This window comes from Turicibacter sp. (assembly GCF_017941855.1).
In the GTDB taxonomy this organism is placed as follows: Bacteria; Bacillota_I; Bacilli_A; order MOL361; family Turicibacteraceae; genus Turicibacter; species Turicibacter sanguinis.
The window spans coordinates 1-104,684 of record NZ_JAGAVR010000008.1; the positions used below are offsets into that span (position 1 = coordinate 1).

A 104,684-nucleotide genomic window follows, 5' to 3' on the forward strand; every position below is an offset into this window, starting at 1 on the left:
GAAAACACGAATATGCCCTTGTGACAACGCACGCTGATGGAAGTGCCTATACCCCACAATATCACGTGCTTGATGCTGTTTATTTATATAATTATTTCTTAAATCAATTGTAATGGAGAATAAGATGAGTCGAAATATTTTCATTATTATGCTATTAATCTTTATCAACATTTTTTAAGTCAATAAAAATACCAAAATCCTGAATGAAAAAGATAAAAAATGGTAAAATATTGTTATGACTTAAGGAATAGGTGATAATATGGAATTAACGAAAAGAGTAGCCCATAAACCTTTTATACACGAGGTTCCACATGCTAAGGGTGTGGTTTTGTTTATTCATGGAATTTTGGAGGGGCCCTATCAATTTAGAGGGTTAGCTGATATCGCCAATCAAAATGGTTACTCAAGTTATGCTATTTTATTACCTGGACATGGTGATAGTGCTGAAAGATTTTCTCGTATTGAGAAACAAGTATGGCTAAATTATGTTGAACAGACGATTAGACGATTATCAAAAGATTATCAACAGATTATTATTGTTGGTCATTCGATGGGGTGTTTACTAGGCCTTTTAACTTCTTTACGTTATCCACAGATAAAAAAAGCTTTTTTAATTTCAACACCGTTAAAATTAAAATTAAGTTTTAGGGGATTAAGATGTAGTATAAAAGTAGCGCGCGGTAAAGTTGATGAAAAAGATATTTATACGACAGCTATTTATCGAGCTTGGAGTATTAAAAGAGCGAAACATCTTATTACCTATTTGAGATGGATTCCACGCTATTTAGATTTATTTTCGCTTGTTAGAGAAACAAATAAAAAATTAGGTGAGATTAAAATTCCATTAACTATTGTACATTGTAAAGATGATGAGTTTGTTAGTGATGAAAGTATAAATGTATTTAAACGTCATTTAACTTGTAAATATAATGTATTAGAGTTACCTAAATCAGGGCATTTTTACTTTACGGAAGATGAAAAAAGACAACTTAATAGCTATTTCGAAAAATTCATAACAAATAAAAAAGTGAGATCTTAAGATCTCACTTTTTTATTTTGTTGCATAGATACTAAATAAGCTATAAGGATGATTCATATCATCGACCATTTTATAACTAGAGTAAAATTTACGGCCACTAATATTTTGTAAAGAAGCAGCTTCTAAATACTCTTTCATTTCATTAATAGAGAAGCCGTGGTGACCTTTAAAGGTTTCACTGTGATTGTGGAAAGTTCCATCGTCTGGTAATAAGTCCACGATGATTAATTTTCCGTTTGGTTTTAAATGACTTGCTAGAAGATTCACAGTAGATTGAACATCCTCAATATGATGTAAAACCATTGAAGTGTAGATAACGTCAAATTTAGTATCAGTTTCTAAATCCTTTAATTCACCACAATAAGTCTTCATATTTTTAAGATCAGACTCATTAATTTTTTGTTCAACTTCCTTAATCATTCCTTCAGAATTATCGATTAGTAAGAATTGTGCTTTTTTATTTTTAAGATGAAAAGAAATGAGGCCTGTTCCGCAACCAAACTCCATCATTTCAAGAGGGCCACTTCCTAAATAACTCTCAATCTCAGCACTAATTGCTTCCGCGCGTTTAACTCTTAAGTCAGTATCCCAGTTTGGTGATAATGCATTGAAGTCCATATTCACAACCCCTTTCAGAGTGATTCATCATATTTGTTTTTTTAGCCTTAATGAATATTCTATCATATTTCTAACATTTTGACATGTCGATGAACGTAAAGATGACAGGGAATCATTTTCCATTATTCTACATCATCCGATGATGATTAGTCTTTTTAAGTACTAAATTTAACTTTTTAAGCAGATAACATTGCCACAATGAAGTTGAGCATTTATAATAGTAAAGTCTATAAAATCATGTTTAAAGAAGCTTCACAAGGGAGAAAGAAGTATGAACAAGCGTAAAAAGTTAAAACATAAGATTGTAGAGTATATAGGGGGATTGTGGTTTTTTCTAGCATTGATTTCAACTACTGTCTTAATTGTTTTAAACTGCACTTCTATTTATGGGTTTATTATTGATAAATATCGATTAACCTCGGTTACAGGACTTTCAAAAGATGCTCTAATGCTAAACTATAAAGAAATTGTTTCTTATTTACAGTGTTTTAGTTCAGAGTATTTGACACTTTCAGATTTTAAAATGAGTGAAAATGGAATGATTCATTTTGCGGATGTTAAAATCATTTTTCAATGGTTATATGTCATTGTTATCTTATTTATCATCGCATTAGCTATCTTTTTAGTGATTAAACATCACGACAAAGATAAAGCCGTATTATCTATGTTTAATAAAGGTGTTAATTTAACATTTATTGTATTTGGTTTGTTAATTGTTTCAATTATGGTGAACTTTTCAGCTACTTTTACGATGTTCCATAAAATCTTCTTTCGTAATGATTACTGGGTTTTTGATTATCGTACCGATCCAGTTATTTTAGCTCTACCAGAAGAACTATTCTTAATTTTAAGTGTTATGATTATTACACTTTTATTTGCTATTTGTATATTAATCAAAATTATTTACCGTAAAAGATTAAAAGCTGACTTGAGATAAAGGAATGAAGATGCTACATGGGTGGCATCTTTTTTATTTGGATTAGATAAGGAACAATTAAACTTCATTTTAGGACTGGGTGATAATCAGTTTGCTAAGGAATTTATATATACTTGAAAGCGAAAAAGCAATGAAATAATAGATTAAATTTAATTTTCACTTAATATTGCTATTAAATGGAGAATTATAACATAGACTAATGGTAGATAATGCATGCTGCGAGGTGGCAAAATGAATTTTATGGATCAAAGTCTTTATGATTTGAAGGTTGGCCTAGTTTTAGCTGGTGGAGGAACAAAAGGAGCTTATCAAGCAGGTGTGATGCAAGCTTTATGGGACTTAGATTTAATTAATAATATTACAGCAGTCTCTGGTGTTTCAATTGGAACACTTAACTCCTTGATGCTTTGTATGAAGAAGCGGGACCTTATTGATATTAGTTGGAAGTCGTTAACTTATCAAAAGATTGTCACGAAAAGTGAAGGATTTAAGTTGGCTGATATAGGAGAAATCATCAAATTGATTGCTACGGGTCATAAGCCAGATGAAATAGCAGAAAACGTTGATTTAAGTGCTCTTGGACTCATTTCTCAAAAAGGAATTCGTGACTATATCGAGGAATTCGTAGATATGCCAACATTAAAAAGTACGAATATTGATATTTACAGTTGTGCCTATAATATTAATGATGGTCATCCAGAATACTTTAAGCTCAATGATTACAATGAAGAAGAAATAATTGATATTAGCATTGCTTCATGTGCTGTTCCCTTTATTTTTACTCCAGTGACGTTTAAAGGTAAACAATATGCGGATGGAGGAATTAATAACCCTCTATATTCGGGAGCTAGTGCGGATAATGTACCTATTGCTCCAATTATGAATCATGATTTAGATTTAATTATCGTCGTTCATTTAACGTATACAGATAAAGTAGATTTAAATCTTTATCCACAGGCAAATATTATAGAAATTTATCCTTCGTTTCCATTAGAAATTGTGAATGGAAGTGGAACTTTAAATTTTAATCAAACTTCGATTAAAGAAAGAATTGAAATCGGATATCGAGATGGTGTAGTTACATTAGCACCGATGCTCATTGCTTATTTAAAAGGAAAAAATATTGCTCCATATATTAAACACCACGTAAATTGGAATAATCAGTTTTTAAAGAAATATCGTAAATAAAACGCACATAAATACTTTAAAAACATAAGATACAAAGGAAATGAAACATAGTTTTATTAAGGAGGACATTCGTGATGAGTTGGCTTTTTAGCTTATTTGCGTTTATCTTTTTCTTTGTTAAATTAGCATGCTATTTTACAGTAGTCATGATTCAATATGGTATTCCAGTATTTATTATATATAAGTTATTCAAATGGATAACTAAGCCCTTTCGATATTCGGAATAAAAAATAGCACCTCAATACGGTGCTATTTTTTATTCTAGCAGTGCCAATTGATTTTGGCTGGATTGGGTTCATTTTCAATCGCAATAGAGCGTAAAGCTTCTTCTAACCTATGAAATTCTTCAGTCGCAATTTCATCATAAGTTTCTTTTGTTTCGAGTAATCCCACTCGATCATAGGCAATTGCTGCTGATCCATAAAATGCAAGTGCCAATGCATTAGTTGATTTATGAATAGTGGCACAGGCTTGAGCGACTGCTCTTGCTGCCGCTTGTGCTACTGGATTTTCCTTTGTCTCTCTTGCTGCTGTTTGAGCCTCAGAGATTAGCTTTTTAGCTGCAGGTAATTTTATTGTCCCCTCTAAATAATCTAATGCTCCATTAATCGCTTGAAGTAAGCGTTGATCTTTCGGAAAACTCTTTTGATAAATAGGGAGAATATGTTCCTTTGCATAGTTAACACACCAAGTGGCAATCGTCATTTTATTTTGTGTTTCAATTAAATGCATTAAAGAAATAATCTCTGGTGAATCTATACTTCCAAGCATTTTCCTTAGTTTAGCCATCGTAGCCCCCCTGTGATAATGATAAGTTCATTATATCACTTCATCTTATAATAAAGATTGAAATAGATATTTTTTAAATAAATCAGGGTTGATATCGATACAAATTGTGGCGTTGGGTGTTTTTGAAGATAAGTCTAAATAGACTTGGCCATAGTTATCCTCATTTTTTGTTTCAACAGTGGCATAAGCAGGAATGCATTTTGTCATCATTTCAGGCCAAATAGCTGCAATCATTGCAGTTGGATCTGCTAATTCAAATCCATCAAATCCAAGTTTTTGATTGTATTCATCAAGAGATTGTGTACAACGCATAGCAAATTTAGCAAGTGATGAATCGCTGTTTTTTAAGTAGTTAGTGTCTTGACGAGTTAAGAATCCTTTGTTCATGATGGCATCCCAACCAACAAAGAGTTTTGGAATTTCTAAATCTAAGACGATAGATAAGCTTTCTGCATCGACATAAACATTAAATTCTGCTGTTTCAGTAATATTCCCCGGTCCAAGTCCTGTTCCAGCCATTAAAGTGATTGATTTTAATTTGTTCATCGTTTCAGGCGCTTTTAAGCAAGCCATGGCAATATTGGTTAGAGGGCCTAGGGTGATGAGTTCGATTTCATATGGATTTTCTTCAATAAGTCGAAGTAGGCCATCCATTGCATGTTCAGGTTCAATTGATAAATTAGATCTTGGTAAGAACATATTTCCAAGTCCATCGCTTCCGTGAACGTCATCAGCCATTACTAAATCACGAAAAAGTGGTTTACTCATTCCGCCGAATACTGGTGGAATATAAGTGTCAGATACTTTGATTGCTGTTAAGGCATTTTGGAGTGATTGTTCAAGTCCGACATTCCCGGCTACTACAGTAATTCCCATAACTTTGATGCTAGGTTCACGTAATGCGGTAATGATTGCAATCACATCATCTGAAGCTGTATCGGTATCAATAATAAATTTTCTCATGTAGACTGTCTCTCCCTAAAAATTAAATTTAGATTAAGTTTAGCATAATTTCGACAGGATTCGGTAGAAAAAAGTTTAGGTTCTGACAAGTTATGAGGCCTTGATATGCTATATTACAGTTGAAGAGGGGGGATACAATCATGAAAAAACTATTATTAGTATTTTGTGTTTTATTAGGACTAACAGGGTGTGGACAAGTATTAGATGAAAGTTTTGATAAGGAAACATTAAAACAAGAGACTATAGCGATTGTTGAAAACTTGAATGATGAGAACTATGATGCGATTGTTACTACAGTAAACGATGATTTAAAAGATATTTTAAGTGCTTCAGTTATTCAAAAAGCGTGGGAGCCAGTCTACGAAAAATTAGGGGAGTCTCGAGATAAATCATCTTGTACAATTAAAGCTAATGGTGATTATGCAACAGTTGTACTAATTTCTAATTACGCAAATGGAAAGTTACAAGTAACCGCAACATATAACACAGATATGGAGTTAATTGGATTATATATAAAATAGAGAAAAAGGAGATAACAATTTGTTATCTCCTTTTAAAATTTATAAACAGATTGTCCATTTTCAATCTCAAATTTCTTTTGTAGCCCAGTTCCAATTTCAAAATGTAATTTAGCAATTCCAAGATCAATCTTTTCATATCCTGTGCTATTAAGAGTCGATGTTGTCACAACACCATTTGTGAAATGGAATTTAACTGGTTGCTTATTCAGTGCAGAAGGTGCTTTTTGTACCGCCTTCATCCCATTAATAAATTCATTCGGTACCTCTTCATTACTATGATACATTTCCTCAACTGTTTTTGTCTTACGGTGAGAAAGTTTACTAATCATTTTCTCCTTAAATGTTTTATCCACTGGTGTGTAACCAACAGTGATAATTGCTACAAGTTCCTCATTTTCTTTTAAATCAATAAGCTTCGCACATAGTTTTCGGTCATAAGTTCCACCAATCCAGCACGTTCCAAGTCCGAGAGCTGTTGCTTCAAGAGCAAGGATTTCACCAAAATATCCAACCTTCTCAAGCAAGTCTTTATCATCTTTTGATCCGACTAATGCAAAATAAGCTCCAACACCTTTTAACATTCCATATGATGAAGAGAATCCTTTAAATAATTTAGGTCCATTTAACTGCAGTTGAAGATTTAAGCCGCTCATTTCATTTAAGTTTTTAATACATCTTTGAAGCGAGTTTACTTTTTCCACCTCAATATCTTTGGTTATATAAGTTCTTCTTGAACATCTTTCATCAATGGCTTTTAAATATCGCTCTTGATTCATTATTATCTCTCCTTTTAAAAATGGTACACTTGTGGCACTTTATACGGTGTAGTATACTATGCCTATAAAGGTCGGTCAATAGACTTAGAATAAGTGGGACATAATCCATTATTTTGTGGCAGGAGATAAAAGCATGATTGAAAAAATTAATCCAAGCGTCATTCGCTCAAAGCAATTTATAACAGAAGCATTACTAGAATTAATGACAGAAGAAGATTTTAATAGTATTAAAATTACAGAAATTACGAGGCGAGCACAAGTTGATCGCAAAACCTTTTACCGTAATTTTGAATCTAAAGAAGACATTCTAATCCAATATGGGGACTTATTAGCACAAGAATTTATTAAAAAAATTAAAGCAACAAGTGAACTGAATTGTTATAAAGTAGGACTTATTTATTTTGAATTTTGGCTCCAACATTTAGAGTTTTTAAAATTACTTTTACGTCAAAATTTATTGGTTTTTTTCACATGTAAATTTAATAAACGAGTACCGGATATTTTTAAAGAAATCACAAGTATCACAAATTATCAGGAGATAGATGAAGAGTTTTATCAATATCAGATGCATTATATTGCGGGTGGAATATGGAATTTATTATTAAAGTGGATAGAAGATGGTGCAATCAAGCCACCTCATGAGATGGCTCTTATTTTTAAAAGTTTATTCGATTTTAAAGTATGCTGTGAAAGATGATAGTATCAATGAATCAAGTTTTTATAAGGCTATACAGTAGGGTGTACATTCATCCCATTGAACCAAAAGAAAAAATCGCCTGTTTTAGGCGATTTTTTCTTTATTTAACCCACTCAACAATACTTTCTAATGGTTGACGACTTTTTGGTTTAGCTTCATTTTTACGATATCCAAATGCAATCATTAACGTTAAATAGAAGTGATCTTTATCGAGTAATCCTCGACTAACTAATAAGTTTTCAACTGCCTGTTGATCATATCCACCGATTGGACATGAATCAATGTTCTCCATTGCTGCAACTGTCATCATATTTGCGGCTGCTAAATAAGTTTGTAAACATGAATAATTCAAAATAGCACGCTCGTCATTATTAAAACGAGTATCTTCAATAGATTTCATGATACCTTTAAATCCTTCAATTGTTTCATTTGGCATCTGTTTAACATCTCGTAATAAATAGTCGATGTACGCAGAGTTGTGTTTTAAATCACTAGCATTGCGACTAAGTAAAATAATAAGGTGTGAACAACTAGGAATTTGTACTTTTCCACCCCAAGAGAGTGGCGCTAACTCATTACGAAGGGCCTCATTCTCAATAACAAGAAATTTCCATGGTTCAATTCCCATTGAGCTTGGCGAAAGTTGGCCTGCTTTTAAGATCACATCAAAATCTGACTTTGAAATCTTTTTACTCGAATCAAATTCTTTACAGGCATGGCGAAAATTAAGAATATCTAAAATTTCTTGATGATTCATTTGAATTCCTCCTTGTATAATAATAGATTTAACCAAGTTAATAAGTTTCATTCTAATGTTGAATAAATGGCATTGTTTCAACGACTTCAATATTTAAATCAGCTAATTCTTTTAAGGCACGATTACGATATTCTTCTGTTTCGTAATACATATTATGATGTGCATCAATTCCAATGATAGCTTTACATCCGACTTCGGCTGCAATTGTCCAGAAATTAATATTTGGGAATCCATTTACATTAAAATCACGATTATAGATATATCCTGAGATATTATATTCTAATAAGATATCTAATTCTTTTGCTTTTTCACATATTTTACGGCAAACGTAATAGAAGTCTTCATTAAGATCCGTCCATGATCGCATAAATAAATCAGGATGGGCGAAGTATGAGAATAAGCCAGTTTCCATTCCTTTGATAGCTGTTTCCATATATTGATATAAGGCTTCTTTTGACGTTGTCTCTGTTCCAAAATAATAACCACGAGATTCATTTTCAGAAAAGTGATTTCCAAAAATAACGTAATCTAGCTTATATTCATGAATTAAGTTTTTAAGCCATGGCAAGTATTCCTCAAAATACTCACACTCTAAACCAATTTTGACGCTAATTTGATTTTTATATTTTTCTTTTAGTGCTTGGACACTTGTCACATAATTTTCAAACTCAGAAACATCCATGCGAATTCTAGATGAATATCCATTTTCAAATGGCCAAGGACAGTGATCAGAAAATCCAATTTCATCGAAGCCACCTTTGATAGCACTTAAAATATATTCTTCATCGCTTCCTTTTGCGTGATGACATCTCGTTGTGTGTGAATGATAATTTGCCTTCAACTTATTTCATCCTCCTCGGTACAAAACCAATTAATTCAAATTCATTATAACACAGTTGAAAAGAACTAAAAACTCCACGAGAATTCTCGTGGAGTTTTTAGATTTAGGAAGTAGAAAGAAGGCTTAAAATCATAAATGATCTGCAAAACGTGTAACCACTATTAGCTTATCCATAATTTAAAAAATTATTTATATATTTTTAAATTAATTATTTTTATTATTATGTAGACAGTTATCAATCGCGATTAACATGGCAATAAAGAAGGCATCATCCTGGCCAGTAGCCACTTGTAGTTCATAGTGATCACTTAGTTTGAACCATTTTTTTTCAATGTGTCCAACTTCTTGACCATCCTTTGTAATGCTAAAGTTGTGATCAAAGACATCTCCACGTAATTGAAAATTTCCATATTCACTTTCAACATCAAGCTTGGGTTTAAATAGACTAGGTCGACGTTTAATTGTTGCGCATAAGATGTCTCCTTTATAAATATCATAGGCTCCCCATACAGTCATAAGTTTTTGCTTAACGGTGAATAATTCATTTTGGTTTAAATCGCGAATGGTTAATTGATCGGCGATAGCTATAAATTTTCCGGTTACTTCAAAAGCTGCTTGTTCATGTTTATCATAAACATAATAGTGATCTCGTAGTGAAAATATTTTTTGTTTAATATAATAGGTTCCCATTAAAAATCCCCTTTGAAAAAATTGGTATATATAGGTTGATTTTATTTTATAATGCCATTATAATAAGTGTAACAATATTTTATAACGAAGAGAGGATGGAGTAAACATGAATTCAAATTTAACAACACGATTTTACTATAGCTATTATTGTTAGGTTTGTATTTATGATTTCTTCATTTCATCATAGATACAAACCTTTAGGCGTTTGTCTCTATGATGGCTATAACTTCTTATAAAGTAGATGCCACATAGAAAATAACTATGTGGCCCTTTTTATGAAAAATGGACAAGGTAACCACATAGTCACTAGATACTATGTGGTTTTTTATTTACACGAAAAAGGAGAGGAAAGTATGAAACAAAAAGTTGATATTATCGTTGTAGGATTTGCCTTGTTTTCAATATTCTTTGGAGCAAGTAATTTGATTTTCCCACCATTTATCGGGGTGACATCAGGAAGTGAGTGGCTAACAAGTTTCCTTGGATTTATTTTAGGAGATGTTGGAATCATCTTACTTTCAATTTACGCTGTTGCAAAGGCTGGAAGTTACCAAGCCATTATGGGGCGTGCTGGCAAAGTATTTGGAGTTAGCTTAGAAGTTATCACCATGCTTTGTCTAGGACCCATTATCGCGATTCCAAGAACGGCCGCGACAACATTTGAATTAAGCATTCAACCCTTTACATCTGGAATTAATTCGGCTGTCTTCTCAGTTATTTTCTTTGCCGTAACTTTACTATTAACGATTCGTCCAAGTAAAGTAATGGACATTATTGGAAAGTTCTTAACACCAGTTTTATTACTAGCCCTAGTATTCTTAATTGGGAAAGGATTCATCTCTCCTCTAGGTAGTTTAAATCATACGATTACTTCAGACGATTTATTTGCGACGGGGTTAACACAAGGATACCAAACAATGGATGCTTTAGCGATAGGGGGAATCACAGCTTTTATGATGACTTCTTTCTTAAGTAAAGGATACACTGATAAACAAGAACAAATCAAATTGACTATTAAATCAGCAATTTTAGCTTCTTGTGGATTAGTCTTAGTGTACGGGGGATTAACTTACTTAGGAGCTACTGTTTCAACACAATTTGATGGATCAGTTTCACAAACTGCCTTATTAATTGCCATTACAAAACAATTAATGGGACAACCAGGATTAATTATTTTAGGTATTATTGTTGCCTTTGCATGTTTAACAACAGCCATTGGATTAACATCAGTGACAAGTAAATACTTTGAAGATGTAACAAACAAAAAATTAAAATACGAATATGTTGCAATTTTCATCTGTGTATTTAGTGCAATTGCATCAAATGTAGGAGTAGACACAATTATTTCACTTTCAGTACCAGTTTTAACGATTATTTACCCGGTATCAGTTGCGTTAATTATCTTAAGTTTATTCAAAAACTTCTTCACAAGTAAATTACCGTATATCCTTGCAGGATATACGACACTTGTTCTAAGTATCTTAACAGCTTTACAGTTGCCGATCATGAATCAGTTGCCTCTTGCTAAGTTGGGATTTAACTGGCTATTACCAGCATTAATAGTTGCACTTGTTGGTCAAATGATAGGAGCAAAACAAGAAATAAAAATTGAATCTTTTGTTAAAGAATTAGATTAGCCTATAAGGCCCAACACATTTAAGTGTTGGGCTTTTTCTTTTTTAATTACTATTTTTCTTAACGTTAATTTTACATTGAATTTGTTAGGATAAGTGTGTACCTAGGATACTAAATATTTTATATGGATGAAAAAAAGATAGAATCATCTATGGGAGAGTTAGAAAATAAGGAGCGTGATACAAAGATGGGGAAAAAATATAAAGCTTTATCTAAAAAAACAATAGCCATTGTTGTGGGAGTCATGATATTAGCTCCAACAGGAGTAATCACATATACAAAGTTTAAGGATAGTAACGAGACTAATAGTGAATTGGTATCTAGGGAACGAGAGTATGAAGTAAAAAGAGGAGATATTATAGCGGGCTCGAATGGATCAGGTTCATTAAAGCTTCAAGCTGTTAATCAAAATTTCGAAGAACCCGTCGAGATAGGGGAGTTATTTGTTAAAGAGGGAGAACGTGTTAGTATTGGAGATAAAATTGCAACGATTTCTGAAAAATTTATTAATGATAAATTAGAAGAGTTAAACTCTCAGCTTGAGCAGGCAACTGCAACTTTAGTATCTACAAAGAATAATAAACAGGTGACTGTTCTGAATCAAAATAAAGCGTGGGAAGATAAAGTACAAGGATCAAAGAATCAATATGAAAGCCAAAGAAATTCCTTAGTAAATAATATTAATCAATTAACGGATAAATTAAATGACGTTAATAAAAAATTAGAGGATGTAAGACGTCAAATAGAAGAGATGCAAAACTTAGCTACAGCTCGCAACGTAGACGAAAATCATGTGTTACAAGAGAATAGCACGGTAGAAGATACCAACCTATTACAAGAAAGCAATGAAACGAAAGAGAGTGATGCAGAAGAAATTGAAGCTAAACTACAAGAATTAAAGCTAACTGAAAGTACATTATTATCAGAAAAATCGTTACTCGAAACAGAGATTAAAAATACAAATCAAAGTTTAAATAGTTTAGATGTTGAACGTACTAAGGAAAAAGAAAGTGAAGTAAAGGAAGAATCAGCTAATAGGGAAATAAATGCATTGACTAATAGCGAGTTAGATCATTCAATTAATAATGCTCAAAAAGAAGTTGATAAAATTAATGAACAAATCGCTAAGGTTAATAAATTAAAAGAGAATTCTACTTTATATGCACAAATAGATGGGACGATTCTTAATTTGAATTATACAGTGGGCTCAACTACTTCATCAGAAATCCCTATTGTAACAATTGGGGAAAATGCCAAGGTTTTTGCAGAAATAACAGTTACTCAAGAAGAAATTACAAAGATTGAAGAAGGACAACGTGTTAATTTAATCGTTTCCGCTTATCAGGATCAAATGTTAGAAGGGACCGTAAGTTTCATTAATTTAAAGCCGAATGGACAAGGAAGTTCAGTTAACTATTCTGTTATGGTTGAGATAAGTGGGAATGATTTGAAATTACTTGAAGGGATGACTGTTAGTGCCCAATTTATTGTCAAGGATGTTAAAGATGTTTTAACTCTTTCTAATAAGGCGATTACATTAAAAGATGGAAAACAATTTGTGCAAGTTAAACAAGACGATGGGACTCTAAAAGAAGTAGAAATTACAACTGGTTTCTCAGATGGAAAAATTTCTGAAATAGTAAGTGGTCTTTCAGAAGGCGACACTGTTGTGGTTGGAGGATAGGAGTATGAGATTTTTTGAAATGATAAGACTGGTTTTAAAAAATCTTTTAGAGAATAAATCGAAGGTGATTTTAACTTCTTTAGGAATTATAGCAGGGACAGCCACAATTGTAGCTGTTATTGCGATCGGAAAGGGAGGGGAAGAGGCAGTCAAGGATCAATTTAGTGGATTGAGCGCAGAAACAATTTATGTTAATGTCGATTATTCTAAGGGAAACAAGGTATTTGAAGGGAGTTATCCACATTTAACAACTGAACAAATGGAGTTTATTATGAATGAAAGTACTACATTAAGTGGTATTTACCTAAGAGGGGGGGCATATAAGCAAGCTGTATTAAATGGAATAAAAGGAAATGTTTCAATTACAGGGGTCACAGAAGAGTATAGCACGGTTTCTAAGTTAAATATTATACAGGGATATAATATAGATCGAATTGATATAGAGGAGGGGAATCATGTTGTTGTAATTGGGGATGGAATAGCAACTAAATACTTTTCACAAGCTGAAGAGGCGGTCGGAAAAACAATTACGATAGAAGGGAAAAATTACAAAATAATAGGAGTGTTAGAAAGAAGTGCGGATGGAATGCAAGGGTTAAGTCCTGATGATACTATTTTTATGCCATATTCTATAGCGCAAGAAAACATTTTTGATAAGAGTACCACACCTCAAATTGTAGCCTTAGCAAATAATATTAAATCCGTTAAAAAGGCAATGGCTGAGATAGAAGATTCGTTGAACTATCTTTTAGAAGATGACAATGTTTACAAAGCTGAAGATGCTGGAAGTCGTATAGAAGCTGCTAGTGAATCTGCACGTACCATGAATGTTTTATTAATCTCTGTTGCTAGTATTGTATTTGTCGTAGGTGGAATTGGGATAATGAATGTTTTATCTTTAACTGTAAAAGAGCGTACAAAAGAAATAGGAATTCTAAAAGCACTTGGAGCACAAGAAAGAACAATTATGTCTTTATTTCTTTTTGAGGCTATTATTATTAGTAGTTTTGGTGGAATAACTGGGATACTTGTTAGTTACTGTGTGATTCCACTCGTTAGGCAGGTAGGAGTAGCAGTGTCGCCTTCAGTTGAAGGCCAAATAATGGCATTAGGATTTGCTATATTTACAGGAACTATATTCGGGTTTTCCCCAGCTTATAAAGCATCTCAACTCAAACCTGTAGAGGCGTTGAGTTATGAATAAAAATACTAATAAAGGAAAGGATGAATTTTATTATGAAGAAAACATTAGAATTAACAGTTTTAGCATTAACAATGGTATCATTAGTAGGATGTGGTGCCGAAGGTGATAAAGGTAATTGGGCTGAAAATAAGGAGGAGCAACCTCAGATTGAGGAACAAGAACAACAACTACAGGTAACTTCCTATTTGGGAAAAGTTGAAAAAATGGTTGGAAATGAAATTAGCCTAAAATTGAGTAATGATAACTATACACCATTAGAAGATGAGAGTGAGGATGAAGAAGCATTAGAATTTACTTTAGATGAAAGCCAATTTTCTCAGTTAGAAAATGGTGAAACTTTTACACTACCAAATGGTGTAGTAATAAAAGGCAATTCAACTGAATTTTCATCAAGTGAATCATCTGATGAAAATCCTGGAGTTTCTGAGGAGTCAATGATTTCACAAGGAGGATTGAATTTTGACCAATTTAGCCAATTGACATTTAATGGAGAAACAAAAGATTTAGTTATTCCAGCGGGAGCTAAAATTTTCAATGGTTTAACTGGAGAAGAAGCATTATTTTCCGATATTAAAAAGGGTTCTATCTTATCTGTGACAATGAATAGTGAAAATAACACGGTCATTAGTATAGATATTCTGGGGTAGTTATGAATCATATTATTACGTTAAAAAATATTAATAAATATTACCATAGTGGTGAAAATTCATTGCATGTACTTAAAGATATTAACCTGAATGTAGAACATGGAGAGTATATAGCTATTTTGGGGTCATCAGGATCGGGAAAGACAACGTTAATGAATATTTTAGGGTGTATGGATATTCCAGATGATGGAGAGTATTATATTAATGGAATTAATACAATGGATTGTAATAAAGTAGATTTAGCAAACTTACGTAATGAACACATTGGATTTATCTTTCAAAAATATCATTTAATACCACAGTACACTGTTCTTGATAATGTGATAATGCCTTTACTAATTAAAGGATTACCAAGAAATGAAGCTGTTAAAATAGCAGAGGAAAAAATAAAAATGGTTGGATTGTGGGAAAGAATTTCTCATAAACCAAATGAATTATCTGGAGGACAGCAACAACGTGTAGCCATTGCGAGAGCTTTAGTTACGAATCCAACTATTTTATTAGCTGACGAACCGACAGGGGCATTAGATTCAGCTACCGGAAAGGATATTCTTCAATTATTTAATGAACTAAATGAACGAGGAAATACTATTATTGTGATTACACATGATCATAAGGTGGCAAAAGAAAGTAAGAAAGTTGTAACAATACAGGATGGAATGATAATATTTGAAAATCAGACAGCCTATTAAATAAAATCCATTAAACAACTTCACTAATATAAAGGTGAGGTTGTTTAATCGTTATTTAGGAGTTTTTTATGAGATTATTAATTATAGAAGATGAAAAAGATATATTATTAGCTTTACAAAAGGGGCTACAGAAGGAAGGATATGCTGTTGATGTTACGGGGGATGGAGAGGAAGCATTAGAGCTTTTAAATTTTAATACCTATAATTTAGTGGTTCTTGATATAAATCTCCCGAGTATAGACGGTTTTTCTATCCTAGAAATATTAAGAGAAAAAGATATGACAACACGAGTAATTATTGTATCTGCGAATAGGGAAATTGAAGATAAAATCAGAGGTTTAGATTTAGGCGCAAATGATTATTTAGTAAAACCTTTCGATTTTTCAGAATTAAAAGCACGAATTAGAGCTTTATTAAGACGAGAGTTTACTAGTGTGCCTACCATCATAAAAGAAGGTGAACTATGTCTTGATTTAGCCACTCATAAGGTCACCTTTAATGACCAAATATTGAATTTAACACTGAAAGAATACTCAATTTTAAAGTACCTCATACAAAATAAAGGACGAATTGTTAGTTCAGAGGAATTAATTCAACACGTTTGGGATGAAAATGCGGATCCATTTACGACAGTAATTAGGGTTCATATTTATTCCTTAAGAAAAAAACTGATCACGATTAGTGGTAAAGACAATATAATTCAAACGATAAAAGGTGTTGGATATTTATTTGGAGGAAGCTAGATTTGAAGAAATTTAAATTGACTTTAAAATGGAGATTTACCTTATTGACTTTAGTAATCATGATTTTAACAAGTGCAATTCTTGTTGTTTCAATTAATTATGATATAAAAAAAACAATGCCAGGGTTAACAGACTTGATAATAGATATCTATTCATTTGAAAATAATGAAACATACGGTATCATTATTCCGAATTATATGACGGATAATAATGTCGTTATTATAGATAATGCCATAGGTGAGACAGTATCGAATATTTATACTACTTCAATTATTACGTTTTGCTTTATTACTATATTAGGTTGCCTTACTACTTATTTTGTAGTTAATAAAGCATTAAAACCTGTTATTGATTTAAACCATAATATAAAGGAAATAAATGAAGATAATTTAACTTGCACTTTAAATGTACAAGGGCCACATGATGAAATTCAAGAATTGGCCATTTCATTTAATAAGATGCTTGCTAAATTAGAGAATGCATTTGCTTCGCAAAAAAGATTTAATTCTAGTGTAGCGCATGAACTGAAAACTCCATTAGCAGTTATTAAAACCAATATTGACGTATTAAAAAGTAATGAAGAAACTAATATTGAAGAATATAAAACTACTATAGAGGTTATAGAAAAGTCAGTTTTAAAGATGAATGGAATTATTGAAACATTACTAGATATCATTAGACAAGAAAATGAACCCTTAAATGACCGGGTTAATGTTTCAGTTATTCTTGAAGATGTGGTTGAAGACTTAAATGTCATTGCATCAAAGAGTGGAATCAGTATAGAAGTTAACATAGAAGAGATAGAAGACGAAATGGTAGGAAATGAAATTTTACTATATCGAGCACTGTACAATATCATTGAAAATGCTATAAAGTACAATAAGCCTTTAGGAACAGTCACAATTTCTTGCATGAAAGAACAAGAAAATATCTATATAAAAATCTCTGATACTGGAGAGGGGATAGCGGTAGAGGAGTATGAAAATATATTTAAACCATTTTACCGTTGTCAAGGAACTAATCTTTCTTCCAATAGTGGAATAGGCTTAGGGTTATCTTTAACCCAATCGGCTATAAAAATGCATGGAGGAGAAATTACTGTAAACAGTATTATTAACCAAGGAACTGAATTTTTAATAATATTGCCTATCGTGGTATAGAATTAAAATTAAATGAGTCTAAAAGTAAAAAATGTGATTATTTTGATTAGAAGTAATCACATTTTTTACTATATATATATTGATAATAATTATCATTAAATATCATATTATCAATTAATTTGAAGAAAAGTAGTAATTATTATTGATTTTCATTTAAAAATGATATAAACTAGTAATAGTTACTAGTTTATAAGAAAAAAGTTGAAAATAAGAGTTATAAGGAGAGATCTATAATGAGTAATTTAAAAGGAACTAAAACTGAAGAAAACTTAATGCATGCATTTGCAGGAGAATCAATGGCGCGTAATAAATATACTTACTATGCTGCTAAAGCAAAAGAAGAAGGATATGAGCAAATCTCTAACATTTTCTTAGAAACAGCCCATAATGAAATGCAACATGCAAAATTATGGTTCAAGTTATTGCACGAGGGTGAAGTAGCGGATACAATGACAAATTTAAAAGATGCTGCAGCGGGAGAAAATGGTGAGTGGACAGATATGTATGCAACATTTGCAGCACAAGCCCGCGCTGAAGGGTTCAATCGCATTGCTGTATTATTTGAAATGGTTGGAAAAATCGAAAAAGAACATGAAGCACGTTACTTACAATTATTAAAGAATTTAGAAGAAGGTCAAGTATTTGAGCGTGATGGAGAAGTAGCTTGGATTTGCCAAGAATGTGGACACATTCACTTTGGTAAAAAAGCACCTAAAAAATGCCCAGTTTGCTCATATGATCAAGCACACTTCGAAATCCGTTCTGAAAATTACTAATATAAATAAAAAAACTGATAGAATCTCTACGGATTCTATCAGTTTTTTTGTTTACACTAATTCTAATGTTTTCATGAAATCTTTAAGTTGTGATTCACGACTTGCACCTGCTAGTGCACACATCGGTTGATCTTGTGTTAATAAAAATCCCATGATAACCTGAGTCAGACTAATGTTTCGTTCTTCGGCTAATTGGTTAATAAGTTTAGCTAGCTCTAAGTTTTTCTCAGTATAATAAGGGCTGTCTTTAACGGCACCCTCGCCAAGCGTTGCTAATTTTGTAAAGAATCCGCTACATAAACTAAAATAAGGCATCGCTAATACATCTGATGTTCGATGGAACTCTAACATTTCTTCGTCCATTGTAACCATTGTTTCATCTGCATAAGGTTTCATATGAATTGAGCCAATGTTATAAAGGGCTTGGTTGGCTACAAATCCGCGATATCCTTTAGACTTTGCATAGTCCATGGCTTCTTTCATACGGGCAGTTGACCAGTTCGAGCAACCATAGTATTTGATTTTTCCATCACGGACGAAGTCTTGCATCGTTTCAATGAGTTCTGATACGGGACGATTTACATCATCACGATGATAGAAGTAAAGGTCGATACAGTCGATTTCAAGTGCGTCTAAACTTTTATTTAAATCGTAAGTCATATCTTCTTTAGATAGACGTGATGTTTGCATGTTTTCAAGAGGGGGATGTCCACCTTTTGTGACAATTACTAAATCATCATGACCACCACGATATTTAATCCATTCGCCGATTACTCGTTCTGAACGTCCGATTTCGCCATCAATCCAGTCGTTATAAATACGAGCTGTATCGATGACATTTCCACCCAATTCAACATATAAATCTAACATTTTGAATGCTTCTTCGCTATCCCAGGCAACACCTGCATTTGCTGTTCCAAAACCAATCGGGCAAAGTGATAAAGTCGTATCTTTAATTTGAATTCTTTGGTTCATAGATATGCTCCTTTTCCATTTTATAAATAAAAGTATGTCATGTTTTAGAGAATTAGTAAATAGAATAAACATTCGAATGTATACCTAAAATAACAGTGTAACAGTCTAGTTAAAACCAAGTAGTTCTTGGTGAAATGGGGATGGGTTCTCAGTACTACGTAGACGAATTTTCATAGTTATCATCGATTGGTAGCTCTACAGAATTTTAAGGTAAAATGCTTTTAAATAAAACTGAGGATGAGGTTAAACAAGATGTTGAATTTCATTTGAAGATGAATTAAAGTTTGTATTCGTTAGAGTAGCTGTTTGATATGGCAAGATGTATTTATACGTTTAGAACGGGAAACATTATAGCGAAGATGTCTGTTTTAGAGTGGGCGCTTGAGCTTTTGGGTGATGACGTGCAACCATTCATTTTCGAATCAATTAGAAGTTGAATGACTGAGGAGGTGACTGTAATGGATGATAAAATTTACTATCTCATTGGCTTATTTGATGAAGTAACTAATGAACAAATTCAAAATATTCATCGAGAGTTATCAAATCATGAAGTTCCATCTTCTTCAATGTGTCCACACTTAACGTTTGGTTCTTGGACGAATGTGGATCTAAATTTGTTATGCCATTGGCTTGAAGAAGTATGTGAAAATCAAGAAGAGATTCAGATTAATTTTAATCATCTTGGTTTATTTTCATTAAAAGTTTCTTTTTTAGCACCCTATGTTTCTAAACAGTTAATAGAGTTTCATGATAAAATTCATGAACGCTTTGAAGAGTATTGTGGACAGATGGGATATAATTATACTGCTAAATCTAATAATTGGGTTCCTCATGCAACCCTTGTTTTGGATGAAGAAGAGGCTGTATTAAGGTCATTACCGGTTATTGCAGAAGCTTTTGTGCCGTTTAGTGGGAAAATTACATCGTTATTATTATGTGAGTTTGGAACATTCGAGGAAATAAAGAAATTTAAATTAAAACAAAGCATGGAGGTTTAGGCCTCCATGCTTTGTTTTTATAGGGCATTTTCTTTGTTAGTTGATGCATCAAAATAATATTTTAATAATTGTTCAATTTCACTTTGAGTTAGCTCTTCATTGTTTGCTGGGGTTGAAGATTGATTTTGAGATGTATTTTTAGGTGAAGTTTCTATACGAATCATAGGGCTATAAGATTGCTTAGTGGAGACTGTACTTAGATAGGCGTAGTTAAATAGTTGTGAGACTGAGAAAGTTAAGAGACATGAAATGATAGCCACTGCTAAAAAACTAAATATTAGTGAACGATTATTGCTTCGACAGTTGTTTAGTATGTTTTTTATCTCTGTTTTTAAAGTGGATTGAATGGTTACTTGATTTATCATCTCATGAGTTGTTTCATCTGCTCCCTCATGTGTCATAGCTAGTGATTCATTTGAAATATCTTCCTTATAATCTTTCATAAAAATACCTCCAATAGTTTAGATGTTAACCTAAAAATAACATAAGAACCTTAAAATTAAATTAAATAATCACAGGCATACTTGAATATAATTTCATGAGATGAAGGAGGATTGAAAATGAGGGATATAAAACAACTTATTAATCAAATGACTCTCCAAGAGAAAGCAGGAATGTGTTCAGGACTTGATTTTTGGCGTTTAAAATCAGTTGAACGATTAGGAATTCCCAAGGTGATGGTTAGTGATGGCCCACATGGGTTACGTAAACAAAAAGATGGCGCAAGTGATGTAAATGACAGTATTAAGGCAGTTTGTTTTCCAGCCGGGTGTGCAACAGCCTGTTCATTTGACCGCGATTTACTCTATAATCTTGGTATTTTACTTGGTGAGGAATGCCAAGCAGAAAATGTTTCAATCTTGTTAGGTCCAGCGGTGAATATTAAACGTTCTCCCTTATGTGGACGAAATTTTGAATATTTCTCAGAAGACCCGTATTTGTCATCAGAGATGGCTTGTAATTATATTCAAGGTGTTCAAAGTCAGGGTGTTGGAACAAGTTTGAAGCACTTTGCTGCTAATAACCAAGAGTCACGCCGTATGACAGCAAGCGCTCAAATAGATGAGAGAACGTGGAGGGAAATTTACTTAGCTAGTTTTGAGAATGCTGTTAAAGTAGGAAAACCATGGGCAGTGATGTGTTCTTATAATCGAATTAATGAAGTCTTTGCTTCTGAAAATAAAAAGCTATTAACAGATATTTTAAGACATGAGTGGGAATTTGACGGATATGTGATGAGTGATTGGGGAGCTGTTAATAATCGAGTAGAAGGATTAAAAGCAGGTCTTGATTTAGAAATGCCAGGAAGTCATGGAACAAATGATAAATTGATTATTGAAGCTATTAATAAAGGGATATTAGATGAAACGACTTTAGATGAGGCTGTTGAGCGAATTGTAACGAAGATTTTTGAATTTGTGGATAACCGACAGGATGCTATTTTTAATCGAGATGTGCATCATGAAGCAGCAAGAAAGATTGCAACGCAGAGTGCGGTGTTGTTAAAGAATGATGGGGTTTTACCACTAAATAAAGAGGCCAAGATTGCTTTTATTGGGGCGTTTGCTAAGAGTCCTCGTTTTCAAGGAGGGGGAAGCTCGCATATTAATACGTATAAAGTTAGTAGTGCACTCGAAGCGGTGTCAAATGTGACGTCGGTAAGTTATGCACAGGGATATGAGTTAGACGTCGATCAAATCAATGAAGAGTTAGTTCAAGAAGCGATTCAAGTTGCTAAATCTTCAGAAGTGGCTGTGATTTTTGCTGGATTACCCGATTTTTTTGAGTCAGAGGGTTATGACCGGACACATATGCAACTTCCAAATTGTCAAAATGAATTGATTAAAGAAGTAGTGAAGGTTCAACCAAATACGGTTGTCGTGTTACATAATGGATCACCAGTCGAGATGCCATGGATTCATGATGTTAAAGGGGTTCTTGAGATGTATTTAGCTGGTCAAGCGGTTGGATTGGCGACAATTGATTTGTTGTTTGGGCGCGTAAATCCAAGTGGAAAGTTAGCCGAAACATTCCCCTTAAAGCTTTCAGATAATCCATCATATTTAAATTATCAAGTTGTGGATGATTTAATTCATTATCGCGAGGGAATTTTTGTAGGATATCGATATTACGATAAAAAAGAAATGAATGTTTTATTCCCATTTGGATATGGATTAAGTTATACAACATTTGAATATCATGATTTAGTTTTAAGTCGAAAAGAAATGTTAGATACGGATGAACTTGTTGTTAGCTTGAAAATCACGAATACAGGAGCGGTAGCAGGAAAAGAAGTGGTTCAACTTTATGTGAGTGATTTAACTCATCTGACAATTCGTCCTATAAAAGAGTTAAAAGATTTTGTGAAAGTTGAGTTACAAGCGGGAGAGACAAAAGAAGTTCAGATGACACTCGATAAACGAGCTTTTGCTTGGTATAATGAAACTATTTCAGATTGGTATGTAGGCACTGGTGAGTATGAAATTTTAATTGGAAAATCTTCAAGAGAGATTGTTTTAAAAGATGTCATTAAAGTCCAAAGCACAGTGGAGTTACCATTTAAAGTCACAGCAAATACAACGTTTGGTGACTTAATGAAGCATGAAACATTAAGACCTATTATTGAATCCTTAGCTAAACAGATTGATATTTCTAATGTAGGGCAGGAGATAGACTTCAATCTTGAGCTAATTCAGGATACACCACTTCGTGAACTTCGCACTATTCAAAATATCGATAATGCAATGATTGAGTATTTAATTCAAACATTTAATCATTATTTATCTTAATTTTTTGAATAAAAATTATATAAAATACAGAAATTAGTCATGTAACATATTCTTAAAGGAGGCGGCTTATATGAAGCTAGCACCTGGAGAGTTACATAATTTAAAACAATTAACAATGAAGCGTTGTAGTCATTTAACTAACCAGGCTTTATATAAAGATAATGCTAAAGTTAATGCTACTAAATCTAGCTGATACTAGTACGTTTCATTTAGAAACAATGGCTTTTAGTTTTCTTTAATGTAGTAAAAAGGAGATATATCGCGATGATATATCTCCTTTTTTATATTCAATTAGGTTCCGTCTAAAATATTTAAATTAATTTTCATTATCAATTAGAGTATTTAATTGATAAAATATCAGTTTTTATATTCACAAATAAACTCAATTTGATTAATATATTAATATAACTCTTTGCACTGCATATAAATCTACAGTACAAACTGAACAGGCAGCGACTAAGTCGTGTGGCCGGGTTGCTTAGCAACAGCAGATTTAATTATTCATATTGATGATAATTAACATCTGTGGGACAGTAAAATGTTTCACGGATGTTTTTTTATGTCCTTGTGAGACATTTTGCTCGTAAAACCATAGTAGTGAGGGTTATGAGAACGAAACTATGGGAGGATTAAGTATGAAGAAAAAAACTGATAAACAAATTGCTATGCGAGTATCAGCCGTCTCAATCATTGGAAATATTGCACTTTCTGTTATTAAATTACTTGCTGGTATTGTAGCTAATTCAGGAGCTATGATTTCAGATGCGGTTCATTCAGCATCAGATGTTATTTCTACATTTGTTGTTATTATTGGATACAACTTCTCAAGTAAAGGTTCAGATAAAGATCATCCTTATGGTCATGAACGTTTAGAATGTATTGCAGCATTATTTTTAGCAGCCATTTTATTTGCAACCGGTGTTGGAATTGGAATAGAAGGAATAAACAAAATTCTTCAAGGAAATTATGGAAACTTAGCGATTCCGGGAGCTATTGCACTTGTTGCGGCAGTTATTTCAATCGCCTTTAAAGAATGGATGTTTTGGTATACAAGACACGCTGCTAAAAAAATTAATTCGAGCTCTTTAATGGCAGATGCATGGCATCACCGTTCAGATGCTTTATCATCGGTTGGAAGCTTTATTGGAATCTTTGGAGCCAGACTTGGATTTCCAATCCTTGATCCAATCGCCTCAGTTATTATTTGTTTATTTATTTTAAAAGCAGCTTTTGAAATCGGACGCGATGCTGTGGATAAATTGACGGATAAAGCCTGTGATGATGAAACCATTAATGAAATGATTAAGTTAATAAAAGCTCAATCAGGTGTTATTAATATAGATGAAATTAAAACACGATTATTTGGAAATAAAATTTATGTTGATGTTGAAATTAGTGTAGATGGAAATCTAACACTTAATGAAGCTCATGATATTGCACAAAATGTACATGATGCTATTGAATCTAAATTTGAACACGTCAAACATTGTATGGTGCATGTTAATCCAGATACAACAAATATGACGTGCCATAAAAAAATTTCTCAAAGTGCCATGTAAGGCACTTTTTTTTATTTTAAACAGAGTATAATGAACTTAATCAAGGGGGGATTAGATGATTAAATTGAAGCATCTTTATATTAGAGAAGCAACGGTTACTGATGTGGAAACACTTGTGGTATGGTGGGCGACTGGTGAACTGATGCAACATGTTGGCTTTCCCAATGGGATTAGAACAAATATTGAAAAGTTAAGAACAGAACTTGAAATTCAAAAAGAGGATATTCAACCAACAAGTAAAAGATTTATGATTGTGAAAAATGATGGTTTTTCAATTGGAGAACTATCCTTTCATAATTTAGATCTTACGAATAAAAGTTGCGAAATCGGAATTAAGATATGTGAGCTTAGCGAACAAGGAAAAGGATATGGAGAAGAAGCGCTTCGAGGTTTTATTAATTATCTTTTTAGGACGTATGAGCTTCATCGTATTGAGCTTGATACGTTACTTGAAAATAAACGAGCACAACATCTTTATCAAAAAGTTGGTTTTAAGGTAGTAGGAGTTAAACGTGATGTTTGGCTTGATCCAGAAGGGAATTATCGAAGTGCTATGGTGATGGATTTATTAAGAAATGACTTCTATTAAGAAGTCATTTTTTTATCTAAGAAAATTAATTTCGTTATAATTATATTGACGAAATTATACTATCATATTATGATAAAGTTAAGTTAAGGGAGGAATGAAAGTGGATATTAAACAAAAATGTGCTAAAGAAGCATTGAAGCTAATTCCTAAGTCAGGGGTTATCGGACTTGGTGGTGGAAGTACGATTAGTTATTTAATTGATGAAATTAAGGAAAATAAATTGAACGTTCAAATTGTAACGCCTTCTGTAAAAACTAAAATGCTCTGTCTTGAAAAGGAATTAACCGTCCTTGATCCTATGGCAATTCATCAAATTGATATTGCTTTTGATGGGTGTGATGAAGTAGATGCTAATTTTAATGCTTTAAAGAGTGGCGGTGGCATTCATACACGTGAAAAATTAATCGCATCGATGTCAAAAGACTACGTACTGTTAATTGATGAAACGAAGTTTAGTGAGGTTTTAACGTTTAAGCATCCAGTAGTTCTTGAAGTACTTGAATCAGCGATTTCTTATGTTCAATACGAGGTTTTAAAACTTGGAGGCGTTCCAGTGATGCGTCATTCAAGTGCAAAAGATGGATTTACGATTACGGAGAATGGTCATTATCTAATGGATGTGACGTTTTCTCAAGTATCAGATATTAAAGAGTTAAATGTAAAGTTAAATGAAATCTGTGGTGTGATTGGGACATCATTATTTACAAAAGAAGTGACTAAGGTTTTAATTGTGGATCAATTAATGGCAAAGGAGTGTTAAAATGAAAAAATTAAATTGGGCAATTTTAGGACCAGGATTAATTGCAACTGAGTTTGCACAAGCCTTACTAAATGTACATGGAGAAATTTATGCCGTTGGATCAAGGACGTTAGAAAAAGCAGAAGCGTTTGCTAAAAAATATCAGGTACAAAAAGCTTATGGAAGTTATGACGAACTATTAGCAGATTCAAATGTGGATGTTGTCTATATTTCAACCCCTCATTGTAATCACTATGAATATATTATGAAAAGTCTTCACCAAAATAAGCATGTGCTATGTGAGAAGGCCATTACGGTGAGTAGCTCAGAGTTAAAAGAAATTACTGAGTTGGCAGCCACTAAAAATTTAGTTGTTTCAGAAGCGATGACGATTTACCATATGCCTCTTTATGAAAAACTGAAACAAGTTGTACAGACCGGAAAATTAGGAACTTTAAAAATGGTCAATGTATCTTTTGGGAGTTGTAAGGAGTATGATGTGACGAATCGTTTCTTTAGCCCAGATCTTGCAGGGGGGGCATTACTTGATATTGGAACGTATGCTTTATCATTTGCTCGTTTCTTCTTATCAGCACAACCTCATGAAGTGTTAACGACAGTTAAAAAGTTTGAGACAGGTGTAGACGAGCAATCAGGAATCATTTTGAAAAATGATGCAGATGAGATGGCGGTCGTGACATTAACGATGCGTGCTAAGATGCCAAAGCGTGGTGTGGTAGCAGGAGATTTAGGATTTATAACAGTTGATAACTTCCCACGTGCAACACGTGCCATGATTACGTATCTTGATGGAACAACAGAGGTTGTTGAAGCGGGAGTCGAGGCAAAGGCGCTTGAATATGAAATCTTAGATATGGAAAACTATATTTTAAATAACGGTGGAGATGATGTTCTTCAGTTATCAGTAGATGTGATGGATATTATGACTGATGTCAGAAATCAATGGGGAATTAAATATCCATTTGAAAAATAAGGAGTTTTACTTCATGACTAAAAATGTGTTAGATAAAATTTTTGCGGTGTATGATGATTTATATGAAGCAGAGAAAAAAATAGCAACATATATTTTAAACAACCAGGAACAAGTCATTGAGATGACCGTTTCTTCTTTAGCATCTGCGAGTGGAGCTAGTGAAGCAACCATTATCCGTTTTTGTAAAAAGTGCGGATATAAAGGATTTCATGATTTAAAGATGAATATTGCAAAACAAATGATGAATTCAGGTTCAGTTAATTCAAATGATTTGAATGTAAGTAATTTAAAACAATCACTAAAAAATATTTTAGATAATAAAGTAGATGAGCTAACTCAAACGATTTCTTTGATGGATGAAAAAACGGTTGAATCGGTCCTTGATTTATTAGAAAAAGCAAGAGTTGTACAATTTGCCGCTGTTGGAAATACGATTCCTGTTGCACTTGATGCAGCTTACAAATTTAATCAAATTGGAATTAGTGCGGTTGCCACGCCAATTCATGAAACACAACTTGCACTTACTTATACGTTAACAGAGCAAGATATTATTATTGTCATTTCAAATTCAGGAGCTTCAAAAGATTTAGTGACTCTTATTGATGCAGCTAAAAAACACAATATTAAAGTCGTTGGAATTACGAATCATGATAATTCTCCAATTGCTGTTCTTTGTGATTATCACATTACCACGTTCTCAAGAGAGCGTCTATTCTTCAATGAATACTGTTTCTCTCGCATATCTGCGATGACTGTCATTGAAGTGTTATTTCTTTTATTAACATCTAAAAAACGAGATGCCTATCAAATCATGAATCAACATGAGCAAGCAATGGCAGATGATAAAATATAAACAGAATCATCTATGTTTTCTTTTTGGTGCAAATTAGTATTATAAATAGTAACAATATGATAAAATGGTAAAATTATATATTTTTATAAGAAAAAATTATTAATCATGGTAAAATTATCAATGGGTAACAGAATTGAAGAGAATAGGTGGGTTATTTTTGAATATTTTTACTATGATAAATGGATGGGGATCCGCAATCAAATGTAGTACCAGGATTCCAAATTTTAATTTTAAAAATATAATTTTTGAAAAAAACAGACCAGATTTAGAAGAAACTACATTAGTACAATCATCATTTGATAATTTATTAATGCAATTACCTGTAACAATTATTAAAACAAAACATATTGTTAGAGATAAACAATGCAAGCATCTATATCCTGATATGTTACAGGCGATGATTAAAAATAAGACGTCTGTAAAGATTAAAGATGTTGTTGTAGCCTTTGTCGCATGGGATAAAGACAATAGTCCGGTTAAAATAAAAGAAAGTATTGACTTTGGTGACGGGGCTTATATTAAAACAGTTAACTATACAGATATTAATTTAATTCCTGGTGGAATATTTAAAGGCCAAAGAGGATTAGAAATTGATGAAAGTTGTGAAATAAACACATTCAAATCCATTGTTTTATCGTACACCAATTATAAAGAAGAAACATGGATTAATCCACAATTTGAAAAATTCTGCAGTCTTTATGAAGGAAAACAATTGAATTAATTGATTTAAGAATATTAAATAAAAATGCGTCCTTTTAATAGAGACGCATTTTTTTATGAGGTATTTATCAAAGATATAAAAAACCATGAGTGCCTCACGGCAGTCATGGTTTAGAAATAGGAGTGTAGAGCTATAAAAAGGAGGAACTTTAGTATATGGGTTGGATCACCAACCACTACTTATAGTTTCTACTAAATCCGACAAATTATTCAATTAAATTAAATAACACTTTTCTTATTAACCACAAATAATCAGAAAAGTGTTATTTTTATTTATGCACTTAAAAGAGGAACCTGGCTAAGCTAGGTTGAGATTTCCCCAAACTTTGTTCGCACTATCCACAACTAGTTTTAATTTGTTCCACTGATCCTCATGTGTAATAAGATTTCCTTCTTCAGTTGAGGCAAATCCACACTGCGGACTTAAACATAACTTATTAATATCCACATATTGAGATGCTTCTTTGATTCTTTCAATAATTAAATCTTGATTTTCAAGTTCGGCATGTTTCGTTGTAATAAGTCCAAGAACAACAAATTGGTCTTGGATGAAACGCAAAGGAGCAAAATCACCGTTACGGTCTGTATCATATTCAAGGAAGAACGCATCTACTTTCGCATTGCCAAATAAGATTTTGGCAACAGGCTCATAACCACCTGATGAAAACCAAGAAGAACGGAAATTCCCATGACAAACATGAAGCCCAATTTTTAAATCATCAGGACGATCCCCAATAATATCATTAATCAGATTTACACAATCAAAGCATAACTCATCTACATCAATTCCTTGATCAATGTAACCTTGACGATACTCTTTTGACGCAAACACACCCCAGCTCGTATCATCTAACTGCAAATAACGACACCCTAAGTCATAAAATGCTGCAACCGCCTTGCGATACGTCTTCACAATATCTGCACGTAATGCTTCATTACTTTCATAAACTGGATTTTCATTATATCTTGAGTCAATAAGTGCTCCTACCATATAAAGCATACTTGGTGATGGAATCGTCATTTTGGCAACATGATCACCTGCTATTGATTTTAAAAACTTAAAATCTTCAAGCATAGGATGATTAGTAAAATCTAATTTACCAGATACATAAACTGTTTCAGCCTTTGTATCCACATCATGAAAATGATAACCTTCTTCTACCTCATACTTTGTTACGCCATCTAATCCTTCTAGGAAATCTAAGTGCCACCAAGCACGTCTAAATTCTCCATCAGTTACAAACTGTAACCCTGCGTCCTTTTGTTTTTGAACTAATTTTTTAATCTCATCATTCTCAATATCGCGTAACTCATCATCAGATAAAAATCCAGACTGATGTAATTTACGGGCTTCCTTAATACTATCTGGTCGTAAAAAGCTTCCTACAACCTCCGCTCTAAATGGTGCTACATGACGTGATTCTCCTTTAATACCCATTATATTTTCCCCCTTTATTTTTAGCTCAAAAAAACACTAGAGAATCGTCCTCTAGTGCTTAATAGCGCTAATTAACATTCTCTTATCTACTGGGATTTAGGACAAGAAATTCACGCTAAGGGGTGAGCAACAGAACCCTTAGCTATCTTCCTATGGTGGATAAAAATATTATTTCTGAATGTAGTCCCTTCACTGCTCTTGATAAGAATATTTAATTTTCTTTAAAGGTATTTTAATACATTTACCAATATTTGTAAATATCTATCTTGCAATTAAGGTATAATTATCGATTAAACCTTGATCACTGCGAACTGCAATTTTCCCTTCAAACTTAATCTTATTTGTATTTGTATCTAAAATAGATAGATATTGAGTTGAATGACTTTGTTTATAAGCTATATAAAGAATATATAATTTATTGTCATGAGCAATGGTCTGTTCAATCCAGAAGTAATCGTACTGATTAAGTTCTTCTGTAAAACTTGGTGTTATGACCTCAGTAGAACTGATTGAAGCATCATACGTATAAATTCCTGAATCTGAAATTAAATATAGCTTATTATTTTTAACAATTAATTGATTTGGATAGATATTTAGGTTCAAGTCTATCGTTTTTGGTTCTTCGGTTTCTAAATCTAAAGACAGGAGTTGTAATTGATCTGAATGACTTGGGTATCCTGTCATGTATAACATTTTTCCATCTGTTGTAGCAGTTCCTGAATAATCACTTGATAATTCGAATTTAAAAGTTGTACGTAATGTATCAGGGTTGAATGTATAAACAAGAATTCGAGAATTAGAATTCATTCTTCCGTAAGTTGTTAAAATGTAATAATAGGTTCCGTTATAGTCTGTAATATATTCACTGTCTCGTCCTTCTTGGGATGAGAATTCCTTTAACGCTACAGTAGTCGTTGTAATTTGATTTGTCTTTTTATTTTTAACAGCTAGACGACTGGTTGCCACATCAGCTGAGTAGGGGAATGAGGTATCAAACTGACTTGTGATAACATAGTCATCATTTTCAAACGTTTTAGCCCAAGGAGCATTTCTGTAAAGTTCTCTATTATCTAACTTTTCATCATCCATTGAATAGAAATAATCATATGTTGTGGGTGACATTTGAAAAGTGTCACTCTCAAGTAAAACTTTTGAGTAATTTGATTGATCCGTTTTAATAATTCCTTTAAGTGCAACTCCATCTAGTTCACTTAGATTCCCACTAATATTTTCTATTTTAAAATCTTGATTTAATTCAACCCGTTTCACATTTGTCATGAACGCCAGAGATCCTAACGAAATAAGACTAGCTGTAGTTAATCCGATCATATGATATAGTTTCATCATTTCACCTCTTTAAATTGACACTTTTTTATTTAGTAGCCAAGTGCTGATACCGTAACTTAAGACAGTCCCAATTAGAACAAATCCAAAGTTTACAAAGAAACGCTCATCTACAAATAAAAATAGTGATTTAGTATATAGGAAGACTGCAATATTGGCAATTCCATAGAATATCCCGAAGATAATTCCAAATATTCTTTTTGATCGGTCACTTAAGACAAAGACAGAAATAAGACCAAACATTAATATAACGAATAGTAATTTATAGATAAAATCAGTCATCGTTAGTGGAAGTACAAAATTGATGAATTGTGATTGAAGTAAGGCCCCTTGCACTAAATGTTTTCCGGTAAGTCCATCAGGTAGTAATGTGTTTAGGAGTAGTGAACCAATACCTAAATTTAAAAGTACGATGGCGTAATAAACAAAGACTGATAGGATAATCACGATTAATTTTGATAATAAAATAGACGTTCTTTGTCCCTTTAAAGATAACAACATGTAGATTCGTTTTGAAGAACCAATCCATTCTTTATACCATAGATAAAGGCCTAGGCAGATGATGATGATAGCGAAAAGAATGAAGATTCCAATAATTAATATTTGATTATCGAGTATTGATGCTAGTGTAACATGACCATTATTTTGGACGTAGTCATCAATAGAGCTATCTAATAGAGTAGGAATTAATTTTTTCTTTAAATCACTAATTTCTTTGAAAAAGAGGCTTCCTGTTAGAACGGTCATCAAGGTAAATAATGAGATGAGCCACGGAATAATTTTTTTGACTTCGATTTCAATTAAAGTTAAAAGTTTCATGTTACTATACCTCACTATATAAAGTTCGCATTTTATCCACAATGCTTAAACCTTCGTTTTGAGCTTCTTCTTTTGAGAAGCTTGCAAAGACTTGACCGTCTTCAAGCAAGACGATATGATCAGCAATATCTTGAATTTCATCAATTTCATGCGTCGTAATAATGACTGTTTGACCGTCTTCTAAGAATTCTGACTTTAAAAGATTGATAAACGACTGGCGTGTGAAAACATCGATTCCACTGAAAGGTTCATCGAGTAATAAATAAGGAGCGTCTTGGCACATCCCAACAATGATATTAAAACGTGCTAAATTACCTTTTGATAATTCTTTTAGTTTTTTATCCGTTGGAACCTTGAAAAACTTTAACATACGTTCTGCTTTTTCGAGGTTAAAGTTTTTATAAAAGACTTGTGCAAAACTTAAGTTCTGTGGAATCGTCCATCCTAAATCATGAATTGGAATATCTGGAATATAAGCAATTTTATTAATGTTTTGTTGTGTAATAGGCTCTCCATCTACTAGGATTTTCCCCTTTGAAATAGGAACTAATCGCATAATTGCTTTCATCGTTGTACTTTTTCCAACACCATTCAATCCCAGTAAACAAGTAATTTCACCCTTTTTAAATTGAATGGATACATCATCTAAAACTGTTTTTTTACCATAACGCTTTGTGACATTTTGAAGTTCTAGCATCATAATCCTCCTTGATTTGTTGATGAAAGAATTATATCTGTTAAATTTTAAGAAATAGTTACCGAAAAAGTGAAGATATTCTTAATATCATCTTAAGAAATAGATAAGTTGTATGTAGTTGAAACTTGTATATGAACCGTAGGGGGATGTTAGTACGGAATGTATTGATTAGGTAATATGCTTGATACGAGAACATCACTAAAGCTCGTGTATGGTGGAGTAAATTTAACAGTATGCTTTGAAATATTTCTTAGATTATCTAAATTTAGAGTAACTAAACCCAATCTTAACCGTTTTAAATGAACTTGATATCAAAGTAGAAAAACCTATTTTTATCGCTACTAATGTATGCAATATTACTATGACGTGATAAGGATATAAAATTATTCATTAAAAGAATTAAAAAAGTACTAAATCATTGATCTAGCACTTTTTTAATTCTGCGAAGACGGCGACGTCGTTCATTCAGAAGATATCCAGTTAGTGTTGATATAAGTGTGATGAATGTAATAGTAAAGAAGGTAACCCAGCTATAATGAAGTTTAGTAGCTGTGTTTTCAATGAATAGCATGAGAACTAGGTTCACAAATAATAAAGAAACACTGGCACAAGATCCTAAAACACTAATTAAACGTAAATTTTTTAATAATACAATCATCACCAATCATCCTTTTTTAAAATTATAATAATTTTTCCTGTGGATAATGTGTGCATTTTCCTAAAAGGTACTTATAATATCTCATACAAGTAGAGTGAAATTTGCCGAATTTATACATTCAATTTACGCAATAAAGTTCACGAAAAAACAAATTGTGATTTATCCTAATCTCAATTTTAACAAGCTGTGGATAATATTTTATGGTGAAAATTGGTCGAAAAAAAAGATATATCGTTTAGAAATTTTATGTTAAGATTGTCTTTGTGTATTTTTTGAGATGTCGTAAAATGTCGGACTCTTGAAAAATTTTTTTTATGATTAAAAGAGAGGAAGAGGTGAGCGATGTTGATTACTATTGGAGCGATGATTGGTGCAGGTAAAACAAGCTTAGCCACACTTGTTGCAGATCATTTCAATTCAGATGTATTTTTTGAAAGTGTTGATGATAATCCGATTCTACCGTTATTTTATACGTCAACAGAAGAAGAGATTCAAGCGAATCGATATCCATTTTTATTGCAGTTATGGTTTTTAAATACTCGTTTTAAAAGTATTAAAGAGGCTTTAATACAAGATAATAATGTACTAGACCGTAGTATTTATGAAGATTGGTATTTTGGTGCGACTTGTTGCTAGACAAAGGGAAGCGAGGGTTTCCTACAAAACTAGCCTAATTATTATAGATTAATAATTAGAACTATTATTGCGAAGAGTAGAATGATAGGGTAACGCCTTGAAATGCTCTCTCAAAGTTACGATTAGCATAACATTGAGTGAACAATGGTGTGTTAAAAGCTCGTTAAAACGGACTAGGTATTACCGTAAGATGTGGTTAAACAAATCACAACACGAAAAGCGAACTAGAGGTAGTCGAGTAATATATGGTTCTAGAGTCCATAAACTATCTATGGTTAGGATGCTTGCTATAAATAGAGCTGACGAAGTTGGGAATGTAAGGGTCTAAAACCAGAACTTCTCGAAAGGGATGTATCATCTAAGTATGATTTTAGTGTGGGTGAGTAAGACTCGAAGTTATGAAAATCCATATAGTGTTACAGGCACTATCAAGCTAAAAGGCTCAGACCAACGACCTAAGGATAGATGTAAGGATAGCAATAATGGAACAAGGGAAGCATGGAATATGGAGTGTTCACTCACTATGAAGTATTAATAAGGAAATGTTAAACAACTATAACTTATTTTAATCCATGTGAAAGTGGTGGCATGAAGCTATGAAATATTTTGTAATGAAATATGAGCAATAGCCACTAGACAATTTGAAGTTAAAACTTTAGAAGTTAAATAATTTTAATCAAGGTTCGAGTAAGACTAAGAGATGTTGTAGAACTATCTGAAATTGAATTTCAGATAAGGAGACAGACTTGACAACTAAAATCTTAAAGAAACAGAAACTCAGGAACAACGAGTATTACGATATACAAGATGTTTTTGACAGCTTATACAGTGAGTCTCTAGAAAACAAAAACTTCACTAAACTTATGGAGTTAATTACAAATAGAGAAAATATCTTATTAGCATACAGAAACATCAAAAAGAATAAAGGTTCAATGACTAAGGGAACAGATGGCAGAGACATAACGTTCTACAGTAATATGCCACAAGATGTGTTTGTAAAACATATCCAAAATATGTTCCGAAATTATCATCCTAAAAGTGTTAGAAGAGTCGAAATCCCTAAACCAAATGGTAAAATGAGACCTCTAGGGATACCATGTATGGGGGACAGAATTGTACAACAATGTATCAAACAAGTTCTTGAACCTATATGTGAAGCCAAATTCCACAAACACAGTTACGGATTCAGACCGAATAGGTCGACACATCATGCTATATCAAGAAGTATGTCTTTAATAAATATGAACAAACTTCACTATGTGGTTGATATTGATATAAAAGGTTTCTTTGATAACGTAAATCACAGTAAATTAAAGAAGCAAATGTGGAAATTAGGAATACAGGATAAAAACCTAATCTCTATAATTGATAAAATTCTTAAATCAGAAATCGATACTGTTGGAGTTCCAACAAAAGGCACTCCACAGGGAGGTATTTTATCGCCACTTCTCTCTAACATAGTTCTTAATGAACTTGACTGGTGGATAAGTAGTCAATGGGAATCATTTCAGACAGACCATGACTACACAAGCATTAGAAAGAATGGATATGTAGACCAATCCAACAAATACAAAACAATGAAAACCACTAACTTAAAAGAGATATGGCTCGTGAGGTATGCAGATGACTTTAAAATATTCTGTAGAGACTATGAAACTGCTAACAAGATATATATAGCAACCAAACAATGGTTGAAAGAAAGACTCAGTTTAGAGATAAGTGAAGATAAATCGAAAATTACTAATCTCAAAACAAATTATACCGAATTTCTAGGTTTCAAACTAATGGCTAAACCAAAGAAAGGGAAATATGTATGTCAAAGTAGAATGTCTGAAAAGGCACAAGATAGTGTAACTACAAAATTAAAACATCAGATAGTCTACATGAGAAGTAATTATGAATCTAAACAAGTAAACAAACTAAATGCTATGATTCTAGGAGTTCACAACTACTATAAGATAGCAACAAATGTCAGTTTAGACTTCAATAAAATAAATTACTTAACATCAATAACCTTACACAACAGATTAAAACAAGTAATTTCTGACAAACCTTCAACTTCCAAAGCTTTCAAAAAGTTTTATGGTAAGTATAAAGGAAAGATAAGAACAATTAGTAATGTAAGTATATATCCTATCAACGGAATATCTACATCACCACCAATGAACTTCACTCAAGAGATTTGCAACTATACAGTTACAGGTAGAGCGTTAGTGCATAAGAAGTTAAACAACGATTATCATCTTCTAGTCAGATACCTACTAAACAACGTTAGAGATTGTGAATCCACTGAATACAGTGACAACAGAATATCACTAATGATAGCACAAAAAGGTAATTGTGGTGTGACAGGAGAACCTCTTAACGTATGCGATATGCAATGTCATCATAAACTTCCTAAATCACAGGGAGGAACGGATGCGTATAAAAACCTAATATGGGTTAATGAAGATATACACAAATTGATACACGCAACTAAAGAGGAAACAATAAATAAATACTTACATAAACTAAAACTTAACGAGAAAAGTCTTGAGAAACTTAATTCTTTAAGAGAACAAGTTGGAAATTTAACTATTTAAATAATAACTGAAAATTGTTGGAACGCTGTATGAGCTGGAAACTCTCACGTACGGTGTGAAGTGGGGGAAAAGATGGAGATAACATCAAAGTCTTACCTATCACTATCTAAAGTTAATAAAGATTTAGGTCGTATTTCAGATTTAGAATTCAGTTTATATGAGAGTCTTTTAAATAATATGATGGAAGAATTAAACGAAATTCCAAAAAAATCACCAGATTTAATGATTTATTTATCGGGAAGTTTCGAAACTATTTTAAATCGTATTAAAAAACGTGGGCGTGAGTATGAATTAGATGAAGGATTAGTATCCTACTATTATGAGTTATGGAAAGGATACGATCAATGGATTTACGAGCATTATAAAGCAAGTGAAGTTCTTGTAATTAATATCGATGAATTTGACTATGTGAATAATGAAGAACATAAAATGAAAGTTTTATCCATGATTGAAGAGAAATTAAAAGAAATTAGAAGTTTATAACATCAAGTGGAGGGCAACATGAATATTTTGTTTAGTATATTAGCACTAGTATGTTTACTAGGAATTGCATTTATTTTATCAACAGATAAGAAAAGTATTAAAGTTCAAACGGTTGTAATGGGATTATTATTACAAATTATTTTGATTTTCTTCGTTATTAAAGTACCAGTTGGACAAGTGATTTTAGAAAATTTAGCAATGGGTGTAAATTCTATTGTTCAAATGGGAATGGAAGGAGTTAATTTCGTTTTCGGTGGAATTTCAGATAGTTACGTTTTTGCAATTAATGTCTTATCATTAATCGTCTTTACATCAGCTCTAATTTCAGTTCTATATTTCTTAAAAGTTATCCCATTTTTAGTTAAATATGTTGGAAAAAGTGTTGCCAAATTAATGGGAACAACAGATGTTGAGACATTTGCAGCTGTTGGAAATTGTTTCTTGAGTGGAACAGAGTCTCCGTTATTAATCAAACCATATCTTCCAAAATTAACAAAATCTGAATTGTTTGCTGTAATGGTTGGAGGATTTGGTTCAGCATCAGCTAGCATCTTAGCAGGATATGCATTAATGGGAATTGATATGAGATACTTATTAATTGCTGTATTTACAGTTCCATTTAGTACATTAATGGTTTCTAAAATTATGGTTCCTGAAACGGAACAATCATTAACAGAAAATGCAGAAGTATCCGGATCTGAATCTGATAGTTTATTCGAAGCAATTTCTGAGGGAACAGGAAATGGATTAGGATTAGCTTTAAATGTAGGGGCAAGTTTAATTGCCTTCGTTGGATTAATTGCAGTTATTAATGCCTTCTTAGGATTATTCGATACAAATCTTTCACAGTTATTCGGATATGTTTTCCTACCATTTGCGTATTTATTTCATGTACCCTCAAATGAGGCTTTCACATTTGCTACATTAGTTGGAACAAAGTTTGGTATCAATGAGTTTGTTGCTTATGGAGACATGGTTAATGTTATGGGAGCATTATCACCTCGTACAAACGCTATTTTGGCTGTTGTATTATGTAACTTTGCTAACATTTCATCAATTGGAATTCAAGTTGGAGGATTCAATTCCTTCGCCCCAACACGTAAAAAAGAAGTTGCTAAATTAGGATTTAAAGCATTAATTTGTGGAACAATCGCTACGTTAACAACAGGAGCGATTTTAGGAATGTTTATTTAAATCGACAATCTGTTTCTAAACTTTATCGAAAAAAATCGTTACAAGTCGTAACGATTTTTTTTATGTCTTAAAACAAAAAAATATTAAAAATTTAATGATAAACGATAACTTTTTAATATTTTAAACATATAATTTTAGTGTAAGAGAAAAGAAAATTTGGGGTGAGCGTAATGAAGAAGTTAGCTAAGTATTTAGATTTATTTTTAAAGGTTGGTTTTTGGGTTTTAATTATTCTTAGTCCGCTAATGATTATCACGATGGTCGGAGTTGGAACTTTGATGAATAATCCAGCTATTCCTGATACTTTAAAATTAGAAACAAATTTTGTTTATCATGGATTAAGCTTTGTGATGAATTCAAATCTGGATAACTATAATTATATGTCATGGCTATCGGTCATTGAATTATTAATTGGAAATAGTGTCTTGTTATATAATATAGTTCAAATTAGAGGGATTTTAGCTGGGGTATTAGAAGATAATCCATTTAGTAAACAAATAATTAAATGTGTTAAAAAGTTAGCATATGGAATTATAATCGGAAGTCTTATCTTTTCAACTACACAAGCCATTATAAATTATTTATCACTAAATCATTTAAATATTTTAGAATCACTTTATCATGCAGGAATTGAAGTAAATTATACCTTTAATATTTTTGAAAACTCACTCATTGTGGAAGGGTTGTTAGTTTTACTATTAGCACATGTCTTTCAATACGGACTTCAGTTACAAGAAGAATATGATGCTACACTTTAAGGGAGGAAATGAATGATGGCCATTATAACAAGACTTGATCGGATGCTTGCAGATCGAAAAATGCATTTATCGGAACTTGCAGACCGAGTAGGTGTATCTATTGTTAATTTATCAAATTTAAAAACAGGTAAAGTTAAAGCAATCCGATTCTCCACTTTAAATGCGATTTGCAAGGAATTGAATTGCCAACCTGGAGATATATTAGAGTATACGGATGAAGATTAATTTTAATGCTTTAAAGATGTGAATAGAAATAGGTGATAAGTGAAAGGATTTTATAAAGTCTACAGTGCTAGAGAGATTGTGAGATGCATATCCATATAATAAGGAAAGGATAAAGAAGGATGTGAAGACATGTCTAAAGAAGAGATGATTGTTGATTTATTTAAATGTATCGGGAATCCGACGCGATATAAAATTTTAAAAGTATTGTGTGAGCGTCCTTTATGTGTAAATAAATTAAATGAAGCAGTGGGTTATTCGCAACCTAATATCTCTCAACATTTAAAACTAATGAGAATGTCTGGGATTGTGACATGTTCTAAAAATGGAATGAATATTTGTTATCAGATTGCGGATGACGACATCATAAAGTTGTTAGAATTGGCAGAAGATATTGTTTTGAAACAACGAAATAGAACATAATGATATAATGAAATAATTATATCAACATTTAGATAACGTCAGCATACGATACTATATATTAACTATGAATATCATTATTCCGACAGAGGATAATGTTCCAAAGGAGAGAGTCTAGTGATTGAAATTAAAAATAATGAATTTAGATCAGAAATTGAAGATGGGATTGTTTTAGTTGATTTTTATGCACAGTGGTGTGGACCATGTCGTATGATTAGTCCAGTACTTGAGCAATTACATGAAGAATACGATGGAAAAGTTAAATTTGTAAAAGTTGATATCGATGTGAATCCGGAAACAGCAAAAGAATATGGAGTCATGAGTATTCCTAACTTATTAATCTTTAAAGATGGGGAGTTAGCAGATCGTTTATTAGGATTTAAGCCGAAACAAACCTTACAACAATGGATTAACAATTATTTATAAGCTAATGAAAGATTCATAAAGTAAAATCCATCTGTTTAGCTTTAATGAGTTTTTTAATCTGTGAAACACTTATCTACATATAGAATATGATTGAATAAAGAAGTCAATTTTATAAATAGCTAAGAAAAAGCGATAACTCTTAAAGAGTCATCGCTTTTTTTAACGCAAATTGTTGAGATTATAATATTTTCTACCGGTTACATTTCTTGTTCTTAGCACAATTCTTTTTAATTTTTTACCTGTTCGAACACAGGTATCCGAATGATGAATCTCAGCTCGCCCCATAGCAATCACACTTTTTACTCCATCTGGATTACGCCAATTAAATTCTAGACAGATTTTTGGGTTGCTCTCTAAGAACTCCCATTTCATTCCTTCATTATAAGTATAAAGAGTAAATGTATATTCTCCATCCGATTCTGTATAGCAATAACACATTGGAACAACGTAAGGTTGATTATCTCGAGGATCTACATCTCGAGACCCACTCGAAGAACTAGAGCTTCGACTTGAAGAACTTGAACTTCTAGTAAACGAACTTGAAGAACGTGTACTAGAACTATTATCATCAGCATTATAAGATAAGCCCAACAAGCAATAAGAAGCATTGTCTAATAAGTTATGAATTTCATTGCAAGTTAAATAGCGATATGTTACTGGCACCATGAGTATAATCACTTCCTATATAAAGTAGAACTCCTAAGAATTCTTCTATATCATATGCATTGAAATTTTTCTCAGTTAATTAAAACACCTAGTAATAAATAAAAACCTAATGATTCAGATATGAATCACTAGGCTAAGAGGTCTATAAACTAATTTTATCTTGAAGTATAGAATTTACGACCTGTAACACCATTCTCATCAGGTCGTATAGTTATTCTAGCTAAGCCATTATTTAGTATATCTACATCAGCAGTTCCTGTTACCATGACACTCAATCGACTACGAGAAGTATGATAATTGAATTCTAAACAAACTCTATCATTATCATTGATAGCATCGATTTTTTGTCCATGATTTAAGCTGTGTAAAGTGAAAGTATAAACATACTCATTATTTACACGTAAATATCGGTAGGTGTAATTCATAGGAAAAACAAGAGGTTGTACCTTTAAATTATGGGATTGACTAGAACTAGATTGAACAGAGTGGTTATAAGCAACTCCTAGTAAACAGTAGGGAGCATTATTTAGTACTTCGATAATTTCTGTTGTGGATAGGTTGCGAAAGTTTGGTATGTTAATTTGGGAGGCCATTAGTATAATCACTTCCTGTATACAGTAGAATTCATTATGAATCCTACTTTATACTATGTTGACCATTTTCGATTACCTACTTCAAACGACTATTTAATTTTCTGTTTTTAATAATTTATCACTCGTTAGCTTAATTCCAATCGCACCAATAGGAGCTGTAATTAAGACGCTTAATATTGCGATAGCTTGCATAATTTCACCGCCCACAACTCCCATCTGCATTGGAATAGCTGCTTTGGCAGATTGTACGGTTGCTTTAGGAAGATAAGCAATGACACAGAAAATTCTTTCTTTTAGTGAGAGATTAGTACCAATTAATGAAATTAGTACACCAATTGATCGAACAAATAATGAACAACTTAAAATCCCAACTCCGATTAAGAAAAATTCTCCGACGAGTGTTGGATTAATGGCCATTCCAACGAAGGCAAATAAATAAAGCTTTCCTGTTTTCCAGATAAGGTTCATTTTATCTAGTATGATTTTTGAACTATCCACAATGTAATTTCTAATAAAGAATCCAAAGACCATAACGGTTAATAAAGAATTAAAAATCTCAACGTGACCGTATTTTTCAACAGCGCGCATTGCTAAACAAAGACCGAAGGCAATCATCACTTTTAGATAGTCATTTGAAACGTGTTCAATAATCCCTCTTGTGAGTTTGAAAACAAGATAACCTACACCAATACTTAATACAAGTGTTACTGGAATCATAAGAAGTTGGGTGCTAATCGATCCTGTGTTGAAGTAGATTCCGAGGAATGTTGTAAACAAAGTGATGGCAATCGTATCATCGGCGCTCGCTCCAACGAGTAGCATCTGCGGAATTGCTTTATCTTGGCCAACGCGTCGATTAATTAAATCAATCATAGACGGAATCAAAACAGCAGGACTCACAGCTGCGATAACAAACCCTAAAATTGCCCCTTGAACGAAGCTAAATTTAAGAAGAAGCATCGACATTAAGGCAATTGTAAACCCTTCAAGTGTAGCGGGAACCGCACTTAATAAGATGGCGGGACGGCCAATTTGCTTCATTTGTGCTAAACTGATTCCAAGTCCACCGATAAATAATACGGCTACTAGGGCGATATCTTTGATGACTGGTGCTATTTTTAAAGTAGCTTGCGGCACAACGTTTAAAAATGCGGGTCCGATTATCATCCCAAAAATCATCATTCCAATTAAAGAGGGGAGTTTAATATATTCGACTAACTTCCCACTATAGTTAGCCAAAATTCCAATAATTATTAAACTGAGTAAAACAATCAATATTATCACGTTAATCCTCCTATTTCTTCTAACCACAAAAAAACTCCTACCCTTTAATCCACGACAAAAAAGATTAAAGAGTAGGAGTCATTAGCTTACGCGGTTAATGGCGAACTCCATCGCCTATTGATAACATTATTATATGAGAAATATAACCGTTTGTAAACACTAATCATCACATGATATAATGAAAGAAGTTCTTTAAATGCGACTTTTTTTGCTAAAAATCTACAGAGGAACTATTGGAGAGAGAAGATGAAGAAAAAACTAATTAAAGACCAGCACATTATCTTGATGACGATGATTTTATCCATTTTAATTTTAGTATTTTATTTATTAAGCTATACAAAAGAGGCATGGATTTTATTTTTAATCATGTTTATTTTTGAAAGAATCATTACACCCTACACAGGAAAACGTTTTGAACATACTCTAGATCAATTAGGAGAAATACTCGATAAAGATTTAGATGAATCAGAATCGAAAAGAGTGTTAAAAGTGATTGTTAGTTTAATTGCTTTCGTCATTGTAGCCATTGGTATTTATATTTACGCTTTGATTTCTCATCCATTACTATTTACTATCTTAATGTTAGCAGAAATTATCGATAAAATAATAGAGAAATTCATCTTAAAAAGAGTTTAGCGATTTGTTAAACTCTTTTATATTAGCGAGGTCATCCTATGAATCCGAAGGCTCTTAGTTTTCCAAAATAATAGAGTAATATTGGAATTCTACGATACGTAGATTGATTATTTTTCTCTACTAAGTTAGATTATTTAGTGTACATAACCCATTTGGTTAACCAAGATAAAATACAGATGATTGAGAGATAACTATAGAGTAATTAGGAAAAGATGTAGTTAATTTCATGGCAGTTAATGATTAACGATAAAGGAAGAGGTGAAAATTTTGGATTGTGTGAAGGTAGGAAAGTTACTTTATGACTTACGTAAAGAGAAAAATATGACGCAAAAACAAGTAGCTGAATTAATGAACATTAGCGATAAGACGATTAGTAAGTGGGAAAGAGGACTAGGGTGCCCTGATGTTTCTTTGCTTCCTGAATTATCACAAATTTTTGGAGTTAGTATAGATGGAATTTTATCCGGAGAACTAAATCAAAATCCGGTAGTAGGAGGAAATATGAGAAGATTAAAATTTTTTGTTTGTTCACAGTGTGGAAATATAATGACGGCAACAGGAGATGCAACAGTATCTTGTTGTGGAAAAACGTTAGAAGCATTAGTGCCTCAAAAAGCAGAAGATGGACATTTATTAAGTATTGAGCCAGTTGAAGATGAACTATATGTAACATCAGATCATGAAATGACAAAAGGTCATTATATTACGTTTATCGCTTATGTAACAGGAGATACTGTAATACTTGGAAAGCAATATCCGGAGTGGAATTTACAATTCCATTTCCATAAGAGAAAACATGGAAAGTTATTCTATTATTGTAGTAATCATGGTTTATATTATCAGGTGGTATAACTGGAATTTCTTTAGAATTAAGAGAAATTACCCCAGTAGTTGAGGAGTGTTCACTATGTTCACACTGGGTTCCCCCCCATCAGTGGAGGAAAGCTAAGAGCCTGTCGTCTACTTAGCATGTGGACCCTATGGTTTATATTATCAGGTTATTTAACTGGAATTTCTTTAGAATTAAGAGAAATTACCCCAGTAGTTGAGGAGTGTTCACTATGTTCACACTGGGTTCCCCCCCATCAGTGGAGGAAAGCTAAGAGCCTGTCGTCTACTTAGCATGTGGATCCTATGGTTCATATTATCAGGTTGTATAATTTAATATTTCAAAAAGTAAACACTATTACATTATTTAGGTGTGAAATTGAAAAATAAAAGCTCTAGTTATTCAAATCTTCTCAGTTAGAGAGGAAGAATAAGATAGAGCTTTTTTAGTCATTACAACTTTTAAAAATAAATTCATGGATGACATTTTAGATTCTTTTCATCATAGGCTATTTCATAACTGGATAAGGTTGTCCCATAGGGTGATAAGGTTGATTCATAGGCCAATTTTGTTGTCCCATAGGTTGATAAGGCTGATTCATAGGCCAATTTTGTTGTCCCATAGGGTGATAAGGCTGATTCATAGGCCAATTTTGTTGTCCCATAGGGTGATAGGGTTGATTCATAGGCCAGTTTTGTTGTCCCATGGGTTGGTAGGGTTGATTCATAGGCCAATTCGGTTGCCCCATAGGTTGATAAGGTTGTTGAACAACTGGATAGTATTGGGCTCCCATAGGATTGTTCATAATAGGTTGTCCACCGCCTACTCCTTGTGGGATTATGATTCTTTGCTCGGTTTGCTCGGGTACACTTTGAATAGTATAATTTGAATAATTATCAATAGGTGTTGAAAAATTTTCATTATTATAACTCATAGATGAATAAGGTTGATTACTGTACATACCATCATCTCCTAGCTTCATTTCTTGATATATTATGAAATGATAGCCTAATTGTGACATGATTTTAGATATAAATTGAATTATATATAGCCACGCTTAAAAAGCGTGGTTTTTTATTATTTTATACAACAGGAGAGTAGTTGCTTCTTATGTGACTTAGTTACATAACTTTTAGAATATTCAGAATATACTTTAGATATAAAGAGTGCAGGGGATATTTATCGATTGAAGAAAAATTTGTTTAATTTATAAAGCAAATTAAACGATGGGTTCCTTGTGAAAGGAGTTTTAAGATGAGTAAAAAAGTAATTATTGTTGGTGGAGTCGCTGGGGGGGCCTCAACGGCGGCACGTTTACGTCGGCTAGATGAAACAGTAGAAATCATTATGTTTGAAAAAGGGGAATATATTTCATTTGCAAATTGTGGATTACCTTATTATATTGGAGAAGTCATCGATGAACGTGAAAAATTAATTGTTCAAACAGTTGAACAAATGAGTACTAAATTTAAAATAGATATTCGTAATTTAAGTGAAGTTATTAAAATCGACAAAGAAAATAAAGTTGTTACCGTTACAAATCATAAAACAGGTGAAAGTTACGAAGAAACTTACGATGTACTCGTTTTATCACCTGGGGCTCAGCCTATCAAACCAGGGATTTCTGGAATCAACGAATGCAATAATCTATTTACCTTAAGAAATATTCCAGATACAGATCAAATCAAATCATTTGTGGATAACCAAAAACCTAAACATGCTGTTGTCATTGGTGGAGGATTTATTGGTCTGGAGATGGCCGAAAATCTGCATGAAAGAGGGCTTGAAATTACATTGGTTGAAGCAAGTAGTCAAGTCATGGCTCCATTAGATATTGAAATGGTAAGTATAATTCATGAACACTTAGTAGATAAAGGTGTTAAATTAATTTTGAATGATGGAGTTAAATCCTTTGAAAATAACGGTAAAAAAGTTGTGTTAAATAGTGGGCAAGTTATTGAAACTGATTTAATTATCTTATCCATTGGGGTACATCCTGAAACAACGATTGCACGTGAAGCGGGACTTGCTTTAAATGAACGTGGTGCGATTGTTGTTGATAAAAAAATGAAGACAAGTGATGAGTCTATTTACGCATTAGGTGATGCGGTTGAAATCATGGATTTTGTTAATAAACAACCCACGATAATTCCTCTTGCATGGCCAGCTAATCGTCAAGGTCGTATCGTTGCTGATAATATTTGTGGTAAAGAATCGGAATATAAAGGAACACTTGGTTCATCAGTTGCAAAAGTATTTGATTATACAGTTGCAGCAACAGGAAATAACGAAAAAACATTAAAACGATTAAATCTTGAATACAAAGCACTTCACATTCACCCAGGCTCTCATGCAGGTTATTATCCTGGAGCCTTCCCAATCGCGTATAAACTCTTATTCAATCCAACAACAGGACAAATTTATGGTGCTCAAGGAGTTGGAATAGATGGTGTTGAAAAAAGAATCGATGTTATTGCCACAGCTATTAAAGGAAATCTAAACGTTATTGATTTACAAGATGTTGAAGTTTGCTATGCCCCACCATATAACTCAGCTAAAGATGCAGTGAACATGCTAGGGTATTATGCAGAAAATATCATGGATGGCTTAATTGAAACCATTGATTGGAGTGAAGTAAATAGTTTAGATGAAACAACATCAGTTGTTTTAGATGTGCGTGAATCTTTTGAATTAATGACAGGTAAAATTAAAAATTCGATTCATATCCCACTAGGGCAATTAAGAAATCGTTTAAATGAACTTCCAACAGATAAAACTGTTTATGTTACCTGTCAGGTAGGACTACGTGGTTATGTGGCTTGTCGCCTACTTAACCAATATGGATTCAAAGCTAAAAATATTGATGGTGGAGTTAAAACGTATCTAGCGATTGAAAAAGCACAGCAAGCAATAAGTAAGCAGTGGATATCAATTATTAAAAATAAGGAGGTAACGCCAGTGGTATCACAAAATTTAGATGATATGCCTGTCAAAGTAAAATTGAATGCTTGTGGATTACAATGTCCGGGGCCAATTCGTCGAGTATTTGAAGAAATGAATCATATGACAGATGGTGAGATTCTAGAAGTTAAAGCAAGTGATCCTGGTTTTACTAAAGACATTTCATCTTGGTGTGAGAAAACTGGAAATACATTATTAAATTCAGAATTTAATAAAAATGAAAAAAACTTTGTTGCTTATCTTCAAAAAGGAACTCAAGTTTCTCAAACAGCGAATACAAATACCCTCGATAAAAATGGAGCAACACTCGTTGTATTTAGTGGTGATTTAGATAAAGCAATTGCCTCATTTATTATTGCAACAGGGGCTGCCTCAATGGGGAAAGAAGTTACGATGTTCTTCACGTTCTGGGGATTAAATATATTAAAATCTAAAAATAAACCAAAAGTATCGAAAGATACAATGGAAAAAATGTTCGACTTTATGTTACCAGGGAATACAGATAAATTACGATTATCACAAATGAACATGATGGGAATGGGTCCTGCTATGATTAAAAAAATCATGAAAAAACATAATGTTGATGATTTAGAAATATTAATTGAAAATGCCATTAATATGGGAGTAAAAGTTGTTGCCTGTTCTATGAGTATGGAGTTAATGGGAATTAAACAAGAAGAATTTATAAAAGGTGTTGAAATTGGAGGAGTTGCTTCATACTTAGGTGCAGCTGAAGATTCAGGGTTGAACTTGTTTATCTAATGAAGTGAAGGGGTTTATATTTTTCTAAGATTTTTGTTTAAGAAGATAAAGTTCAACACAAGCGAGCAATTTAACGAGTAAGACAATTTATGTTGAAAGAGAGGGAGAATAGATAAGAGATGGTGAAGCAACTGTTTCAAGCATAGATCAGTAGAATAAAAGGGTAAGTAAATTATTATATTTCTTTAAGCATTAAAAAAACATAAAAGCGAGTTCATTTGATAGCAAACTCGCTTTTATGTTCTAATCGATGAAAGTTACAACTTCTTCTAATGGCTTACGTTTTGGAGCAGGAGGAGTGTTATCCTCAGGTACTCCAAGAGCGATTAAGCTCATTAATTGATAACCATCTTTTTTAAATCCGATTAAATCTTCAATTTCTTTTTTTGCATGAGTTGGGCCTGTCATATAACAAGTTCCATATCCCATTGCTGTTGCGGCTAGTAAAAAATTTTCAACAGCAGCACCGATTCCTTGTATAGCTGATTGAGGTGCGATAATTTCGGCTAATCGTTCTTCACTCGCACCATTTGCCTTTAAAATATCGTACTCAATCATATCATATTCGTTTCCATAAACAATAATAACGACTGGAGCGTGTTTGAATAGGGTGTAGTATTTTAGTAGGCGCATATATTTTTCACCCTGTTCTTTTGTTGGTGCCAAGTTTGCAATTTGAGTATGACTTTCTGTTACGATGTCACTCATTTGATTAATAATATCTCGATTTTGGAGCACAACAAAATGCCAATTTTGTTGATGTTTAGGCGATGGTGCCTGTGTTGCAGCATCAAGTAATGTTAAGATATCTTCCTTAGGAATCTGGATATCTTTAAATTTACGGATACTTTTTCTATTATAAATAAACTCTAAATTTTTCAACGAAATACCCCCTTTTTAACTATTATTAAAACAGATGTTAATTCAAGATGCAATGCAATCCTCGGATTATAACCCATAATCTGATTATTTTCTACTGCATTCTAGATATAAAAAGAAGACTCAAATTCATTTTATAAAAAATGAGCTTGAGTCTTTTTGTTAAGCAATAAAATTTGAACTACGGTATTCGCGTGGGCAAGTTCCAATGACTTTTTTAAAGATTTTGGAGAAGACTAAAGCATCGGTATATCCAACAGAATGGGAAATCTCTTGAATCGTTAAGTTAGTTTTCCTTAGTAGGTTACATGCTTTATGAATTCTGAAATGAATTAGATAGTTTTTAGGTGAATCAGCCATTAATTCATTGAATAATTTAGTTAAGTATTTTCGATTAATTCCCACATAATTTGAAATTTCTTCAACTGTAATATGGCGTGCGTAATTCGTTTCAATAAATTCAATTGCTTGACGAATATAATCTGATTGTTTACTCATTGTTTGAATTTTAGTTTGATGTGAATGACTATACTCAGCTAATGTCGCAAGTAGTGCATAAAATCCACTTAATGCTTGTAGGTCCATGCTGTGTTTGAATTGCCCTGCTGTCAATATTAGTTCAAAGCAACGTTCAATTGCTTCATGTCGATCACATTTTGAGATTGGTGAACAGGGTGACAAGTTAAGGCGTCCCAAGTAAGAATCAACATGTAGTCCATTAAAAGATACAAAATAATATCCCCATGGATTACTTGGATTCGGTCGATAGGAAACAAGTGAGTGTGGTGGCACTAAAAAACAAGTACCTTCTTTAATTTCATACTCTTGCCCATCAATAATTAAATAACCTTTCCCCTCGTAAACATAATAAAGGCTATAATAATCACGAACTCCAGGCCCCCATGAAGAATTCTTTTCACACTCACCGGTTCCACAGTGATATAGCATAAAATCTAATTTAGTGTAATCTGATTTTGGTTTGAAACAAATCATGATAGCGCTAACCCCCTCTATTATGTAGACATTATATCATATTTTTGAGTATTTAGATAATACTATTTGTAAGTGCTTTTATATATAATTAAAAATAATTAGAAAATGTAAGTGTTTTTATTAAGGGGTATAAAACTTCAAAAAGGAGGACGTTATGTATAGGGCAGATGATTCGCGTTATGGGAAAATGTCATACCACCGATGTGGTAATAGCGGATTAAAATTACCGGCTATTTCACTTGGTCTATGGCACAATTTTGGGGATACGACATCTTATGAAAACAGTCGTGAGATGATTACAACGGCATTTGATCATGGTATTAATCACTTTGATTTAGCCAATAATTATGGACCTCCTGTAGGTGCTGCGGAAATGACTTTTGGTCGTGTTTTAAAGGACGATTTAAAACATTATCGTGATGAGATATTAATTTCAACAAAAGCAGGATATAAAAATTGGGAAGGTCCGTATGGGGATTTTGGTTCTAAAAAACATTTACTGGCCAGTCTTGATCGAAGTTTAAAACGAATGGATTTAGATTATGTGGACATTTTTTATCATCATCGACCAGATAAGGAAACTCCAATTGAAGAAACAATGAGCGCACTCGCTCAGATGGTTAAACAGGGAAAAGCTTTATACATTGGATTATCTAAGTATAATGTGGAGGAAACCAAGGAAGCCTTAGCAATTTTAAAAGATTTAAAAACACCTTGCTTAATTCATCAAACAAATTATTCTATGTTAAATCGTACAAATGAAGAGGGATTATTTGATTTACTTGAAAGAGAAAAGATTGGAGCCATTACGTTTTCCGCAATGGCAGGCGGTAAGTTAACCAATCGATACTTAAATGGAATACCAGAAGATTCTCGTGCTGGAAAGGATGAAATGAAAGCATCAGATATTACGCCTGAATTAATAGCAAAAGTAAAACTATTAAATAAGATAGCACAGAGTAGAGGACAATCTTTGGCCCAAATGGCAGTCTCGTGGGTTTTGAAAAATCAAACAGTGACTTCTGTTATTGTAGGAGCAAGTCGTACGAGCCAGATTATTGATACAAAAGAAGCCGTTCATCAGACAGAGTTTAGTGCAGAAGAGTTAAAAATGATAGACGCTATTCTTTTAGGAAAAATGATCTAATTAATCATAAGAAATGTCTGATGCATCTAATAAATGAAGAGCGATATAATCATCTAAATGTAATTGAATGATTATTAAGTTGTAAAACTGAATATATTTGATGATTTAGACAAATAATGAAGTATTAAAAATAATAGAAGTTATATGGGTGGTAAAAATGAATATTAGAGAAGCAACAGAGGCAGATGTATTAGAAGTTGCAAGATTGGCTTTAATGTTATGGCCTGAGCATTCTATGCATGCCATCGCATTAGAAATTTATGAAACAATTAATAGTAAGCAGGGGGCCTTTTTCTTAGCCTATGATGAAGAAGTAAAAGAGGCCGTTGGCTTTTCTCAAGTTTCTTTAAGAAATGATTATGTTGAAGGAACAAAAAATACCCCAGTTGGTTATCTTGAAGGATTATTTGTCTTAGAAGGATACCGTCTAAGAGGAATTGGCCAAGAATTATTAAGGCAATGTGAAGATTGGGCAAGAGCACATGAATGTGAAGAATTTGCAAGTGATTGTGAGTTAAGCAATGTAGAAAGTTTAAACTTCCATAGTCGCGTAGGATTTAAAGAAGCAAATCGAATTATTTGTTTTACAAAGTCATTAGTTGAATAACTATAAAAAGAGGAAGTCCTTTATTAAAATGGGCTTCCTCTTTTTACGTCATCAAAATAGTTAGTAAATAATAAAACAAACACAATAAATAAAATAATGCATATAGCGGCTGTTTTTGCATTAAACTGATTCATCATCTCACTTCCTTCTAAGCGATAAAGTGAATTTGAGTCTCATTAAATTATATGTCAAAAATGAAGAGGAAATGACATTCTATGAACTTAATGATGGAGTAGATGAAAAAAATTAGATGTAATTAATAGATTTTAAATTTTTATTGAGACATAATATACTATAAATTTATCTACTGTACCATTATTAAATTTAACTGATTCTTAACCTTCATTAACGTATAATTAAAATAAAAATTAAGAAGGTGATATGATGAAGATTTTATTAATAGAAGATGAAGAAGATTTAATTGAAGCATTGGCTCACGGATTAAAGAAGAATGGGTATGTTGTAGATATGGCAACAGATGGACGTGATGGGCTCGAACTTTCATATATAAATGATTATGATTTGATTATACTAGACTTGAATTTACCCTCAATGGATGGACTGGATATTTTAACCGAGATTCGAAAACGGGATCAAGAATGTAAAATCTTGATTTTATCAGCACGTTCTGATTATTCGCAGCGCATTGAAGGTCTTGATAAAGGAGCAAATGATTATTTAGTTAAACCGTTTGATTTTGGAGAATTATTAGCACGTACACGGGCCTTATTACGACGAACATTTATTCAACAAAATACACAACTAAAGCACGGTGATTTAATAATCGATACAGCAAAAAGATGTGTGATGTATCATCAACAACCTGTTGAGTTATCACCAAAGGAGTTTGCATTCTTGAATATTTAATGCTTCATAAAGGTCGAGCGGTTAGTGCGGAGGAAATTATGGAGCATGTCTGGCATAGCGATAATGATATGTTTTCGAATGCAGTCAAGGTACACATTAGCACGTTGCGTAAAAAATTAAGTGTTTATAGTAAAGAAGACATCATTTTAAATATTAGGGGTGCCGGTTATATTATTCATGAAAGAGGTGATTCAAATGTTTAAAAATATATCACTTCGAATCCAAATGACGATTTTAACAACATTGATTTTAGTTATTGTATCCGTTATTTTAACAGTGACATCTGTTTATAATGTAAATCAAACTCTAGTTGCCCCTATGTATTCAGCTCTAACAACAGCCCCAAGCTTTATTGAATCTGGACAGTATTTGGATTCAACGAACCCATACATGTATGAGATAGATCAATCTATTGAATTTATGATGCCTGTAGAATCAATAGTGAGTCTGTCTTATGCGGAGGAAGTAATTGCCGCTGGAACAAGTAGTTTTAGGTTATCGGCATTTGGTTCTATGATTTTAATTATTATTGTGGCAGCAGGATTTATTTATTATGTTCTTGGAAAATTTCTAAATCCTGTCAAACAGTTAAGTGATGAAATAGAATTAATAAATGAAAAACGTCTTTCTCAACGATTAATCGGATTTAATACATCGGGGGAGTTACAAGAGTTATCGCATTCTTTTAATATGATGTTAGATCGATTAGATCGTGCTTTTGAATCACAAAAGCGATTTTCATCGGATGCTGCACATGAATTAAAGACACCGCTAACGGTCCTTAAAACAAAACTAGATGTATTAGAAATGGATGCCAATGTGGAAATAGACGATTATCAAAACTTCGTAGAGGTGGCGAAAAAGCAAACAGAACGAATGATTAATTTAGTTGATCATTTGTTTATTTTATCCGCTCAACAAGATTATGAATTAAGTGATGAGGTTTATTTAGACTATGTATTTATTGATATTTTAGAAGATTTAAAGACTGCTATTGAATCTAAAAATTTAACAGTAGAGTATGAACCATGTGATATCACGATGACCTCTAATCAGATTATGTTAACGCATGCTTTTTCTAATTTAATTCAAAATGCGATTAAGTATAATCATGATAAAGGGTCGATTGCTATTAGAACAAGTGTAGAAGAACAATCTTTGATAGTTGAGGTCATAGATACTGGAATTGGAATTCCAAAGGAACAGTCAGAACATATTTTTAATGCTTTTTATTGTGTTGATCCGTCACGTTCGCGTAAATTTGGTGGCGCAGGTCTTGGGCTTGCTATTACAAAAGATGTGATTGAGCGTCACCAAGGAACGATTGAATATTTACCGAATTCAGATGGAGGAAGTATTTTTAAAGTTATATTACCGATTTAAAAATCTCTATTTCAATATAGAGATTTTTTTTGTTTAAATAGCTCTTAACCAAATCTTAACCAAGTATTTGTTAAGATAGGTGTGTAAAAGCGAGAGAGAATTTAAGATGGAAATATAAGAGGAGAGGAATTATGAAGAAGAAAGTGTCTAAAAAGAAAATCATTAGTCTAGCTAGCCTTATCTTAGTCATTTGTATTATTAGTGGTGTCACACTTGCAAATGCAAATAAAGATGAAGAGTTCGTAGAACCAATTAGAGAGTATCCAGTAAGTCGAGGTGACATCGTAGCGGGATTCAATGGAGCAGGAAGTTTAAAGCTCGAGGCAAAAGATTATAATTTTTCCGAACCGGTTATGGTGGAAGAGTTTTTTGTAAAGGTAGGAGATGCGATTAAAGCAGGAGATCCTCTTGCTAAGATTTCAGGTGAAGCAATCCAAAAGCAGTTAGAAGATTTAAATGAACAATTAACTAAAGCAAATATGGCATTAGAGCAAGCCAAGAATGCTAAGGAACTCAATATTTTAAATAATGAAAAATCGTGGAACCAGGTTACACAATCTAGTCAGGAACAATATAACAGTGAGAAATCTGTTGTTGAATCAGAACTTAAAAAATTGGATGAGCAGTTAGCAAATATTCAAACTAAAAAGCATGAAATTACGCAAAAGATTAATGAGTTAGAAGTAACTCAGGTACAAGCTAACAATGAAGCACCTGATTTAGAGGAGGAAGGAACTAATCCTGAAATCTTATTAAATTCTGATGAAGAACTTCAACAGTTAAGACAGCAATTATCGGATTTAGAACAACAAGAAGAAAGCGTCAGAGCACAAATTAACGATGCGATTGCTCGTAAAAATGATATAGATTGGCGTCGTGATAAGGAAGTGCAAAAAGAACAACAGGAAGCATCAAGTAATAAACAAATAAATGATAAAACATTGATTGAGATGGATCAATCAATTCAGTTAGCTTCTATGGAAGTGGAGAAAATTCAAAAAGAAATTTCTAAAGTAAAAGAATTAAGTGAAAATAATACCTTAGTATCGGATGTAGACGGAATTGTAACATCGCTTGGGTATACATCAAATACGATGACTTCAACTGATAAGCCAGTCGTTACGATTGGAACATTAGATATGGTGACAGCTGTAATTGGGGTATCACAAAATGATGTCAATAAATTAGAAGAAGGACAAGTTGTTCAATTAGAGGTAAATGCATATCCTGGTGAAAAGTTAATGGCTAAAGTAAAGTCTATTAATTATGTCCCTAGTAATGAAGGTGGATCAGTTGTTTATAAGGTAACCGTTGAACTAGATCCAACTGAGCGTGCACTTCTTGAAGGAATGACTGTGAATGCAAAGTTCATCATTAAAGAAGTTAAGGATGTTTTAATATTATCAAATAAAGCTATTACGTTAGTTGATGGAAAACAGATGGTAAAGGTAAAACGTGAAGATGGAACAATTGAAGACGTTGAGATTACAACGGGGTTTTCTGATGGTCGTGTCAGTGAAATTAAAAATGGTTTAAGTGAAGGTGACATTGTTGTAGTAGGAGGTTAAAAAGATGAAGTTATTAGAAATGCTACGCATCGTTATGATTAACATTCTACAAAACAAAGTAAAAGTAATGTTAACTTCAATTGGAATTATTGTGGGATCGGTCACGATTGTCATGGTTATTGCCATTGGTCGTGGGGGAGAAGAAGAAGTAAAGGCACAGTTTAGTGGGTTAAGTGCCGAAACTGTTTATGTTAATTTGGATTACATGAAGATAGGAAATAAAGATTTTAGTGAAATTCCTAAATTAACACAAGATCTTATGGAACAGATGATGGATGAAAGCCAGACACTTAAGGGTATTTATTTAAGGGGGGATGCTTATAGCGAAGTAACGTTAAATGGAAAAACTGAATATATTTCCGTGACTGGAGTGACAGAAGGATATTCATTAGTTTCAAATCTTGAAACAGCTTATGGTGAGAATATTTCTGAATTTGATGTTGAAGAAATGACGAGTGTAGCGGTTATTGGTGAGGGCATTGCAAAGAAATATTATCCTAATGTAGAAGAAGCTATTGGGAGTACGATTAGAATTGGAGATAAAGCATTTACGATTATCGGAATATTAGAACGAAAAGGAGATGGACTTCAAGGATTAAGTGCAGATGATACGATTTTCATTCCATTTACAACAGCAGAGCAATCAATTCTTAATGAGTATACAATGCCTCAAATTGTCGCTTTATCTAAAGACTTATCAACCGTTAAGTTTTCGATGAAAGAGATGAAAAGTACACTAAACTATGTTTTAGATGATGGTAGTTATTACACGTTAGAAGATGCAGGAAGTCGTATTGAAGCTGCCACTCAATCAGCAGGAACGATGAATATGCTACTGATTGCAATGGCGACGATTGTCTTTATTGTGGGTGGAATTGGAATCATGAACGTTTTATTCTTATCCATTAAAGAAAGAACGAAAGAAATAGGAATTTTAAAAGCGTTAGGAAGTTCGAAAGAAGAGATTTTACTACAATTCCTTTTTGAATCAGTGATTATTAGTACGTTTGGTGGCATTATGGGAGTGCTACTTAGCTATCTATTAATGCCATTGATGAAATATACGAATACACCCGTATCACCTTCGATTGAAGGGCAAATTATTGCGATTATATTTGCAATGATTACAGGAACCCTTTTCGGACTATATCCAGCATATAAAGCATCACAATTAAAACCAATCGAAGCATTGTCATATGAGTAGAAACATTGTAATTCGGGTAAACAATGTACCAAAAATAATAAAAATGAGAGGAAGATAAAGATGAAAAAGATAGTAATGACAACAGTTAGTACAATGGTATTAGTAGGTTTAGTAGGATGTGGGTCTAACATACCAACAGACAAGGAGACACCTAAACAAGAAGTAGCAGGTGAAGGGACAGTTATATCACCTGGCGATAATGAAACAGCAGATTTTCAAAATGTAACGCAAGTTTATGGAAAAGTTAAAAGTATTATTGGAAATGAAATTGAAGTGAGTTTAGCTAAAAACCCATTTGAACTTTCGGAGGAGGAGTTAGAGGCATTAGAGGGAGAAATTGAATTAGAAGGCGGAATGGAAATAGGACAGGCTGTTACTGTCACCGATAGTATTGCTGCTATGCCATCAGATGTTGAAGGTGGAAATTTTAGTTTACTGATAGGAGAACAGGAACCTTTAGAGTTAGAGTATACAGGTGAAACAAAAAGCTTTACAATTTCAACGGGAACGACTATTTTAAACTATTTAACCGGTGGAGAGGGAAGTATTAATGATATTAAAGAAGGATCGGTTATTGCGATTGCGATGGATGGAGAAGAGGACAATCAAAAAGTATTTGCAGTAGATATTATGGAGTAGACATATGGAAACTTTAATTCAATTAAAAGATATTAATAAATCATATGGACTAGGAGATAAGTCACTTCATGTTTTGAAAAACATTGATTTTGAGGTAAAGAAGGGTGAGTTTGTTTCGATACTTGGGGCATCTGGATCAGGAAAATCAACTTTAATGAATATACTAGGTGGGATGGATACTCTAGATGAAGGGCAATATTTCATTGATGGACAAGCAGTACATGACTGTGATGATCATGATTTAGCCTTAATTCGTAATCAATATATAGGCTTTATCTTTCAACGGTATCATCTAATTCCACAATATACAGTTTTACAGAATGTGATTATGCCCTTACTGATTAGAGGAATGTCGAGACATGAGGCAACTGAGGTGGCAATGGAAAGTATTAAGATGGTCGGGTTAGGGGATAGAATCGCTCATAAACCAAATGAACTTTCTGGAGGTCAGCAACAACGTGTTGCAATTGCACGAGCACTTGTAACTAAACCTTCTTTATTATTAGCAGATGAACCAACAGGGGCATTAGATTCACAGACGGGAAAAGAAATATTAGAATTATTTAAGGATTTAAATGAAGCGGGAAATACCATTGTGATGATTACGCATGATAAAAATGTAGCTAACTCTAGCAAAAGAATCGTTTATTTAAATGATGGTGTATTAAGTGAATAAAAAAGCTGTCCTTTAATTTGGCAGCTTTTTTTTAATATTTCAAGACGTTAAATACTATAGAAATCGAAAGACTCCAAGAATGTAGGTGGTAGGAAATACTAGAATGTTAGGAATAAAAATAACAATGCCAAACTAGAATTGCGATTACGATTTCATGCCGATATATTTTTAAAATCATAAAATGTTTTGAATGCAATTTAAGATCATTTTGATGATAAATTAAGCATAATAAACCTATCTCAATCAGGACAAAAAATAATTCTTCCATCAAAGAACAAGTAAAATCCTAATATTGAAAGTATGATAGGATGTTTCATTTCTTTATTTCATTTCATGTGGAATTATTTTATCAAATGAAACAAAAAAAGACGATTAAACGTCTTTCTTTGAGTTCATTGTATAATGTTTTAAGAACCAATATAAATGATAAAAAACAGCAATTAAGTAAGCAAAGTAAGCAATCTTTGTTAAGAAAAATGAGTCAATGACACTACAAACACATACAATTGCAGCAGTTGTCCATTCATGTTTATAAAGAGATTGATAGTTTGTTTTATCTCTTATTTGTTCAATTGCTTTTTTACGTTTAATTAAGAAATAAATACCAATTGCCATAAAGAAAAAGATAATCAATAACTCTACTATCAATGCTGTCATTCCTTGATTGGCATAACTTCCTAATTTTGATAAAGAATATAAACTACTGAAAAAGAATATATAAAACCATAATGTTAATTTTTGAATTTTAATTGGCATAAAATGTCCTCCTTTGTCCTTCGTCATTATACTATAAAATAGCACAAAAAAGGTGTTTTCGTATAGAAAACACCTTTTTGTAATCCAATCGATACCCACTACATTTAGACCACAATCGTATTTAAACATCCAACTTCATGAGCGATATTTTCAAGATGAGCCATCATCTTATCACTTGGTGTTTGCATGTTCAATGAATTCTTTCTAACTCCGAGGTTACGGTACTTAATCAGCTTATATCTGATATCATGTCCGCTAATACGAATGGCTACCTCACGAATCGTTTCCTCATTATCAAAAAGTTCTGGAACGATAACGGTACGAACTTCATAAAGTTTTTTTGTTTTGATTAAGTAGTCTAAATTTTTTAATACCATATCATTGGGTGCCTTAATGTATTTTTTGTGGATGACTGAATCCCATACTTTAACATCAAGCATGACACCATCTGTTAACGACATTAAGTCATGTTGAAGAGACAAATCAGTCGAACCATTTGTATCAATGAAGCAAGTTAATCCCGCTTCTTTTGCTTTTTTGAAAAGTTCAATTAGGAAAGGAGCTTGTAGGGTACATTCTCCCCCCGATACTGTAATCCCTTGAATAAATGGGCGATAATTCATGATGTCGTTCATAATGTCATCAGCAGTCAGTAATTTATATTTTGGGGTACTATTACGATGACATTTTTTTGTACAGGCATCACATTCCACACATTTTGAAACATCGAATTTAACGAGACGATCCACGCGAGATAAAGCTTGAACAGGGCAGGCACTTACACACATACTGCAATTAATACAGTGATTAATTGTTTCAGGATTATGACAATAAACACAGTCAAAATTACATCCTTGTAAGAAGATAGCTGTTCGATTACCAGGACCATCCACGGAACTAAATGGGATAATCTTATTTAGATATCCCTTCATTATCGTACCTTGCGATCGTAAACTTTACCGTTACGAACTTGTCCTTGACCTAAAACAACCGTATCTTGTAATGTTGCAATTCCTTGATCTAATTTTGCGATTTCGCTACGTTTAACAAGGTATCCTGTAATACGAATCACATCAGCATCTGATGAGTATAATGAGAAGTAGCGCATTCCCTCTTTGAAAGCCCCTTGAATAATATTCAAGATAAATTCAGGGTTGTTCGCGGCATTTAATTCGAATGGGAAGATATCCCCAGTTCCAGAAGGAAAGTATTTATGGAATCGAGCTGTTTGTTTTAAGTGTTTCCAAAGCTCTGGTTCTTCACCAATAGGAATACGAGCACCCGGACTTGTATTAATATCATCTCCGATACCTACTTGAGCGTGAAGTAATAAACGCTCATTAGTCACTGTACAATGCTTACTTTCAAAGTTTTTAATGAAATCTTCCATTGTATCCATGATGCGAACTCCTAAATCATCAGCAACTTTCGAATGTCCGAATTTATCTTCTAATTTTTCTGCTTTTAATAAGATGTTGACACATTCAGCAAGTCCAACAAGTCCAAACATTGAAGTAAAGCGATCTTTAGAGATAAATCCTTCTGTTACTAAGAAGTTTGTTTCAAAGAATGTACTTTCTTCTACAATGTAGCGGATACGTTCGTTAATATAGTTAGCCATGCAAGTCATTGCATGAGGTAATTTATTATTCATGAAATCTTCAATGTCAGATGCAGTTTCAGCTAGCTTTGATAAACGCATACGAACTAGTGTATGGGCCCCTCCGCCAACATGAAGTCCATTATAGCAGCTTGCAATCCCATAGTCACCTAAATCTTCTGTAAACATTGCATGATTTGCAAAGCTTGGTTTAGCCGTTTTTAAAGCAGTTTTAATCGCTTCAATCGCTAAGTCATCTGGTGTTTCTTCACTATACTTTAATGTTAAGTTTGGAATCGCGTTTTCAAGTTCACGCTCAACCTCTAAAATGATTTTAGCAGCACGAGTTGGTTTTGGCCCTAAGTTAGCATGGCAGAATGAATCTGTAATCGTGCGGTCTAATTGTGTTAAGAATAAGCGAATTGCTAATTTTGCTTCTTCTTCATCTACAATGAATGGCTCTAATAAGTAATCGATATTTCCAATGTAAACTGGCATCGTCGTAATAGATGGAACATGTTTATAGAAAATTAATAAGTAGTTTGTTGCTTCCCAAATATTTGTCGGTGGCTCTAATTGTAAGAATTTTGAACCTTCTTTCATGAACTTTTCATAGTTAGGAAGGATATATCGTGGTCGGTAAGGGACGTTTCCTTCAAATAAATCACAGATAATCCCTGCATCACGTAATTTTTGAGTTTCTTCTGAAATATTTAAAACTTCAACACTGTTTTCTGCAAAACGTGCTAAAGATACAACTTTTTGTTCGAATGTTAATGTTTTATCTTTAACGATTTGTTCAACACCGTTCATACTCTCACCTCATAGATTATTTTCTTACATGATGTCATTACTTGACGATTTGTGTAAGAGTTCATTATAACATGTTTGAAAGCAGCTAGACTACAGTAGATTTTAACTAATCTTTACATTTAATCCACAGAATGGTCACAAAAAATGTAAGCGTTAAAATATAATTGAATAGATAGTGAGACTACAGGGGAGGGGATAGTTTTGAAGAAAGTATTAGTGATTGGCGGAACAACATTCGATTCGATTGTTTATTTAGATAAATTGCCACAAGGTCAGCCACAAACATTATTTGCGAGCTCACCACTTAATGAAACATTAGGTTCAACAGGAGCGGGGAAAGCTTTAAATTTAACAAAACTCGGGATTGATACGACGCTTCATTCAGTTATCGGAGACGATGAATATGGTCATAAAATTATTCGAAAATTAAAAGACGCTGGTGTAAATTTTGAGTACGACTTTGATCCACTCGGAACAGAGAGACATGTGAATTTACTTGATCCACTTGGACAACGAATTTCTATTTTTGTGACACAAGGTTCTGCTCAACCAGCATTAGATTTAGAGCGCTTAGAGAAATTAATTATGGAATGTGATATCGTCGTTTTAAATATCATCAGTTACACAAAACAGCTCATCAAACTTATCGAAAAACATCAAAAACCAATATGGACTGATTTACATGATTATAATCTGGAAAATCAATATCACCAACCATACATTGAAGCAGCTAATTACATCTTTGTTAGCTCAGATAATTTACCAGAATATCATGAAACGATGTTGCAATGGATGAGTCAGGGGAAAGAATTAATTGTTTGTACACATGGTAGTGGTGGGGCAACAGCCCTAACGAAAACGGGCGAATGGATTGAACTTCCGATTATTTCTGATTATAAATTTAAAGATGCGAACGGTGCAGGTGATAGTTTCTTTAGTGGTTTTTTATATGCGTATTTGAATGGGAAATCAATAATAGACTGTATGAAATATGCTACTATTTTAGGGGGACTTTGCATTAGCTCATATGAACTAGCGCATGAAAAATTAAGTGCAGAGTTAGTAGAACAGCACTTTTTAAAATATTATAATTGACATTTATAGGTGATAAATCTATAATCTAGTTAACTATAAAGATAAAATTAAAAAGGAGACGATTTCTAATGAATACATTTAATGTGCAATTAAATAATTGGCGTAACTGGTCATACTAGACAGGTTTGTATTCTTAGATTGAAGTCATTCATCATAGATACAAGCCGTATACGGTAGTATCTATGATGACCAAATATATTTTTCGTGGTCACATAGAGTTTAAACAATGTGACCTTTTTATTATCCTAGGCAAAAAGGGTCACATTGTAACTTCAATGTGGCCCTTTTAATTTTATCGTTATAGTTGTGAAAGGAGAAAAATCATGTCAGTTAACAATAAACGAGAAACATTTAGTTCCAAATTTGGCTTTTTGATTTCATGTGTTGGAGCCGCACTTGGACTCGGGAATATATGGTTATTCTCATATCGCTTAGGCGCTTATGGAGGAGCTGCATTTTTAATTCCATATTTCATCTTTATTTTTATATTAGGAACAACTGGACTTATTACGGAGTTTTCATTCGGACGACTTTTTAAGGCAGGAGCACCGACTGGAATTCGTGAAATATTTAGATCGCGTAAACTAAAAGGTGCAAAAATAATTTCTTTAATACCAGTGCTTGGGGTAGCAGGAGTTTTCATGTTTTACTCTGTTGTAGTCGGGTGGATATTAAAATACTTTATATTAAGTGTAACAGGAGAGTTAATGACTTTGGATGCTACCGCATTTTTTAATCAATTTGCTGGTTCAACATCATCCGTTATTTGGTTAATTATCGCCATGTTAACAACTGTTTTAATTGTGAAAATAGGTGTTGCAAAAGGCATTGAAAAACTAAATAAAATTGCCATGCCACTTCTTTTAATCCTATTTATCATTTTAATTATTCGTTCTGTCACATTACCTGGAGCGGAAGTTGGAATCGAATACTTATTAAAACCAAGATGGGAGTATTTATTAAAAGTTGATACTTGGGTAATAGCCCTTGGGCAGGCCTTTTTCTCGGTTTCTCTGAGTGGATGTTCATTGGTTGTTTATGGAAGTTATACAAATGATGGATATGATATTGTTTCAGCATCATTTCAAATGGCTATCTTTGATACAATAGCCGCTTTACTAGCATCATTTATCATCGTTCCAGCGACCTTTGCTTTCGGATTTGATCCGGCATCAGGACCCGCGTTACTTTTCATTACATTACCTGCGATTTTTAAAGTGATGCCATATGGAAATATTATGGCTATTATCTTTTTCTTAAGTATTATCTTTGCTGCTATTTCCTCATCAATTGGGATGTTAGAGGGACCTGTTGAAGCGTTAATGACAAGTAGACATTTATCCCGTGCAAAATCAACCATTATCATCTCATTGATTTGCTTACTGCTTGCGATACCATTAGCTGTTAATATGGAATGGTTTAATTTGTTTGCAGACTTTATAACGATTATTTTATCCCCAGTTGGCACAATGATTACAGCAATTGCATTCTTTTACTTATACAAAGGGGATATTTTAGACGAAGTTAATAAAGGTGCTAAATACTCATTAGGAAAATCATTTGTTTATTTTGGAAAATTAATTTTCGTGCCAATGACAATCCTTGTTATTTTATTGGGGATTATTTACGGAGGTATCGGTTAATGAATGGAATAAACTGTAATAAATGTGTTTGAGATATGTTGACAATGTGTACATGAGGTGATAACATACTCCTAACACATCATTTAAATTCGTTGAAGAGAAAGAGTAAGTTAGTTTAATATCTCACAGAGAGTCGATGTTAGCTGAGAATCGATGGTCATGAATTAACTGAAAATCATCTCGAAGAAGTAAGGCTGAAATAAAAGTAAGTCTTATCGGGTCTCTTTTCCCGTTATCAAATAAAGTCATTAAAGCCTGATAAAAGGTGAGATGAGTAGAGTGCTATAGTCTTTTTTAGATTATAGAATTTGGGTGGTACCACGGAGAATTTTCGTCCCTTGATTAATCAAGGGGCTTTTTTTATGTGGAATTACCCCATTAGAGGAGGGGAGCTAAGAGCCTAACGGCTACTTAGCATGGGGGCCCAGGGGCTTTTTTTATATTTAGAATTACCCCATTGGTTGAGGAAACCTCTCTATGAGAGGATAAGGACTCCAGGGGATTTCATTACCTGCTAGAGGAGGATAGTTGAGAGTCTAATAGCTACTTGGCATGATGATATGTGTTTTTATTTGAAAGGGGGAATTTTTATGGAGTCAGATATTTGTGGTGATATTAGAAATTGAAAGTGTTTATATGGAGTTATGTTATTAAAGGGGGATTTCCCTACACAAGAAGGAGACGATTTAATGAATAAGTTATCAAGAAAAGATTTATTGTTAGTTGGTTTGATGTTATTTTCTTTATTCTTTGGAGCAGGAAATTTAATTTTTCCACCGTTTTTAGGTCAGTCAGCGGGGGTTAATACATGGATATCGATGCTTGGTTTTTTTATTACAGCTGTAGGATTTCCGGTTCTTGGAGTTGTGGCAGTTGCAAAATCTAAGGGGCTATATAATTTAGCAAATCGTGTGAATCCTGTTTTTGCGTCAGTTTTTACTGTATTAATTTATTTATCAATTGGTCCTGGACTTGGGATTCCACGTGCAGGAAGTTTACCGTTTGAAATGGCAGTCTCACCTTATTTACCAGAGTATTTCTCGGTTGCATTAGCGCGTTTATTATTTACAGCAGTTTTCTTTGTTATTGCGTATTGGTTATCCTTAACGCCAACAAAGTTAGTAGATCGAATGGGGAAAGTTTTGACACCAACCTTATTAATCTTAATTTCTTTGATTGTTTTAGGGGCTATTTTAAAACCACTAGGAACTTACGGAGTTGCAACAGGTAATTATAAAAGTTCTGCGTTTGTTCAAGGGTTTTTAGATGGATACTTAACTATGGATACGATCGCAGCATTAAATTTTGGAATTGTGATTGCATTAGCAATTAAGTCAAAAGGACTAGAAGATGAAAAAGCGATTGTCAGTACAACGGTTAAAGCAGGAATTTTTGCCGGAATTTTATTAATTTTAATTTATTCAATTCTAGGCCATTTAGGTGCGATGAGTGGGGGCTTATACGGAGCGACTGAAAATGGAGCTCAAACATTAACTAATGTCATGACTTATATCTTTGGTCAACCGGGAGCGATTCTTTTAGCCATTGTCTTTACATTAGCTTGTTTAACAACATGTGTTGGATTAATTACATCTTGTGGACAATATTTTGCAACGTTAACACCTAAATTAACTTATCAACATTGGGCGGCTATTTTATCGTTAGTGAGCATGGTGTTAGCGAATATGGGATTAAATCAAATTTTAGGAATCTCAGTTCCAATCTTAAATGCTATCTATCCAGTTGCCATTATGCTAATCATCTTAGCCATGGTCAATCGCGTTATCAATGGAAGCCGTGCTGTCTATAGCTTAACTATTTTATTCACCGCCACAATTAGTATTTTAGATGCTTTAGGCCAAGTTGGGTTACAGTTTGGATTTGTTTCGACGCTATTAAAAAAATTACCTCTTTATGAACAAGGATTAGGATGGGTAATTCCAGCCCTTCTTGGATTGGTTATCGGGGGTTTATATGAGTTTATATCGAGTAAACAAACAGAATCAGTTTCAGACTATTTAGCAGAATAATAAGTGAGGAGGCCATGCCTCCTTTTAAATTTAACAAAAATTCCCCCTCCTTTTTACATGGTCTATTTTGTGGTATATTGATAGTAGGTGAAGAATTAGGAGGGAATAACTATTGAAATGTAAACACTGTGATTTCGAGAACTTAGATCAGGCTACGTATTGTAGTGGATGTGGAAAGCCATTAAATGAATCTAATGATGTCGTGACACAATCTAAAAATTTTGAAACGAAAAATAGACGAATTTTAATTAGCGTTATGAGTATATTAGGAATAGGGTTAGCAATGATCATCGCATGGATGATTCTTAGACCCAATCAACTTGAACTTGCAAAAGAAGCCTATCAATCAGATGATTTAACAGCTTACGAAAATGTTGAAAGTAAGCTTTCAAAAGAACAAAAAACTGAATTTGATGCATACCTGATTGAAGAAGCTCAATCAATTTTTGATGCTTTTAAATCAGATGGATTATTTTATAAAGAAGCTGTTCGTCGACTTGAAAAAATTAAGTTATATGTTATTCAAACAGATGAAGTCAATACCATTATGACTCAATTAGAATCGTTAAATAGTTCACGCCAAGCATATAATGAAGGAAAGTCATGGATTGAGGCAAAAGAGTGGGACAATGCTAAAGCTTCATTTGAAGCCGTATTACCATTAGATCCAAATTACGATTTTGCACTTCGTTATTTAGAATCGATTCAAAGATGGCAACTACAAGAAATAGGAGCAAAGGCATTAGATTATCTAGAACAAGAAGACTATGAGAAAGCCGTGAATGAAATTATGAAAGGCTTAGAAATTGATCCAACTAATGAAACGTTATTGAATATTAAACAAACAATTCAAGATGCGTTAAACACTCCTCCAGTTATTGAAGAGGCACCACAGGAGCAACCTAAAGGATTAGGAGAAATGATTAAAGACGGACTTCAAGCAATTGGAGATGGAATCAAATCATTCTTTGATGGTAGCTGGCTTGAAAATTAAAGATGAAAAATAGCATGATCTAAAAGCTTTAGAATTTTGTTACAATACTTATATTAAAAAATCCCTTCTCAAAAATAGAGAAGGGATTTTTTAATATAAGTCCAGATAAGTTTTTCACACTTGGAAAACTTTTAACTGGACTATAGTGATGCCTAAGGATCAAAAAGACTTCAGTACTGAGACTCATTTATAATAGTGAAATACATTTCTGTTTCTATATAGAATAACTCTTATCTTGGTTATTTAATACTCATTAAATGTCTGATAATATTCAATTCGATTATATTTTGGGTCGTCTGATTGGAAATGGATATATATTGGTGCAGAGTTGAATTGTGGATAAACGGTAAAGAGATAGGGGTCTCCATATTTAATAGCTTTGAGTGCGGTAGGTAGTTCCTTAATAAATATTTCATTTCGGCGTGCGGTAGATTTTGTCCCGTCTTCACCGTCTAATCGAACATAAACATAAAAATAATAGTTTTGAAAGTCTTTTGTTGTCCATTCTCCAAGTACTTCATCACGCATAGCAGTTAATTTATCGTAAGCATAGTCAGAGCTAATGACTAGAAATAGGTCGCCTGTTTCATCGGAATGCGTTAATGTGTATCGTCTAGGATTTAATTGATTTAAATTGCGTAATTGATAGTTAATCCACAGTTTATCTGGGGTAAAATTACGCATTATATCGCCTCCAATATAGATTTCAATCTAACTTTTACATCTACTTGCTGAGTAAATCGAAGCATAGTAGTCAGTTATCCTGAGTTTACTCATCGCAAATCACAACTCTTTGTTACAGTTCGAAAAGAATGCAGTCAATTTTTCAATTCTATCTTTTCTTCACTTGAGAGAGTTAAGCAGGATTTTCAATCTTTTAGATGGCTCTAACTGAATGTAAGTGAAGTTTAGACCATCTTATCCAGACAAAGTTATTCTTACTTGGTTTTTAAGTATAGAATAACTTTGTCTGGGGTGAATTAATCTAGCTTCGAGTCCCATCCAGACTATAAAGTCTCTCAATTGTACACTGACAAAACCGTGTCAGCGACAATTGAATAAGACTTTTACGTTTGGATAACCGGGACTCTCAGCTTTTTTGATAATACATTATATGCGATTGACTCATAGTATGATTTTAAATATCCATAATAAAGTTGAAATGGAGGTCATATTATGAGTCAATTTTATAAGTTAAATGAGTTAAAAGAAGCAAAGCAATTAATTGCAAACAATCCTAGGTTTCGTACGGTTTGTTTTAATTTTGAAGTTGGAAAGGGACTTCCAAAGCATAGCCATAACGGATATGCAACGATTCATGTTATTAAAGGTGAAATCAGCATGAGTTTTAGTAATGGTGAAAGCTATGAGTTGAATAGTGGTGACTTTTTAGAGTTTGATGCTCGTATTGAACATGATGTTTTAGCAACGCTAGAAAGTCAGGTATTAGTTACAATTTCTGCATCATTAGAATAATAAGGAAATGATTATGAAGAAAATCATCCTACTATTTTTGATGGTAATGATTCAATCTTACTCAGTGTTGGCCCAGTCAGCGGTTGTTGCGATGACTGAGAATCAAGTCGTCATGATTAATTTAGAAAACAATAAGACTACTATCTTGAATCAAGGGGATAAATTTCTTAAACCTCTTATATCAGAAAGTAAATCGTATGTTGCCTATCAAGATGAAAAATCCAATTTATATATATCGTCACTTGTTAATAATGAAGAAATGTTAATTAAAGTGGAGGGTGTTAAAGATTATATCTGGCATGAAAATCAGTTAATCTTCTCAAAGAATGAAGGGAATGTGTATCAATTTAATCTAGAGACTCATGAATTTTCACTCTTTCTTGAAAGAGCAGGGTATGTATACGATGAATTGAAGATGAATAATCAGGGCGTCCTATTTGCGAAGAAATATGCTATTGTGCCTGATTATAATTGGCCGATTGGGATTGTAGAATATGATTCAAAGAGTCTTGATGAATCAATTTTAATTGGTTATGAACCTGTGACGAAAACATCGATTGGTTTTAACCCTTCAATTGCAAAACTCTCTTCAGATGGAAAGTTGATCTATATTTGGTGTAAGCCAAATTCAGGATCAATCACAGCAGATGGTGTTAATTTAGGGATGTATGATACGTCTAATGATACATTTATAAAATTTAATCAGATTACAATGCTAGTTTATCTCGACAATTTAGCGATTAATCCGATATCCAATGATGTGGTCGCCCTTATAGAAGGTGAAGGCCGAGTTATGAATGAGAATAAGCATCTCTATTTTTTTAAGGTTAAAAGTCAAGAAATGATTCCAATATTATCAAATGAAATGACAGCCATGAGTCCTATATTTTCATTTGATGGTTCTAAGTTATATTATTCAGCGGGATTAGAAGTACCGAAAGAATATAAACCATTTGAACTTGGCAGTAATCATCTTTATGTCTATGATTTAACCACTAAGAAATCAACACAACTAACCCAAAGTAAAAAAACTTTTGATTTTTATCCACAAGAAATTGAAAATAATGAGTTAGTGTTTCTACAATTTGTAGGGAAAGATAAATTAAACTTAGTACGACGATTAGCCGATGGAAAAGAAGTCACATTACTTGAAAATTTAAACACGAATTTTCAATATTATGGTCATTTAGAAGGAAATCAAATTTTAGATGTAAAAAAATAAAACGCAAGACGTGATTCCGTCTTGCGTTTTATTCTGTTTCATAGCCCCCATCATTGATTCCATCTAAATCATATATCTTGGTGTAAAAGTAGGGGATTCTAGCAGCAATGAATATAAATAGGAAGGTAGCTTTGATATGACAAGAATTCATTATAGAAACTATATATAATTAAAATGAGAGAAGCGGATTAGGATAATCTTGATTTTATATGATATTTTTAGAATCATTTTTAAACCCCTTGATTTAGAAAACGATTTCAATTAAAATAGAAGTATGATGAAATTGGTATATACCATTTTAAATTGTCATATAAGTAAACACTGAAAGAGGCGGATAAATAGTGAAGAAAGTGGATAAGAACTCAAAAGTTCCACTTCATATTCAGCTCTCTTCTATTATTAAAGAGATGATTGAAACAGAAGAATTAAAAGAGGGAAGTTTTTTAATGTCTGAACGAGACATTTGTAAGCATCAAGAAATTAGTAGAATGACTGTTAACAAAGCGATTTTAAGTTTAGTCAATGAAGGACTTTTAAATCGTCATCAAGGTAAAGGAACATTTGTAGCATATAAAAAGAAAAAACATCGATATCAAAAGTTAGAAGGTTTTACAGAAATCATGACTAAACGAGGATATCAAGTTGAAAATGAATTGCTTGTGTTTAATCTAGATACTTATTCTAAAAATGTAAGAGAGAAGTTAAATTTATTAAACTTAGATTCGTTAGTTTATAAGATTAAACGTCTCCGTTCAATCGACAACGATCCATTCATTCTTGAGACTGTATATATTAATCAAGATATGTGTCCGGATTTAACAGAAAACTTAATAAAAGAAAACTCATTATATCAACTATATAAGGAAAGGTATCAGCATAAGATTGTAAGGGCGGAGCAAGTGATTACGCCTGTTATGATTACTAAAGAGCAAGCCGGTTTATTACAGTGTGAAATTAATACTTTAGCACTTAAAATTGACCGTGTTGTTTATACAGAGTTTGAGGAAGTGATGGAGTATACATCGTCTATTTTCCTAACGGATAAACATGAGTTTGAAGTTGTATTGAATGAAAATTAATAAAAGAGGTGGAGTATGTACGCAATAGTAAACGGAAAGATTATTATGCCAGATAAAGTTCTTGAAAATAAAGTTTTAGTTTTTAATAAACAAATTGTCGAAATTAGTGATGAAGTTCCTGCTAATCATGAGGTGATTGATGCAAGAGGGAATTATGTTGCACCGGGACTTATTGATGTTCATGTTCATGGAAGTTGTGGAGCTGATACGATGGATCAAAGTGTAGAGGCTATTCAAACGATTAGTGAAGGGATTGTTAAGAATGGTGTGACATCTTTTTTACCGACAACAATGACGATGAGCCCTGAGGATATTTATGGAGCATTAAAAGTGGTTCGTGAATGTATGAGTAAAGAATTTGATGGAGCAAAAGTTATGGGAGCCCATATGGAAGGTCCATTTATTAATGCCATTTATAAGGGGGCTCAACCGGAACAATATATTGTAAAGCCAAGTTATAAATTTATTGAGGATTATACGGATGTTATTAAATTAGTTTCATACGCTCCGGAGATGGACGATGATTATTCATTTACAAAGGAAGTAAAAGACAAAACTGATATTACGTTATCGATTGGTCATACAAATGCAACTTATGATCAGGCGATGGAAGCTATAGATTATGGAGTATCTCATGTGACACATTTATTTAATGCCATGACACCACTCAATCATCGTGAGCCAGGAGTTGTCGGAGCAGCTTTAACAAGCGATTGTTATTGCGAAATGATTGCTGACAAGATTCATATTAATAAAAGCTTATTCCAGTTTGTTTTAGATAATAAAGGTAAACATAAAGTTGTTTTAATTACGGACAGTATGAGAGCAGGTTGTATGAAAGACGGAAAATATGACCTTGGTGGACAAGATGTGTATGTTAAAGATGGAGCGGCACGACTTGAAAGTGGAAGCTTGGCAGGTAGTGTTTTAACATTGAATAAGGCAGTTTATAACTTCTTACAAAATACGAATGCTACGATTAATGAGGCAATTCATATGGCTTCTTTAAATCCAGCCACATCAATTGGAATTGATGATTATAAAGGAAGTTTACATGTGGGAAAAGATGCGGATATCTCAATCTTTGATGAGGAAATGAACTGTCACTTAGCAATTTCAGAAGGTCGTATTATTTTTAATCATTTAGCGTAGAGGGGTGTTAATGATGAGAATTTTAGTATGTGAAAATTATGATGAAATGAGCAAAAAAGCAGCACAAATGATTTTAAGTCAAATTACATTAAAACCAAATTCTGTTTTAGGGTTAGCAACAGGAAGTACGCCAATTGGGATGTATGGAAATTTGGTTAAAATGTATCAAAGTGGTGTATTAGATTTTTCAGAAGTCCAAACTTTTAACTTAGATGAATATTATGGACTTCCTGAAAGCAATGATCAAAGCTATCATTATTTTATGAATGAACATCTATTTAAGCATGTGAATATTTTAAAGGAAAATATTCATATTCCAAATGGGATGGCTTCAGATATTGAAGCGGAATGTGCAAATTATGATGCAGCTATTGCAAACTCTGAAGGAATTGATATTCAGGTTCTTGGAATTGGAAACAATGCTCATATTGGATTTAATGAGCCAACGATTCTATTTGAAAAAGGAACTCATGTGGTAGAATTAGATGAATCAACAAGAGAAGCAAATGCTAGATTCTTTAATAGTTTAGAAGAGGTACCAAAGCAAGCTATTACAATGGGAACAGGATCAATTTTTAAAAGCCGAAAAATTATGTTACTGGCTTCAGGAGCAGGTAAGGCCAAAGCAATCTATGATACAGTGCATGGAAAAGTACGTCCGGAAGTTCCAGCTTCTATTTTACAATTCCACAGTGATATTGTTTTAATTTTAGATGCTGAGGCGGCGAGTTTACTTTCTGAAGAGGACTATAAACGATGTTAATAAAAAAGGGAGTATTTCAACAACGAAATACTCTCTTTTTTTCTATTAAATTATATAAAATATCATTTTTTTCTCTTTTTTTATAAAAAACACTTGAAATAGAAAACGATTTCATTTAAACTATAGATGCACAATTGGTATAGACCACTTAGAAAAGGCATTTTATCATAACCAGTTGATGGACAAATATTTTGCATAAAAATAATGATCTATGGATAGAGCTTATTATTTTTATCGATATCTTAATAAAGTGTAGGGGGAAGTAATATGATTAAGTTTTTACAACGCATTGGAAAATCACTGATGCTACCGATCGCTTGTTTACCAATTGCAGGATTAATGTTACGTCTTGGACAACCAGACGTTATTGAAGCATTAGGATCAGGAGCGTTTGTTGAAAATGTTCTACCGTATTTTGCAGCAGCTGGGTCTGCATTATTTAATAATTTACCACTATTATTTGCAGTAGGGGTTGCCGTAGGTTTATCAGATGATCAAAATGGTGCAGCTGGACTTGCAGGGGTCATTACTTACTTAACGTTAACAAATGTAACAGCAACATATTGGACAAATAACTATGCAGAGGCAGTGGCTGAAACATTAGATATTTCATTCTTAGGTGGTATCTTAGCTGGGGTTATTGCAGGATTATGTTATAACCGATTCCGTAATACTAAGTTACCAGAATTCTTAGCGTTCTTTGGGGGACGACGTTCAGTTCCAATTATGGCTGGTTTAATTTCATTTGTTGTTGCAATTCCATTAGCAATGATTTGGCCAACGATTCAAAATGCTTTATCGGATGCTTCAGTTGGAATTGCCGGAATGGGAGCCTTTGGTGTTGCAGGATTCATGTTCTTTAATCGTTTATTAATTCCAATGGGATTACACCATGTATTAAACTCATTCTTCTGGTTCCAATTAGGGGAATACAATGGAGTAACAGGTGACTTAAACCGCTTCTTTGAAGGAGATCCAACGGCTGGTCATTTTATGGCAGGATTCTTCCCAGTTATGATGTTTGGTTTACCTGCTTTAGCACTTGCAATCTACTTTGCAGCTAAAAAAGAAAAACGTAAAGCAGTGGGAGGAATGTTACTATCACTTGCTTTAACAGCTTTCTTAACAGGGGTAACAGAGCCACTAGAATTTTTATTTATTTTCTTATCACCAGTTTTATTAGTCGTGCATGCAGTACTTTCTGCAATTTCAGGATTTATTGTTGATTCATTAGGAATCTTACATGGATTTACATTCTCAGCAGGATTTATTGATTATGCAATTAACTTTAATTTTGCAACTAAACCACTATTAATCTTATTAGTTGGATTAGGAATGGCAGTTTTATACTTTGTAGTATTCTACTTCTTAATTACAAAATTAAACTTACCAACACCAGGTCGTGAAGAAGATGACGAGGAGTTCACTGAAAATACAGTAATTTCAGGAGATTATAATGAACTTGCTAAAAAATACATTGAAGGTTTAGGTGGAAGTCAAAACTTAGTTAAAATCGATAACTGTGCAACACGCCTTCGTCTAGAAGTAAAAGATGCTACATTAGTACAGGATAAAGCATTAAAAGCAATTGGAGCACGCGGAGTTGTTAGATTAAGTAAAACAAATGTTCAAATCATTGTTGGAACAAATGTAGAATTCGTTGCAGATGCAATGAAAGCATTAGTTTAATATCAAAAAAAGGAGTCGAATATCGGACTCCTTTTTTATATATAATCAGAAAATAACCCGACGTATTTTATACAATCAAGAGTAGGATCTTTAGAATGAAGAAAAAGATAAATGGATGAATCTAATAACTGCTCATGTTGAGAAAAAAAAGAACAATCTCCGTATTTGATAGCTTTGATTAAACGAGGAAGCTCCGCAATTAAAGCATCAATAGGGTTTAAATTTTTAGTTGGATGAATGAAATCAACATCGATATAAATATAATACAGATATTTTTTTTCATCATAAGTTGTCCATTCACCTAATAATTTAAATTCACTAGAAATTAAATGTTGATACATGAATTCATGGTTGATACAAAGAAATAAGTCTGAGATATTAGGATCATGTACTAATGTGTATCGTCTAGGAATAATTTGATTAAAATTATTTAATTCATCATTAATCCAAATATAATCAGATGTAGCTTCATTCATCTATATGCCCCCTTTTAATATAATTTATGAGAGAATATAGGTGAGCGGAACATGTAAGGGAGGATATTTATGCTAGAAATTATTGCAATGACATTAGAAGATGCAAAAACAATTGAAGAATGTGGAGCTGATCGAATTGAACTAGTTAGTGCCTTAACAGAAGGGGGATTGACGCCAAGCTACGCTATTATTGAGAGTGTTGTGAAAAGTGTGAAAATTCCAGTCAATGTCATGGTTAGGCATCATGCTAAAAGTTTTAATTATAGTAATGAGGAAGTAGATTTAATGATTCGGGATATCGAAATCATTAAATCATTGGGCGCAAATGGGATTGTTCTTGGACTATTAGATGGTCAAAATCAGATTGAGGAACAACAACTTAAACAACTTTTAAATGTTTGTAATGGATTAGAAGTTACGTTTCATAAAGCCATAGATGAAACAAATGTACTTGAAAGTGTTCAGACATTATCTAAATATCCACAGATTACAAATATTTTAACGGCAGGGGGACTGAATCATATTACGAAGAATGGCGATGTGATTAAACAAATGATTGCCAAGTCAGGACACATTAACGTTTTATTAGGAGGAGGACTAACTCTTGATAATTTCAATTTGATAAAAACAGAGACAGGGGCTACAGACTTCCACTTTGGAACAGCAGTTAGAATAAACAAATCTCCATTTGGTGAAATTGATAAACAAGAGCTTTTGAGATTAGTTAATTTAGCCAAAAAATAGCATACTTTTAGATATTTTTTTATACAAAGAGTTAGTTATACGTTAAAATATAAGGTAATCATTTGTAAATAAGGTTCGGAGGATACGTTATGTTTTTAACAATTGGAGAAAAAATTCGTCAAGTACGTAAACAGTATGGATTAAAACAAGTTGCCTTTGAATCGTTTGGATTTTCACGTGACTATATTAGTATGTTAGAAACAAATAAAAGATCTTTAAATGAAGAAATGAAACAACTCATGTATGATGCATTAGATCAATTAACAAATGGATTGTTTAAAGAGAATTATACGTATGAACAATTTTGTTTAACACCAGAACAACAAGCAGAAATTTGGTTAGAGGAACATTGCACGTTAGAGTACGGTCTAAGTGATTATGAGATATTTAATGAAGTTGCGACAAAATATGAATTATTTCAACCACTTATTAATTTGAATGAGAAAATAGCAATTCATTATTACACTACTCGTGATCATCAGAGATCAAATGAATACTTTTTAAAGGCTATTTCATATTGTAATCAAACGGATATCAACCCAGCTAAATATTATAATTTGGTTGGAGTAAACTTTAATCAGCTGGGGCAGTATAAAGATGCCATTGCACAATATAAGATAGCTAGTTATTTCTTATCAGAAGAGACAGGAAGTCTTAAATATAAAAATTTATATGATATGTCTACTAGTTATTTATATGATGGAGATTGTGAACAAAGCTTAATTTATATTGATGAAATAATGAATCAGAATGAAGATATAATGGCAAAAGGTTCATCATATTTATTAAAAGGGATGATTTTACAAAAACAAAATAAGGATGAAGAGGCCAAAAAAATATTATTAGAGTTCATTGAAAATCCATTTTGTCCTCCAATTTTAGGACATGCTTATCATAATCTAGCCTATTTAGAATACAATAATGGATTTTATGAAGAAGCTTTAAAATATTTAGATTTATCATTGAAGTATAGAGAGAACTATTCACATAACAGTGTGACTAACTCTATAGTAGGTGAAATTAATTATCGATTGAAAAAATATGAAGAAGCTAAATCAATTTTTAATGAAATTAAAAGAGATATTTTTACAAGTGCTCATATGGACCAAAAAGAGGATTTTATTACATGGGGACTTCAAATGTATCTTGATTTAAAGGATTTTGATTCAATTAAATCTTTATTTGAAGAAGTAAAATAGTTAATCAAACAAGCATTAGCTATTCCCTCAACTTTATTGTTGATGGAAAAACAACTTTATAAAACAATTATTAACGAGAGTTTAATTAAACCAGATAAAGTGTTACAGTATACTTCATTAATAAAATCTCTATGATGGAAAATGTCACAGATTTCGACAAAAATCTGTGACATTTTTTAAATTCAAAATTTGTGGGAAACTAAGTATAATAGAGCTTGTGAGATGAAGTGATGAGTAAATTAATTAGAGGTTTTTTATTTATTAAAGAAACTTAGGGGTAAGTTTTTGGGTTAGTGTTATGTTATTCAATTAGTCGTTTATTTATTTCTCTTAACTAGTGGGACAGATAAGAGCAAAAAAAGAGTGTTAGTAGGGGTACTAACACTCTTTTTTTGTCTAAAAAGCAATAATATTCAATAGGATTAAACAGGTTAGTAGAGCAGGAATAGAAAGTAAATAAACTAGTTTCTTTTTGCTTTCGCTACTGTTATGGAATATAGTGACAAGACAGATTAATACTAAATCAATTGTTAAAAAGAGGGTTATTACATTGTGTGAGATTTTTAGGTCCCAAATACCAGGAATAAAGAACTCCATCAAGGTTAAAAGGGTGATAATAAGAATTCCCCATAAACTTTTAGATAAATCTAATTCGTGTGATTCATTATTGCGACAAGAAAAATATACACATTGAACTAAAACTACTGAGGTAAATAAGTAAGGACTTAATAAAAAAAGTTGATAAATATACTCTATGATAAACTGAAAATTCAATAGTTAACACACCCTTTCATTAATTTTTATGTAAGCTAAATTTTTGATATGATAACTATTTTAAGCACCAAAAAAGCAGGAAACTCCCTGCCTAAAGTAATTGCGATTTAAAAAATGATTCTGTTGACTCAAATAATAATGCTAAGTAATTAAGAGTCTCAAATCCATGACTTGCACCGGTGATTGTAATGAGTTGTGCTCGATTATTGTAGTATTTCAAATATTCATAAGAAGTCTCGATTGGAACAGTTAAATCTTTATCCCCATGAACTAATAAAACAGATCCTTCAAATTTCTGTGCCGTTTCATAAACGTGTAAGTTAATATCTTGAGTGAAGAATTTCATACCGACTTGTAGAGTTCCCCATGGAAGATAACCAGATTCCTTTATCTCTTCCGTTATTTGTTTTCCAAGTAAAAATCCATTTCTAGCCATGTCAGGAATAAAACCAGCGGGTGCCCATAAGCAAAGTGACTGAATATCATGTGGACGAAGTCCTGCTAATAGACTAGCAACGCAGCCACCCATACTCATTCCAAGAACACCAATACGCTTTGAGTCAATATACTCAAGTGAGCGAACATAATTTAAAATAGCATGGGCATCTTCAAGTTCGGTACTTACAGACATATCTGAGAAATCACCGTCGCTTTCACCACTTCCCATAAAATCAAAGCGATAAACTGCAATACCAGCAGTCTCTAATCGTTTAGCCAATCTTACGAAGCTAAATCCAAATTCACAACGATTAGCTGTGAAACCATGAAATAAAATTATAGCTGGAATAGAAGAACTTATTTGATTAGGAAGGTGTTCAGTCCCACGTAAAACAAATCCATCTCTTACAAACTCAATAGCTTTCATCATTTAAAAATCCCCCCTAGTATGATTACTAAACTTACTATACCACGAAGGCAATGAATAGTTAAGTAAACGTTTTTATTATTATTGAGAAGTATAAATAAAAGACTATAATAAAATAAAGGAGGATGAAATATGAAGTATCCGGTTGGATTTATTGGTAGTGGTAATATGGCGATGGCGATGTTAAAAGGATTATTGAAATCTGAATTAATATTATCAAATGATATTTTGATGTCTAATCCTAGCCAGACAAAAGTTAATCGATTTGTTGAAGATTATAAAATAAATGGGACAACTTCAAACCAAGATGTTGCAAATTTATGTCAAATTGTTATTTTAGCAGTTAAGCCATATTTATATCCCGCTATTATTGATGAAATTAAAGAAAGTATTCATAAAGAAACCATTATTGTGAGTATTGCAGCAGGACCAACACTTCAAATGATTGAGGACTATTTTCAAAAAAGTATTAAGGTAGTTCGTACAATGCCAAACACACCAGCACAAGTCGGTGAAGCGATGTCAGCAATTATACCAAATCGCAATGTTACAGAAAATGAGTTAAATCAAGTGATTGCTATTTTTAATAGTTTTGGAAAATGTGAAGTGGTGTCTGAAGTATTAATTGATTCCGTTATTGCTGTGAGTGGATCATCACCTGCTTATGTTTATATGATGATTGAAGCAATGGCTGATGCTGCTGTTTTACAAGGGATGCCACGAAATCTTGCTTACGAATTTGCTGCACAAGCAGTGCTTGGAGCGGCGAAAATGGTACTAGAAACAGGGATGCATCCAGGGGGATTAAAAGATCAAGTTTGTTCACCAGGTGGCACAACAATTGAGGCAGTTGCTAAATTAGAACAAGAGGAATTTAGAGCAAGTATTATGAATGCTATGGAAGCTTGTGCAAAGAAATCTAAAAAAATGAGTAAATAAAAAAGACACGCTTTAAAACTAGCGTGTCTTTATAGGCTATTTATATAATTTATCTTCTTTTTTCTCAAATTTTTTTTCCTCATGATGTTGTTCTTTATGATGAATTTCCATTTCATGAATTTTTTCTTTAATACTCATTAAGGCCATCTCATTTTTAAAAATTTATTATAGTTAGCTCTCTATAGTGTATTTATTAAAAAAATATAAAATAGAAATTTTATTGGATAGTTACATAAATTTACACTTGCAAAAGAATAGAATATAGTTTATGATTTAATTAATTAAAAAATAAATAGGTTTTAGATAGAGGTGCGGTAACTAAGAGTACTATTGAAGAGTGAAGACGTAGACGCAATAGGAAAGGAGTTCTCGCCGAAGCCTATCATCGATACTTTAAGGTGATAGAGCTGGTGTTATGTAAAATATACTTAACACTGTCACAAAATATTTTGTGGTGAGCTATCATTTAAGATGAATGCATTGTATATCGATTAAATGATATATTAAAATTCAAAGTCTTGAGTGATTTGCTCAAGGCTTTTTTTTATTAAAGCCAACCATAAAAATTGTGGAGGGCTATCATTTGAGCATTCAAAAGTAAACGCACGTTATGTGATTATTTCTGAAAAGTCTTGAGTGATACTCAAGACTTTTTTTATTGTGAAGCTCTTGCACCTCATACCATCCAAGAAAAGATGGGGACAATGCTTTATTGGATGTTAAAAACCTGAAGGGAGATTAATATATGTTAAGTCTTAGAAGAGCCAGAAGTATTGAAACTGAGGCAGGTGCGAAAAAAGAATTTAAAGTACCACATACGCTAGTTATTATTTCTTTTATCTTAGTCATCGTTGCCGTAGCAACATGGATATTACCAGCTGGGATGTATGAGCGAGTGGTTAATGATTTAGGTCGAACAGTCGTTGTGGATGGATCGTTCCAATACATCGAGCAATCACCGCAAGGATTATTTAGTTTATTACAAGCTCCATTAGAAGGAATTGTAGGAGCTTCAGAAATTATTGCCTTTTTATTTATCGTAAGTGGAGCAATTGCTATTATTACAAAAACACGTGCAATTGATGCTGGAATTACAAGTGCCGTTAAATCGTTCCATGGAAAAGAGATGTTAATGATTCCGTTTATTATGGGATTATTCTCATTAGGTGGCGCAGTTTTTGGAATGACGGAAGAGGCAATTCCATTTATTGCAATGTTGATTCCACTTTGTTTAGCTTTAGGTTATGACAGTATTATGGCGATGGCTATTTCTTATGTTGGATGTATTGTTGGTTTTGCTACAGCAATGATTAATCCATTCTCAGTAGGGGTTGCTCAAAGTATTGCAAATGTTCAAGCTGGATCAGGTGTGGGATTCCGTACTCTAATTTGGGCAGTTACAACTTTAGCATCTATTCTATTCTTAATGTGGTATGGTCGTCGTATCAAACGTAATCCAGAATTAAGTCCCGTTTATGAAATTGATCAGTCACGTCGTGAAGCATTAAAAGAATCAACTGAAGAACATATCGAGTTTACAGTAAGACATAAAATTATTTTATCTTCGATTTTAGTTTGTTTAGCTGGAATTGTCGTTGGAGTACTAAAATTTGATTTTGCTATTCCAGAAATCGCGGCTTTATTCTTAGCTACAGGAATCGTGGCAGGATTTATTGGACGTTTAAGTTTTGATGATATGGCAACATCGTTTGTAAGTGGAGCAAAAGATATGATTGGAGCAGCTATTGTGGTTGGATTTGCTCGTGGAATCGTGATTCTTGCACAAGATGGTCAAATTATTGATACAATTCTTTACCAATTATCAAACTTCATCGGTCAATTACCTTCGTTAATTGCGGGATATGTCATGTTCTTTGTTCAAATGTTTATTAACTTCTTTATTTCATCAGGTTCAGGACAAGCAGCTTTAACAATGCCGATTATGGCGCCACTTGGTGAGTTAGTTGGAATTACACCGCAAACATCAATTTTAATTTTCCAATTTGGTGATGGATTCTCAAATGCGATTTTCCCAACAAGTGCAGTCTTAATGGCTTGTTTGGGGGTAGCAGGTATCCCATGGTCAAAATGGATTAAATGGATTTTACCACTACAAGTTATCTTTGGAGTAATTGCTATTATCTTTATTACAATTGCTATTTTAATGGGTTGGTCATAATATTAATTTTGCTAGGCATTTTCTTTATAGAGAATGCCTAGTAAACTATAGTTGAACTTAAAATGAAAAATGAATTAGAATAAGAAGAAATCTATCAATAGATTTTTGTATACAGGAGGGGCATTATGAAAGAACAATTATTGCAAATTAGTGAAGAGCTTAAACAAAGATTATGGGAAATGAGTGACTATATTCATGATCATCCTGAGCTTGGAAACCAAGAGTTCGAAGCTGTAAATACATTAACTTCATTTTTAAAAGAACATAATTTTTCAGTTGAAGTAGGTGTTGCAGGATTAGAAACAGCATTTACAGCGGTTTACGATAGTAAAAAACCTGGATTATCTGTCGCTTATTTATGTGAGTATGATGCATTACCTGATTTAGGTCATGGATGCGGTCATAATATGATTGGTGTAATGAGTGCTGGAGCAGGGGTTTTATTGAGTAAAATTATCGATGAAGTTGGTGGAAAAGTTTATGTTTTTGGAACGCCAGCTGAAGAAACAAATGGCGCTAAAGTAACCATGGCTGAGGCAGGATTATTTAATGAGATGGATGCTGTTATGATGGTTCATCCGGATGGATATACAACAGAAAGTGGAACATCTTTAGCAATGGAAGCTTTACAATTTGATTACACAGGACGTCCTTCTCATGCAGCAGCGAGCCCAGAGAATGGAATCAACGCTTTAAATGCGGTTATTCAATTATTTAATGGAATTGATGCATTACGCCAACATGTTAAATCAGATGTTCGTATGCATGGGATCATTACAAATGGTGGGGTAGCAGCGAATATTGTACCAGAACATGCCACAGCACAATTTTATATTCGTGCAGCAACGAAAGAATACTTAGCAGTTGTTAAAGAAAAAGTTTTAAACATTGCACAAGGTGCTGCTTTAATAACAGGAACAACAGTAGAGATTAGTAACTATGAATTATCTTATGATGATTTAAAAACGAATCAAGTATTATCAAATGCATTTAATGAAAATTTACGTCAACTTGGAATCACAGATATTCATCCAGCTAAAAAGGAAACTGGATCAGTCGATATCGGAAATATTAGTAACATTTGTCCAACGATTCATCCCTATATTGGAATTGGTGATTGTAAGATTGTTGGACACTCACAACAAATGGTTGATGCAACCGTTACAAGTCTTGCACATGAACGTCTAGTCATTGCAGCATTAGCTTTAGCATATACAGGATATGACGTGTTAAGCGAATCAATTAAATTAAAATAAAATACTTTTATATGCCACCTCATCTCGTTAATAGGATAGGTGGCTTTTTTACAAAAATTACTTAAATATAGGCGAATATAAGCTACTTTTTTAGCCTAATAATAGTATATAATAGAGTTATAATTTAGTATGAAATAACAATAATAGGAGGAGTTATGAAGATTAATTGGGATAAAAAATATACTACCATTGCGATATATGCTTTTATTGTCATTTGTTTCAGTATTGTTTTTGCTAACATTATATCAAAATTAGATGCTTTTACAGGAAAGATGAGCCAAATAATGGCCGTTTTTCAACCATTTATTATTGGTTTTATCATCGCTTACTTAATTAATTTTATCTTGAAATTTTATGAGGATAGAGTCTTTAAGAAGTTTATTAAAGGTTCAAAAAAATCTCTGCGTGGGGTAGCGGTTATATTATCATATTTAACTGCAAGTTTAATTTTTTATGTCTTTATTCAATTCGTGGTTCCACAATTAGTCGAAAGTATTACAGGGTTAGTTAATGACATTCCAAGATATCTATATGATATGAAAGTAATACTCGAACAGACGTTAAATGAGACGGATATTAGTCCAGAATACATGACGTTAATCAATGATAAATTAACAGAAATTACGAACTGGGTGCTCCAATTAGTCACAAATCTTCTACCAATTATCGGTGGAATCGTCATGGCTTTTGCATCGAGTGTATGGAATATTATTTTAGGAATTATCATTTCGGTTTATTTACTGGTTGATAAAGAAAAGTTCTTTGCACTTGGAAAGAAAGTAGTCGTTGCATTATTTAATGATAAACATGCAAATATTATCTTAAATCTTGCTAATCGCACTAATTTGACATTTGGAAAATTTATTGGTGGAAAGATTATTGACTCAGCTATTATTGGGGTTTTAACCTTTATAATCTTAACAATCTTTAAAATGCCATATTCATTATTAATCTCTGTTATTATTGGAATAACGAATATTATTCCATTCTTTGGACCATTTATTGGAGCTATTCCATCAGCGATTATTATTTTATTCATTTCGCCAATTAAGGCAGTATGGTTCGGGGTTATTATCCTTGTGATTCAACAAATTGATGGGAATATTATTGGACCTAAAATTTTGGGTGACTCAATCGGAATTTCAGCTTTCTGGATTTTATTCGCTATCTTAGTTGCAGGGAAACTATTTGGATTAGTTGGAATGATTATTGGAGTTCCAATGTTTGCACTAATTTATTCAATCGTTAAAGATGTCATTGAAATTCGTTTAAGTAAAAAGGGATTACCGACAGACACAACAGAATATTTAAAATATAAAAAGGAACTATCTTAAATTAAAGATAGTTCCTTTTTATATTTTTAAAATCAATGAGTAGAAATTTAGAAAGAAAGGGAAACTATTAGCAACGAATAAAATTTGTAAAATAGGAGTTGTCTATCTAAAATGGTTAAAAAAAGTATTCTCTTTCTGTTTATTTTATTCATGACTTTTACAACAATATCAACGACTCATGCAATGAGCAATGATATTGTCAATATTCCAGATCAAAGTTTGAAAATCGCTTTAAATGAAGCATTAGGGAACTCGAGTGAAAGTGATATAACGAAAAAACAATTATCAACATTGAAGGTAGCAAATTTAAATGGTAAAGGAATTTCTAATTTAGAAGGATTACAGTATGCAACTAATTTGACGTTACTTAGACTGCAAGATAATCAAATATCCGACTTGTCCCCATTAACGAATTTAAGCAAGCTTAATTACCTTATTTTAACCAATAACAAAATTCAAGATATCTCGGCTCTCTCTCATTTAGTTAATTTAAGTTTATTAAATATTGCGAGTAATGAGATAAGGGATTTAGGTCCTTTATCTAATCTAGATGAATTAGTTTATTTGTACCTAGCTGATAATAACCTTTATGATATGACTCCTGTCACAGAGATGGAGGATTTAGAGATTATTGATTTTTCTAATAATCACGTGAAAGATATTAGTCGGTTTAAAAGTTTAGCTCAGTATTTGTATGGATGGGGCCATGAACAGACTATCGATTTAGGAGAATATTCTGTGAAAAAAGGGGATACATTAAAAATAAAAAATCCTATTTTAGATTTTAATGGTCCTGTTGGAAAAGTAAATGTTGAAGATGGTTATTATGATTTGAAAACAGATGAAGTAGTATGGGAGAATATTCAAGAAAGCCAAGATCTAAAGTTTACTTTTTCAGAAATAGCCTCTTCATCTGATGGGGTAGAAATTGAGTTTGATGGAACAGTTTTTCTTCATGTTAATCTAGATTTAGGACAAACTCCCATCATAAGTGGAGCAACTGATTTAACCTTGAGTGTTGGGACCCCTTTTAATTCATTAGAAGGTGTTACAGCTTATGATGCAGAAGATGATGATTTGACATCTCAAATTCAAGTTAGGGGAATGGTAGATATTAATATAGTTGGACGATATGAACTGATTTATTCAGTGATGGATTCTAGTGGAAATACGACGACGGTTACGAGAATCATTTCGGTATTGCCATCAAGTAGTATCATCAATGAACTTCCAGTCATTCAAGCTAGGGATAAAATTATTAAAGTTGGTGATGCATTTGATCCATCAGAAGGTGTTACTGCGTATGATATTGAAGATGGAAATTTAACTTCTGAAATCAAAATTATTGAAAATAATGTGAATGCATCTGTTTCAGGTACGTATCATATCACGTATCAGGTTAGTGATCGTGATGGAGCATTGGTCACGAATTCTGTTACAATTACTGTCATGAATCAGGTTACACCCAACACAGGATTTAATAGCTGGCTCCTTCTTGGTATCGGAGTTGTATTATGTACAGGTGGAATAGTTTTAAATAGAAGAAAAGAAAATTAGCATAAAAAATAGCTCTACTTTTGGCGTAGAGCTATTTTTTATGTTTTCGTTCATGGTCAATAAGCCATTGTTTTCGATCAAGTCCCCCTACATAGCCTGTTAAAGATTGATTAGCACCAATGACTCGATGACAGGGGATAACAATTCCAATCTTATTCTTATTATTTGCATTTCCAACAGCACGACACGCTTTAGGGTTATTAATTGAATCTGCAACATCTTTGTAGCTTACCAAACTCCCATAAGGAATCTCTGATAAAGCATTCCAAACTGACTTTTGAAATTCAGTTCCCTCTAATACACAATCAAGCTCGAATTTCACTCGCTCACCTTTAAAATATTCATCAAGTTGAATCAAAGTTTTCTTAAGAATTTCAGGTTGCACTGTTGTCTCTTGAATCTTATCCACAAACCACAATTCACGTAAAAAATGCTCATCTGTTATTATTTCAATTAAGCCAATAGGTGACTCATAATAACCAATAAATTTACTCATACTTCATCAAAACCTCCTCATATCGTGAATGTTCATTCACTGTGTTTCGAGGATTTTAAATCCTTTATTAACATAAAAACTAGTTGATTTCACATTATCTTTATAAATGCAGAGGCTTAGACGATTTATAATTGAAATAAGTGATTAAAACATGGAAAATTAAGAAAATAATCATAGGAATAATTGCTAAAAAATTACGAAGTAGGATAGCTCCTAATATAAAATAGATAACAGGAACAATGGACATGGCTAATAAAATAGTTAATGTTTTACGCCCTAAAAATAATAATCCCCACAGGAGATAATAAAAAATTAAAAATAGAGCTATAATAGACACTAAACTCATAGAAATTACAGGCTGATTGATAGGCTCAAAGAAAATTAACAAACCAATAAAAATAAATTGGGCACCATGTTCAATCATATCAAGTGTTCTATGTGAATTAGGAGACGTTTCAGAACCGAATTTTTCTAAAAATATAAAATATAAAACATTAGGTAACATGGGTAGTAAAACAAGAAGAAATCCTGCCATAGAAAAATTAAATGATAGATTCATTTTTAACTCCTTTAGTTGTGGTTATTTAGAAAAGTATTTATCAATTTGATGCATCATAGATTCTTTATTTTCATTAAACTGTTTAAAACGGTGACCGTTAGCTCCTGAAGGGTGTGGAAATCCCTTTAGGATGTGCGATTCATTTATTAAACCTTCTTGTGCTAAATAAAGTAGAACTTCTTCAACACTTTTCCCAAGAGGAATAATTAAAACAGGATCGAGTTTATTTAATTCAGTTATAAAGTTATCTTTTACATAGGACATCAACATAGGCGATTTTAATAGATTAGGTGTATGACCTGTATAATTTTTTCCTTTTACAAATACAGAATAAGGGATAAGCGATATTGTATGAAGAAGATCATCATGCTCTTCAAACAGTTCAGAAGCGTTAGTTATCCCCAATTTATCAGTTAAGTTTAATTGATTAAGAAATTGAATTAAATTTTGACGTAGGCTCCCACTAAAACGACCTGCTTTTTTACAACGATATTGAATTTCATCAAGTGATAGATTTTCTTCAAAACAGCTTCTAGCTTCAGAGATAGCCCTTGACATCTGTTCAAATCCAGGTGTAATTCCTACAATAAAAATCTTTGCTTGAGGATTTAAATATTCATTATGAGGAGCATAATAGATTTCAACAGCCCCCTGTTGTTCAATTAAAAAATCAGGCGTTAACAACTCCTCTTTCGTATACTTCTTTTTTAGGGGTAAAACTTTAATTACATTAGTAAATTGTTTTAGGTTATATTTCATTACTAAATCTCCTTTTATTCTTTTTAAATACTTCCTTACATAAACTAGCAAAAGTAGGGGAGGGATTTTATGAATTTTAAAAATGTGTGGTTTACTTTATTGTGGCGTATCTTAATTATTATTAGTACAGCCTACGGAATTTACGCGGGTGTATTTCTTATAAGTGGAGAAACAAATTTTAAAATTTTATTGTATTACACGATGCAAAGCAATTTATGGTGTTTGATTTTATATAGTTATATCGTAGTTAAAATGTTATATCAGCTAAGAAAACACCAATCAATTCAAAAAAAAATATGCTCATCTTGGCTTAAAGGTGGATTAACATCGGCAATTCTAGTCACCTTTTTATTATACCAATTTATCATTATTCCGTATTGTCTTGAACATGGATCGGTTCATCAAATGTTTTCACCATCAGATATTTCGGTACATTATCTGGCACCGTTTCTCGTTTTTATTGATTTCCTTTTATTTGATCCTAAAAAACAATATAGTTGGTACACCCCATTTCAGTGGCTTAGTATCCCCATCTTATATTTCCTCTTTGTTGTCACGTGTAGTTTTATTCACGTACCTGTTCCAGAGCCCGAGCATCCATTTTTATATTTCTTTTTAGATATAGGAGACATAGGCATCAAAGGATTTAGTTTAAATATGATAAAATTGACATTGCTCTTTCTATCAGCAGGATATTTTACTGTTTTCATAAATGATATTAAAATAGGTAAAAAGTAGCCCTTGCTAATTTAAATGCATGTGATATAATCATCTCAATATCTAAACAAAGGGGAAATCAAGATGTTAAAAAAATTTGCTGCAGATGCATTAGGAATTAGTGATATTGGGAAAATTATTAGTCCAAACGACTATGATAAAGTAATGGCAGATGACTTTATTATGCATGAAGATGATGAAAAAATCTTCTTCTTAATTAAATCAAAAACAGATGAATACTGTTTTACAAACTTAGCTTTAATTCATGTCGATGGTACATCAGCTGTTAGTAGTAAACGTCTAGTGAAACGATATGATTACTATAAACATACGATTAGCCATGTTATGATTGAAACAGCAGGAACAGTGGATTTAGATTGTGAATTAAAATTTGATATCGATAATCAAGAGTTCTCAATTGATGTTAATCGTAATCAATTAGAACAACTAAAAGATATTTATAAAGCTTTAATTAAAATTTCTCATATCATCGAAGAAAATCAGGTATTATTACAAAAATCAGAACAAACATTAAACTTTGCATCCGTTGCATGTGGTTCACAACGTCAAGAAACAGGTAATTTATTAGATCAATTTGTAAAGGTAAACGAATACGCATTTAATTGGATTAAACAATCACGTGAAGCCTACATTCAAAAAGACTTTACAGAAGTATTTGAAAAATATATTAATAACTAAGAAGAGGAATCCTCTTCTTTTTTCACATTGAAAGGAAGAAGGCAATGCAATTTAAACAGATCGAATTATCAGACTTAAATGTACTAGTAAAAATGTATATCGAAACATTCAATGCAGGGCCTTGGAACGATGAGTGGACAGTTGAGACGGCATCCAGACGATTAACACAAATGATTAAATGTCCAGATTCATATGGATTATTAGCGTATGTGGATAATGTTCCTGCTGGAATGATTTTAGGAGCCGAAGAACAATACTATAATGGATTAATGTTTAACATTAAAGAATTCTGCATCAATAATCAGTTGCGAGGAAAAGGGCTTGGAACAAGCATCTATGAAGAATTCGAGAAACGATTGAAGGAAAAAGGAATCAGAGAAATTATCTTACTAACATCTCCTGGGCCTCAAACAGAAGGATTCTATCACAAAAGAGGATTTGAAACATCTAAAGGTATGATTATGATGGGAAAATTAATTGGATAAATAGAAAAAAGACTGAATCGAAATAATTTCGACTCAGTCTTTTTTAATTATGAGAAATGTTTCTTTAATTCCTTAATATCATCTGCTTCAATCCATTCCTCAGTATATCCACAATTTTCACATACATAACGATGTAAACGAGCCACAATTGATAATGTCACGTTAACCATAATATTATTTCCAGTTCCATGAATTAAAACCTTACTCGAGATAAAAATTAATGATTTAAATTCACACTTAGGACAGCATTTAGTCTCTCTCATTTTATAGCTGCTTCATATACTTTGCTATATTAGCTGAATGGTCAACAATTGGTTCGAAAATAGAATACTTACATGACATAATCGTCGTTACACCAGGGCCATGTCCTGCTTTTACACAATCACTGTGCACAATAATTCCAAGTGTCATAGCACCTTTTAAGTAACCGCGACCGTACGTTGTATCACAATCCTTTAATAACACAAGATCTCCAAAACGTAAATGATGAAGCCCTAGACGTCGTACCTCATCCAAATCTCCTGTCATAATATCATAATCCCCAGAATAAGCACTATTAGCTCCAATTCCAGACCCCATTAAATAGGGGGGAATAATCGCTGATACGGGAACTTGCAACTTACCGTTGACCTCTTGTATCTGTAATTTCTGTAATAAAATAGGATCAAGATTCATGACATGAACATCAGGATAGTCGAGTAATTTGAGCCCTTGGCCATATGCCTTAATTAAAATAGAATCATCAATGCAAAGGTCTTCTAATATATCCGCATCAAAATGAACTAAAGTATGCTCAATTCCACCGTGAGAACCCGTCACATAACCTAAACGTCCTTTTGCATCACCACTTACAACCTTAGCCACATTTCCAATGCAAGCAAACGTCATTAAAGCATCATTCTCTGAAGCATTCTCATTACGAATCGAAACACCTGGTTCAACATGATCACCTATCCACCCAAATGCAGGATCGCCAACAGAAACATTATAAGAAATCCCCCCTGTTGAAGGTAAAATCATCGGAACCCCTTCTTGAGTAATTCTATAATTGCCGCCTAGTGGATGATGAACTTTTCCTTGAACAGACCATTTCACAAGTCGACCTTCATTCGTTCTTAGCATCAGTATCTCCCCCTTAAGAATTAATGCATATCTACAAATTAACATAACACATTTACTAGCCTAATAGGGGAAGTACTACCCATCATAATTCGCCTAAAGTTCTAATTGTTTGATGAAATTAGGATAATTAAGAAGGATTATTTTTGAAATCCTTATTTTTCGACAAATGCATGAGTGAATATTTAAACAAGATGGTGTTAAATCCTTCATTTAATAAGGTTTTGTTAATAATCTAGTTAATGTGGCCTGTTCGAATTAAGTTTGAAACTCAAAATTTTTACTTTGAATATCAAAAAAATATTCACATTGTACAAATTTGTGTGTTATAATCCTTCACATAGTTTGAAATGCAAAATAATAACAGGTGGTGGAGAAATGGAAATTAAACCATTAAAAATTGGACCGTTTGAATTAGAGTTACCGATTGTACAAGGTGGAATGGGAATTGGTATTTCACGTTCTAACTTAGCGGCGGCTGTCTCAAATCACGGAGGGTTAGGCGTTTTATCGGGAGTTCAAATTGGACATGATGAACCTGATTTTGAAAATAATACAGTGCAAGCTAACTTGCGTGCAATGAAAAAACATATACAAAAGGCCAAAGAGGCAGCAAAAGGAAAAATGCTTGGATTAAACTTAATGGTTGCAATGGAGAATTACGAACAATATGCTAAAGCAGCTGTTGAGGCAGGAATTGATATTATTATATCGGGAGCAGGGTTACCTCTTGCACTTCCAGAATATACAAAAAATACAAAAACAATGTTTGCACCGATTATATCAAGTGCAAAAGCAGCAACTGTTTTATTAAAACACTATGATAGAAAACATCAAGTAGCACCAGACATGATTGTGATTGAGGGACCAGAAGCGGGTGGACACTTAGGATTCAAACCAGCCGATTTAGAAGAAGGAAATATCGATCTTGATCAAATTGTTAAAGAAGTCATTGAAGCTGTTAAACCATATGCAATGAAATATGAAAAACATATACCAATCATTGTAGGTGGAGGAATCTATGACGGAGCAGACATTGCTCATTATTTAAAACTTGGAGCAGATGGGGTTCAAATGGCAACACGTTTTATTGCAACTGAAGAGTGTGATGCTCACCCGAACTTTAAACAAGCTATAATTGATACTAAAGAAGACGATATCATCTTAGTGAAAAGTCCGGTTGGAATGCCAGGTCGTGCCATTCGTAATCCATTTAGTGAAAAATATGGTATCAAAAAAGAGAAAATAAAAAAATGTTACCGATGTGTTATCCCTTGTAATCCCGCAACAACTCAATACTGTATTAGCAAGGCACTTCTACATGCAGTAAGAGGAGAAGTTGAAGAGGCTTTACTATTCTGTGGGGCAAAAGCCTATAAAGTAAATGAATTGACAACTGTAGAACGTTTATTAAAAACTTTAAAGTCTGAAATAATCGCGACATCGTAATTGGAAACTATTGACAGAAAGGGTTCTGTCTTATATATTAAGCTATATATTTGAAGTTCAAAATATTTGATTAAAAAAATATTTGAATATCGGAGGAATTTTGTATGAATCAAAAACAAGAACGTGAAGTTCGAGATGTGACGAAAACAGATTATCTAAATCAAGTCTTACAATTAATGGAAAGATTTACTGAAAGTGAAATGACAGGACTCCAACTTGAGGTTGATGGATTAAAACTGAATCTTAAAAAAGAAGTGAAAGAAATCGTTCAAAATATTGCAAGTACACCAATGGTTCAGCCAGTCATCGAAGTTTCACCAGTCTCTCAAACTCAGGTAATGACAACAGCCCCAATTGAAACAACACTTCCAAAAGAACAAACAAACATTCAAGAGGTTAAAGCGCCACTTGTTGGGACATTCTACGGTTCGAATGCACCGGGAGCAAAAGCCTTTGTATCAGTTGGAGATCAGGTTAAAAAAGGACAGCCGCTTTGCATTATTGAAGCCATGAAGGTTATGAATGAAATTGAATCTCCATGTGATGGAATCATTAAAGAAATTAAAGTAACAAATGAAGAAGCGATTGGATATGATCAAGTTTTAATGCTAATCGAAGTTTAAGGCAAGATAAAGGGCAGAAAAAGTGAGGTGTCATGATGCTTAGAAAAATTTTAATTGCTAACCGTGGTGAAATTGCAGTTCGTATTATCCGTGCATGTAAAGAAATGGGAATTGAAACAGTTGCTATTTATTCAACGGCTGATAATCGCGGATTACATGTTGACTTAGCAGATGAGGCAATTTGTGTAGGTCCAACAAAAATTCAAGATAGCTATTTAAATATTAATAATATTTTGAGCGCTGCTATCTCAACGGGATGCGATGCGATTCATCCTGGTTTTGGATTTTTATCAGAAAATAGTACCTTTGCTTCATTAGTTGAGGAATTAGGACTAAAATTTATTGGTCCAAAAGGATCCATCATTGATAATATGGGAAATAAATCAAAAGCTCGTGAAATGATGATAGCTGCTAATGTACCTGTTGTCCCTGGAAGTGATGGGTTAATTGAATCTATTGAGCAAGGAAAACGGGTGGCAAAAGAAATTGGTTATCCAGTCTTAGTTAAAGCTTCTGCAGGTGGTGGTGGACGTGGAATGCGTGTTATCAACTCGGAAGATGAATTTGAAGATTTATTCCAAACGGCTAAACTTGAAGCAAAAATGTCATTTGGAGATGATTCGATGTATATGGAAAAATTCATTGAGAATCCAAGACATATTGAGTTTCAAATATTAGCTGATCAATTTGGGAACGTCGTGCACCTTTATGATCGAGATTGTTCAGTTCAAAGACGCAATCAAAAAGTCATCGAAGAAGCTCCATCTCCAGTATTAGATGAGCTAACACGTCAAAAAATGGGGGAAATAGCAGTTCTGGCGGCTAAAACGGTTGGATATGAAAATGCCGGAACAATTGAGTTTCTCCTAGATAAGCATCAAAACTTTTATTTTATTGAAATGAATACTCGAATTCAAGTTGAGCATCCAATCACGGAAATGATTACAGGCATCGATTTAATTAAAGAACAAATTAAAATTGCATCTAATTTACCTCTATCTTTCACACAAGAGGATATTAAAATTAATGGTCATGCCATGGAGTGTCGTATTAACGCTGAAAATCCATCTCTTAACTTCAAACCCTCTCCTGGAACAGTAGAAACATTCAATATTCCAAGTGGATTTGGTGTTCGAGTTGATACATCTGTTTATCAAGGTTACACGATTCCACCATTTTACGATTCAATGGTTGGAAAACTTATTGTTCATGGTGCTAATCGTTGTGAAGCTATCGCTAAAATGAAACGTTCACTTGAAGAGTTAGTAGTAGATGGAATTGATACAAATATAGATTTTCAATATGCCATTATGGAACATAAAAACTTTATAGATAACAAATATGATACAAGCTTTATTCAAAAACACATGCATGAATTGGAGGGATAGAGAATGGGTTTTTTCTTACAGCGTCAAAAAAAATCTAAACCAGTTGCTAAGAAACGAGATATAAATGATGGAATTTATACAAAGTGCGAAACCTGTAAAGAAGTTCTTCCAGTCAAACAACTTCATGCTAATTTACACGTCTGTCCCAAATGTGAATTTCATCATCGAATGTCAGCAATGACTCGAATTGAATCATTAGTAGATGAAGGGACTTTTAAAGAATTAAATCAAAAACTGATTTCTAAAAATCCATTATCATTTCCTGGATATGAAAAGAAAATCAATAATTTAATGGAAGAAAATCAAATAAATGAAGCTGTTGTTACAGGAATTGCAAAACTGGATGGACAAACGGTTGCTATCGGTGTCATGGATAGCTACTTTATGATGGCAAGTATGGGATCAGTTGTCGGGGAGAAGGTTACAAGGTTAATCGAGACTGCAACATCAAAAAAACTGCCATTAGTATTAGTCTGCGCTTCAGGTGGAGCGAGAATGCAAGAAGGAATGTATTCATTAATGCAGATGGCTAAAACATCAGCAGCCATCGCTAAACATAACGAAGCAGGATTACTTTATATCAGTGTATTAACCCAACCAACAATGGGAGGCGTTACAGCTTCTTTTGCAACGCTCGGTGATATTATATTAGCCGAAAAAGGGGCAGCTATTGGATTTGCAGGACGTCGAGTTGTTGAGCAAACCATTAAACAATCATTACCTGAACATTTTCAAACAGCAGAATTTTTACAAGAAAAAGGACTTGTGGATAAAGTCGTTAATCGAAAAGAGTTAAAACAAACACTGTCAACTATCATTAAATGGCACGAAGGGAGCGAAAATTGATGTCAATTCTAGATTTTGAAAAAAAAGTAGCTGAAATTGAATCACGTCTAAGTGAAATTTCAACTGACAATCAAGCGGAAGTCAAAGAATTACAACAACAACTGCATCTTTATAAAAATCGTGCTTACAACAATTTAACGGCATGGGATCACGTCGTTCTTGCCAGACATCCAAAACGTCCTAAGGTTCGTGACTACATCAACTATATATTTGATGATTTCATTGAGTTTCATGGTGATCGTTTATATGGAGATGACGCAGCCATTATTGGGGGGATTGCTAAAATCGGACCTCATGTGGTGACCGTTATTGGACATCAAAAAGGTAATACAACAGCCGAAAATATCGAATGTAACTTTGGAATGCCTCATCCAGAAGGATACCGTAAAGCGTTACGTTTAATGAAGCAAGCTGAAAAATTCAATCGCCCTATTATAACCTTTATAGATACACCGGGAGCTTATCCAGGACCCGAAGCTGAAGAACGTGGCCAAGGACATGCGATTGCTGAGTGTCTAAGAGATATGTCTAACTTAAAAACTTCAACCCTTTCTATTGTGATTGGTGAAGGAGGAAGTGGTGGAGCTTTAGCACTAGGGGTGAGTGATCAAATATGGATGCTTCAATATGCAATTTATTCAATCTTATCCCCAGAGGGATTCGCTTCAATTCTTTATAAAGATGGAAGTAAAGCGAAAGAAGCAGCTGAAGTGATGAAACTAACAGCACAAGACTACTTATCGATGGGAATTATTGACCACATCATCAAAGAGCCAATCGGAGGAGCCCATCAATTTCCACAATACGTGTTCGACCACTTAAGAGACGACTTAAATAACTATCTAGAACAAACTAAAAAATTATCAATTAAACAAATCCAAGCGAAACGGTATAAAAAATACCGCTCGATCGGAGAGTTTGACATCATAAAATAACGAGAAAGTTGAGGTGAATTTCTTGGGAATCAAAGTTCTTGGGAGTGGGGCCTACGTCCCGACATCTATTTTAAGTAATAAACAATTAGAATCCATCGTAGAAACAAGTGATGAGTGGATCAAGGCGCGTACAGGTATCAAAAATCGCCATATCGCTACAACAGAAAATACCGTTGAATTAGCCTATCAATCTGCAAAACAGGCCATTGAACATGCCAATATTGATCCAACTGAAATAGGTTTGATTATTGTCGCAACCTTTACACCAGAACAATTAACACCATCTACTGCTTGTCTAGTTCAAGCAAAGCTTGGGTTAAATGATGTAAAAATGATCGCGTTTGATTTGAATGCTGCATGTAGTGGATTTGTTTACGCAATGAGTGTAGCCAATCAATTCCTTAAAAGTGGTGCTATCAAAAAAGCACTTATCATAGGAGCGGAGGTCCTCTCTAAAATTATGGATTGGGATGACCGAAATACATGTGTTTTATTTGGAGATGGAGCGGGAGCAGTCGTAGTTGAATATGACCAAGACACAACCGAGAGCTTCTATCTCAACTCAAGTGGAGATGAACGTGGAGTCTTAACCACAACACCAATTGCTGTAGTAAATCCACTAACAGATAACCAAGCAGAACCTATTCATTTCCAAATGAATGGACAAGAAGTCTTCAAATTTGCGATACATGCTATTAAAGAAACAATTATGGAGCTATTAGAACAAGCAAACTTAACAATCGATGAAATCAATCTCATCATTCCCCATCAAGCCAATAAACGTATCATTGATAAAGTTGTTAAAGATTTAAAAGTTCCGAGCGAAAAATTCTTTTTAAACTTAGATAACTATGGAAATACATCAGCCGCTAGTATACCGATTGCCTTAAAAGAAGCAATAGATACTAGGCACATCAAATCAGGGGATAAAATAATGCTCATCGGATTCGGTGGCGGTAAAACATGGGGTGGATGTATGATCTCCCTGTAGATAAAAAACAAAAGGAGGATAAAAAGATGTCTTTGACAACTTTATTAAATATAAAATACCCAATTATTCAAGGTGGAATGGCTAACATCTCATCAGCAGAACTAGTAGCAGCTGTTTCAAATGCTGGAGGACTTGGAATCATTGGTTCAGGTGGTTGGGATGCCCCACGCCTAAGAGAAGAAATTCGTAAATGCAAACAACTAACAGACAAACCTTTTGGTGTCAATTTAATGCTTATGAATCCGCACTGTGACCAACTATCAGAAGTTATTATTGAAGAAGGGGTTAAAGTAGTGACAACAGGAGCAGGAAGTCCAGGTCCATACATTGAAAAATGGAAAGCTGCCAAGATCAAAATTATTCCAGTTGTTGCCTCAGTTGCTTTGGCAAAACGTATGGCACGTTTAGGAGTAGATGCCATTATTGCCGAAGGAACGGAATCCGGTGGCCATGTTGGGGAGTTAACGACTATGTCATTAGTTCCACAAGTTGTCGATGCTGTGGATATCCCAGTTATTGCAGCGGGAGGAATTGCGGATGGTCGTGGATTTATGGCGGCTATGGCTCTTGGAGCAAGTGGCGTTCAAATTGGAACTCGCTTCTTAACCGCTAAAGAATGCCCAGTACATGAAAACTATAAACTAGCGCTAATCAAAGCAAAAGATACAGACACAGTCGTAACAGGACGAAGTGTTGGTGTTCCAGTTCGTTGTTTAAAAAATCCGATGACGCGTGAATACATCGCTCTTGAGAAAAAAGGAGTATCAGCCGAAGAATTAGAGTATTTAACACTCGGTTCACTTCGTAAAGCCGTTCTAGAAGGAGACACAAAATCAGGATCTGTCATGGCGGGACAAGTAGCAGGAATGCTTTCTAAAGTCCAATCCGTATCAGAAATTATAGAAGATATTACAAATCACGCATCAGAAGTTTTTAAAAATTTGGAGGTCATGTAATATGGGGAAAGTTGCATTCTTATTCTCAGGACAAGGAGCACAATATGTCGGAATGGGGAAATCACTTTATGAACAAAACCCAACCGCACGTCAGTTATTCAATCAAGCCAATGACTTATTATCATTTGATTTAAAAGAATTATGTTTTGAAGATTCACAAAATTTAATTAATCAAACAGCTTATACACAACCAGCCATTTTTACAATTTCTCAAATGGCATTAGCTACTTTAAAAGAAGCAGGAATCAAACCAGATGTTGTAGCGGGATTTAGTCTAGGTGAGTACAGTGCGTTATGTGCAGCAGATGTTTTCTCGTTTACTGAAGGAGTGGAACTTGTTGCTAAAAGAGGAGAACTTATGGGAGTAGCATCAGGTGATGGAAAAATGGCCGCCCTACTTGGATTAGATGTTGAAAAGGCAACAGCTTTATGTAGCGAAGCTTCTTCAAAGGGAGTAGTGGAGTTGGCCAATTTAAACTGCCCAGGACAAATCGTGATTGGTGGAGAGGCCGAAGCTGTTAATTATGCTTGTGAATTAGCAAAAGGATACGGGGCAAAACGTGCCTTAATCTTGCCAGTTAGTGGACCTTTCCATACCTCTTTATTAAAAGAAACAGCCCAAAATTTTGGACAACTATTAAAAATGAAAAACTTAAATCAACCTAAACTTCCAATCGTTTTAAACGTGCTAGGAGATTTCTATCATCACGATTTATCACTAATTGACTTAATGATAAAACAAATGGCGACAAGTGTGAAATGGGAAGCAAGTATCAAAAAAATGATTGAAGATGGAGTAGATACCTTCATTGAGATTGGACCAGGTAAAACATTGAGTGGATTTGTTAAAAAAATAGATCGTAGCGTTAAAATTTTAAATGTAGAAGATGTGGCATCATTAGAAGCAACTATTAAGGCGCTTCAAAATTAAATAAGTTCCTATTAAGTTTCTACAGAAATTTTATAGTTTGAATCAATAATGAAGCATTTTAATGACCAAGATTCATTTTTTTAGATATGGTATTAATCGTTTTGAATACAGGAGGGAATTTTATGAACTTATCAGGTAAAGTCGCATTAGTGACAGGAGGCTCTCGAGGAATTGGAGCAGCTATCGTCTTAAAATTAGCTTCACTTGGTTGTGACATTGCACTTAATTATTGCGGAAGTAAAGAACGTGCCGAAGCCATTGCTAAACAAGCTGAAAGCTTAGGTGTAAAAGCAAGCGTTTATCAAGCAAATGTTGCAAATTATGAAGAAGTTGAAAGCATGACGAAAGCTATTATAAAAGATTTTGGACATTTAGATATCGTGATCAATAATGCAGGAATTACATCAGATAATCTTATGATGCGTATGGATGAAGATTCATTTGATTCTGTTATCGATGTGAACCTAAAAGGAACATGGAATGTTTGTAAATCGATTACGCGTCCTATTTTAAAACAACGCAGTGGAGTAATTATCAACTTATCGTCAGTCGTTGGGATTAACGGAAATGTTGGACAGGCAAACTACGCTGCATCAAAAGCTGGGGTAATTGGGTTAACAAAATCATTAGCAAAAGAATATGCCTCAAGAAATGTTCGAGTTAACGCTGTTGCTCCAGGATATATCAAATCAGATATGACCGCAAAATTATCAAGTGATATTACAGATAAAGTATTAGAAAATATTCCACTTGGAAGCCTGGGTGAAGTAGAAGATATTGCAAATGCAGTTGCTTTTCTAGTTAGTGATCAGGCTCGTTATATCACAGGACAAGTATTAGTCGTAGATGGTGGAATGGCAATTTAATGAAGGATGGTGCAAATTATGAGTAAACGTAGAGTTGTAGTAACTGGACTTGGGACAGTTTGTCCTGTTGGAAACAATGTTGAAACAATGTGGAAAAACATTCAAGACGGAGTTTGCGGAATCGATGAAATCACTCACTTTGATGCATCAGATTTCAAAGTTAAATTAGCAGCAGAAATTAAAGACTTAAACGTTGAAGAGTATATTAATAAAAAAGAAGCAAAGCGTTTAGATCGCTTTAGCCAATTAGCGATGATTGCTTCAAAACAAGCATTTGAAGATTCAAACCTTCAAACAGAAGAACTTGATGCTCATCGTTTCGGAGTTATTTTAAGTTCAGGAATTGGCGGACTTCAAACGATTGAAGAGGAAAAGGAAAAAGGAATGAAAAAAGGATACGAACGTGTCTCACCATTCTTCATTCCAATGGCTATAGGAAACTTAGCAGCAGGTAATGTTGCCATTATGTTAGGTGCTAAAGGAGCATGTCTTGACATTGTGACAGCTTGTGCAGCGGGAACTAATTCAATTGGAGAAGCCTTCAAATATATCCGTGATGGTTATGCAGATATCATGTTAACTGGAGGAGCAGAAGCCTCAATTACACCACTTGGAATTGGTGGATTCTCTTCAATGAAGGCTTTAACGACATCAGATGATAAAAATCGTGCTTCAATTCCATTCGATGCACAGCGTAATGGATTCGTTATGGGAGAAGGAGCAGGTGTTTTAATTTTAGAAGAATACGAACATGCCAAAAAACGTGGAGCTAAAATCTACGCTGAAATGATCGGATATGGTGTAAGCTGTGATGCTTTCCACATGACAGCCCCAGATTCGGAAGCTAATGGTGCTGCTGCTTGTTTTGAAATGGCACTTAAAGATGCTTCACTTGAACCAAATCAAATTGATTACATTAACGCCCACGGAACATCGACACCACTGAATGACAAACTAGAGACACTTGGTATCAAAAAAGTCTTTGGTAAAGAAACAAAATTAATGGTTAGCTCAACTAAAGGAAATACAGGTCACTTACTTGGAGCAGCAGGTGGAGTAGAAGCTATCATCACAGTTAAAGCTTTACAAGATGGATTTGTTCCTGCAACAATTAACTATTCACAACCTGATCCAGAATGTGATTTAGATATCGTTCCTAATGTTGGACGTCATCAAAATATTAAATATGCCATGTCAAATTCATTAGGATTTGGTGGTCATAACGCATGTATCGTCTTTAAAAAATACGAATAACTCTTTCTATATTATATATACATAAAAAAAGAAGGTGAAAGCATGGTCTTAAATAGTAATCAAATTCAAGAAATTATCCCGCACCGCTATCCATTTTTATTAGTAGATCGAATTGATGAATTAGAACCAGGAAAAAGAGCCCTTGGAGTCAAATGTGTTTCAGCAAACGAAATGCAATTTATGGGACACTTTCCACAACAACACGTCATGCCTGGCGTCCTAATCATTGAAGCCTTAGCGCAAGTAGGAGCTGTTGCCATTTTAAGTCTTGAAGATAATAAAGGTAAAATTGCTTACTTTGCTGGTATCAAATCAGCAAAATTTCGTCAAAAAGTCATTCCAGGTGATATCTTAACTCTTGAAACAGAACTAACAAAAATAAAGGGAAGTGTTGGAGTTGGTAAAGCCATCGCTAAACTTGGAGATAAAGTAGCCGTCGAAGCAGAATTAATGTTCGCCATCGGATAAAAAGAAAAGGTTGTAGAAAAAATGTATTTTCTATAACCTTTTTTGTTACAACACAGAATAAATTGCTATAATAAGTTATCATAATCAAAGTAGGTGTCAAAAACATGCCATTACTCATAGCAATTCTTTTCATCGGCCTATTTACATGGCTAATCTATACAAAAAAAGATATCTTCTCTAACAAAAAGAAATTCTTACAAATTGAACTTGGCATCATATTACTAGCTACATTAATCATTCTAATCATTTCAGGAATTGGAATAACCATGGGATTTTTATTACTATGGGTTGCTATTGCCTTTTTAAGCTATTATATTTACCAAAACCACCATCAAAAAGTAGGATTTATCGGTGTTAGCTTCTGTGCCTTCTTCAACATTGTTTTCCTATATCTCCAATTTTGGATATATGGGACACAATATTAATAAAAAAGACTATCTAATGGACCTTAGATAGTCTTTTTTTGATTGTATAATAATAGAAAAAGAGGAGGAATAAAAAATGGAAAAAACAAATTATCATACTCATACACCAAGATGCCTGCATGCGGGAGGGACAGAAACTGAATACATCGAAGCAGCTATCGAAAATAACATGACCATTCTAGGATTCTCAGACCATGCTCCGTATCCAGATAACAGATTTGGATTACGAATGCAGTATGAGGAACTCGATGATTATTTACAAACTATCAAAAATTTAAAAAAACAATATAAAAACCAAATTGAAATTCGTGTTGGCCTTGAAATTGAATATGATTCCGAAAAAAAAGCATACTATGAACAGTTACTTAATGAAAAAGGTGTCGAATACTTAGTGCTAGGACAACACATCTACGTCTCACCAAACAAAGAATACATCAACATCTATAGTCTAAACAACACAGAGCAATATATTGAATACGCTCAAACCATCAAAGAAGCAGTTCAAACTGGATATTTCGCTTTTATCGCACATCCGGATGTCATTTTTGTAAATGATCTTGCTTGGGATCAAAACTGTGAACTTGCGTCAGACATCATCATAGAAGCTGCAATTAAAACAAAAACCCCATTAGAATTTAATGCCAATGGACTAAGACGAGGAATTCAAGCATTTTGTGATGAAGAAAGATACCCATATCCGCATCCAAAATTCTGGTCAAAAGTTGCAAAAACAAACATTCCCGTTCTAATTAACGCAGATGCACACCATCCAAGTAATATTTACGATGACAAAATGGAACTAGCTTATAAATTAGTAGGCGAATGGGGACTAAACCTCATAACTGATTACATATAAGCAGAGTCATTAGTATTCCCACCTTCATTAAGTTATATTAATACAATTATAAAACTAGGTAGAAGTGGGTGGACCCGATGAAACGTCAAATCATAGTAAGTTTCATGGCAATACTGGTATGTATGTTAAGTTCTATAAATGTATCAGCTGAAGCTAACGAACAAAATGAACAAGAAATCAGACAAAAACTTTATAAAGACTACGAGCAGGCATCAGGTGTCCCTTGGTATCAAATAGCCGCCGTTGATCAATACGAGCGCAATACCTATAAATTCCGTGAAGAATGTACATTTAAGTACGATACCATCTCAATTTGTTTTCCAAATGAAATATGGTCAGGCCCTGAAAATCCAATTTATTATGATAATAATAGTTTGACTATTAATCTTTTTGGAGGTATTGGTAAAGATGGAGATGGAGATGGGATAGCAGATATTAATAATGAAGAAGACGTAATGTATACAATGGTCGAGTATTTACGTTCATATAATGATTTTGAAGCCGCCATTTCATCTTATTATCAAAAGGAACAAACTCTAACGATTATAAAAGAAATTGCGATGCTATTTGAACATTTTGATACAATTACATTAGATAAACGATCGTTACCAGTATCACGCCATTATAGTTATAGTTTTAGTGATAACTATGGTACAGCACGAAGTTGGGGTGGGGCTAGATCACATGAAGGAATAGATATTTTTGCTGGATACTCAACACCAGTATTATCCACAGCTTACGGAGTCATTGAAATAATGGGATGGAATGATTTTGGTGGATATCGAATTGGTATAAGAGATATTTATAATACATATCAATACTATGCACATCTTCAAGGATTTGAAGGAAATATTAAAGAAGGTGACATAGTCGAACCGGGACAAGTGATAGGATATGTTGGTAGTACAGGATATGGGAAAGAAGGAACAAGCGGTAAATTCCCACCACATTTACATTTTGGTTTGTACAAGTATGATGGAAAATGTGAATGGGCATTTAACCCATACCCACATCTAAAACGATGGGAAAAACAGAAATAAGAAAAAAGGTCAAATAATAGTTATTTGACCTTTTTTAAAAAAATTAAAAAAACTATTCAAAAAGTGTTGACGATAATTTATATACATGTTATTATATAAAAGTCGTCAGGACAGAAAACAAAATGGAGCAGTACTCAAGTGGCTGAAGAGGTGCCCCTGCTAAGGGTATAGGTCGGGCAACCGGCGCGAGGGTTCAAATCCCTCCTGCTCCGCCATTTAAAAAAATGGCCCGTTGGTGAAGCGGTTTAACACACATGCCTTTCACGCATGCATACACGGGTTCGAATCCCGTACGGGTCACCATTTAAATTGAATAAGAAGGTCCAGTGGTGTAGCGGTTAACATGCCTGCCTGTCACGCAGGAGATCGCGGGTTCGATTCCCGTCTGGACCGCCATTTAGAAACGGGAAGTGGCTCAGCTTGGTAGAGCACCTGGTTTGGGACCAGGGGGTCGCAGGTTCGAATCCTGTCTTCCCGACCATAATAAGCGGGTGTAGTTTAATGGTAGAACTTCAGCCTTCCAAGCTGACTGTGAGAGTTCGATTCTCTTCACCCGCTCCATTAATTTCATTGTGATGTGCCATGAAAAAACCGTATATGCGGTCGTGGCGGAATGGTAGACGCGCCAGCTTGAGGGGCTGGTAGGAGCAATCCTGTGGAGGTTCGAGTCCTCTCGGCCGCACCATAATGAATGTCTAATCAACATCATCAAGAATAGCATAAACAGCGCCCATAGCTCAATTGGATAGAGCGTTTGACTACGGATCAAAAGGTTAGGGGTTCGACTCCTCTTGGGCGCGCCATAATAACAGATAATAATGAGTTCGAAGGAACTCTTTTTTTATTTCTTGTATACGAATGTATAACATTTAGGTAGTCGTTTTTATTTATTATGTTTACTTAAAAATACAATTTATCTATAATATGTCATTGATTTTAAATCCTAGCAGCCTAAGCTACTAGGGTTTTTTAAATTTAATTAGTTTTGAATTATGAGCTAAGTGATTTGAAGCGATAAAAGTTACAATATCTCAAGGGATTTCGTTAAATGCTATATTTTATTATTAATTCTTTTTCAATAGGAATAATAGTATACGAACTTATTATGTGTGTTAAAAATAGCAGGTTAGTTTTAAAAGTAGTATGGAGTTGAGATAAATTAATTTGAAACATCAGATGTTTGAAACACTAAAAGAAGTAATAAGTTGTGTATTGAGATAGTGAGCAGAGTTTAAAAGTAATC

Annotated in this window: 106 protein-coding genes, 7 tRNA genes, 3 riboswitches and 1 other annotated feature; of the genes, 83 read left to right on the forward strand and 30 right to left on the reverse strand. The window is 33.3% G+C overall.

From position 1 onward, the window contains the following. Positions 1-259: 259 nt before the first annotated feature. The gene (locus tag J6D32_RS00980) at positions 260-1,039 is read left to right on the forward strand and encodes an alpha/beta hydrolase (protein WP_006784554.1); all 780 of its coding nucleotides are present in this window, start codon (positions 260-262) and stop codon (positions 1,037-1,039) included. A gap of 12 nt (positions 1,040-1,051) precedes the next feature. On the opposite strand, the gene J6D32_RS00985 is transcribed toward J6D32_RS00980, so the two are convergent. Further along, positions 1,052-1,657: a class I SAM-dependent DNA methyltransferase gene (locus J6D32_RS00985; RefSeq protein WP_006784553.1), complete on the reverse strand. Its 606-nt coding sequence runs from the start codon at positions 1,655-1,657 to the stop codon at positions 1,052-1,054. Between the two features lie 271 nt (positions 1,658-1,928). Between J6D32_RS00985 and J6D32_RS00990 the strand changes: the two genes are divergently transcribed. Further along, the gene (locus tag J6D32_RS00990; RefSeq protein ID WP_006784552.1) at positions 1,929-2,594 is read left to right on the forward strand and encodes a TIGR01906 family membrane protein; all 666 of its coding nucleotides are present in this window, start codon (positions 1,929-1,931) and stop codon (positions 2,592-2,594) included. A gap of 231 nt (positions 2,595-2,825) precedes the next feature. Next, complete coding sequence (locus tag J6D32_RS00995) at positions 2,826-3,782, forward strand: patatin-like phospholipase family protein (RefSeq protein ID WP_006784551.1); 957 nt, start codon at positions 2,826-2,828, stop codon at positions 3,780-3,782. 261 nt (positions 3,783-4,043) lie between these two features. On the opposite strand, the gene J6D32_RS01000 is transcribed toward J6D32_RS00995, so the two are convergent. Continuing rightward, positions 4,044-4,571: a putative immunity protein gene (locus J6D32_RS01000; RefSeq protein ID WP_055165199.1), complete on the reverse strand. Its 528-nt coding sequence runs from the start codon at positions 4,569-4,571 to the stop codon at positions 4,044-4,046. 45 nt (positions 4,572-4,616) lie between these two features. After that, entirely contained in the window at positions 4,617-5,534 is a 918-nt protein-coding gene (locus J6D32_RS01005; protein ID WP_006784549.1) for a nucleoside hydrolase, read from the reverse strand. Positions 5,535-5,674: 140 nt separating this feature from the next. On the opposite strand from J6D32_RS01005, the gene J6D32_RS01010 reads away from it, so the two are divergent. Continuing rightward, the gene (locus J6D32_RS01010) at positions 5,675-6,055 is read left to right on the forward strand and encodes a DUF3887 domain-containing protein (RefSeq protein ID WP_009606534.1); all 381 of its coding nucleotides are present in this window, start codon (positions 5,675-5,677) and stop codon (positions 6,053-6,055) included. Between the two features lie 32 nt (positions 6,056-6,087). Here the strand turns inward: J6D32_RS01010 and J6D32_RS01015 are convergent, their stop codons facing one another. Then, positions 6,088-6,831: a nitroreductase family protein gene (locus tag J6D32_RS01015; RefSeq protein ID WP_006784547.1), complete on the reverse strand. Its 744-nt coding sequence runs from the start codon at positions 6,829-6,831 to the stop codon at positions 6,088-6,090. A gap of 133 nt (positions 6,832-6,964) precedes the next feature. Here J6D32_RS01015 and J6D32_RS01020 point away from each other — a divergent pair, with 133 nt between their 5' ends. Further along, a complete protein-coding gene (locus tag J6D32_RS01020; protein ID WP_006784546.1) occupies positions 6,965-7,528 on the forward strand; it encodes a TetR/AcrR family transcriptional regulator in 564 nt (187 codons plus the stop codon). Positions 7,529-7,628: 100 nt separating this feature from the next. Here the strand turns inward: J6D32_RS01020 and J6D32_RS01025 are convergent, their stop codons facing one another. The 3 genes from J6D32_RS01025 to J6D32_RS01035 all read right to left on the reverse strand — a co-directional run bounded on the left by J6D32_RS01025 (position 7,629) and on the right by J6D32_RS01035 (position 9,816). Beyond that, on the reverse strand, positions 7,629-8,285 hold the full coding sequence (locus J6D32_RS01025; protein ID WP_006785021.1) for an NAD(P)H-dependent oxidoreductase: 657 nt from the start codon (positions 8,283-8,285) through the stop codon (positions 7,629-7,631). Positions 8,286-8,337: 52 nt separating this feature from the next. Then, the gene (locus tag J6D32_RS01030) at positions 8,338-9,126 is read right to left on the reverse strand and encodes a histidinol-phosphatase (protein WP_006785022.1); all 789 of its coding nucleotides are present in this window, start codon (positions 9,124-9,126) and stop codon (positions 8,338-8,340) included. Between the two features lie 204 nt (positions 9,127-9,330). Beyond that, on the reverse strand, positions 9,331-9,816 hold the full coding sequence (locus J6D32_RS01035) for an LURP-one-related/scramblase family protein (RefSeq protein WP_006785023.1): 486 nt from the start codon (positions 9,814-9,816) through the stop codon (positions 9,331-9,333). A gap of 353 nt (positions 9,817-10,169) precedes the next feature. Between J6D32_RS01035 and brnQ (J6D32_RS01040) the strand changes: the two genes are divergently transcribed. The 8 genes from brnQ (J6D32_RS01040) to rbr all read left to right on the forward strand — a co-directional run bounded on the left by brnQ (J6D32_RS01040) (position 10,170) and on the right by rbr (position 18,357). Continuing rightward, positions 10,170-11,453 carry a branched-chain amino acid transport system II carrier protein gene (gene brnQ, locus J6D32_RS01040; protein ID WP_147633237.1) on the forward strand — a complete coding sequence of 428 codons (1,284 nt, stop codon included), beginning with the start codon at positions 10,170-10,172 and terminating at the stop codon, positions 11,451-11,453. 185 nt (positions 11,454-11,638) lie between these two features. Next, positions 11,639-13,135 (forward strand): HlyD family efflux transporter periplasmic adaptor subunit, encoded by a 1,497-nt coding sequence (locus J6D32_RS01045; RefSeq protein WP_287467186.1) that lies wholly within the window; start codon positions 11,639-11,641, stop codon positions 13,133-13,135. A 4-nt stretch (positions 13,136-13,139) separates the two neighbouring features. Next, positions 13,140-14,339 carry an ABC transporter permease gene (locus tag J6D32_RS01050; RefSeq protein ID WP_006785026.1) on the forward strand — a complete coding sequence of 400 codons (1,200 nt, stop codon included), beginning with the start codon at positions 13,140-13,142 and terminating at the stop codon, positions 14,337-14,339. 32 nt (positions 14,340-14,371) lie between these two features. Next, complete coding sequence (locus J6D32_RS01055; RefSeq protein WP_129821245.1) at positions 14,372-14,986, forward strand: hypothetical protein; 615 nt, start codon at positions 14,372-14,374, stop codon at positions 14,984-14,986. Between the two features lie 2 nt (positions 14,987-14,988). After that, positions 14,989-15,678 (forward strand): ABC transporter ATP-binding protein, encoded by a 690-nt coding sequence (locus J6D32_RS01060; RefSeq protein WP_006785028.1) that lies wholly within the window; start codon positions 14,989-14,991, stop codon positions 15,676-15,678. Positions 15,679-15,746: 68 nt separating this feature from the next. Further along, positions 15,747-16,421, forward strand: coding sequence for a response regulator transcription factor (locus J6D32_RS01065; protein WP_006785029.1), 675 nt, complete (start codon positions 15,747-15,749; stop codon positions 16,419-16,421). Between the two features lie 2 nt (positions 16,422-16,423). Next, the gene (locus J6D32_RS01070; RefSeq protein WP_006785030.1) at positions 16,424-17,581 is read left to right on the forward strand and encodes a sensor histidine kinase; all 1,158 of its coding nucleotides are present in this window, start codon (positions 16,424-16,426) and stop codon (positions 17,579-17,581) included. Positions 17,582-17,814: 233 nt separating this feature from the next. Beyond that, positions 17,815-18,357, forward strand: a complete 543-nt coding sequence (gene rbr, locus J6D32_RS01075) for a rubrerythrin (protein ID WP_006785031.1) — start codon at positions 17,815-17,817, stop codon at positions 18,355-18,357. A 51-nt stretch (positions 18,358-18,408) separates the two neighbouring features. Here the strand turns inward: rbr and J6D32_RS01080 are convergent, their stop codons facing one another. Next, the gene (locus J6D32_RS01080) at positions 18,409-19,332 is read right to left on the reverse strand and encodes an aldo/keto reductase (protein ID WP_006783935.1); all 924 of its coding nucleotides are present in this window, start codon (positions 19,330-19,332) and stop codon (positions 18,409-18,411) included. A 458-nt stretch (positions 19,333-19,790) separates the two neighbouring features. Between J6D32_RS01080 and J6D32_RS01085 the strand changes: the two genes are divergently transcribed. Further along, the gene (locus J6D32_RS01085) at positions 19,791-20,330 is read left to right on the forward strand and encodes a 2'-5' RNA ligase family protein (RefSeq protein ID WP_006783936.1); all 540 of its coding nucleotides are present in this window, start codon (positions 19,791-19,793) and stop codon (positions 20,328-20,330) included. 17 nt (positions 20,331-20,347) lie between these two features. Here J6D32_RS01085 and J6D32_RS01090 read toward each other — a convergent pair whose 3' ends face one another. Then, on the reverse strand, positions 20,348-20,773 hold the full coding sequence (locus J6D32_RS01090) for a hypothetical protein (RefSeq protein ID WP_006783937.1): 426 nt from the start codon (positions 20,771-20,773) through the stop codon (positions 20,348-20,350). Between the two features lie 117 nt (positions 20,774-20,890). Here J6D32_RS01090 and J6D32_RS01095 point away from each other — a divergent pair, with 117 nt between their 5' ends. From J6D32_RS01095 to J6D32_RS01130, 8 genes are all read left to right on the forward strand, one after another. Beyond that, the gene (locus tag J6D32_RS01095) at positions 20,891-23,119 is read left to right on the forward strand and encodes a beta-glucosidase family protein (RefSeq protein WP_287467187.1); all 2,229 of its coding nucleotides are present in this window, start codon (positions 20,891-20,893) and stop codon (positions 23,117-23,119) included. A 70-nt stretch (positions 23,120-23,189) separates the two neighbouring features. Next, a complete protein-coding gene (locus J6D32_RS01100; RefSeq protein WP_006783939.1) occupies positions 23,190-23,312 on the forward strand; it encodes a hypothetical protein in 123 nt (40 codons plus the stop codon). Positions 23,313-23,550: 238 nt separating this feature from the next. Further along, positions 23,551-23,655: riboswitch (NiCo riboswitch) on the forward strand. 99 nt (positions 23,656-23,754) lie between these two features. After that, positions 23,755-24,678 (forward strand): cation diffusion facilitator family transporter, encoded by a 924-nt coding sequence (locus J6D32_RS01105; protein WP_006783940.1) that lies wholly within the window; start codon positions 23,755-23,757, stop codon positions 24,676-24,678. Positions 24,679-24,733: 55 nt separating this feature from the next. Continuing rightward, positions 24,734-25,267: a GNAT family N-acetyltransferase gene (locus J6D32_RS01110; RefSeq protein ID WP_006783941.1), complete on the forward strand. Its 534-nt coding sequence runs from the start codon at positions 24,734-24,736 to the stop codon at positions 25,265-25,267. Between the two features lie 94 nt (positions 25,268-25,361). Next, positions 25,362-26,027, forward strand: coding sequence for a ribose 5-phosphate isomerase A (gene rpiA, locus J6D32_RS01115; protein ID WP_050775603.1), 666 nt, complete (start codon positions 25,362-25,364; stop codon positions 26,025-26,027). A gap of 1 nt (position 26,028) precedes the next feature. Beyond that, positions 26,029-27,000: a Gfo/Idh/MocA family protein gene (locus J6D32_RS01120; protein WP_006783943.1), complete on the forward strand. Its 972-nt coding sequence runs from the start codon at positions 26,029-26,031 to the stop codon at positions 26,998-27,000. Positions 27,001-27,013: 13 nt separating this feature from the next. After that, positions 27,014-27,853, forward strand: a complete 840-nt coding sequence (locus tag J6D32_RS01125; protein ID WP_006783944.1) for a MurR/RpiR family transcriptional regulator — start codon at positions 27,014-27,016, stop codon at positions 27,851-27,853. A gap of 310 nt (positions 27,854-28,163) precedes the next feature. Beyond that, entirely contained in the window at positions 28,164-28,574 is a 411-nt protein-coding gene (locus J6D32_RS01130) for a DUF5780 domain-containing protein (RefSeq protein WP_040763804.1), read from the forward strand. Positions 28,575-28,871: 297 nt separating this feature from the next. On the opposite strand, the gene J6D32_RS01135 is transcribed toward J6D32_RS01130, so the two are convergent. From J6D32_RS01135 to J6D32_RS01150, 4 genes are all read right to left on the reverse strand, one after another. After that, the gene (locus J6D32_RS01135; RefSeq protein ID WP_006783945.1) at positions 28,872-30,011 is read right to left on the reverse strand and encodes a 5-methyltetrahydropteroyltriglutamate--homocysteine S-methyltransferase; all 1,140 of its coding nucleotides are present in this window, start codon (positions 30,009-30,011) and stop codon (positions 28,872-28,874) included. A gap of 261 nt (positions 30,012-30,272) precedes the next feature. Further along, on the reverse strand, positions 30,273-31,355 hold the full coding sequence (locus J6D32_RS01140; RefSeq protein ID WP_040763802.1) for a hypothetical protein: 1,083 nt from the start codon (positions 31,353-31,355) through the stop codon (positions 30,273-30,275). Between the two features lie 12 nt (positions 31,356-31,367). After that, complete coding sequence (locus tag J6D32_RS01145; protein WP_006783947.1) at positions 31,368-32,174, reverse strand: hypothetical protein; 807 nt, start codon at positions 32,172-32,174, stop codon at positions 31,368-31,370. 4 nt (positions 32,175-32,178) lie between these two features. Further along, entirely contained in the window at positions 32,179-32,871 is a 693-nt protein-coding gene (locus J6D32_RS01150; RefSeq protein WP_006783948.1) for an ABC transporter ATP-binding protein, read from the reverse strand. Between the two features lie 1,000 nt (positions 32,872-33,871). Between J6D32_RS01150 and J6D32_RS01155 the strand changes: the two genes are divergently transcribed. The 8 genes from J6D32_RS01155 (at position 33,872) to trxA (ending at position 40,250) form a co-directional block, all read left to right on the forward strand. Then, positions 33,872-34,165: a deoxynucleoside kinase gene (locus J6D32_RS01155; RefSeq protein ID WP_006783949.1), complete on the forward strand. Its 294-nt coding sequence runs from the start codon at positions 33,872-33,874 to the stop codon at positions 34,163-34,165. A 746-nt stretch (positions 34,166-34,911) separates the two neighbouring features. After that, entirely contained in the window at positions 34,912-36,747 is a 1,836-nt protein-coding gene (gene ltrA / locus J6D32_RS01160; protein ID WP_287467188.1) for a group II intron reverse transcriptase/maturase, read from the forward strand. 72 nt (positions 36,748-36,819) lie between these two features. Next, the gene (locus J6D32_RS01165; RefSeq protein WP_006783951.1) at positions 36,820-37,230 is read left to right on the forward strand and encodes a deoxynucleoside kinase; all 411 of its coding nucleotides are present in this window, start codon (positions 36,820-36,822) and stop codon (positions 37,228-37,230) included. A gap of 18 nt (positions 37,231-37,248) precedes the next feature. After that, a complete protein-coding gene (locus J6D32_RS01170; RefSeq protein ID WP_009607095.1) occupies positions 37,249-38,424 on the forward strand; it encodes a NupC/NupG family nucleoside CNT transporter in 1,176 nt (391 codons plus the stop codon). A 170-nt stretch (positions 38,425-38,594) separates the two neighbouring features. Then, positions 38,595-39,182, forward strand: a complete 588-nt coding sequence (locus J6D32_RS01175) for a DUF2975 domain-containing protein (protein ID WP_006783953.1) — start codon at positions 38,595-38,597, stop codon at positions 39,180-39,182. A gap of 12 nt (positions 39,183-39,194) precedes the next feature. After that, positions 39,195-39,407 carry a helix-turn-helix domain-containing protein gene (locus tag J6D32_RS01180; RefSeq protein WP_006783954.1) on the forward strand — a complete coding sequence of 71 codons (213 nt, stop codon included), beginning with the start codon at positions 39,195-39,197 and terminating at the stop codon, positions 39,405-39,407. Positions 39,408-39,536: 129 nt separating this feature from the next. Next, positions 39,537-39,827 carry an ArsR/SmtB family transcription factor gene (locus J6D32_RS01185; protein WP_006783955.1) on the forward strand — a complete coding sequence of 97 codons (291 nt, stop codon included), beginning with the start codon at positions 39,537-39,539 and terminating at the stop codon, positions 39,825-39,827. A 114-nt stretch (positions 39,828-39,941) separates the two neighbouring features. Further along, on the forward strand, positions 39,942-40,250 hold the full coding sequence (trxA, locus tag J6D32_RS01190; RefSeq protein WP_006783956.1) for a thioredoxin: 309 nt from the start codon (positions 39,942-39,944) through the stop codon (positions 40,248-40,250). Between the two features lie 159 nt (positions 40,251-40,409). Here the strand turns inward: trxA and J6D32_RS01195 are convergent, their stop codons facing one another. The 3 genes from J6D32_RS01195 to J6D32_RS01205 all read right to left on the reverse strand — a co-directional run bounded on the left by J6D32_RS01195 (position 40,410) and on the right by J6D32_RS01205 (position 42,793). Then, positions 40,410-40,916, reverse strand: a complete 507-nt coding sequence (locus J6D32_RS01195; RefSeq protein ID WP_006783957.1) for a pyridoxamine 5'-phosphate oxidase family protein — start codon at positions 40,914-40,916, stop codon at positions 40,410-40,412. 155 nt (positions 40,917-41,071) lie between these two features. Then, positions 41,072-41,509, reverse strand: coding sequence for a pyridoxamine 5'-phosphate oxidase family protein (locus J6D32_RS01200; protein ID WP_039930904.1), 438 nt, complete (start codon positions 41,507-41,509; stop codon positions 41,072-41,074). A 93-nt stretch (positions 41,510-41,602) separates the two neighbouring features. After that, complete coding sequence (locus tag J6D32_RS01205) at positions 41,603-42,793, reverse strand: cation:proton antiporter domain-containing protein (protein WP_287467189.1); 1,191 nt, start codon at positions 42,791-42,793, stop codon at positions 41,603-41,605. Positions 42,794-42,858: 65 nt separating this feature from the next. Further along, a riboswitch (Fluoride riboswitch) is annotated at positions 42,859-42,917 on the reverse strand. Between the two features lie 122 nt (positions 42,918-43,039). Here J6D32_RS01205 and J6D32_RS01210 point away from each other — a divergent pair. Beyond that, a complete protein-coding gene (locus J6D32_RS01210; protein ID WP_287467190.1) occupies positions 43,040-43,429 on the forward strand; it encodes a hypothetical protein in 390 nt (129 codons plus the stop codon). Between the two features lie 276 nt (positions 43,430-43,705). Next, positions 43,706-44,281, forward strand: coding sequence for a helix-turn-helix domain-containing protein (locus J6D32_RS01215; RefSeq protein ID WP_238581468.1), 576 nt, complete (start codon positions 43,706-43,708; stop codon positions 44,279-44,281). Between the two features lie 485 nt (positions 44,282-44,766). Here J6D32_RS01215 and J6D32_RS01220 read toward each other — a convergent pair whose 3' ends face one another. Next, positions 44,767-45,219: a hypothetical protein gene (locus tag J6D32_RS01220; RefSeq protein ID WP_147633227.1), complete on the reverse strand. Its 453-nt coding sequence runs from the start codon at positions 45,217-45,219 to the stop codon at positions 44,767-44,769. 293 nt (positions 45,220-45,512) lie between these two features. Between J6D32_RS01220 and J6D32_RS01225 the strand changes: the two genes are divergently transcribed. Beyond that, positions 45,513-47,981: a CoA-disulfide reductase gene (locus tag J6D32_RS01225; RefSeq protein WP_009607093.1), complete on the forward strand. Its 2,469-nt coding sequence runs from the start codon at positions 45,513-45,515 to the stop codon at positions 47,979-47,981. Positions 47,982-48,224: 243 nt separating this feature from the next. On the opposite strand, the gene J6D32_RS01230 is transcribed toward J6D32_RS01225, so the two are convergent. Continuing rightward, positions 48,225-48,863 (reverse strand): nitroreductase family protein, encoded by a 639-nt coding sequence (locus tag J6D32_RS01230; protein WP_006785297.1) that lies wholly within the window; start codon positions 48,861-48,863, stop codon positions 48,225-48,227. Between the two features lie 159 nt (positions 48,864-49,022). Then, positions 49,023-49,853 carry an AraC family transcriptional regulator gene (locus J6D32_RS01235; protein WP_006785296.1) on the reverse strand — a complete coding sequence of 277 codons (831 nt, stop codon included), beginning with the start codon at positions 49,851-49,853 and terminating at the stop codon, positions 49,023-49,025. Positions 49,854-50,007: 154 nt separating this feature from the next. Here J6D32_RS01235 and J6D32_RS01240 point away from each other — a divergent pair, with 154 nt between their 5' ends. The 9 genes from J6D32_RS01240 (at position 50,008) to J6D32_RS01280 (ending at position 57,944) form a co-directional block, all read left to right on the forward strand. Further along, on the forward strand, positions 50,008-51,000 hold the full coding sequence (locus J6D32_RS01240) for an aldo/keto reductase (RefSeq protein ID WP_009607106.1): 993 nt from the start codon (positions 50,008-50,010) through the stop codon (positions 50,998-51,000). 157 nt (positions 51,001-51,157) lie between these two features. Further along, on the forward strand, positions 51,158-51,607 hold the full coding sequence (gene aac(6'), locus J6D32_RS01245) for an aminoglycoside 6'-N-acetyltransferase (RefSeq protein WP_129821252.1): 450 nt from the start codon (positions 51,158-51,160) through the stop codon (positions 51,605-51,607). Between the two features lie 384 nt (positions 51,608-51,991). Beyond that, a complete protein-coding gene (locus J6D32_RS01250; protein ID WP_006784077.1) occupies positions 51,992-52,474 on the forward strand; it encodes a response regulator transcription factor in 483 nt (160 codons plus the stop codon). Between the two features lie 38 nt (positions 52,475-52,512). After that, positions 52,513-52,677: a winged helix-turn-helix domain-containing protein gene (locus J6D32_RS01255; RefSeq protein WP_006784076.1), complete on the forward strand. Its 165-nt coding sequence runs from the start codon at positions 52,513-52,515 to the stop codon at positions 52,675-52,677. Next, entirely contained in the window at positions 52,670-53,857 is a 1,188-nt protein-coding gene (locus tag J6D32_RS01260) for a sensor histidine kinase (RefSeq protein ID WP_055165706.1), read from the forward strand. Before J6D32_RS01255 ends, J6D32_RS01260 begins: the two co-directional genes overlap by 8 nt. A 131-nt stretch (positions 53,858-53,988) precedes the next feature. Then, a complete protein-coding gene (locus tag J6D32_RS01265) occupies positions 53,989-55,425 on the forward strand; it encodes an efflux RND transporter periplasmic adaptor subunit (protein WP_287467191.1) in 1,437 nt (478 codons plus the stop codon). 4 nt (positions 55,426-55,429) lie between these two features. Continuing rightward, on the forward strand, positions 55,430-56,629 hold the full coding sequence (locus J6D32_RS01270; RefSeq protein WP_006784073.1) for an ABC transporter permease: 1,200 nt from the start codon (positions 55,430-55,432) through the stop codon (positions 56,627-56,629). Between the two features lie 60 nt (positions 56,630-56,689). Then, positions 56,690-57,268, forward strand: a complete 579-nt coding sequence (locus J6D32_RS01275; RefSeq protein WP_287467192.1) for a hypothetical protein — start codon at positions 56,690-56,692, stop codon at positions 57,266-57,268. A 4-nt stretch (positions 57,269-57,272) separates the two neighbouring features. Then, the gene (locus J6D32_RS01280; RefSeq protein WP_006784071.1) at positions 57,273-57,944 is read left to right on the forward strand and encodes an ABC transporter ATP-binding protein; all 672 of its coding nucleotides are present in this window, start codon (positions 57,273-57,275) and stop codon (positions 57,942-57,944) included. A 372-nt stretch (positions 57,945-58,316) separates the two neighbouring features. Here J6D32_RS01280 and J6D32_RS01285 read toward each other — a convergent pair whose 3' ends face one another. The 3 genes from J6D32_RS01285 to J6D32_RS01295 form a co-directional block, all read right to left on the reverse strand. Continuing rightward, positions 58,317-58,700: a hypothetical protein gene (locus J6D32_RS01285; RefSeq protein ID WP_006784070.1), complete on the reverse strand. Its 384-nt coding sequence runs from the start codon at positions 58,698-58,700 to the stop codon at positions 58,317-58,319. A gap of 104 nt (positions 58,701-58,804) precedes the next feature. Beyond that, positions 58,805-59,632, reverse strand: coding sequence for a YjjW family glycine radical enzyme activase (locus tag J6D32_RS01290; protein ID WP_132942700.1), 828 nt, complete (start codon positions 59,630-59,632; stop codon positions 58,805-58,807). Continuing rightward, positions 59,632-61,113 carry a YjjI family glycine radical enzyme gene (locus tag J6D32_RS01295; RefSeq protein ID WP_006784068.1) on the reverse strand — a complete coding sequence of 494 codons (1,482 nt, stop codon included), beginning with the start codon at positions 61,111-61,113 and terminating at the stop codon, positions 59,632-59,634. Before J6D32_RS01295 ends, J6D32_RS01290 begins: the two co-directional genes overlap by 1 nt. Before the next feature lie 201 nt (positions 61,114-61,314). Between J6D32_RS01295 and J6D32_RS01300 the strand changes: the two genes are divergently transcribed. The 4 genes from J6D32_RS01300 (at position 61,315) to J6D32_RS01315 (ending at position 66,875) form a co-directional block, all read left to right on the forward strand. Beyond that, complete coding sequence (locus J6D32_RS01300; RefSeq protein ID WP_006784067.1) at positions 61,315-62,208, forward strand: carbohydrate kinase family protein; 894 nt, start codon at positions 61,315-61,317, stop codon at positions 62,206-62,208. A 323-nt stretch (positions 62,209-62,531) separates the two neighbouring features. Then, entirely contained in the window at positions 62,532-63,851 is a 1,320-nt protein-coding gene (locus J6D32_RS01305) for a sodium-dependent transporter (protein WP_006784066.1), read from the forward strand. Positions 63,852-63,934: 83 nt separating this feature from the next. Further along, positions 63,935-64,193: a binding site (T-box leader), on the forward strand. A 347-nt stretch (positions 64,194-64,540) separates the two neighbouring features. After that, positions 64,541-65,881 (forward strand): branched-chain amino acid transport system II carrier protein, encoded by a 1,341-nt coding sequence (gene brnQ / locus J6D32_RS01310; RefSeq protein ID WP_040763839.1) that lies wholly within the window; start codon positions 64,541-64,543, stop codon positions 65,879-65,881. 112 nt (positions 65,882-65,993) lie between these two features. Beyond that, positions 65,994-66,875, forward strand: coding sequence for a zinc ribbon domain-containing protein (locus J6D32_RS01315; protein WP_055165694.1), 882 nt, complete (start codon positions 65,994-65,996; stop codon positions 66,873-66,875). A gap of 243 nt (positions 66,876-67,118) precedes the next feature. Here the strand turns inward: J6D32_RS01315 and J6D32_RS01320 are convergent, their stop codons facing one another. Further along, positions 67,119-67,559: a staygreen family protein gene (locus tag J6D32_RS01320; protein WP_006785656.1), complete on the reverse strand. Its 441-nt coding sequence runs from the start codon at positions 67,557-67,559 to the stop codon at positions 67,119-67,121. Positions 67,560-68,051: 492 nt separating this feature from the next. On the opposite strand from J6D32_RS01320, the gene J6D32_RS01325 reads away from it, so the two are divergent. From J6D32_RS01325 to nagE, 6 genes are all read left to right on the forward strand, one after another. Next, a complete protein-coding gene (locus tag J6D32_RS01325; protein ID WP_006785657.1) occupies positions 68,052-68,351 on the forward strand; it encodes a cupin domain-containing protein in 300 nt (99 codons plus the stop codon). Between the two features lie 13 nt (positions 68,352-68,364). After that, on the forward strand, positions 68,365-69,573 hold the full coding sequence (locus J6D32_RS01330) for a TolB-like translocation protein (protein ID WP_006785658.1): 1,209 nt from the start codon (positions 68,365-68,367) through the stop codon (positions 69,571-69,573). Positions 69,574-69,914: 341 nt separating this feature from the next. After that, the gene (locus J6D32_RS01335) at positions 69,915-70,652 is read left to right on the forward strand and encodes a GntR family transcriptional regulator (RefSeq protein ID WP_006785659.1); all 738 of its coding nucleotides are present in this window, start codon (positions 69,915-69,917) and stop codon (positions 70,650-70,652) included. 15 nt (positions 70,653-70,667) lie between these two features. Then, positions 70,668-71,804, forward strand: coding sequence for an N-acetylglucosamine-6-phosphate deacetylase (gene nagA, locus J6D32_RS01340; protein ID WP_009607584.1), 1,137 nt, complete (start codon positions 70,668-70,670; stop codon positions 71,802-71,804). A 13-nt stretch (positions 71,805-71,817) separates the two neighbouring features. Beyond that, positions 71,818-72,567, forward strand: coding sequence for a glucosamine-6-phosphate deaminase (gene nagB / locus J6D32_RS01345; protein ID WP_039931082.1), 750 nt, complete (start codon positions 71,818-71,820; stop codon positions 72,565-72,567). A 267-nt stretch (positions 72,568-72,834) separates the two neighbouring features. Continuing rightward, positions 72,835-74,256 carry an N-acetylglucosamine-specific PTS transporter subunit IIBC gene (gene nagE, locus J6D32_RS01350; RefSeq protein ID WP_006785662.1) on the forward strand — a complete coding sequence of 474 codons (1,422 nt, stop codon included), beginning with the start codon at positions 72,835-72,837 and terminating at the stop codon, positions 74,254-74,256. Positions 74,257-74,291: 35 nt separating this feature from the next. On the opposite strand, the gene J6D32_RS01355 is transcribed toward nagE, so the two are convergent. Continuing rightward, entirely contained in the window at positions 74,292-74,732 is a 441-nt protein-coding gene (locus J6D32_RS01355; protein ID WP_006785663.1) for a staygreen family protein, read from the reverse strand. A 69-nt stretch (positions 74,733-74,801) separates the two neighbouring features. Here J6D32_RS01355 and J6D32_RS01360 point away from each other — a divergent pair, with 69 nt between their 5' ends. Both J6D32_RS01360 and J6D32_RS01365 read left to right on the forward strand, forming a co-directional pair. After that, on the forward strand, positions 74,802-75,476 hold the full coding sequence (locus J6D32_RS01360; protein WP_006785664.1) for a copper homeostasis protein CutC: 675 nt from the start codon (positions 74,802-74,804) through the stop codon (positions 75,474-75,476). A gap of 89 nt (positions 75,477-75,565) precedes the next feature. Next, positions 75,566-76,675, forward strand: coding sequence for a tetratricopeptide repeat protein (locus tag J6D32_RS01365; RefSeq protein ID WP_155234752.1), 1,110 nt, complete (start codon positions 75,566-75,568; stop codon positions 76,673-76,675). An 865-nt stretch (positions 76,676-77,540) separates the two neighbouring features. Here the strand turns inward: J6D32_RS01365 and J6D32_RS01370 are convergent. After that, positions 77,541-78,317: an alpha/beta hydrolase gene (locus J6D32_RS01370; protein WP_006785666.1), complete on the reverse strand. Its 777-nt coding sequence runs from the start codon at positions 78,315-78,317 to the stop codon at positions 77,541-77,543. A 129-nt stretch (positions 78,318-78,446) separates the two neighbouring features. On the opposite strand from J6D32_RS01370, the gene proC reads away from it, so the two are divergent. The 5 genes from proC to J6D32_RS01395 all read left to right on the forward strand — a co-directional run bounded on the left by proC (position 78,447) and on the right by J6D32_RS01395 (position 85,579). Further along, entirely contained in the window at positions 78,447-79,253 is an 807-nt protein-coding gene (gene proC, locus J6D32_RS01375) for a pyrroline-5-carboxylate reductase (RefSeq protein WP_287467194.1), read from the forward strand. A 296-nt stretch (positions 79,254-79,549) separates the two neighbouring features. Next, positions 79,550-79,723: riboswitch (Lysine riboswitch) on the forward strand. Between the two features lie 275 nt (positions 79,724-79,998). Continuing rightward, on the forward strand, positions 79,999-81,432 hold the full coding sequence (locus J6D32_RS01380; RefSeq protein ID WP_006785668.1) for a YfcC family protein: 1,434 nt from the start codon (positions 79,999-80,001) through the stop codon (positions 81,430-81,432). A 125-nt stretch (positions 81,433-81,557) separates the two neighbouring features. Continuing rightward, the gene (locus tag J6D32_RS01385; protein WP_009607586.1) at positions 81,558-82,688 is read left to right on the forward strand and encodes a M20 family metallopeptidase; all 1,131 of its coding nucleotides are present in this window, start codon (positions 81,558-81,560) and stop codon (positions 82,686-82,688) included. 155 nt (positions 82,689-82,843) lie between these two features. Further along, positions 82,844-84,022, forward strand: a complete 1,179-nt coding sequence (locus J6D32_RS01390; RefSeq protein ID WP_055165683.1) for an AI-2E family transporter — start codon at positions 82,844-82,846, stop codon at positions 84,020-84,022. Positions 84,023-84,133: 111 nt separating this feature from the next. Further along, entirely contained in the window at positions 84,134-85,579 is a 1,446-nt protein-coding gene (locus J6D32_RS01395) for an immunoglobulin-like domain-containing protein (RefSeq protein ID WP_006785671.1), read from the forward strand. Between the two features lie 31 nt (positions 85,580-85,610). On the opposite strand, the gene J6D32_RS01400 is transcribed toward J6D32_RS01395, so the two are convergent. The 3 genes from J6D32_RS01400 to J6D32_RS01410 all read right to left on the reverse strand — a co-directional run bounded on the left by J6D32_RS01400 (position 85,611) and on the right by J6D32_RS01410 (position 87,393). After that, a complete protein-coding gene (locus tag J6D32_RS01400) occupies positions 85,611-86,075 on the reverse strand; it encodes a methylated-DNA--[protein]-cysteine S-methyltransferase (protein WP_129821259.1) in 465 nt (154 codons plus the stop codon). 100 nt (positions 86,076-86,175) lie between these two features. Next, entirely contained in the window at positions 86,176-86,634 is a 459-nt protein-coding gene (locus tag J6D32_RS01405; RefSeq protein ID WP_055165673.1) for a hypothetical protein, read from the reverse strand. 21 nt (positions 86,635-86,655) lie between these two features. Next, complete coding sequence (locus J6D32_RS01410; RefSeq protein ID WP_006785674.1) at positions 86,656-87,393, reverse strand: uracil-DNA glycosylase family protein; 738 nt, start codon at positions 87,391-87,393, stop codon at positions 86,656-86,658. Between the two features lie 69 nt (positions 87,394-87,462). Between J6D32_RS01410 and J6D32_RS01415 the strand changes: the two genes are divergently transcribed. The 3 genes from J6D32_RS01415 (at position 87,463) to J6D32_RS01425 (ending at position 89,294) form a co-directional block, all read left to right on the forward strand. After that, positions 87,463-88,131, forward strand: coding sequence for a Pr6Pr family membrane protein (locus tag J6D32_RS01415; RefSeq protein WP_006783655.1), 669 nt, complete (start codon positions 87,463-87,465; stop codon positions 88,129-88,131). A 63-nt stretch (positions 88,132-88,194) separates the two neighbouring features. After that, entirely contained in the window at positions 88,195-88,809 is a 615-nt protein-coding gene (locus J6D32_RS01420) for a PH domain-containing protein (RefSeq protein WP_006783656.1), read from the forward strand. Between the two features lie 44 nt (positions 88,810-88,853). Beyond that, on the forward strand, positions 88,854-89,294 hold the full coding sequence (locus J6D32_RS01425; protein ID WP_006783657.1) for a GNAT family N-acetyltransferase: 441 nt from the start codon (positions 88,854-88,856) through the stop codon (positions 89,292-89,294). A 47-nt stretch (positions 89,295-89,341) separates the two neighbouring features. Here J6D32_RS01425 and J6D32_RS01430 read toward each other — a convergent pair whose 3' ends face one another. Together J6D32_RS01430 and J6D32_RS01435 are read right to left on the reverse strand one after the other, a co-directional pair. After that, positions 89,342-89,557 (reverse strand): hypothetical protein, encoded by a 216-nt coding sequence (locus J6D32_RS01430; RefSeq protein ID WP_009607421.1) that lies wholly within the window; start codon positions 89,555-89,557, stop codon positions 89,342-89,344. Between the two features lies 1 nt (position 89,558). Then, a complete protein-coding gene (locus J6D32_RS01435) occupies positions 89,559-90,416 on the reverse strand; it encodes a DUF4438 domain-containing protein (RefSeq protein ID WP_006783659.1) in 858 nt (285 codons plus the stop codon). A gap of 375 nt (positions 90,417-90,791) precedes the next feature. Here J6D32_RS01435 and J6D32_RS01440 point away from each other — a divergent pair, with 375 nt between their 5' ends. The 21 genes from J6D32_RS01440 (at position 90,792) to J6D32_RS01540 (ending at position 104,244) form a co-directional block, all read left to right on the forward strand. Continuing rightward, complete coding sequence (locus J6D32_RS01440) at positions 90,792-91,862, forward strand: NAD(P)H-dependent flavin oxidoreductase (protein WP_055165671.1); 1,071 nt, start codon at positions 90,792-90,794, stop codon at positions 91,860-91,862. A 104-nt stretch (positions 91,863-91,966) separates the two neighbouring features. Beyond that, on the forward strand, positions 91,967-92,485 hold the full coding sequence (gene accB, locus J6D32_RS01445) for an acetyl-CoA carboxylase biotin carboxyl carrier protein (protein WP_006783661.1): 519 nt from the start codon (positions 91,967-91,969) through the stop codon (positions 92,483-92,485). Between the two features lie 35 nt (positions 92,486-92,520). Then, positions 92,521-93,873, forward strand: a complete 1,353-nt coding sequence (locus J6D32_RS01450) for an acetyl-CoA carboxylase biotin carboxylase subunit (RefSeq protein WP_009607424.1) — start codon at positions 92,521-92,523, stop codon at positions 93,871-93,873. Between the two features lie 3 nt (positions 93,874-93,876). After that, entirely contained in the window at positions 93,877-94,719 is an 843-nt protein-coding gene (gene accD / locus J6D32_RS01455) for an acetyl-CoA carboxylase, carboxyltransferase subunit beta (protein WP_006783663.1), read from the forward strand. Then, positions 94,719-95,654 (forward strand): acetyl-CoA carboxylase carboxyltransferase subunit alpha, encoded by a 936-nt coding sequence (locus J6D32_RS01460; protein ID WP_006783664.1) that lies wholly within the window; start codon positions 94,719-94,721, stop codon positions 95,652-95,654. Before accD ends, J6D32_RS01460 begins: the two co-directional genes overlap by 1 nt. 22 nt (positions 95,655-95,676) lie before the next feature. Next, entirely contained in the window at positions 95,677-96,645 is a 969-nt protein-coding gene (locus tag J6D32_RS01465; RefSeq protein ID WP_006783665.1) for a beta-ketoacyl-ACP synthase III, read from the forward strand. 26 nt (positions 96,646-96,671) lie between these two features. Continuing rightward, positions 96,672-97,601, forward strand: coding sequence for an enoyl-[acyl-carrier-protein] reductase FabK (gene fabK, locus J6D32_RS01470; RefSeq protein WP_006783666.1), 930 nt, complete (start codon positions 96,672-96,674; stop codon positions 97,599-97,601). 1 nt (position 97,602) lies between these two features. Further along, positions 97,603-98,532: an ACP S-malonyltransferase gene (gene fabD / locus J6D32_RS01475; protein ID WP_009607418.1), complete on the forward strand. Its 930-nt coding sequence runs from the start codon at positions 97,603-97,605 to the stop codon at positions 98,530-98,532. Between the two features lie 122 nt (positions 98,533-98,654). Beyond that, the gene (gene fabG / locus J6D32_RS01480; RefSeq protein WP_006783668.1) at positions 98,655-99,398 is read left to right on the forward strand and encodes a 3-oxoacyl-[acyl-carrier-protein] reductase; all 744 of its coding nucleotides are present in this window, start codon (positions 98,655-98,657) and stop codon (positions 99,396-99,398) included. Positions 99,399-99,416: 18 nt separating this feature from the next. Next, positions 99,417-100,652: a beta-ketoacyl-ACP synthase II gene (fabF, locus tag J6D32_RS01485; protein ID WP_006783669.1), complete on the forward strand. Its 1,236-nt coding sequence runs from the start codon at positions 99,417-99,419 to the stop codon at positions 100,650-100,652. 42 nt (positions 100,653-100,694) lie between these two features. Continuing rightward, positions 100,695-101,120, forward strand: coding sequence for a 3-hydroxyacyl-ACP dehydratase FabZ (fabZ, locus tag J6D32_RS01490; protein WP_006783670.1), 426 nt, complete (start codon positions 100,695-100,697; stop codon positions 101,118-101,120). 104 nt (positions 101,121-101,224) lie between these two features. After that, entirely contained in the window at positions 101,225-101,545 is a 321-nt protein-coding gene (locus J6D32_RS01495) for a hypothetical protein (RefSeq protein ID WP_006783671.1), read from the forward strand. A 76-nt stretch (positions 101,546-101,621) separates the two neighbouring features. Beyond that, positions 101,622-102,401, forward strand: coding sequence for a histidinol-phosphatase (locus tag J6D32_RS01500; RefSeq protein WP_006783672.1), 780 nt, complete (start codon positions 101,622-101,624; stop codon positions 102,399-102,401). A gap of 77 nt (positions 102,402-102,478) precedes the next feature. After that, positions 102,479-103,441, forward strand: coding sequence for a M23 family metallopeptidase (locus J6D32_RS01505; protein WP_009607423.1), 963 nt, complete (start codon positions 102,479-102,481; stop codon positions 103,439-103,441). Positions 103,442-103,565: 124 nt separating this feature from the next. After that, positions 103,566-103,656, forward strand: a tRNA-Ser gene (locus J6D32_RS01510). An 11-nt stretch (positions 103,657-103,667) separates the two neighbouring features. After that, positions 103,668-103,744, forward strand: a tRNA-Glu gene (locus tag J6D32_RS01515). 17 nt (positions 103,745-103,761) lie between these two features. Then, a tRNA-Asp gene (locus J6D32_RS01520) sits at positions 103,762-103,837 on the forward strand. 8 nt (positions 103,838-103,845) lie between these two features. After that, positions 103,846-103,922, forward strand: a tRNA-Pro gene (locus J6D32_RS01525). Between the two features lie 6 nt (positions 103,923-103,928). Beyond that, positions 103,929-104,002, forward strand: a tRNA-Gly gene (locus J6D32_RS01530). Positions 104,003-104,040: 38 nt separating this feature from the next. Then, positions 104,041-104,126, forward strand: a tRNA-Leu gene (locus J6D32_RS01535). 41 nt (positions 104,127-104,167) lie between these two features. Beyond that, positions 104,168-104,244: transfer RNA gene (locus J6D32_RS01540), tRNA-Arg, on the forward strand. Positions 104,245-104,684 lie beyond the last annotated feature (440 nt).

Bases quoted from the DNA above. Each gene is read 5' to 3' on its own strand.
- J6D32_RS01000 (WP_055165199.1), bottom strand. From the start codon at position 4,571: ATGGCTAAACTAAGGAAAATGCTTGGAAGTATAGATTCACCAGAGATT.
- proC (WP_287467194.1), top strand. From the start codon at position 78,447: ATGAAGTATCCGGTTGGATTTATTGGTAGTGGTAATATGGCGATGGCG.
- J6D32_RS01200 (WP_039930904.1), bottom strand. From the start codon at position 41,509: ATGGCCTCCCAAATTAACATACCAAACTTTCGCAACCTATCCACAACA.
- J6D32_RS00985 (WP_006784553.1), bottom strand. From the start codon at position 1,657: ATGGACTTCAATGCATTATCACCAAACTGGGATACTGACTTAAGAGTT.
- J6D32_RS01460 (WP_006783664.1), top strand. From the start codon at position 94,719: ATGTCAATTCTAGATTTTGAAAAAAAAGTAGCTGAAATTGAATCACGT.
- J6D32_RS01170 (WP_009607095.1), top strand. From the start codon at position 37,249: ATGAATATTTTGTTTAGTATATTAGCACTAGTATGTTTACTAGGAATT.
- J6D32_RS01010 (WP_009606534.1), top strand. From the start codon at position 5,675: ATGAAAAAACTATTATTAGTATTTTGTGTTTTATTAGGACTAACAGGG.
- J6D32_RS01250 (WP_006784077.1), top strand. From the start codon at position 51,992: ATGAAGATTTTATTAATAGAAGATGAAGAAGATTTAATTGAAGCATTG.
- J6D32_RS01135 (WP_006783945.1), bottom strand. From the start codon at position 30,011: ATGGGTATTAAAGGAGAATCACGTCATGTAGCACCATTTAGAGCGGAG.
- J6D32_RS01145 (WP_006783947.1), bottom strand. From the start codon at position 32,174: ATGAAACTTTTAACTTTAATTGAAATCGAAGTCAAAAAAATTATTCCG.
- J6D32_RS01255 (WP_006784076.1), top strand. From the start codon at position 52,513: ATGGAGCATGTCTGGCATAGCGATAATGATATGTTTTCGAATGCAGTC.
- J6D32_RS01290 (WP_132942700.1), bottom strand. From the start codon at position 59,632: ATGAAGGGATATCTAAATAAGATTATCCCATTTAGTTCCGTGGATGGT.
- J6D32_RS01240 (WP_009607106.1), top strand. From the start codon at position 50,008: ATGTATAGGGCAGATGATTCGCGTTATGGGAAAATGTCATACCACCGA.
- J6D32_RS01095 (WP_287467187.1), top strand. From the start codon at position 20,891: ATGAGGGATATAAAACAACTTATTAATCAAATGACTCTCCAAGAGAAA.
- J6D32_RS01320 (WP_006785656.1), bottom strand. From the start codon at position 67,559: ATGCGTAATTTTACCCCAGATAAACTGTGGATTAACTATCAATTACGC.
- J6D32_RS01020 (WP_006784546.1), top strand. From the start codon at position 6,965: ATGATTGAAAAAATTAATCCAAGCGTCATTCGCTCAAAGCAATTTATA.
- J6D32_RS01280 (WP_006784071.1), top strand. From the start codon at position 57,273: ATGGAAACTTTAATTCAATTAAAAGATATTAATAAATCATATGGACTA.
- J6D32_RS01275 (WP_287467192.1), top strand. From the start codon at position 56,690: ATGAAAAAGATAGTAATGACAACAGTTAGTACAATGGTATTAGTAGGT.
- nagB (WP_039931082.1), top strand. From the start codon at position 71,818: ATGAGAATTTTAGTATGTGAAAATTATGATGAAATGAGCAAAAAAGCA.
- J6D32_RS01400 (WP_129821259.1), bottom strand. From the start codon at position 86,075: ATGAGTAAATTTATTGGTTATTATGAGTCACCTATTGGCTTAATTGAA.
- J6D32_RS01065 (WP_006785029.1), top strand. From the start codon at position 15,747: ATGAGATTATTAATTATAGAAGATGAAAAAGATATATTATTAGCTTTA.
- J6D32_RS01165 (WP_006783951.1), top strand. From the start codon at position 36,820: ATGGAGATAACATCAAAGTCTTACCTATCACTATCTAAAGTTAATAAA.
- brnQ (WP_040763839.1), top strand. From the start codon at position 64,541: ATGAATAAGTTATCAAGAAAAGATTTATTGTTAGTTGGTTTGATGTTA.
- J6D32_RS01430 (WP_009607421.1), bottom strand. From the start codon at position 89,557: ATGAGAGAGACTAAATGCTGTCCTAAGTGTGAATTTAAATCATTAATT.
- J6D32_RS01435 (WP_006783659.1), bottom strand. From the start codon at position 90,416: ATGCTAAGAACGAATGAAGGTCGACTTGTGAAATGGTCTGTTCAAGGA.
- J6D32_RS01015 (WP_006784547.1), bottom strand. From the start codon at position 6,831: ATGAATCAAGAGCGATATTTAAAAGCCATTGATGAAAGATGTTCAAGA.
- J6D32_RS01420 (WP_006783656.1), top strand. From the start codon at position 88,195: ATGTTAAAAAAATTTGCTGCAGATGCATTAGGAATTAGTGATATTGGG.
- J6D32_RS01060 (WP_006785028.1), top strand. From the start codon at position 14,989: ATGAATCATATTATTACGTTAAAAAATATTAATAAATATTACCATAGT.
- accD (WP_006783663.1), top strand. From the start codon at position 93,877: ATGGGTTTTTTCTTACAGCGTCAAAAAAAATCTAAACCAGTTGCTAAG.
- J6D32_RS01410 (WP_006785674.1), bottom strand. From the start codon at position 87,393: ATGAAATATAACCTAAAACAATTTACTAATGTAATTAAAGTTTTACCC.
- J6D32_RS01370 (WP_006785666.1), bottom strand. From the start codon at position 78,317: ATGATGAAAGCTATTGAGTTTGTAAGAGATGGATTTGTTTTACGTGGG.
- J6D32_RS01100 (WP_006783939.1), top strand. From the start codon at position 23,190: ATGAAGCTAGCACCTGGAGAGTTACATAATTTAAAACAATTAACAATG.
- J6D32_RS01220 (WP_147633227.1), bottom strand. From the start codon at position 45,219: ATGTACAGTAATCAACCTTATTCATCTATGAGTTATAATAATGAAAAT.
- J6D32_RS01425 (WP_006783657.1), top strand. From the start codon at position 88,854: ATGCAATTTAAACAGATCGAATTATCAGACTTAAATGTACTAGTAAAA.
- nagA (WP_009607584.1), top strand. From the start codon at position 70,668: ATGTACGCAATAGTAAACGGAAAGATTATTATGCCAGATAAAGTTCTT.
- J6D32_RS01055 (WP_129821245.1), top strand. From the start codon at position 14,372: ATGAAGAAAACATTAGAATTAACAGTTTTAGCATTAACAATGGTATCA.
- J6D32_RS01085 (WP_006783936.1), top strand. From the start codon at position 19,791: ATGGATGATAAAATTTACTATCTCATTGGCTTATTTGATGAAGTAACT.
- J6D32_RS01450 (WP_009607424.1), top strand. From the start codon at position 92,521: ATGCTTAGAAAAATTTTAATTGCTAACCGTGGTGAAATTGCAGTTCGT.
- rbr (WP_006785031.1), top strand. From the start codon at position 17,815: ATGAGTAATTTAAAAGGAACTAAAACTGAAGAAAACTTAATGCATGCA.
- J6D32_RS01260 (WP_055165706.1), top strand. From the start codon at position 52,670: ATGTTTAAAAATATATCACTTCGAATCCAAATGACGATTTTAACAACA.
- J6D32_RS01495 (WP_006783671.1), top strand. From the start codon at position 101,225: ATGCCATTACTCATAGCAATTCTTTTCATCGGCCTATTTACATGGCTA.
- J6D32_RS01120 (WP_006783943.1), top strand. From the start codon at position 26,029: ATGAAAAAATTAAATTGGGCAATTTTAGGACCAGGATTAATTGCAACT.
- J6D32_RS01505 (WP_009607423.1), top strand. From the start codon at position 102,479: ATGAAACGTCAAATCATAGTAAGTTTCATGGCAATACTGGTATGTATG.
- J6D32_RS01105 (WP_006783940.1), top strand. From the start codon at position 23,755: ATGAAGAAAAAAACTGATAAACAAATTGCTATGCGAGTATCAGCCGTC.
- J6D32_RS01330 (WP_006785658.1), top strand. From the start codon at position 68,365: ATGAAGAAAATCATCCTACTATTTTTGATGGTAATGATTCAATCTTAC.
- J6D32_RS01035 (WP_006785023.1), bottom strand. From the start codon at position 9,816: ATGGGAACCTATTATATTAAACAAAAAATATTTTCACTACGAGATCAC.
- J6D32_RS01050 (WP_006785026.1), top strand. From the start codon at position 13,140: ATGAGATTTTTTGAAATGATAAGACTGGTTTTAAAAAATCTTTTAGAG.
- J6D32_RS01125 (WP_006783944.1), top strand. From the start codon at position 27,014: ATGACTAAAAATGTGTTAGATAAAATTTTTGCGGTGTATGATGATTTA.
- J6D32_RS01285 (WP_006784070.1), bottom strand. From the start codon at position 58,700: ATGCCAATTAAAATTCAAAAATTAACATTATGGTTTTATATATTCTTT.
- J6D32_RS01360 (WP_006785664.1), top strand. From the start codon at position 74,802: ATGCTAGAAATTATTGCAATGACATTAGAAGATGCAAAAACAATTGAA.
- J6D32_RS01155 (WP_006783949.1), top strand. From the start codon at position 33,872: ATGTTGATTACTATTGGAGCGATGATTGGTGCAGGTAAAACAAGCTTA.
- J6D32_RS01355 (WP_006785663.1), bottom strand. From the start codon at position 74,732: ATGAATGAAGCTACATCTGATTATATTTGGATTAATGATGAATTAAAT.
- J6D32_RS01440 (WP_055165671.1), top strand. From the start codon at position 90,792: ATGGAAATTAAACCATTAAAAATTGGACCGTTTGAATTAGAGTTACCG.
- fabG (WP_006783668.1), top strand. From the start codon at position 98,655: ATGAACTTATCAGGTAAAGTCGCATTAGTGACAGGAGGCTCTCGAGGA.
- fabD (WP_009607418.1), top strand. From the start codon at position 97,603: ATGGGGAAAGTTGCATTCTTATTCTCAGGACAAGGAGCACAATATGTC.
- J6D32_RS01130 (WP_040763804.1), top strand. From the start codon at position 28,164: ATGCAATTACCTGTAACAATTATTAAAACAAAACATATTGTTAGAGAT.
- fabZ (WP_006783670.1), top strand. From the start codon at position 100,695: ATGGTCTTAAATAGTAATCAAATTCAAGAAATTATCCCGCACCGCTAT.
- J6D32_RS01500 (WP_006783672.1), top strand. From the start codon at position 101,622: ATGGAAAAAACAAATTATCATACTCATACACCAAGATGCCTGCATGCG.
- J6D32_RS01225 (WP_009607093.1), top strand. From the start codon at position 45,513: ATGAGTAAAAAAGTAATTATTGTTGGTGGAGTCGCTGGGGGGGCCTCA.
- J6D32_RS01415 (WP_006783655.1), top strand. From the start codon at position 87,463: ATGAATTTTAAAAATGTGTGGTTTACTTTATTGTGGCGTATCTTAATT.
- J6D32_RS01180 (WP_006783954.1), top strand. From the start codon at position 39,195: ATGATGGCCATTATAACAAGACTTGATCGGATGCTTGCAGATCGAAAA.
- accB (WP_006783661.1), top strand. From the start codon at position 91,967: ATGAATCAAAAACAAGAACGTGAAGTTCGAGATGTGACGAAAACAGAT.
- J6D32_RS01270 (WP_006784073.1), top strand. From the start codon at position 55,430: ATGAAGTTATTAGAAATGCTACGCATCGTTATGATTAACATTCTACAA.
- J6D32_RS00980 (WP_006784554.1), top strand. From the start codon at position 260: ATGGAATTAACGAAAAGAGTAGCCCATAAACCTTTTATACACGAGGTT.
- J6D32_RS01185 (WP_006783955.1), top strand. From the start codon at position 39,537: ATGTCTAAAGAAGAGATGATTGTTGATTTATTTAAATGTATCGGGAAT.
- J6D32_RS01325 (WP_006785657.1), top strand. From the start codon at position 68,052: ATGAGTCAATTTTATAAGTTAAATGAGTTAAAAGAAGCAAAGCAATTA.
- J6D32_RS01385 (WP_009607586.1), top strand. From the start codon at position 81,558: ATGAAAGAACAATTATTGCAAATTAGTGAAGAGCTTAAACAAAGATTA.
- J6D32_RS01090 (WP_006783937.1), bottom strand. From the start codon at position 20,773: ATGAAAGATTATAAGGAAGATATTTCAAATGAATCACTAGCTATGACA.
- J6D32_RS01195 (WP_006783957.1), bottom strand. From the start codon at position 40,916: ATGGTGCCAGTAACATATCGCTATTTAACTTGCAATGAAATTCATAAC.
- J6D32_RS01175 (WP_006783953.1), top strand. From the start codon at position 38,595: ATGAAGAAGTTAGCTAAGTATTTAGATTTATTTTTAAAGGTTGGTTTT.
- J6D32_RS01045 (WP_287467186.1), top strand. From the start codon at position 11,639: ATGGGGAAAAAATATAAAGCTTTATCTAAAAAAACAATAGCCATTGTT.
- nagE (WP_006785662.1), top strand. From the start codon at position 72,835: ATGATTAAGTTTTTACAACGCATTGGAAAATCACTGATGCTACCGATC.
- fabK (WP_006783666.1), top strand. From the start codon at position 96,672: ATGTCTTTGACAACTTTATTAAATATAAAATACCCAATTATTCAAGGT.
- J6D32_RS01005 (WP_006784549.1), bottom strand. From the start codon at position 5,534: ATGAGAAAATTTATTATTGATACCGATACAGCTTCAGATGATGTGATT.
- J6D32_RS01380 (WP_006785668.1), top strand. From the start codon at position 79,999: ATGTTAAGTCTTAGAAGAGCCAGAAGTATTGAAACTGAGGCAGGTGCG.
- J6D32_RS01265 (WP_287467191.1), top strand. From the start codon at position 53,989: ATGAAGAAGAAAGTGTCTAAAAAGAAAATCATTAGTCTAGCTAGCCTT.
- J6D32_RS00990 (WP_006784552.1), top strand. From the start codon at position 1,929: ATGAACAAGCGTAAAAAGTTAAAACATAAGATTGTAGAGTATATAGGG.
- J6D32_RS01295 (WP_006784068.1), bottom strand. From the start codon at position 61,113: ATGAACGGTGTTGAACAAATCGTTAAAGATAAAACATTAACATTCGAA.
- J6D32_RS01365 (WP_155234752.1), top strand. From the start codon at position 75,566: ATGTTTTTAACAATTGGAGAAAAAATTCGTCAAGTACGTAAACAGTAT.
- J6D32_RS01390 (WP_055165683.1), top strand. From the start codon at position 82,844: ATGAAGATTAATTGGGATAAAAAATATACTACCATTGCGATATATGCT.
- J6D32_RS01210 (WP_287467190.1), top strand. From the start codon at position 43,040: ATGAAGAAAAAACTAATTAAAGACCAGCACATTATCTTGATGACGATG.
- rpiA (WP_050775603.1), top strand. From the start codon at position 25,362: ATGAAAGTGGATATTAAACAAAAATGTGCTAAAGAAGCATTGAAGCTA.
- J6D32_RS00995 (WP_006784551.1), top strand. From the start codon at position 2,826: ATGAATTTTATGGATCAAAGTCTTTATGATTTGAAGGTTGGCCTAGTT.
- J6D32_RS01150 (WP_006783948.1), bottom strand. From the start codon at position 32,871: ATGCTAGAACTTCAAAATGTCACAAAGCGTTATGGTAAAAAAACAGTT.
- J6D32_RS01080 (WP_006783935.1), bottom strand. From the start codon at position 19,332: ATGAACCAAAGAATTCAAATTAAAGATACGACTTTATCACTTTGCCCG.
- J6D32_RS01025 (WP_006785021.1), bottom strand. From the start codon at position 8,285: ATGAATCATCAAGAAATTTTAGATATTCTTAATTTTCGCCATGCCTGT.
- fabF (WP_006783669.1), top strand. From the start codon at position 99,417: ATGAGTAAACGTAGAGTTGTAGTAACTGGACTTGGGACAGTTTGTCCT.
- J6D32_RS01395 (WP_006785671.1), top strand. From the start codon at position 84,134: ATGGTTAAAAAAAGTATTCTCTTTCTGTTTATTTTATTCATGACTTTT.
- J6D32_RS01305 (WP_006784066.1), top strand. From the start codon at position 62,532: ATGTCAGTTAACAATAAACGAGAAACATTTAGTTCCAAATTTGGCTTT.
- J6D32_RS01405 (WP_055165673.1), bottom strand. From the start codon at position 86,634: ATGAATCTATCATTTAATTTTTCTATGGCAGGATTTCTTCTTGTTTTA.
- brnQ (WP_147633237.1), top strand. From the start codon at position 10,170: ATGAAACAAAAAGTTGATATTATCGTTGTAGGATTTGCCTTGTTTTCA.
- J6D32_RS01110 (WP_006783941.1), top strand. From the start codon at position 24,734: ATGATTAAATTGAAGCATCTTTATATTAGAGAAGCAACGGTTACTGAT.
- J6D32_RS01140 (WP_040763802.1), bottom strand. From the start codon at position 31,355: ATGAAACTATATCATATGATCGGATTAACTACAGCTAGTCTTATTTCG.
- J6D32_RS01235 (WP_006785296.1), bottom strand. From the start codon at position 49,853: ATGATTTGTTTCAAACCAAAATCAGATTACACTAAATTAGATTTTATG.